At 52.4% G+C, this 115,343-nt stretch carries 112 protein-coding genes, 1 other RNA gene, 1 pseudogene and 1 other annotated feature (2 of these 115 cut by a window edge); of the genes and pseudogenes, 41 read left to right on the top strand and 73 right to left on the bottom strand.

Annotation, left to right across the window (positions count from 1 at the left end):
* From hemH to OGY33_RS02835, 8 genes are all read right to left on the bottom strand, one after another.
* A protein-coding gene (gene hemH, locus OGY33_RS02870; RefSeq protein WP_003831052.1) for a ferrochelatase crosses the window boundary here: on the bottom strand, positions 1-379 show its start. 584 nt of this gene lie to the left of the window's left edge; the window shows 379 of its 963 coding nt (coding positions 1-379); its start codon is at positions 377-379; the stop codon falls past the left edge of the window.
* A 163-nt stretch (positions 380-542) separates the two neighbouring features.
* Positions 543-1,187: an adenylate kinase gene (gene adk / locus OGY33_RS02865; RefSeq protein ID WP_003021773.1), complete on the bottom strand. Its 645-nt coding sequence runs from the start codon at positions 1,185-1,187 to the stop codon at positions 543-545.
* 231 nt (positions 1,188-1,418) lie between these two features.
* Positions 1,419-3,293 (bottom strand): molecular chaperone HtpG, encoded by a 1,875-nt coding sequence (gene htpG, locus OGY33_RS02860; protein WP_032942554.1) that lies wholly within the window; start codon positions 3,291-3,293, stop codon positions 1,419-1,421.
* A 110-nt stretch (positions 3,294-3,403) separates the two neighbouring features.
* Positions 3,404-4,009: a recombination mediator RecR gene (gene recR, locus OGY33_RS02855; RefSeq protein WP_003021767.1), complete on the bottom strand. Its 606-nt coding sequence runs from the start codon at positions 4,007-4,009 to the stop codon at positions 3,404-3,406.
* Positions 4,009-4,338, bottom strand: a complete 330-nt coding sequence (locus OGY33_RS02850) for a YbaB/EbfC family nucleoid-associated protein (RefSeq protein WP_003021764.1) — start codon at positions 4,336-4,338, stop codon at positions 4,009-4,011. The genes recR and OGY33_RS02850 overlap by 1 nt, the downstream gene beginning before the upstream one ends.
* A 57-nt stretch (positions 4,339-4,395) precedes the next feature.
* The gene (dnaX, locus tag OGY33_RS02845) at positions 4,396-6,324 is read right to left on the bottom strand and encodes a DNA polymerase III subunit gamma/tau (protein WP_003831049.1); all 1,929 of its coding nucleotides are present in this window, start codon (positions 6,322-6,324) and stop codon (positions 4,396-4,398) included.
* Positions 4,999-5,063: a sequence feature (DnaX frameshifting element), on the bottom strand. It overlaps the preceding gene by 65 nt.
* Before the next feature lie 210 nt (positions 6,325-6,534).
* Positions 6,535-7,086: an adenine phosphoribosyltransferase gene (gene apt / locus OGY33_RS02840; protein ID WP_003021759.1), complete on the bottom strand. Its 552-nt coding sequence runs from the start codon at positions 7,084-7,086 to the stop codon at positions 6,535-6,537.
* A gap of 193 nt (positions 7,087-7,279) precedes the next feature.
* Positions 7,280-7,657 (bottom strand): DUF454 family protein, encoded by a 378-nt coding sequence (locus OGY33_RS02835; protein ID WP_103015034.1) that lies wholly within the window; start codon positions 7,655-7,657, stop codon positions 7,280-7,282.
* A 69-nt stretch (positions 7,658-7,726) separates the two neighbouring features.
* On the opposite strand from OGY33_RS02835, the gene priC reads away from it, so the two are divergent.
* The 3 genes from priC to OGY33_RS02820 all read left to right on the top strand — a co-directional run bounded on the left by priC (position 7,727) and on the right by OGY33_RS02820 (position 9,429).
* Complete coding sequence (gene priC / locus OGY33_RS02830) at positions 7,727-8,254, top strand: primosomal replication protein N'' (RefSeq protein ID WP_182315468.1); 528 nt, start codon at positions 7,727-7,729, stop codon at positions 8,252-8,254.
* 14 nt (positions 8,255-8,268) lie between these two features.
* Positions 8,269-8,436, top strand: coding sequence for a pleiotropic regulatory protein RsmS (gene rsmS / locus OGY33_RS02825; protein WP_065772037.1), 168 nt, complete (start codon positions 8,269-8,271; stop codon positions 8,434-8,436).
* A 69-nt stretch (positions 8,437-8,505) separates the two neighbouring features.
* Positions 8,506-9,429: an Rpn family recombination-promoting nuclease/putative transposase gene (locus OGY33_RS02820; RefSeq protein WP_191238797.1), complete on the top strand. Its 924-nt coding sequence runs from the start codon at positions 8,506-8,508 to the stop codon at positions 9,427-9,429.
* A 39-nt stretch (positions 9,430-9,468) separates the two neighbouring features.
* Here OGY33_RS02820 and mscK read toward each other — a convergent pair whose 3' ends face one another.
* Together mscK and acrR are read right to left on the bottom strand one after the other, a co-directional pair.
* Positions 9,469-12,834, bottom strand: a complete 3,366-nt coding sequence (gene mscK / locus OGY33_RS02815; RefSeq protein ID WP_191238798.1) for a mechanosensitive channel MscK — start codon at positions 12,832-12,834, stop codon at positions 9,469-9,471.
* Positions 12,835-12,962: 128 nt separating this feature from the next.
* A complete protein-coding gene (acrR, locus tag OGY33_RS02810) occupies positions 12,963-13,613 on the bottom strand; it encodes a multidrug efflux transporter transcriptional repressor AcrR (protein WP_003831045.1) in 651 nt (216 codons plus the stop codon).
* Positions 13,614-13,754: 141 nt separating this feature from the next.
* Between acrR and acrA the strand changes: the two genes are divergently transcribed.
* From acrA to OGY33_RS02780, 6 genes are all read left to right on the top strand, one after another.
* Positions 13,755-14,948 carry a multidrug efflux RND transporter periplasmic adaptor subunit AcrA gene (acrA, locus tag OGY33_RS02805; protein WP_003831044.1) on the top strand — a complete coding sequence of 398 codons (1,194 nt, stop codon included), beginning with the start codon at positions 13,755-13,757 and terminating at the stop codon, positions 14,946-14,948.
* A 22-nt stretch (positions 14,949-14,970) separates the two neighbouring features.
* Positions 14,971-18,120: an efflux RND transporter permease AcrB gene (gene acrB, locus OGY33_RS02800; RefSeq protein WP_008783964.1), complete on the top strand. Its 3,150-nt coding sequence runs from the start codon at positions 14,971-14,973 to the stop codon at positions 18,118-18,120.
* Between the two features lie 488 nt (positions 18,121-18,608).
* Complete coding sequence (gene tomB, locus OGY33_RS02795; RefSeq protein ID WP_003021733.1) at positions 18,609-18,983, top strand: Hha toxicity modulator TomB; 375 nt, start codon at positions 18,609-18,611, stop codon at positions 18,981-18,983.
* A 27-nt stretch (positions 18,984-19,010) separates the two neighbouring features.
* The gene (gene hha / locus OGY33_RS02790) at positions 19,011-19,229 is read left to right on the top strand and encodes a hemolysin expression-modulating protein Hha (protein ID WP_002892050.1); all 219 of its coding nucleotides are present in this window, start codon (positions 19,011-19,013) and stop codon (positions 19,227-19,229) included.
* A gap of 181 nt (positions 19,230-19,410) precedes the next feature.
* Positions 19,411-19,962 carry a maltose O-acetyltransferase gene (gene maa, locus OGY33_RS02785; protein WP_003835924.1) on the top strand — a complete coding sequence of 184 codons (552 nt, stop codon included), beginning with the start codon at positions 19,411-19,413 and terminating at the stop codon, positions 19,960-19,962.
* 116 nt (positions 19,963-20,078) lie between these two features.
* Entirely contained in the window at positions 20,079-20,549 is a 471-nt protein-coding gene (locus OGY33_RS02780; RefSeq protein ID WP_020996574.1) for a YlaC family protein, read from the top strand.
* Positions 20,550-20,627: 78 nt separating this feature from the next.
* Here OGY33_RS02780 and ykgO read toward each other — a convergent pair whose 3' ends face one another.
* Together ykgO and OGY33_RS02770 are read right to left on the bottom strand one after the other, a co-directional pair.
* Positions 20,628-20,768, bottom strand: coding sequence for a type B 50S ribosomal protein L36 (ykgO, locus tag OGY33_RS02775; protein ID WP_005125190.1), 141 nt, complete (start codon positions 20,766-20,768; stop codon positions 20,628-20,630).
* A gap of 1 nt (position 20,769) precedes the next feature.
* Positions 20,770-21,030 (bottom strand): type B 50S ribosomal protein L31, encoded by a 261-nt coding sequence (locus tag OGY33_RS02770; RefSeq protein ID WP_008783961.1) that lies wholly within the window; start codon positions 21,028-21,030, stop codon positions 20,770-20,772.
* A 188-nt stretch (positions 21,031-21,218) separates the two neighbouring features.
* Between OGY33_RS02770 and pdeB the strand changes: the two genes are divergently transcribed.
* Positions 21,219-22,772 (top strand): cyclic di-3',5'-guanosine monophosphate phosphodiesterase PdeB, encoded by a 1,554-nt coding sequence (gene pdeB / locus OGY33_RS02765; protein ID WP_191238800.1) that lies wholly within the window; start codon positions 21,219-21,221, stop codon positions 22,770-22,772.
* A gap of 51 nt (positions 22,773-22,823) precedes the next feature.
* Here pdeB and OGY33_RS02760 read toward each other — a convergent pair whose 3' ends face one another.
* Together OGY33_RS02760 and yczE are read right to left on the bottom strand one after the other, a co-directional pair.
* Entirely contained in the window at positions 22,824-23,177 is a 354-nt protein-coding gene (locus OGY33_RS02760) for a DUF1428 domain-containing protein (protein ID WP_048226278.1), read from the bottom strand.
* A gap of 64 nt (positions 23,178-23,241) precedes the next feature.
* A complete protein-coding gene (gene yczE / locus OGY33_RS02755; RefSeq protein ID WP_071445860.1) occupies positions 23,242-23,871 on the bottom strand; it encodes a membrane protein YczE in 630 nt (209 codons plus the stop codon).
* 86 nt (positions 23,872-23,957) lie between these two features.
* Between yczE and yczR the strand changes: the two genes are divergently transcribed.
* On the top strand, positions 23,958-25,385 hold the full coding sequence (yczR, locus tag OGY33_RS02750; protein WP_136391582.1) for a MocR-like transcription factor YczR: 1,428 nt from the start codon (positions 23,958-23,960) through the stop codon (positions 25,383-25,385).
* A 59-nt stretch (positions 25,386-25,444) separates the two neighbouring features.
* Here yczR and OGY33_RS02745 read toward each other — a convergent pair whose 3' ends face one another.
* The 3 genes from OGY33_RS02745 to ffs all read right to left on the bottom strand — a co-directional run bounded on the left by OGY33_RS02745 (position 25,445) and on the right by ffs (position 26,206).
* On the bottom strand, positions 25,445-25,663 hold the full coding sequence (locus OGY33_RS02745; RefSeq protein ID WP_032942544.1) for a hypothetical protein: 219 nt from the start codon (positions 25,661-25,663) through the stop codon (positions 25,445-25,447).
* Positions 25,660-25,911 carry a hypothetical protein gene (locus OGY33_RS02740; RefSeq protein WP_003831029.1) on the bottom strand — a complete coding sequence of 84 codons (252 nt, stop codon included), beginning with the start codon at positions 25,909-25,911 and terminating at the stop codon, positions 25,660-25,662. Before OGY33_RS02740 ends, OGY33_RS02745 begins: the two co-directional genes overlap by 4 nt.
* Positions 25,912-26,109: 198 nt before the next feature.
* An RNA gene (gene ffs, locus OGY33_RS02735) (signal recognition particle sRNA small type) lies at positions 26,110-26,206 on the bottom strand.
* Between the two features lie 84 nt (positions 26,207-26,290).
* Here ffs and OGY33_RS02730 point away from each other — a divergent pair.
* A pseudogene (locus OGY33_RS02730) lies at positions 26,291-26,680 on the top strand (MGMT family protein).
* 31 nt (positions 26,681-26,711) lie between these two features.
* Here OGY33_RS02730 and OGY33_RS02725 read toward each other — a convergent pair.
* A complete protein-coding gene (locus OGY33_RS02725) occupies positions 26,712-27,281 on the bottom strand; it encodes a YbaY family lipoprotein (RefSeq protein ID WP_103015031.1) in 570 nt (189 codons plus the stop codon).
* A gap of 212 nt (positions 27,282-27,493) precedes the next feature.
* Between OGY33_RS02725 and tesB the strand changes: the two genes are divergently transcribed.
* On the top strand, positions 27,494-28,354 hold the full coding sequence (gene tesB, locus OGY33_RS02720; protein ID WP_191238801.1) for an acyl-CoA thioesterase II: 861 nt from the start codon (positions 27,494-27,496) through the stop codon (positions 28,352-28,354).
* A gap of 50 nt (positions 28,355-28,404) precedes the next feature.
* Here the strand turns inward: tesB and amtB are convergent, their stop codons facing one another.
* The 5 genes from amtB to decR all read right to left on the bottom strand — a co-directional run bounded on the left by amtB (position 28,405) and on the right by decR (position 34,356).
* The gene (amtB, locus tag OGY33_RS02715; protein WP_191238802.1) at positions 28,405-29,691 is read right to left on the bottom strand and encodes an ammonium transporter AmtB; all 1,287 of its coding nucleotides are present in this window, start codon (positions 29,689-29,691) and stop codon (positions 28,405-28,407) included.
* Positions 29,692-29,722: 31 nt separating this feature from the next.
* Positions 29,723-30,061: a P-II family nitrogen regulator gene (gene glnK / locus OGY33_RS02710; protein WP_003021657.1), complete on the bottom strand. Its 339-nt coding sequence runs from the start codon at positions 30,059-30,061 to the stop codon at positions 29,723-29,725.
* Positions 30,062-30,309: 248 nt separating this feature from the next.
* Positions 30,310-32,088, bottom strand: coding sequence for a SmdB family multidrug efflux ABC transporter permease/ATP-binding protein (locus OGY33_RS02705; RefSeq protein WP_008783952.1), 1,779 nt, complete (start codon positions 32,086-32,088; stop codon positions 30,310-30,312).
* Positions 32,081-33,853, bottom strand: a complete 1,773-nt coding sequence (locus OGY33_RS02700; protein ID WP_191238803.1) for a SmdA family multidrug ABC transporter permease/ATP-binding protein — start codon at positions 33,851-33,853, stop codon at positions 32,081-32,083. Before OGY33_RS02700 ends, OGY33_RS02705 begins: the two co-directional genes overlap by 8 nt.
* A gap of 44 nt (positions 33,854-33,897) precedes the next feature.
* Positions 33,898-34,356, bottom strand: coding sequence for a DNA-binding transcriptional regulator DecR (decR, locus tag OGY33_RS02695; RefSeq protein ID WP_003831023.1), 459 nt, complete (start codon positions 34,354-34,356; stop codon positions 33,898-33,900).
* 116 nt (positions 34,357-34,472) lie between these two features.
* On the opposite strand from decR, the gene OGY33_RS02690 reads away from it, so the two are divergent.
* Entirely contained in the window at positions 34,473-35,528 is a 1,056-nt protein-coding gene (locus tag OGY33_RS02690) for a PLP-dependent cysteine synthase family protein (protein WP_125362848.1), read from the top strand.
* 50 nt (positions 35,529-35,578) lie between these two features.
* Here OGY33_RS02690 and cof read toward each other — a convergent pair whose 3' ends face one another.
* On the bottom strand, positions 35,579-36,397 hold the full coding sequence (cof, locus tag OGY33_RS02685; RefSeq protein ID WP_032942541.1) for an HMP-PP phosphatase: 819 nt from the start codon (positions 36,395-36,397) through the stop codon (positions 35,579-35,581).
* A gap of 144 nt (positions 36,398-36,541) precedes the next feature.
* Here cof and OGY33_RS02680 point away from each other — a divergent pair, with 144 nt between their 5' ends.
* Both OGY33_RS02680 and queC read left to right on the top strand, forming a co-directional pair.
* Positions 36,542-38,242: an SgrR family transcriptional regulator gene (locus tag OGY33_RS02680; RefSeq protein WP_048214789.1), complete on the top strand. Its 1,701-nt coding sequence runs from the start codon at positions 36,542-36,544 to the stop codon at positions 38,240-38,242.
* 65 nt (positions 38,243-38,307) lie between these two features.
* Positions 38,308-39,003 (top strand): 7-cyano-7-deazaguanine synthase QueC, encoded by a 696-nt coding sequence (queC, locus tag OGY33_RS02675; RefSeq protein ID WP_003021638.1) that lies wholly within the window; start codon positions 38,308-38,310, stop codon positions 39,001-39,003.
* Between the two features lie 105 nt (positions 39,004-39,108).
* Here queC and fadM read toward each other — a convergent pair whose 3' ends face one another.
* From fadM to bolA, 9 genes are all read right to left on the bottom strand, one after another.
* Positions 39,109-39,507, bottom strand: coding sequence for a long-chain acyl-CoA thioesterase FadM (gene fadM / locus OGY33_RS02670; protein WP_003021636.1), 399 nt, complete (start codon positions 39,505-39,507; stop codon positions 39,109-39,111).
* A gap of 106 nt (positions 39,508-39,613) precedes the next feature.
* Positions 39,614-39,988 carry a helix-hairpin-helix domain-containing protein gene (locus OGY33_RS02665; RefSeq protein WP_191238804.1) on the bottom strand — a complete coding sequence of 125 codons (375 nt, stop codon included), beginning with the start codon at positions 39,986-39,988 and terminating at the stop codon, positions 39,614-39,616.
* Positions 39,989-40,134: 146 nt separating this feature from the next.
* Positions 40,135-42,009 (bottom strand): peptidylprolyl isomerase, encoded by a 1,875-nt coding sequence (gene ppiD / locus OGY33_RS02660; RefSeq protein WP_100272837.1) that lies wholly within the window; start codon positions 42,007-42,009, stop codon positions 40,135-40,137.
* A 268-nt stretch (positions 42,010-42,277) separates the two neighbouring features.
* Positions 42,278-42,568 (bottom strand): nucleoid-associated protein HU-beta, encoded by a 291-nt coding sequence (hupB, locus tag OGY33_RS02655; protein ID WP_219352570.1) that lies wholly within the window; start codon positions 42,566-42,568, stop codon positions 42,278-42,280.
* Between the two features lie 190 nt (positions 42,569-42,758).
* Complete coding sequence (gene lon / locus OGY33_RS02650; RefSeq protein ID WP_003831014.1) at positions 42,759-45,113, bottom strand: endopeptidase La; 2,355 nt, start codon at positions 45,111-45,113, stop codon at positions 42,759-42,761.
* A gap of 184 nt (positions 45,114-45,297) precedes the next feature.
* Entirely contained in the window at positions 45,298-46,572 is a 1,275-nt protein-coding gene (gene clpX, locus OGY33_RS02645; protein ID WP_003831013.1) for an ATP-dependent protease ATP-binding subunit ClpX, read from the bottom strand.
* 126 nt (positions 46,573-46,698) lie between these two features.
* Positions 46,699-47,322 carry an ATP-dependent Clp endopeptidase proteolytic subunit ClpP gene (clpP, locus tag OGY33_RS02640; protein WP_003021624.1) on the bottom strand — a complete coding sequence of 208 codons (624 nt, stop codon included), beginning with the start codon at positions 47,320-47,322 and terminating at the stop codon, positions 46,699-46,701.
* Between the two features lie 247 nt (positions 47,323-47,569).
* Positions 47,570-48,868: a trigger factor gene (tig, locus tag OGY33_RS02635; protein ID WP_003021622.1), complete on the bottom strand. Its 1,299-nt coding sequence runs from the start codon at positions 48,866-48,868 to the stop codon at positions 47,570-47,572.
* 344 nt (positions 48,869-49,212) lie between these two features.
* On the bottom strand, positions 49,213-49,530 hold the full coding sequence (bolA, locus tag OGY33_RS02630) for a transcriptional regulator BolA (RefSeq protein ID WP_003021619.1): 318 nt from the start codon (positions 49,528-49,530) through the stop codon (positions 49,213-49,215).
* 306 nt (positions 49,531-49,836) lie between these two features.
* On the opposite strand from bolA, the gene OGY33_RS02625 reads away from it, so the two are divergent.
* The 7 genes from OGY33_RS02625 to cyoE all read left to right on the top strand — a co-directional run bounded on the left by OGY33_RS02625 (position 49,837) and on the right by cyoE (position 57,313).
* Positions 49,837-50,415: a lipoprotein gene (locus OGY33_RS02625; RefSeq protein ID WP_016152050.1), complete on the top strand. Its 579-nt coding sequence runs from the start codon at positions 49,837-49,839 to the stop codon at positions 50,413-50,415.
* 44 nt (positions 50,416-50,459) lie between these two features.
* Positions 50,460-51,935 (top strand): muropeptide MFS transporter AmpG, encoded by a 1,476-nt coding sequence (gene ampG, locus OGY33_RS02620; RefSeq protein WP_048214791.1) that lies wholly within the window; start codon positions 50,460-50,462, stop codon positions 51,933-51,935.
* Between the two features lie 584 nt (positions 51,936-52,519).
* Positions 52,520-53,467, top strand: a complete 948-nt coding sequence (gene cyoA / locus OGY33_RS02615) for a cytochrome o ubiquinol oxidase subunit II (RefSeq protein WP_191238806.1) — start codon at positions 52,520-52,522, stop codon at positions 53,465-53,467.
* Between the two features lie 19 nt (positions 53,468-53,486).
* Positions 53,487-55,478 carry a cytochrome o ubiquinol oxidase subunit I gene (cyoB, locus tag OGY33_RS02610; protein ID WP_003831008.1) on the top strand — a complete coding sequence of 664 codons (1,992 nt, stop codon included), beginning with the start codon at positions 53,487-53,489 and terminating at the stop codon, positions 55,476-55,478.
* Entirely contained in the window at positions 55,468-56,082 is a 615-nt protein-coding gene (locus OGY33_RS02605; RefSeq protein ID WP_003831007.1) for a cytochrome o ubiquinol oxidase subunit III, read from the top strand. The genes cyoB and OGY33_RS02605 overlap by 11 nt, the downstream gene beginning before the upstream one ends.
* Positions 56,082-56,411 (top strand): cytochrome o ubiquinol oxidase subunit IV, encoded by a 330-nt coding sequence (locus OGY33_RS02600; RefSeq protein WP_003831006.1) that lies wholly within the window; start codon positions 56,082-56,084, stop codon positions 56,409-56,411. Before OGY33_RS02605 ends, OGY33_RS02600 begins: the two co-directional genes overlap by 1 nt.
* Before the next feature lie 11 nt (positions 56,412-56,422).
* Positions 56,423-57,313 carry a heme o synthase gene (gene cyoE / locus OGY33_RS02595; protein ID WP_003831005.1) on the top strand — a complete coding sequence of 297 codons (891 nt, stop codon included), beginning with the start codon at positions 56,423-56,425 and terminating at the stop codon, positions 57,311-57,313.
* A 64-nt stretch (positions 57,314-57,377) separates the two neighbouring features.
* On the opposite strand, the gene OGY33_RS02590 is transcribed toward cyoE, so the two are convergent.
* From OGY33_RS02590 to OGY33_RS02580, 3 genes are read right to left on the bottom strand one after another with little or no spacing between them, the layout of a single operon-like run.
* Positions 57,378-57,737, bottom strand: a complete 360-nt coding sequence (locus OGY33_RS02590; protein ID WP_048214792.1) for a DUF1493 family protein — start codon at positions 57,735-57,737, stop codon at positions 57,378-57,380.
* Positions 57,737-58,186, bottom strand: a complete 450-nt coding sequence (locus tag OGY33_RS02585) for an STM2901 family protein (protein ID WP_048214793.1) — start codon at positions 58,184-58,186, stop codon at positions 57,737-57,739. The genes OGY33_RS02590 and OGY33_RS02585 overlap by 1 nt, the downstream gene beginning before the upstream one ends.
* Positions 58,187-58,197: 11 nt before the next feature.
* A complete protein-coding gene (locus OGY33_RS02580; RefSeq protein WP_191238807.1) occupies positions 58,198-58,680 on the bottom strand; it encodes an Hcp family type VI secretion system effector in 483 nt (160 codons plus the stop codon).
* Between the two features lie 182 nt (positions 58,681-58,862).
* Here OGY33_RS02580 and OGY33_RS02575 point away from each other — a divergent pair, with 182 nt between their 5' ends.
* Positions 58,863-60,227, top strand: coding sequence for an MFS transporter (locus OGY33_RS02575; protein WP_191238808.1), 1,365 nt, complete (start codon positions 58,863-58,865; stop codon positions 60,225-60,227).
* Positions 60,228-60,273: 46 nt separating this feature from the next.
* Here OGY33_RS02575 and OGY33_RS02570 read toward each other — a convergent pair whose 3' ends face one another.
* Complete coding sequence (locus OGY33_RS02570; protein ID WP_003831002.1) at positions 60,274-60,765, bottom strand: YajQ family cyclic di-GMP-binding protein; 492 nt, start codon at positions 60,763-60,765, stop codon at positions 60,274-60,276.
* Positions 60,766-60,939: 174 nt separating this feature from the next.
* On the opposite strand from OGY33_RS02570, the gene panE reads away from it, so the two are divergent.
* Together panE and yajL are read left to right on the top strand one after the other, a co-directional pair.
* A complete protein-coding gene (gene panE / locus OGY33_RS02565; RefSeq protein WP_032942532.1) occupies positions 60,940-61,851 on the top strand; it encodes a 2-dehydropantoate 2-reductase in 912 nt (303 codons plus the stop codon).
* A complete protein-coding gene (yajL, locus tag OGY33_RS02560; protein WP_008783935.1) occupies positions 61,814-62,404 on the top strand; it encodes a protein deglycase YajL in 591 nt (196 codons plus the stop codon). Before panE ends, yajL begins: the two co-directional genes overlap by 38 nt.
* A 39-nt stretch (positions 62,405-62,443) precedes the next feature.
* Here the strand turns inward: yajL and OGY33_RS02555 are convergent, their stop codons facing one another.
* From OGY33_RS02555 to OGY33_RS02545, 3 genes are read right to left on the bottom strand one after another with little or no spacing between them, the layout of a single operon-like run.
* Positions 62,444-63,232, bottom strand: a complete 789-nt coding sequence (locus tag OGY33_RS02555; protein WP_191238809.1) for a dimethyl sulfoxide reductase anchor subunit family protein — start codon at positions 63,230-63,232, stop codon at positions 62,444-62,446.
* A 10-nt stretch (positions 63,233-63,242) separates the two neighbouring features.
* The gene (locus OGY33_RS02550; RefSeq protein WP_170972905.1) at positions 63,243-63,791 is read right to left on the bottom strand and encodes a 4Fe-4S dicluster domain-containing protein; all 549 of its coding nucleotides are present in this window, start codon (positions 63,789-63,791) and stop codon (positions 63,243-63,245) included.
* 2 nt (positions 63,792-63,793) lie between these two features.
* Entirely contained in the window at positions 63,794-66,127 is a 2,334-nt protein-coding gene (locus OGY33_RS02545) for a molybdopterin-containing oxidoreductase family protein (RefSeq protein ID WP_191238810.1), read from the bottom strand.
* Between the two features lie 171 nt (positions 66,128-66,298).
* Between OGY33_RS02545 and OGY33_RS02540 the strand changes: the two genes are divergently transcribed.
* The gene (locus OGY33_RS02540; RefSeq protein ID WP_191238811.1) at positions 66,299-66,994 is read left to right on the top strand and encodes a helix-turn-helix domain-containing protein; all 696 of its coding nucleotides are present in this window, start codon (positions 66,299-66,301) and stop codon (positions 66,992-66,994) included.
* A gap of 36 nt (positions 66,995-67,030) precedes the next feature.
* On the opposite strand, the gene thiI is transcribed toward OGY33_RS02540, so the two are convergent.
* Positions 67,031-68,479 (bottom strand): tRNA uracil 4-sulfurtransferase ThiI, encoded by a 1,449-nt coding sequence (gene thiI, locus OGY33_RS02535; RefSeq protein WP_008783933.1) that lies wholly within the window; start codon positions 68,477-68,479, stop codon positions 67,031-67,033.
* A 196-nt stretch (positions 68,480-68,675) separates the two neighbouring features.
* On the opposite strand from thiI, the gene xseB reads away from it, so the two are divergent.
* From xseB to yajO, 4 genes are read left to right on the top strand one after another with little or no spacing between them, the layout of a single operon-like run.
* Entirely contained in the window at positions 68,676-68,918 is a 243-nt protein-coding gene (xseB, locus tag OGY33_RS02530) for an exodeoxyribonuclease VII small subunit (protein ID WP_003021586.1), read from the top strand.
* A complete protein-coding gene (gene ispA / locus OGY33_RS02525) occupies positions 68,919-69,818 on the top strand; it encodes a (2E,6E)-farnesyl diphosphate synthase (RefSeq protein ID WP_008783932.1) in 900 nt (299 codons plus the stop codon). It begins immediately after the preceding gene.
* A 24-nt stretch (positions 69,819-69,842) separates the two neighbouring features.
* Positions 69,843-71,705: a 1-deoxy-D-xylulose-5-phosphate synthase gene (gene dxs / locus OGY33_RS02520; RefSeq protein ID WP_003830996.1), complete on the top strand. Its 1,863-nt coding sequence runs from the start codon at positions 69,843-69,845 to the stop codon at positions 71,703-71,705.
* 56 nt (positions 71,706-71,761) lie between these two features.
* Positions 71,762-72,736, top strand: coding sequence for a 1-deoxyxylulose-5-phosphate synthase YajO (gene yajO / locus OGY33_RS02515; protein WP_008783931.1), 975 nt, complete (start codon positions 71,762-71,764; stop codon positions 72,734-72,736).
* 99 nt (positions 72,737-72,835) lie between these two features.
* Here yajO and pgpA read toward each other — a convergent pair whose 3' ends face one another.
* The 6 genes from pgpA to nrdR form a co-directional block, all read right to left on the bottom strand.
* The gene (pgpA, locus tag OGY33_RS02510) at positions 72,836-73,354 is read right to left on the bottom strand and encodes a phosphatidylglycerophosphatase A (RefSeq protein WP_003021578.1); all 519 of its coding nucleotides are present in this window, start codon (positions 73,352-73,354) and stop codon (positions 72,836-72,838) included.
* Positions 73,332-74,309 (bottom strand): thiamine-phosphate kinase, encoded by a 978-nt coding sequence (thiL, locus tag OGY33_RS02505; protein ID WP_008783930.1) that lies wholly within the window; start codon positions 74,307-74,309, stop codon positions 73,332-73,334. The genes pgpA and thiL overlap by 23 nt, the downstream gene beginning before the upstream one ends.
* A gap of 77 nt (positions 74,310-74,386) precedes the next feature.
* Complete coding sequence (gene nusB, locus OGY33_RS02500) at positions 74,387-74,806, bottom strand: transcription antitermination factor NusB (protein ID WP_000801129.1); 420 nt, start codon at positions 74,804-74,806, stop codon at positions 74,387-74,389.
* Between the two features lie 19 nt (positions 74,807-74,825).
* Positions 74,826-75,296, bottom strand: coding sequence for a 6,7-dimethyl-8-ribityllumazine synthase (gene ribH, locus OGY33_RS02495; protein WP_003021575.1), 471 nt, complete (start codon positions 75,294-75,296; stop codon positions 74,826-74,828).
* Between the two features lie 90 nt (positions 75,297-75,386).
* Positions 75,387-76,490 carry a bifunctional diaminohydroxyphosphoribosylaminopyrimidine deaminase/5-amino-6-(5-phosphoribosylamino)uracil reductase RibD gene (ribD, locus tag OGY33_RS02490; protein WP_008783929.1) on the bottom strand — a complete coding sequence of 368 codons (1,104 nt, stop codon included), beginning with the start codon at positions 76,488-76,490 and terminating at the stop codon, positions 75,387-75,389.
* 3 nt (positions 76,491-76,493) lie between these two features.
* On the bottom strand, positions 76,494-76,943 hold the full coding sequence (nrdR, locus tag OGY33_RS02485; RefSeq protein ID WP_003021571.1) for a transcriptional regulator NrdR: 450 nt from the start codon (positions 76,941-76,943) through the stop codon (positions 76,494-76,496).
* Between the two features lie 153 nt (positions 76,944-77,096).
* Between nrdR and OGY33_RS02480 the strand changes: the two genes are divergently transcribed.
* Positions 77,097-77,636: a SadB/YajI family lipoprotein gene (locus OGY33_RS02480; protein WP_149607782.1), complete on the top strand. Its 540-nt coding sequence runs from the start codon at positions 77,097-77,099 to the stop codon at positions 77,634-77,636.
* Between the two features lie 298 nt (positions 77,637-77,934).
* Entirely contained in the window at positions 77,935-78,798 is an 864-nt protein-coding gene (locus OGY33_RS02475) for a nucleoside-specific channel-forming protein Tsx (RefSeq protein ID WP_003021561.1), read from the top strand.
* Between the two features lie 45 nt (positions 78,799-78,843).
* Here the strand turns inward: OGY33_RS02475 and OGY33_RS02470 are convergent, their stop codons facing one another.
* From OGY33_RS02470 to queA, 7 genes are all read right to left on the bottom strand, one after another.
* Positions 78,844-79,536, bottom strand: a complete 693-nt coding sequence (locus OGY33_RS02470; RefSeq protein WP_048214800.1) for a helix-turn-helix transcriptional regulator — start codon at positions 79,534-79,536, stop codon at positions 78,844-78,846.
* A gap of 23 nt (positions 79,537-79,559) precedes the next feature.
* Positions 79,560-79,925 (bottom strand): VOC family protein, encoded by a 366-nt coding sequence (locus OGY33_RS02465; RefSeq protein WP_032942527.1) that lies wholly within the window; start codon positions 79,923-79,925, stop codon positions 79,560-79,562.
* 169 nt (positions 79,926-80,094) lie between these two features.
* The gene (gene secF, locus OGY33_RS02460; protein ID WP_003021550.1) at positions 80,095-81,066 is read right to left on the bottom strand and encodes a protein translocase subunit SecF; all 972 of its coding nucleotides are present in this window, start codon (positions 81,064-81,066) and stop codon (positions 80,095-80,097) included.
* 10 nt (positions 81,067-81,076) lie between these two features.
* Positions 81,077-82,924, bottom strand: a complete 1,848-nt coding sequence (gene secD, locus OGY33_RS02455; protein ID WP_003021547.1) for a protein translocase subunit SecD — start codon at positions 82,922-82,924, stop codon at positions 81,077-81,079.
* A 27-nt stretch (positions 82,925-82,951) separates the two neighbouring features.
* Positions 82,952-83,284: a preprotein translocase subunit YajC gene (gene yajC, locus OGY33_RS02450; protein WP_003021544.1), complete on the bottom strand. Its 333-nt coding sequence runs from the start codon at positions 83,282-83,284 to the stop codon at positions 82,952-82,954.
* Between the two features lie 22 nt (positions 83,285-83,306).
* Complete coding sequence (gene tgt / locus OGY33_RS02445) at positions 83,307-84,434, bottom strand: tRNA guanosine(34) transglycosylase Tgt (protein WP_003021535.1); 1,128 nt, start codon at positions 84,432-84,434, stop codon at positions 83,307-83,309.
* Positions 84,435-84,642: 208 nt separating this feature from the next.
* Entirely contained in the window at positions 84,643-85,707 is a 1,065-nt protein-coding gene (queA, locus tag OGY33_RS02440; protein WP_191238812.1) for a tRNA preQ1(34) S-adenosylmethionine ribosyltransferase-isomerase QueA, read from the bottom strand.
* 217 nt (positions 85,708-85,924) lie between these two features.
* Here queA and acpH point away from each other — a divergent pair, with 217 nt between their 5' ends.
* Both acpH and OGY33_RS02430 read left to right on the top strand, forming a co-directional pair.
* A complete protein-coding gene (acpH, locus tag OGY33_RS02435; RefSeq protein ID WP_032942524.1) occupies positions 85,925-86,506 on the top strand; it encodes an ACP phosphodiesterase in 582 nt (193 codons plus the stop codon).
* Positions 86,507-86,674: 168 nt separating this feature from the next.
* Positions 86,675-87,277, top strand: coding sequence for a peroxiredoxin (locus OGY33_RS02430; RefSeq protein WP_003021524.1), 603 nt, complete (start codon positions 86,675-86,677; stop codon positions 87,275-87,277).
* Between the two features lie 67 nt (positions 87,278-87,344).
* On the opposite strand, the gene OGY33_RS02425 is transcribed toward OGY33_RS02430, so the two are convergent.
* The 3 genes from OGY33_RS02425 to OGY33_RS02415 form a co-directional block, all read right to left on the bottom strand.
* The gene (locus OGY33_RS02425) at positions 87,345-89,213 is read right to left on the bottom strand and encodes an amidohydrolase (protein WP_191238813.1); all 1,869 of its coding nucleotides are present in this window, start codon (positions 89,211-89,213) and stop codon (positions 87,345-87,347) included.
* Positions 89,214-89,234: 21 nt separating this feature from the next.
* Complete coding sequence (locus tag OGY33_RS02420) at positions 89,235-89,780, bottom strand: antibiotic biosynthesis monooxygenase (RefSeq protein WP_003830975.1); 546 nt, start codon at positions 89,778-89,780, stop codon at positions 89,235-89,237.
* A 173-nt stretch (positions 89,781-89,953) separates the two neighbouring features.
* Positions 89,954-90,595, bottom strand: a complete 642-nt coding sequence (locus OGY33_RS02415; RefSeq protein WP_003021513.1) for a hydrolase — start codon at positions 90,593-90,595, stop codon at positions 89,954-89,956.
* Positions 90,596-90,868: 273 nt separating this feature from the next.
* Between OGY33_RS02415 and OGY33_RS02410 the strand changes: the two genes are divergently transcribed.
* Entirely contained in the window at positions 90,869-91,771 is a 903-nt protein-coding gene (locus tag OGY33_RS02410; protein ID WP_003830973.1) for a LysR family transcriptional regulator, read from the top strand.
* Here the strand turns inward: OGY33_RS02410 and malZ are convergent.
* The 5 genes from malZ to phoB form a co-directional block, all read right to left on the bottom strand.
* Entirely contained in the window at positions 91,765-93,582 is a 1,818-nt protein-coding gene (gene malZ / locus OGY33_RS02405) for a maltodextrin glucosidase (RefSeq protein ID WP_191238814.1), read from the bottom strand. The two genes, OGY33_RS02410 and malZ, sit on opposite strands and share 7 nt — an antisense overlap.
* A 138-nt stretch (positions 93,583-93,720) precedes the next feature.
* Positions 93,721-95,094 carry a proline-specific permease ProY gene (gene proY / locus OGY33_RS02400; protein WP_003021504.1) on the bottom strand — a complete coding sequence of 458 codons (1,374 nt, stop codon included), beginning with the start codon at positions 95,092-95,094 and terminating at the stop codon, positions 93,721-93,723.
* Between the two features lie 81 nt (positions 95,095-95,175).
* Positions 95,176-96,495 (bottom strand): branched-chain amino acid transporter carrier protein BrnQ, encoded by a 1,320-nt coding sequence (gene brnQ / locus OGY33_RS02395; protein ID WP_003021501.1) that lies wholly within the window; start codon positions 96,493-96,495, stop codon positions 95,176-95,178.
* A 405-nt stretch (positions 96,496-96,900) separates the two neighbouring features.
* Entirely contained in the window at positions 96,901-98,196 is a 1,296-nt protein-coding gene (gene phoR, locus OGY33_RS02390; RefSeq protein ID WP_191238815.1) for a phosphate regulon sensor histidine kinase PhoR, read from the bottom strand.
* 50 nt (positions 98,197-98,246) lie between these two features.
* Positions 98,247-98,936 carry a phosphate response regulator transcription factor PhoB gene (gene phoB, locus OGY33_RS02385; protein ID WP_003830970.1) on the bottom strand — a complete coding sequence of 230 codons (690 nt, stop codon included), beginning with the start codon at positions 98,934-98,936 and terminating at the stop codon, positions 98,247-98,249.
* Positions 98,937-99,126: 190 nt separating this feature from the next.
* Between phoB and sbcD the strand changes: the two genes are divergently transcribed.
* The 3 genes from sbcD to araJ all read left to right on the top strand — a co-directional run bounded on the left by sbcD (position 99,127) and on the right by araJ (position 104,834).
* Complete coding sequence (gene sbcD, locus OGY33_RS02380) at positions 99,127-100,329, top strand: exonuclease subunit SbcD (protein ID WP_191238816.1); 1,203 nt, start codon at positions 99,127-99,129, stop codon at positions 100,327-100,329.
* Positions 100,326-103,469: an exonuclease subunit SbcC gene (sbcC, locus tag OGY33_RS02375; RefSeq protein ID WP_191238817.1), complete on the top strand. Its 3,144-nt coding sequence runs from the start codon at positions 100,326-100,328 to the stop codon at positions 103,467-103,469. Before sbcD ends, sbcC begins: the two co-directional genes overlap by 4 nt.
* A gap of 192 nt (positions 103,470-103,661) precedes the next feature.
* The gene (gene araJ / locus OGY33_RS02370; RefSeq protein WP_048216350.1) at positions 103,662-104,834 is read left to right on the top strand and encodes an MFS transporter AraJ; all 1,173 of its coding nucleotides are present in this window, start codon (positions 103,662-103,664) and stop codon (positions 104,832-104,834) included.
* A 27-nt stretch (positions 104,835-104,861) separates the two neighbouring features.
* Here the strand turns inward: araJ and mak are convergent, their stop codons facing one another.
* Positions 104,862-105,770 carry a fructokinase gene (mak, locus tag OGY33_RS02365; protein WP_191238818.1) on the bottom strand — a complete coding sequence of 303 codons (909 nt, stop codon included), beginning with the start codon at positions 105,768-105,770 and terminating at the stop codon, positions 104,862-104,864.
* A 91-nt stretch (positions 105,771-105,861) separates the two neighbouring features.
* On the opposite strand from mak, the gene rdgC reads away from it, so the two are divergent.
* Positions 105,862-106,773 (top strand): recombination-associated protein RdgC, encoded by a 912-nt coding sequence (rdgC, locus tag OGY33_RS02360; RefSeq protein WP_003021479.1) that lies wholly within the window; start codon positions 105,862-105,864, stop codon positions 106,771-106,773.
* A 50-nt stretch (positions 106,774-106,823) separates the two neighbouring features.
* On the opposite strand, the gene ppnP is transcribed toward rdgC, so the two are convergent.
* The 5 genes from ppnP to OGY33_RS02335 form a co-directional block, all read right to left on the bottom strand.
* Positions 106,824-107,108, bottom strand: coding sequence for a pyrimidine/purine nucleoside phosphorylase (ppnP, locus tag OGY33_RS02355; RefSeq protein ID WP_003021477.1), 285 nt, complete (start codon positions 107,106-107,108; stop codon positions 106,824-106,826).
* Positions 107,109-107,179: 71 nt separating this feature from the next.
* Positions 107,180-107,857 carry an AroM family protein gene (locus tag OGY33_RS02350; RefSeq protein WP_003830963.1) on the bottom strand — a complete coding sequence of 226 codons (678 nt, stop codon included), beginning with the start codon at positions 107,855-107,857 and terminating at the stop codon, positions 107,180-107,182.
* A gap of 246 nt (positions 107,858-108,103) precedes the next feature.
* On the bottom strand, positions 108,104-108,295 hold the full coding sequence (yaiA, locus tag OGY33_RS02345; RefSeq protein ID WP_003021472.1) for a protein YaiA: 192 nt from the start codon (positions 108,293-108,295) through the stop codon (positions 108,104-108,106).
* Between the two features lie 26 nt (positions 108,296-108,321).
* Positions 108,322-108,867 (bottom strand): shikimate kinase AroL, encoded by a 546-nt coding sequence (aroL, locus tag OGY33_RS02340; RefSeq protein ID WP_008783910.1) that lies wholly within the window; start codon positions 108,865-108,867, stop codon positions 108,322-108,324.
* A 186-nt stretch (positions 108,868-109,053) separates the two neighbouring features.
* Positions 109,054-109,509 (bottom strand): YaiI/YqxD family protein, encoded by a 456-nt coding sequence (locus OGY33_RS02335; protein WP_008783909.1) that lies wholly within the window; start codon positions 109,507-109,509, stop codon positions 109,054-109,056.
* Positions 109,510-109,716: 207 nt separating this feature from the next.
* Here OGY33_RS02335 and proC point away from each other — a divergent pair, with 207 nt between their 5' ends.
* Positions 109,717-110,526: a pyrroline-5-carboxylate reductase gene (proC, locus tag OGY33_RS02330; protein WP_008783907.1), complete on the top strand. Its 810-nt coding sequence runs from the start codon at positions 109,717-109,719 to the stop codon at positions 110,524-110,526.
* A 17-nt stretch (positions 110,527-110,543) separates the two neighbouring features.
* Here proC and adrA read toward each other — a convergent pair whose 3' ends face one another.
* The 5 genes from adrA to OGY33_RS02305 form a co-directional block, all read right to left on the bottom strand.
* On the bottom strand, positions 110,544-111,659 hold the full coding sequence (gene adrA / locus OGY33_RS02325) for a diguanylate cyclase AdrA (RefSeq protein ID WP_095533161.1): 1,116 nt from the start codon (positions 111,657-111,659) through the stop codon (positions 110,544-110,546).
* 91 nt (positions 111,660-111,750) lie between these two features.
* Positions 111,751-112,071 carry a phosphate starvation-inducible protein PsiF gene (gene psiF / locus OGY33_RS02320; protein WP_003830956.1) on the bottom strand — a complete coding sequence of 107 codons (321 nt, stop codon included), beginning with the start codon at positions 112,069-112,071 and terminating at the stop codon, positions 111,751-111,753.
* Positions 112,072-112,168: 97 nt separating this feature from the next.
* Entirely contained in the window at positions 112,169-113,584 is a 1,416-nt protein-coding gene (gene phoA, locus OGY33_RS02315) for an alkaline phosphatase (protein ID WP_008783904.1), read from the bottom strand.
* Positions 113,585-113,688: 104 nt separating this feature from the next.
* Positions 113,689-113,931: a sigma-S stabilization anti-adapter protein IraP gene (locus tag OGY33_RS02310; RefSeq protein WP_079935136.1), complete on the bottom strand. Its 243-nt coding sequence runs from the start codon at positions 113,929-113,931 to the stop codon at positions 113,689-113,691.
* A gap of 248 nt (positions 113,932-114,179) precedes the next feature.
* Positions 114,180-115,343, bottom strand: the 3' portion of a protein-coding gene (locus OGY33_RS02305; protein ID WP_008783902.1) for a multidrug efflux MFS transporter. 33 nt of this gene lie beyond the right edge of the window; 1,164 of the gene's 1,197 nt are visible here — the last part of the coding sequence; the start codon falls outside the window, past its right edge; it ends in the stop codon at positions 114,180-114,182.

The raw sequence follows: 115,343 nt of genomic DNA, 5'->3' as shown, positions 1-115,343 counted from the left end.
GCGGTAACACCACCATGTGTTCAACCCCGCTTGCCAACAGCTCATCGACCGCGCTTTCAAGCGACGGCGAACCGTAGCTCATTCCCAGCGCAACAGGGGTATTTGGTAGGCGTTCTGCCAGCGCACGCTGTTGTGCCTTGCTATAAACCATCAGCGGGGAACCGTCTTCCATCCAGATTGACTGGTACAGCTTGGCTACGCGTGGCGCACGCAACGGTAAAATCACCCCGCGCAGAAGCGGCCACCACAGTGCAGGTGACGTATCAACTACGCGTGGATCGCTTAAAAACTGGCGCAGGTAGCGCTTAACGGCTTCGGGGGTTGGGGCATCGGGAGTGCCGAGGTTTGCCAGCAGGATACCGGTTTTCGTCTGACGCATTACCGCCTCTTATCGATTCAAATTGTTGATAATTGTAGCGGAAAAGCGATAAAGAAGAACTAATTGCTGTGAGAGGTAAGACGAGAATTTGCCTGATGGCGCTACGCTTATCAGGCCTACGCGATAATGGCAGGCCTGATAAGAGGTTTAATACGCGAAAAAATTAGCCGAGGATTTTTTCCAGCGCTGCGCGCACGTCAGCAACGGCCTGAGTGCCATCAACTTTCGCGTATTTGGTGTTACCCGCCTGCGCTTCTTTAGAGTAGTAGCCGATCAGCGGAGCGGTCATCTGATGGTATTCCACCAGGCGCTTACGTACAGTTTCTTCCTGATCGTCTTTACGGGTGGTCAGCTCTTCGCCGGTCACGTCGTCTTTACCTTCAACCTTAGGCGGGTTGAATTTGATGTGGTAAACGCGGCCAGAAGCAGCGTGTACGCGACGACCCACGATACGGTCAACGATCAGTTCGTCAGGAACATCGAACTCCAGAACGTAGTCCACGTTGATGCCCGCTTCTTTCATGGCGTCTGCCTGCGGAATAGTACGCGGGAAGCCATCCAGCAGGAAACCATTACGGCAGTCTTCCTGAGCAATACGCTCTTTTACCAGCGCGATCACCAGCTCATCAGTCACCAGCTTACCGGCGTCCATGATGTCTTTCGCTTGTTTGCCCAGCTCGGAGCCAGATTTCACGGCGGCACGCAGCATATCACCGGTGGAGATTTGCGGAATACCATACTTCTCCATGATGAACTGAGCCTGAGTTCCTTTACCCGCGCCCGGAGCGCCAAGCAGAATGATACGCATTACGAAAATCCCCTTAAAGGTTGTCGATATTTTTTAAAAAGCGCTAAACGATACCACCATCACGCAATTGGCTCAAGAAAGACGCCCGACGCTGAAACGGTTAACGGTGGGAAAATTAAAAATAAGGCGAGAAAATGCCGGATGGCGGTGGAAACACCGTATCCGGCATACTATTACGAGATGCTGTAGGCCGGATAAGCGTTAACGCCATCCGGCATTACATTACGGGTATCAGGACACCAGCAACTGGTTCATACGACGGATGAACTGGTTCGGGTCTTCCAGCGTGCCGCGCTCAGCAAACAGCGCCTGATCCAGCAGCAGTTCGACCCATTCTTTGAACTGCGCTTCGTCCTGGGTATCCGCCGTGCGTTTTACCAGCACGTGGTCCGGGTTCAGTTCAAAGATATATTTCACTTCCGGTACGGCCTGGCCCGCAGCGGCAAACAGTTTCGCCATCTGGGTACTCATTTCATCCGCATCGGTGGTGACGATGGCTGGCGTGTCGGTCAGACGGTGAGTCAGACGCACTTCTTTCACGCGGTCGCCCAGCAGGGTTTTCACGCGCTCAACGAACGGCGTCAGCGCTTTTTCCGCTTCTTTTGCCGATTCATCAACTTCATCCGCCAGCTTGTCGATGGACTCGTCAGCTTTGGCAACAGACTGGAATGCCTTACCGTCGAACTCGGTCAGGTAGTTCATCATCCACTCATCGATGCGGTCAGAAAGCAGCAGCACTTCGATGCCTTTCTTACGCAGCAGTTCCAGGTGCGGGCTGCTCTTCGCTGCCGCATAGCTGTCTGCGGTGATGTAGTAGATTTTCTCCTGCCCTTCTTTCATCCGCGACACGTAGTCTTCCAGCGACACGGTCTGTGCGGAGGAGTCAGTGTGCGTAGACGCGAAGCGCATCAGCTTAGCGATCGTTTCCTGGTTGGCGTGATCTTCCGCCGGGCCTTCTTTCAGTACCAGGCCGAACTGTTTCCAGAAGGTCTGGTATTTTTCCGCGTCGTCTTTCGCCAGTTTTTCCAGCATCTGCAGTACGCGTTTGGTCAACGCGCTGCGCAGGTTACGGGTGACGGTGCTGTCCTGCAGGATCTCACGGGAAACGTTCAGCGGCAGATCGTTGGAATCTATCAGACCGCGCACAAAGCGCAGGTAGTTCGGCATGAACTGCTCGGCGTCGTCCATAATAAACACACGCTGGACGTACAGTTTCAGACCATGCTTGTGATCGCGGTTCCACATATCCCACGGAGCCTGGGACGGGATGTACAGCAGGCTGGTGTACTCCTGCTTACCTTCCACACGGTTGTGGCTCCAGGTCAGCGGGTCAGTGAAGTCGTGGGCGATGTGCTTGTAGAACTCGTTGTATTCGTCGTCTTTGATTTCCGACTTGTTACGGGTCCACAGCGCCTGCGCTTTGTTGATCTTTTCCCAGGAAACCACGGTCTCGCCGTCTTTTTCTTCGGATTTTTCGATCTCTACCGGCAGCGCGATATGGTCGGAATATTTGCTGATGATGGAACGTACGCGCCAGTCATCAAGGAACTCATCTTCGCCTTCACGCAGATGCAGGGTGATTTCGGTGCCGCGATCGTCTTTGGTGATGTCAGCAACGGTGTACTCACCTTCACCCGCAGATTCCCAGAACACGCCGTTTTCCGGCTTATCGCCCGCAGCGCGGGTACGCACGGTGACTTTGTCCGCCACGATGAACGCAGAGTAGAAACCCACCCCGAACTGGCCGATCAACTGGCTGTCTTTCGCCTGATCGGATCCCATGGACTCGAGGAAAGATTTAGTACCGGATTTCGCAATGGTCCCCAGATGATCGATAACGTCATCACGGTTCATCCCCACGCCGTTATCGGCAATGGTCAACGTACGCTTATCTTTATCGAAGGAAACACGTACACGCAGCTCACCGTCGCCTTCATACAGGTCCGGGTTAGACAGGGCGCGGAAACGCAGCTTGTCTGCCGCATCCGAGGCGTTAGAGATAAGCTCACGCAGGAAGATTTCTTTATTGGAATACAGAGAATGGATCATCAGGTGCAGAAGTTGTTTTACTTCTGACTGAAAACCACGAGTTTCTTGTCCTTTCATGTAGATCTACCTCAACAATGCCATTTTCAATGGTAAAAACACGTTGAGGGTGAAATGGGGACAAGCGGGAAGGATTTCAAGCGGAAGCCGCCGTCGCGGCCTCCGTTTGTTCAGAATTTAATCTTGTGTCGCCCTGCCAGAGAGTGCGACAGCGTGGTGCCATCGACCATTTCCAGCTCGCCGCCTACCGGAACGCCATGGGCGATACGGCTGGCTTCAACGCCATATTGCATGCAAAGCTCAGCAATATAGTTGGCGGTCGCCTCTCCTTCGACCGTGGGATTGGTCGCCAGGATCAGTTCGTTGATTTGCTCAGACGCCAGTCGCTGTTCGAGACGATCCAGCCCGATATCATCAGGGCCAATACCGTCCAGCGGCGACAGGTGTCCCATCAGCACGAAGTAACGTCCGGAAAATTGCCCGGTTTGCTCAATGGCGTAGATGTCCGCCGGACTCTCCACCACACAAATCTGACCGTTTTCCTGGCGACGCGGGTTCGAGCAAATGTTGCAGACGTCTTGCTCTGTGAAGGTGCGGCAATCGGCACAATGGCCGATTTCCGACATTGCCTTCGTTAACGCCTGTGCCAGACGCATCCCGCCGCTGCGATCGCGCTGAAGTAGCGTGAACGCCATGCGCTGCGCCGACTTCGGGCCAACGCCCGGCAGACAGCGCAGTGCTTCCATAAGCTGAGTTAACAGCGGGCTGGTTTGCATCAGAACGGCATCTTAAAGCCAGGCGGCAGCTGCATTCCGGAGGAAACAGAGGCCATCTTCTCTTTCTGCGTCTCTTCAATGCGACGCGCCGCGTCGTTGAATGCCGCAGCAACCAGATCTTCCAGCATCTCTTTGTCGTCTTCCAACAGGCTTGGATCGATCTCCACGCGACGGCAGTTGTGCGCGCCGTTGATGGTCACTTTTACCAGACCCGCGCCAGATTCGCCGGTCACTTCCAGCTTGGCGACTTCTTCCTGCATCTGCTGCATTTTTTCTTGCATCTGCTGGGCCTGCTTCATCAGGTTACCCAGACCGCCTTTACCAAACATAGGCTTCTCTCTCAATCACGTTAAGGGATGACGACCGTCAAACCATTAGGCTCACGATCAAATGGGGCGAATACTCTCTTCGTCCAGCTCCGCATCGAAAAAACGACGCAGCGTCTGGATGTTATTATCCGCAATAATCGACTCACGCGCCTGCGCGAGCTTCTCTTCATAAATGGCCTGACGCCACTCCAGCGGCGTACGCACCGCTGGATTATCATCTTCAACGATGGTCAATTCAACCGTTGACCCCGTTAAGGAACTCAGTGCTTCAGCCAGTTTTTGCTGCGCGCCGCTGGAATTTAGGTGTCGCTGCGTGGAACGCAGGTGCAGGCAAACTACGTTGCCATTCTCTTCTTTCCAGGCATTAAGCGCCACCTGCTCCACCAGTTTAGGCAGCGAGAGCTGACTCACCTGGGCGGCCCACGGGTCGCGTTCAATGGCTTCAGCCGCAAGCTTTGCCGCCAGTTCCGGCGTTTTTTCATGCTCAAGCGCTTTTTTCAGCGCTTTCGGCGTGGCAACGACTTCTTTAACTTCTGCAACAGGATTGGTCGCTTTCCAGCGATACGCTTCTTTCTTCGCCGGTGCTTTTTCCAGCGCAGAGACCGCCGGACGCGCCTGAACACGTTCCGACACCGAAGCCAGTCTTTCCAGCGCAGCATTATTCACCGGCCGCGCGCGGGAAGCGGCTGCCGGTTCACTCTTTTTTGCTTTGGTTGCTCCCTGAGCGCGTTGCAACTGGCTACGCGCCGCCAACACCTGACTGGTGGCATCGGAGAGCGGCACATTCTGTTGCTGTTGTGCAGGCGCAGGCTGCTGCTGCACCTGCGTCGGGGTCATCACCGCAGTGGGTGCGACCGGGGCAAACGACTGTCGTGGAACTTCAGGTTCCGGGAGCGGCATGCGCGGATGAAAAGCCAGCGCACGCAGCAGCGTCATTTCGACGCCCATTCGCCTGTCCGGCGCATACGGCAGTTCTTTGCGGCCGATTAACAAAGTTTGGTAGTAAAGCTGCACATCGGTTGGCGGAACGATTCGCGCCAGTTCACGCATACGCTGTTCAATGGCGGCCATATCGCTGCCGAGCGCGGCAGGCGAAAGCTGAACCATGGCAATACGATGCAGCAAAGCCGACATCTCAACCAGCAGCGCTTCCCATTCGATACCGCGCGCGGCGGCGTCGTTTACCAGCGCCATAACGCGTTCGCCGTCCGCAGCCACAACCGCTTCAACGAGCGAGAGCGCCTGGTCGTCGTCCAGCGTGCCGAGCATGGTGCTGACCGCCTCGGTCGAGACCTGACCATCGCCGCTGGCGATCGCCTGATCGGTCAGGCTCAGCGCATCACGCAGGCTGCCGTCCGCGGCGCGAGCCAGCAGTTGCAGTGCACGTGGTTCATGGGCGATATGCTCTTCTTTGAGGATATGCTCAAGCTGATGGCGAATCTGTTCGACATCCAACGCTTTAAGATGGAATTGCAGACAGCGCGACAGGATAGTCACCGGCAGCTTCTGCGGATCGGTAGTCGCCAGCAGGAACTTAACGTGCGCGGGCGGCTCTTCGAGCGTTTTCAGCAAGGCATTAAAACTGTGGCGCGACAGCATATGCACTTCGTCGATCAAGTAGACCTTAAAGCGACCGCGCGCAGGCGCATACTGGACGTTATCCAGCAGGTCACGGGTGTCTTCGACTTTGGTGCGTGAGGCGGCGTCGATTTCAATCAGATCGACAAAACGCCCCTGCTCGATTTCCCGGCAGTTATCGCACACGCCGCACGGCGTGGCGGTGATGCCGGTTTCACAGTTTAATCCCTTCGCCAGCAAACGGGCGATAGAGGTTTTCCCGACGCCACGGGTGCCGGAAAACAAATAAGCATGATGAATACGCCCTAGCGACAAGCCGTTCGCCAGTGCCGTCAGCACATGTTCCTGGCCGACGACGTCAGCAAAGGTTTGTGGGCGCCATTTTCGGGCTAAGACCTGATAACTCATTGGCAGGCTCTGAAAGGCTGGAGGGTGGATTCACAGGGGGATAATGCTAACACAACCTCGCAGCGACGGCGAGGTTGACACGTTATATTCGGGCGTTATCGTTGCAGTCAGTTTGGTTTCGGGCAGCGCACAGAAACCGGAGCGTACACGCAGTACGTGAGGATTTCGAGCACTGACCGGGGCCAAAATGGCAAAAAAGATAGCCCTAAATTAGTGGCCCGGGAATGGAACCAGGCTATAACAGGTAAGCCCCTGTTTTTCCAGACGCTGTTCGCCGCCCAGATCAAACAGGTTAATGATAAAAGCAGCATCGGTAACTTCACCACCCAGACGGCGGATCAGCTTCACGGTCGCTTCAATCGTGCCGCCAGTTGCCAGCAGGTCGTCCACAACCAGCACTTTATCGCCAGGTTTGATGGCATCAACGTGGATTTCCAGCTGATCGGTGCCGTATTCCAGCTCATAGGTCTCAGCAATAACTTCACGCGGAAGCTTACGGGGTTTGCGTACCGGAACAAAGCCGACGCCCAGCCCCAACGCTACCGGCGCGCCAAACAGGAAGCCACGCGCTTCGGTGCCAACCACTTTAGTGATACCCGCATTTTTGTAGCGTTCAACCAGCAATTCAATGCTGAGGGCGTAGGCTTTCGGGTCTTCCAGTAAACTGGTGACATCACGAAAGAGAATGCCCGGTTTTGGGTAGTCGTGGATGCTTTTGATGCTATTTTTGAGAAACTCAAGCTGCTGTGCTGTCGCGGTCATAAGTTTGTGCCTGATTAATACAGTATTACTTCACGGCGCACTAAACACTTCATCCTCGACGTATCTTGAATGATTTTGTGTCTATATAAGAGCCAAGGTTACACTTGCTTAACCTTTGACCACCTGCGCCTGTGCTCGAAAACGGTCGAATTTACTGGCTGTGAGAGACAATTGCAACAGCGATTATTGCGCTTTACTGCTTTTGTTGTTTTTCATCAATCACCGGGATCCGCCACATAAAAATCAGTAAACAGGCGAGAATAACCAGCAGCAGGCCGCGCACCCACGTCATATTGACCAGCCACAGTGAAATGCCAAACGTCACCAGGATCAACAAAATAGCGCGCGGTTTTGCTCCCGGCGGCATCGCACGGTGTTTTTGCCAGTGGCGCAAATACCCGCCGAACCACGAACGGTAAAGCAACCAGTCGTGAAAACGCGGCGATGAGCGGGCAAAACACCAGGCGGCCAGCAGTATAAACGGCGTCGTCGGCAACAGAGGCAATACAACGCCCAGCGTACCTAGCACTACCGCTATCCAGCCAATGATGATTAGAATAATGCGTTGCATAATATGAGTACTTAACACAGAGAATCGCTACTTTAGCATAACGGTTCTCATTTTCATCGGAGTGTTGTTGTGAAAACCGCCATGCTGTTACAGATGCTCGAAAACCAGCTTAACCGCTTGCGACAACATTGCGCCCCGCTGGCGCACCACACAACGCTTAGCGCCCGCTTTGACAGGCATCTGTTTCACACGCGCAGCACGTTGCTGCAGGCCTGCCTGGAAGAAGCTGACGATAATCTTACTGCCCTGCGCCGCGCCGTTGAGCAGCAGCAACTCCCACAAATCACCTGGCTTGCGGAACACCTTGCCTCACAGTTAGAGGCGATTTCACGTGAAACCGCCAGTTGGTCCCTTCGAGAGTGGGACAGCGCTTCTCCAGGTCTGGCGCGCTGGCAGCGCAAGCGGGTCCAACATCAGGAATTTGAACGCCGTCTGGTTGAAATGACGCGTGAACGCAAAGAGCGTCTGGCTCAGGCTACCGGCTTTGAAGAACAGCAAAAACTGCATCGTGAAGTAGAAGCATTCGAGGCGCGGCTGGCGCGCTGTCGCCATGCTCTGGCAAGAATAGAAAACGTGCTGGCGCGTTTAACCCGCTAATCCCCGGAGAATTTATGTCATTAGAGAACGCCCCGGACGAGGTCAAACTGGCCGTCGATTTGATTGTTTTACTTGAGGAAAATCAGCTACCAGCACGAACGGTGCTACGCGCGCTGGAGATCGTCATGCGTGATTATGAAAACAAACTTAAAACTGCGGAAGGCACCTCGCAAACTGATTAATTGCCCTCTGGTCTGCCATTGGCTTCGGTGTCAGAGTCGTCGCAACATCACGACGATAACGGACAGATCATGGAACGACTCCCCACCACACCCCACGACGCGGTCTTTCGGCAAATGCTGACGCAAAAGGAGGTTGCCCGAGATTTTTTGCAGATCCATTTGCCTGAAGCATTTCTCAATATATGCGATATGGATACATTAACGCTGGAATCAGGCAGCTTTATTGAGGACGATTTACATACCAGCTATTCAGATATCCTCTATTCCCTGCAAACAACACATGGATCCAGCTACGTTTACGCACTGATTGAACATCAGAGTAAGCCCGATAAATTCATGGCCTTTCGCCTGATGCGCTACGCAATTGCCGCCATGCAACACCATCTTAACGCCGGGCATAAGACATTACCTCTGGTCGTTCCTATCCTGTTTTACCATGGTATGGAAAGTCCGTGGCCTTATACCCTTAACTGGCATCACCTGTTTAGCGAACCAAAGCTTGCGAAAGCGCTTTACGGCAATGAATTTACACTGGTAGACCTGACCGTAATGCCAGATAATCAGATCTTGCAGCATCAACGGGTAGCGATGCTGGAACTCCTGCAAAAACATATTCGTCGACGGGATCTGAGTGAGCTATTGGATCAACTGGTCACACTCTTAACACAAGAGCATCTGACAGAATATCAAATCGACGTTTTGATTAATTACATGCTTAAAGCAGGAAATACCACGGAACCCGGCGTACTTGTCCGCCATCTGGCGCAGAGTGCGCCACAGTACAAGGAACAGCTGATGACGATTGCCGAATGGTTGGAAGAAAAAGGCAGAGTGGAAGGCATACAACAAGGGCTGGAAAAAGGGTTAGAAGAAGGTCGGCAGGTTGAAGCGCGTAATATCGCACAAAAAATGCTCGCCCGCGGCCTGGAACTGGAGCTAATTACGCACCTTACAGGCCTGACGCAGGAAGAACTGGTCGCGCTGGCGCACTAAATGCAATCAGGGCGACAAATATGCCGCCCTGATTGCAACTTAACCTACCGAAGGCGTCGGATCATCACCTTTAATGATGTCACGCTTAACCTCGGTCACGGTATCACCTTTCGCGTTATGCAGGTGCACTTCGAGTTGGTTAAAGGCGATATCAATGTCGTTTTCACGGCATAAACGATCGACCGCACGGTTCAGTTCATCAACCGTGTGGCTACGATCGCGCAGTTCACGCACGTATAAACGCAGTTCATGATCCAGCGTGCTGGCACCGAAGGCGGTAAAGAACACCGCAGGCTCTGGATCGTGCATCACTTTCGGGTGTTCCATCGCCGCCTGCAGCAGCACTTTCTTCACTTTATCCAGATCCGAACCGTAGGCCACGCCGATGCGGATCACCAGACGCGTGGTGGTATCGGAAAGCGACCAGTTGATCAAACGCTCCGTCACAAATGCTTTGTTCGGGATGATCACCTCTTTGCGATCGAAGTCGGTAATAGTGGTGGCACGGATACGGATCTTGCTGACCGTTCCTGAGAACGTACCGATAGTCACGGTATCGCCGATGCGGACCGGGCGTTCAAACAGAATAATCAGACCCGAAACAAAGTTACCGAAGATTTCCTGCAAGCCAAAACCAAGACCAACCGACAGGGCTGCTGCCAGCCACTGTAGCTTATCCCATGAAACACCGAGCGATCCGAAGACCGTCATCGCGCCGATGGCGATGATCGCGTAGTTAAGGATCGTGGTGATCGCATACGAAGCGCCCTGACGCATCTTCAGTCGCGACAGCACCAGCACTTCCAGCAGGCCGGGTAAGTTACGGATCAGCGCCCACGCGACCATTGACGCAATAATCGCAAACAGTAGGCTGCCCATGGTGACGTCTTTCACCACCGCAGCTCCCGCTTCGGTGCCGTTGTAATGCCAGAGCGTAATGCTATCGAGGTAGCTGAATACAGTTATCAAATCAGACCAAATAGCCCAGAACATCACACCAAACAGGGCAACCATTACCAGCATGGTGATGCGCAGCGTTTGCTGGTTCACCTGCTCAAGCGCAATGGTCGGTTCTTCCTGCGGCTCGGCTCCTTCCGCCCCTTCTTTCACCAGGTTCTGACGACGCGCTAAGGCACGGCGCCAGGCGATACGCCGTGCCGCCACGCTCAATCCACGCAGTACCGTCTGATACAGCAGGTTCCAGAGGATAACCAGATAGACCGTTTCAATCCAACGACCGGCCAGGCGCAACGTGGTGTAGAAATACCCTGTCGCCGTCAGCACCATTAATGCAATCGGGATAATTGAGAGGACAGTAATGGTAACCAGACGCAAGCCATGCGACTCTTTGTCGCGCCAGCTTTCACGACACATTGGCCATACCAGGAAGGCGATCAGCAGCAGGTTGAGGAAAATAACTACCTGACCCAGCACATCGTCCATCAAATTAAGCGGCGACAGCTCAGCAATGACCGACCAGAAGTTGAGCGGTAACAGCGCCAGGCTAATACGCACAATCTGGCGGCGCCAGTGGCTGGTCTGCTTCGCTGGCATACCAAAATGACGAATTGCCACGCCATCTTTTTCCAGCACCTTCCAGCACAGACCAAACACCAGCCAGAAGACTGTCATCTTCTTACTGAACGCCCACAGCAGGTCGCTGATATTCAACTGCATGGTAAGCAGAATCAGGCCCACGGCGAGGATAATCAGGCACGCCGGCAACGCTCGGATCAGATCGATCAGAATCGCTTTTGGCGTATTGAGCTGACTGTCATTACGTAGATTCCCTACTGCGGCGGCTAATTTCGCCTGATACTCTTTCAACCATTTCAAACGCCAGCGGATTAACCCGGCAATAAGCAGCAACGGTAGCCCCGCCAGGAACGCAATAAAGACGGCGGGCCAGGCTTTTTCCCAGTTCACCGTGATTTTCATCGACTTAAACTGGTCTTTTAGCGTTTGCGGGAAGGCTTTGATCCAGTCCCAGTCCATCGGACGGTTACTATTAACCCAGAAGATTTGCTGCGTGAGGATCCCTTTCAGGTTCTTCGACACGCTCATTAGCTGCTGTTGATTGATTTGCAGGTTAATCGCCATCATCAACTGGTTGCCCAGCTGCTTGTTCAGCTGATCCAACAGTTCACGGCGCATATCCACAACCTGCAGCAGGGCATCATGGACTTCACCATTCACTTCGTTGCTGTGCCCTTCTTCCAGTTTGGCGACAAACGCATCGTTCTGGAATAGCGCATCACGCTGCTGGTTAATCTCAAACTGTTCCAGACGCAAATCAGCGATCCGGTTAGTCATATCGGCAAGTTCATCCGCCGACGGCAGTGTTTGTTGTTGCTGATACAGAATACGCGACAGCAGCAGGCTGCCTTTCAGGACGGCGATCTGTTCTTTAATATTGCGTTCGGATTGCAGCGCGCGGTCAAGCCAGTTTTTGACTTTGATATTCTGCTGCATCAGGTTGTTGCCGTTTTCGGTCGCGGCAATCAGACGCTGGCTGAGCTGATGGTTAACGTCCAGTTCCTGCTTCACTAACGGGTTTGACTGAATACGTTCGGCTTCATCCGGCGTTACCGCTTCCTGAGCCGTCTTTTCGGTTAACGTTAGTCGTTTGCTGTTCACCGCTTCTTGCAGAAGCTGGAGCTGATGTTCAAGCCGGTTACTGTTAGCTGTTACGTAATCACGTTGTTTTTGCAAGGTATCCTGCAAAACAGTATTACCTTCGAGGCTCTTACGCTGTTGGTCGATCTGCGCATTCAGCAGCGCCTGCTGCGCCTGCAGCAACACCTGCTGGCTGGGGCGTAACGCCGCCTCTCCCACATTGGTGCCATCGAGTCGATTGCGGATTTGCTGCATTTGCTGCGACGCGGTGTACATCGCATTCTGCACACGCTCTGGCTGCGTTTGCAGCGACACCAATTGGCTGTTGTAGGCAGCAAGATCGTTTTGCGAGCTTTGCAGATCATCCAAAACCTGTGCCACGCGCGACTCAAGCTGTCGTAAGGAGAGTGTACTCAGCGTTTTTCGCGTTTCATCGTCGTTATCGACATCGCTGAGCGAATTTAACGCATCCGTCGCCTGACGCATTTTCTCCGGCGCCTGGGCAACTTTCTGACGAAGCTGTACGGTCTCATCTTTCACGCGATCGATTTTATCCAGCGTGGCGATGGTATCGAGGAGATCCTGTTGAACCAGCTTATCCTGCGCGGAGAGATCTTTTTGTTTACTCAGTGCATCCAGTTGGCTCTGAATATCCGCTTTCGTCGGCAGTTCACCACTCTGTTGCGCCCGCGCAAAAGCAGACGACTGGCAAGATAGCAAGAGAATGAAGAAAAGAATGGTAATAGCAATAAGATGCTGTGAACGTTTATAGAGCTGCAACATAGTCATGAGAGTGAACGTTTCTGAACCGGAAAAGTGACCGAAAATAGTCAAGCGGCAAGAATATCACGGCTGTGACCGGCAGAATAGCAGCAGGCAAAACGACCAGGAGAATTCCTGGTACAGGCCCAAAACATTTAGTGGATTTCCGCCACGCCAAGCCGCAGAGTTGGGCACATAAGGCACATCTCCAGCAGCACTGCGACGTATTCCCGAGCTTCTTTTTTCAGATCAAACGATTCGGGGGCAAATAACCAGTTTTCTATGATTCCGGTAATATAGCTGCGCAACAGGACCGCCACGCGACGGGTGTTCAGGTTTTCCGGCAGCATATTGGCATCCATACAGTGCCGCAATGTTTGTTCGATACGATCGTAATTTTCAATACAAAGATGGCGTTGAGCTAACTGAACAGAGGCCATTTCCCCGACAAATTCGCATTTGTGGAATATAATTTCCAGCAACAAACGTCGGCGTTCTTCTGTCACGGTAGCTTCAAGAACGTAAATTAAAATTTCTCTTAATACTGATAGTGGATCGTCGGGGAATTTTGCCTGATACTCAGTCTCTAACTCATCAATGTTAGGTTTTGCTAGCTCCCAGATTTCACTGAATAAATCCGACTTGTTTTTGAAATGCCAATAGATTGCGCCGCGCGTGACACCAGCGGCTTTTGCGATCTCCGCAAGCGAGGTGGATGATACCCCTTGTTGCGAAAACAAATGCAGAGCAACATCGAGAATATGCTGTCGTGTTTCCTGTGCTTGTTGTTTGGTTTTTCGTGCCATATGTCAGTGAATTTACAGGCGTTAGATTTACATACATTTGTGAATGTATGTACCATAGCACGACGATAATATAAACGCAGCAATGGGTTTATGGGCTTTAAGCCATTGATCAATTTGAAATCGGACACTCGAGGTTTACATATGAACAAAAACAGAGGGTTAACGCCTCTGGCAGTCGTTCTGATGCTCTCAGGCAGCTTAGCGCTAACAGGATGTGACGACAAACAGGCCCAACAAGGAGGCCAGCAGATGCCAGAGGTTGGAGTTGTTACGCTCAAAACTGAACCTCTACAGATAACAACTGAGCTTCCGGGTCGCACCAGTGCGTTTCGCATTGCAGAAGTTCGCCCTCAGGTTAGCGGTATTATCCTGAAGCGTAATTTCACCGAAGGTGGTGACATCGAAGCGGGTGTATCTCTCTATCAGATTGATCCTGCAACTTACCAGGCCGCTTATGAAAGCGCAAAAGGCGATCTGGCCAAAGCACAAGCCGCAGCAAATATCGCTCAACTGACGGTTAAACGTTATCAGAAACTGTTGGGTACCAAGTACATCAGTCAACAGGACTATGATAGCGCGCTGGCAGACGCACAGCAGGCAAACGCCGCCGTTGTCGCCGCGAAAGCCGCGGTAGAAACTGCACGCATCAATCTGGCCTATACCAAAGTGACGTCGCCGATCAGCGGCCGCATTGGTAAGTCATCCGTTACTGAAGGCGCTCTGGTGCAAAATGGTCAGGCGACCGCACTGGCGACCGTTCAGCAGCTTGACCCAATCTATGTGGACGTGACGCAGTCAAGTAACGACTTCCTGCGCCTGAAACAAGAGCTGGCCAACGGCACGCTGAAGCAAGAGAACGGCAAAGCGAAAGTCGAACTGGTAACCAATGACGGCATTAAATTCCCGCAGTCCGGTACGCTGGAGTTTTCTGATGTGACGGTTGATCAAACTACCGGGTCGATTACGTTACGCGCCATCTTCCCTAACCCGGATCACACCTTACTGCCGGGTATGTTCGTCCGCGCACGTCTGGAAGAAGGGATTAACCCAACGGCATTACTGGTTCCACAGCAAGGCGTTACCCGTACACCGCGTGGCGATGCCAGTGCATTGGTTATCGGTGCAGACAATAAAGTTGAAACTCGTCAAATTGTCGCCGCACAAGCGATTGGCGACAAATGGTTAGTCACTGATGGACTTAAGCCGGGCGACCGCGTGATTGTCACTGGGCTGCAGAAAGTACGTCCTGGCGCGCAGGTAAAAGCGCAGGAAATCACCGCTGATAACAACCAGCAAGGCCAAAGCGGTAGCCAGCCTGAACAGTCCAAGTCTTAACTTAAACAGGAGCCGTTAAGACATGCCTAATTTCTTTATCGATCGCCCAATATTTGCGTGGGTGATCGCCATTATCATCATGTTGGCAGGGGGGCTCGCGATCCTCAAATTGCCGGTAGCGCAATATCCGACTATTGCACCGCCAGCAGTGACGATCTCCGCGACCTACCCTGGCGCTGATGCCAAAACAGTACAGGATACTGTTACGCAGGTTATCGAACAGAACATGAACGGTATCGATAACCTGATGTACATGTCCTCTAACAGTGACTCCACGGGTACCGTGCAGATCACCCTAACCTTCCAGTCTGGTACTGATGCGGATATCGCGCAGGTACAGGTGCAGAACAAACTGCAGCTGGCCATGCCTTTGCTGCCTCAGGAAGTACAGCAACAAGGGGTTAGCGTTGAGAAGTCATCCAGCAGCTTCCTGATGGTTGTCGGTGTTATCAACACCAACGGCACCATGACGCAGGAGGATATTTCCGACTACGTTGGCGCCAACATGAAGGATGCCATCAGCCGTACTTCAGGTGTGGGTGATGTTCAGCTGTTCGGTTCTCAGTACGCGATGCGTATCTGGATGGATCCGAACAAACTGAACAACTTCCAGCTGACGCCGGTTGATGTAATCAGCGCCATCAAAGCGCAGAACGCCCAGGTTGCAGCCGGTCAGTTAGGTGGTACGCCACCGGTGAAAGGCCAGCAGCTTAACGCATCAATCATCGCGCAAACCCGTCTGACCTCCGCTGATGAGTTCAGCAAAATTCTGCTGAAAGTGAATCAGGATGGTTCCCAGGTTCGTCTGCGTGACGTGGCGAAAGTGGAACTGGGCGGTGAGAACTACGACATCATTGCGAAGTTCAACGGTAAACCGGCATCCGGTCTGGGTATCAAGCTGGCGACAGGTGCTAACGCCCTGGATACAGCAAACGCTATCCGCGATGAACTGAAGAAGATGGAACCGTTCTTCCCGTCAGGTCTGAAGATCGTTTACCCGTATGACACCACACCGTTCGTGAAAATCTCTATTCACGAAGTAGTGAAAACGCTGGCGGAAGCAATCATCCTCGTGTTCCTGGTAATGTATCTGTTCCTGCAGAACTTCCGCGCGACGCTGATTCCGACTATCGCCGTGCCGGTGGTGCTCTTGGGTACGTTTGCCGTCCTTGCGATTTTCGGCTTCTCGATAAACACCCTGACGATGTTCGGGATGGTACTCGCCATCGGCCTGCTGGTGGATGACGCCATCGTTGTGGTCGAGAACGTTGAACGTGTAATGGCTGAGGAAGGACTACCGCCGAAGGAAGCAACGCGTAAATCAATGGGCCAGATTCAGGGCGCACTGGTGGGTATCGCGATGGTACTGTCAGCGGTATTTATCCCAATGGCGTTCTTCGGAGGTTCTACCGGTGCAATTTACCGTCAGTTCTCCATCACCATTGTTTCCGCGATGGCGTTGTCTGTGCTGGTGGCGTTGATTCTGACCCCTGCCCTGTGTGCGACCATGCTCAAACCGATTGCTAAAGGCGATCACGGAGAAGGCAAAAAAGGCTTCTTCGGCTGGTTTAACCGCATGTTCGATAAGAGTACGCACCATTACACCGATAGCGTAGGCGGTATTCTGCGCAGCACCGGTCGTTATCTGGCGCTGTATCTGATCATCGTCGTGGGCATGGCCTATCTGTTCGTTCGTCTGCCAAGTTCGTTCCTGCCAGACGAAGACCAGGGGGTATTCCTGTCTATGGCTCAGTTGCCTGCGGGTGCAACGCAAGAGCGTACCCAGAAGGTGCTGGACGAAATGACGGATTACTATCTGACCAAAGAAAAAGCGAACGTTGAATCGGTGTTTGCCGTTAACGGCTTCGGTTTTGCAGGTCGTGGTCAGAACACCGGTATCGCATTCGTCTCTTTGAAAGACTGGAGTGAACGTCCAGGTAAAGAGAACAAAGTTGAAGCGATTACTCAACGTGCAATGGGCGCATTCTCGCAGATCAAAGACGCGATGGTCTTTGCCTTTAACCTGCCAGCGATTGTGGAGTTAGGGACCGCGACCGGTTTCGACTTCCAGTTGATTGACCAGGCAGGTCTGGGCCATGAGAAGCTGACTCAGGCGCGTAACCAACTGTTTGGTGAAGTCGCGAAGCATCCTGATCTGTTGGTCGGTGTTCGTCCTAACGGTCTGGAAGATACGCCGCAGTTCAAGATCGATATCGATCAGGAAAAAGCGCAGGCTCTGGGCGTTTCCATTAGTGATATTAATACAACGCTGGGTGCAGCATGGGGCGGAAGCTACGTGAATGACTTCATCGACCGTGGTCGTGTGAAGAAAGTTTACGTCATGTCTGAAGCGAAATACCGTATGTTGCCGGAAGATATTGGAAACTGGTATGTCCGCGGCAGCGATGGACAGATGGTACCGTTCTCCGCCTTCTCTACCTCACGTTGGGAATACGGTTCACCGCGTCTGGAACGCTATAACGGTCTGCCGTCCATGGAAATCTTAGGTCAGGCCGCTCCGGGTAAAAGTACCGGTGAAGCCATGGCCATGATGGAGCAACTGGCCAGCAAACTGCCATCCGGTATCGGTTATGACTGGACCGGTATGTCCTACCAGGAACGACTGTCCGGCAACCAGGCCCCTGCCCTGTATGCCATTTCATTGATCGTCGTGTTCTTGTGTCTGGCAGCGCTGTACGAGAGCTGGTCAATTCCGTTCTCCGTAATGCTGGTTGTACCGCTGGGTGTTATCGGTGCATTGCTGGCAGCAACGTTCCGCGGCCTGACCAACGACGTTTACTTCCAGGTAGGCCTGCTCACAACCATTGGGTTGTCGGCGAAGAACGCGATACTTATCGTCGAATTCGCCAAAGACTTGATGGATAAAGAGGGTAAAGGTCTGATAGAGGCGACGCTGGACGCAGTACGCATGCGTTTACGTCCAATCCTGATGACGTCACTGGCCTTTATTCTGGGCGTAATGCCGCTGGTCATCAGTTCCGGCGCAGGTTCCGGTGCACAGAACGCCGTTGGTACTGGCGTAATGGGCGGGATGGTGACGGCAACCGTGTTGGCGATCTTCTTTGTTCCGGTGTTCTTTGTGGTGGTACGCCGCCGCTTTAGCCGCAAAAATGAAGATATTGAGCATAGCCACTCAGTAGAGCATCATTGATACATCTCTAAAGATAAGGCCGCGCAAGCGGCCTTTTTTCTGGAAAAATCATAAAAATCACTTATTGCCATTCCGTTTATTTTCTATCGGATAAATAAGCGATATAATCCTTGCAGCCTTAAAGGCTATTCTTAAAAAAACAGCGAGAGTTCTTATTTACTTTAATAAATATTAAGATTAATCCTATCCACTGGTTCACATTGTCGGTTGTTGCCTTTCGTTGCTAAACCTAAACAAGATAACCCGATGATTGCCCGAAGAATAAAGAAATTGTCCCATTTCGAATAGCGGCATTTATCTGTTAAAATGTAAAAATGACGTTGCATCATAATTTTACATAATTGTAATTTTTCGTGATATGACGATGAAATCTTTTTTAGAGTAGATTATAGTTAAATCATCAGGAGTCGCGGGCAAGTTCCAGGTAGTTGTTGTATCCATCCCGAAAGGTGTTCGGTTAGTTTAAGCCACTAAGAAGGGGATGCGTTATGGATGAATACTCACCCAAAAGACATGATATCGCGCAGCTTAAATTTCTCTGCGAAACTCTGTATCATGACTGTCTTGCAAACCTTGAACAAAGTAACCATGGCTGGGTTAATGACCCTACCTCTGCAACCAGCTTGCAGCTCAATGAACTGATAGAGCATATTGCAACCTTCGCACTTAATTATAAAATTAAGTACAATGAGGACAATAAGCTGATCGCGCAGATAGATGAATACCTGGATGACACTTTTATGTTGTTCAGCAGTTATGGTATTAATACGCAGGATCTGCAGAAATGGCGGAAGTCAGGTAATCGACTGTTTCGCTGTTTTGTCAATGCCACCAGGGCTAATCCTGTAAGTTTGTCTTGTTAAAAATTATTACAATCATAGGTAAGAGTTATGTCCGATAAACCATTAACTAAAACAGATTATTTGATGCGCCTGCGACGTTGCCAGACAATTGATACGCTAGAGCGCGTTATTGAAAAAAATAAATATGAATTGTCCGACAACGAACTGGCTGTATTTTACTCAGCAGCAGATCATCGCCTTGCTGAATTGACCATGAATAAGCTTTACGACAAGATTCCAACTTCTGTTTGGAAATTCATTCGCTAATTGCACTCAAGGTTAAGTCAGGTATAGCGGTACAGTTGTCTGGCTGACCATTTTCGTATTTACAATGGTTATTTAATTAAAATCGCGTGACTATGATCACAGCAAAGAAGCGGGAACGTTCCCCTTTTCTGCATTACGTTTTACTGTGCTGAAATAACCTTCAGTACACAGGGAATTCGTAATGCGTAATGAAAAGCAAAAAATGATCGCCGGCGAATACTATCGCCCGGCAGATGAAACGCTGCGCAGTGACCGACTACGCGCTCGTCAGTTGATCCATCGCTACAATCTCACCGCACCCGATGAAAAAAATGAGCGTCAGGCAATCCTGCACGATCTGTTAGGTCAGAGTGAGGGAGCCTATATTGAACCCTCTTTCCGTTGTGATTACGGTTATAACATCTATCTTGGTAAAGACTTTTACGCTAATTTCGACTGCGTTATGCTCGACGTCTGTCCAATTCATATTGGCGACAACTGCATGCTGGCACCAGGCGTTCATATCTATACCGCGACCCATCCGCTGGATGCTACCGAGCGCAACAGTGGCCTGGAGTTCGGGAAGCCCGTGACTATCGGCAATAATGTCTGGATAGGTGGCCGTGCAGTGATCAATCCCGGCGTCACGCTGGGCGATAACGTGGTTGTGGCATCAGGCGCAGTGGTCACTAAAAGCGTTCCGGCAAACACCGTGGTTGGGGGCAATCCCGCAAGGATCATCAAAACGCTGTGATCTTAAATGTAACTGTTATGCTAAATTGCGGTTAATCTGTTACTTTCTTCAAAGGGTATCCCCTTTTAAAATAGGGCGATCCCTCCTGAATTTTGCAGATATCACGAAGGCAAGAGATGACAGAAATACAGCGCCTGCTTACTGAAACAATCGACGACTTAAATATTCGCGAGAAGCGCGACAACAAACCGCGCTTTAGCATCAGCTTTATTCGCAAACACCCAGGGCTGTTTATCGGTATGTATGTTGCGTGGTTTGCCACGCTGGCGGTGATGCTACAGTCAGAAACGTTAGTCGATTCGGTATGGCTGCTGGTGGTACTGTTCGTTGTACTCAACGGCTTTTTCTTTTTCGACGTTGCGCCACGATACCGCTTTGAAGATATCGACGTTCTGGATTTTAGAGTTTGCTATAACGGAGAATGGTACAACACGCGCTTTGTCCCCTCCTCGCTCATCGATACTATCCTGCACTCACCGTCCGTGGATAGCGAACATAAAGCACAGCTGCAAAAGATGATATCGCGCAAAGGCGAACTCTCGTTTTACGATGTCTTTACGCTTACCCGCGCCCAGACCAGCCAGTAACGGCATCTCAGCACAGATAAAAAAAGTGCGTTCCTGCGAAGGTAACGCACTTTAATCCCTGAAATGCTGGCAAAGAAACTAACGTCTTTTTTTACGCCCCTGTACTGCTTTAAAGCGCGGATTCGTTTTGCAGATAACGTACAAACGCCCTTTACGTTTTACTATCTGGCAGTCAGGATGGCGCTGTTTTGCGCTGCGAAGTGAATTGAGTACCTGCATTTTAACCCCGCTTAACGCCAATAAAATGACCAAAACGTTTTTGGAAACGTGCTGCACTACCTTCATTATCAAAGGTTTTTTGTTTCCCGGTATAGTACGGATGTGATTTAGAAGAGATATCGAGGGTCACGTACGGGTACATTTTCCCCTCAAACTCAATCTCACGCTCAGTCTTGATGGTCGAACCGACCTTAAAGAATTCATTGGCACTGGTATCGTGAAACACCACGGTACGATAAAAAGGATGAATGTCCGGTTTCATGGCAACCTCAATTTGTTATGTTATAACATAACCATCAAAATACACCACTCTTGTACAAACCACAACCTGATTTACGCTACAGGGAGTCAAACGGGATGATAAATGGCCGTAAATATATGATGCCAATCGAATAGCTTTTTGGGGTTTCGGATATACTTTCCCTACGCTGTGTAAATAAGGATATCACTGTGACAACACGACATCTGATAAGCCTGGTGACTGGGGTACTGTTCCTTTCTATCCTCGCGCCGGTAGGTTTAAGCCTGTGGTTGGCACATCGACAGGTCGAAACGAAATTTATCGATGAACTCGACATGTTCTCAACACGAGTCGCATTACGTACGGAACGCGTAGGCGAGCAGGCGAAAAAAGCATTACGCCATATTGAAGCATTTCAGGGGGTGCCTTGCAGTGACGAGCATTTGCTGGAAATGCGTCGTTTGTCCTATAGCTACCGCTATATTCAGGAAGTGCTGTACCTCAAAGATAATGTTCCGCAATGCTCATCTCTGGAAAAAAGAAGCCAGGCAGACGCATTTCCACCCGCAATGAAAGTCACGCCTGATGGATATCGCGCATGGCTTACCACGCAAAATGATTTGGGCATCAAGCGCTTTATGGCAGCATTAGGGAGCGAACATTATGTTGTGATGGTCGATCCGGGTTCTTTCATTGACGTCATCCCGTTTGGCTCATGGCCGATTGAAGTGACTATCATTGGCACCGTGCGCAACGTTGTTGTTGCCAGTAGCGCCGATCTGCCATCGGACGTTTTGCAGCATGTACAGCAAGAAAAATCGATTACTCATTTTAAAAAAGATGGCAGCATTTATAACGCCCGCCCCTTTCCTGAGTTGGGTATTACGATCGTAACCTGGGCATCTACCCTGCCATTGCAAAAAACCTGGCACCGGCAGGCACTGATCTGGCTCCCGGCAGGCATTCTTATAGGCTTGCTCACCGCCGCCTTTGTTTTGCGTATTTTGCGCCGCTTACAGTCGCCCCATCACCAATTACAGGACGCTATCCAGCATCGGGACATCAAAGTCCACTACCAACCAATTATCTCGCTCAAAACGGGGAAAGTGGTTGGAGCAGAGGCGCTGGCTCGCTGGCAGCAGGCCGACGGAAGCTATCTGTCGCCGGAAGTTTTCGTCGCGCTGGCGCATGAAACCGGGCTGACAGAGTCCCTCACCCGGTTGATCATTGAAAGCGTATTTGAAGATTTAGGTAAATGGCTACGTCAGCATCCGGAGCAGCATATATCCATCAACCTTGAGTCAGCCGATCTGTCTTCCGAAACGCTTCCTGCCCTGTTAGGTCAGAAGGTGAACCACTGGCAACTTAAGCCTGCGCAAATCGCGTTGGAGCTAACTGAACGCGAATTTGCCGACCCAAAAAACAGCGCGCCGTTTATTGCCAAATACCGTCAGGCGGGTCATTCAATCTATATTGATGACTTTGGCACCGGCTATTCCAGCCTGAGCTATTTACAGGATCTGGATGTCGACATCCTGAAGATAGACAAATCGTTCGTTGATGCACTGGAATACAACAACGTGACGCCGCATATCATCGAGATAGCAAAAACGCTGAAACTTGAGATGGTGGCGGAAGGTATCGAAACCGAGAATCAGGAAGCCTGGCTACGCCAGCATGGCGTGCAGTACGGTCAGGGCTGGCTTTACAGCAAAGCGCTGCCGAAGGCGGAATTTATTCTGTGGGCAGAAAAACGGCTTTAACATTGCTGTTGATGTTGAGATGGCTGGCGGCACGCCGCACAGCCAGTCACATCACTCTTCCATAATGGGCGCAAATCCACCGTAGATCATTCGCTTGCCGTCAAATGGCATAGATTCACCGAACTCCTTCATACGGGGATCGGACATCATCTTCTGATTCGCCGCATCGCGGACCTCTTTGGAAGGGTATTCAATCCAGCTGAATACCACTTCTTCATGCTCCTGTGCTTTCACAGCCATGCGAAAATCGGTCAGTTTGCCGTCGGGGACATCATCTGCCCAGCACTCCACTATGCGCAATGCACCGAACTCCTTGAAAAGCGGAGCTGCTTTTGCCGCCATCGCAATGTACGCCTCCTTGTTTTCAGCGGGTACGGCAACCACAAAGCCATCAACATACTTCATGAGAAAAACCTCCGAAGTGTACTGCGCGGCAAGCCGATTCCGGCCGCGTCAGTCGAGGTTAAGTTTAGTCGCCAGTAGGCGATCGCGCCCCAGGTGCATTCCTGATACGCGTACATGACTGCGGCTGATGCCGAAACCACGGCAGGCAAAGCTGAATCAACGGTCCGATAGCCAAGGCATACAGCACCGTACCAACGCCCACGGTTCCACCCAGCAGCCAACCGATAAGCAGCACCGACACTTCAATTGCGGTTCGAATTCGTCGTACTGGCCAGCCGGTACGCGCGTGGATACCGGTCATCAGACCATCACGCGGACCGGCGCCAAAACCTGCGCCAATGTACAGGCTGGTTGCTAACGCATTCAATATTACCGCTGACACCAGCAGCCCACTGCGCGCCAGCAGAGATTCAAATCCAGGAATCACCAGCAGCGCGGCATCTGCCGCCAGCCCGATCATAATCACGTTGCTCAGCGTGCCAAAGCCTGGACGCTGGCGCAGCGGTATCCACGCCAGCAACACCAACACGCCCACGGCAATAATCACCACGCCGATATTCATCGACAATAAATTGGCTACACCCAGGTGAAACACGTTCCACGGATCGGCCCCTAAATCAGCACGGACAAACATCGCCGTCGATACACCGTACAGTGTCAGCCCGATAAACAGCTGAAGTAAACGACGCAGCATGCATTTCCCTCCCACTCTCGGATAACTTTCATCTTCACCGCAATTGGCACTATGATTAATGTCCAGTTTTCAAAAAGTGGACTGCTATGTCATCTCGCCGTTATGGAAGTCAGTCTTTGCAACGCCTGCTCGGACACTGGCTGGAAAGCCCCTCGCGAACGCCCATCTGGCGACAGCTGGCAGAAGCGTTACGTCTGCTTATTCTCGATGGTCGACTGGCGCTGGATAGCCGCTTACCGGGTGAACGCGAGCTCGCCGTCGTCCTGCAAGTAAGTCGAACTACCGTCGCCAGCGCTATGGCGCAACTACGTGAAGAGGGATATCTGGAAAGCCGTCATGGTAGCGGCTCACGGGTGATCCTGCCGGAACATATTCGCCATGTGCCAACCCGGACCAGTACCGGCACAGCACTTGATTTGTCCACGGCGGCGCTAAGTGCCGGTCCCGAAATTCATCAGGCTTACCAGCAGGCGCTGTTTGCTATGCCACAGCATTTGCTGAGCTCCGGGTATTTGCCGCAGGGGCTGTCGGTATTGCGTGAGTCCATCGCCCGGCATTATTGCGATCGCGGGCTCCCGACGCAGCCCGATGAAATCATGGTCGTGAATGGTGCAGTCAGCGGCCTGGCGCTGATCCTGCGTTTGCTCACCGGCCCCGGCGATCGCGTGGTGGTCGATCACCCCACTTATCCGCTGGCGATTGCCGCGATTCAAGGCGCATCCTGTCGCCCCGTCGGCGTGTCGCTACCCGAGCACGGTTGGGATACCGCGGGTCTGGTCGCCACCATCGCGCAAACCGCACCGAGAATGGCCTACCTGATGCCGGACTTTCACAATCCGACCGGGCGTTGCATGGACGCTGCAACTCGCCAGGTCGTGGCGGATATTGCCGAACGAACCCGCACTACCCTGGTGGTCGATGAGACGATGGTGAACCTGTGGTATGACGCCCCGCCGCCGCCGCCACTTGCCGCATTCAATCGCGACGCGCCGATCATTCTGTTGGGTTCGGCCGGGAAAAGCTTTTGGGGGGGATTACGTCTGGGCTGGATCCGGGCGTCGGCGCGAACCATTGCGGCGCTGGTACAAACCCGCGACACCTTCGATTTAGGCTCCCCGGTGCTTGAACAACTTGCCACCAGCTGGCTGCTGGATAACGCCGCCGACTTTCTTCCTGACAGAAGACGGCTACTCACGTCGCAGCGCGATCTGTGCTCGAGCCTGATGAACGCACATTTCCCGGAGTGGCAGTTTACCCAGCCACAGGGAGGACTCTCTTTTTGGGTTGAACTGCCCGATACGCTGGCAACGCTGTTCGCTACGCGCGCCGAAAGCGTAGGCATTCAGTTAGGAACCGGTACGCGGTTTGGCCTTGATGGCGCATTCGATCGTTTTTTGCGTATGCCTTTCACGTTGCCGGATGACACAGCGCGTGCCGCCTTCAGGGTGTTACAACCCATTTGGGATAACCTGCGTTTGCAGGCCAACAGCGGGAAAGTACGCAAAATAATTTAAGCGACGAGTCAAAGGACTCGCCCTTATAAGCCGGGATGGATGAGAGAGTCCTGGTGAAATTACCGCTGAGGGGGAACCGGAAAACCCTTCAGTGAAATCACGAAATTTTCACCGTCTTTCTTAATTTTTGCCCCGGCATCACACCAGTCTGAGGCAATACGGAAGAACTCATCGCTGCCGACGTTCCAGCTCAGACGAACATGTTTCACATAACCGGAGCGCAGCATTTCACAAGCTTCGCCGTAATTACTGGCAGTTGAGAGCGGTTGTTGTTTCATTTTTTCTTCTTCAGTAGTCTGCGCAATGCTTTGATTTCTTTAGGAGTCAGTGCTTCAACTACGGACTCTTCCGTATGCTGGCTATCGATATCCTCAGCGGAGACTCCCGCCTCTTCAACGGCGGTAAACGCAATCAGCAGCAGTTTTTCCGTCGCAACACTTAAATTTTCGTTATGCACTTCAGCGTAATGGCGAAGCTTTTCTTTTAGCGCCTCATCAATTTTGACATTCAATACAGCGGTCGACATCGTAGAAAATCCTTGTGGTCAGCCAAAACACACCGAATGTAAGACCCTGTCGTTACAGCGCGATGGCGGCGGCAAAAGCATCAAATAACATCCCCGAAACACATTGACAGCATTTGATGACAATAAAATGACAATACGATGACAAAGAAAAGAAGATAAGCAGAAGGGAAATTGCCGGACGGCAGAATTGGGTGGGGGCCCTGCCAGCTACATCCCGGCACACACGTCATCTGCCTTGGCTGCTTCCTTCCGGACCTGACCTGGTAAACAGAGTAGTGTTGCGGGAGAACCAACAGAGCCCCCATTGAGAGCGTTGTTAACCAACGCGCAGGCGCATTATCACTGCTGCACCCTGTAATTGCAACCCATCCAGCATCGGATGCTGTTTTCTTGTGCAATGCGGCTTCACTCCCTCGCCATTCGGCATTATGCTGGAGGATTAGCGCAGGAATAAATAATGGATATACAAGACACTTTCCCCCAACGCGTCTGGCAAATCGTCGCATCAATCCCCGAAGGTTTCGTCACCACGTATGGCGATGTTGCCAGGCTTGCCGGTTCGCCGCGCGCTGCGCGCCAGGTCGGCGGCGTGCTTAAGCGTCTCCCCGAAGGCAGCACTTTGCCCTGGCATCGGGTGGTTAATCGTCATGGTGCCATTTCGCTGACCGGCCCCGACTTACAACGGCAGCGTCAGGCGTTGCTGGCAGAAGGAATAGTGGTTTCAGGAAGCGGGCAGATAGATTTACAGCGCTATCGCTGGGTGTACTAACCCTCTCCAGACGGAGAGGGTTACGACTGCCTTAGTACTGCGTGGGAGCAGGAACGGCAGAAGAGGGATTTACCTGGGTTGGTGACGTTGACGGCACCGTGGTGGCTGCCCCACCGCTTGCCTGAACCGGTACTGCTGTTTGCTGTACAGGGACCAGCGTCAGGTCAGCTTTCGTACCACCCTGATTAATGACCGTCTGAACGGTATCAGTAATAAAGACCAGTTTGTCATTAACCGTAATTGCCGCACTCAGCAGAATACGGGCGTTAGGCTGAATATCTGCCGGGTTAAATGGTAATACAAAGCTGAATGGCGCCTGCTTACCTTCAGTACGGACCGCTTTTTGCGACAGCACTTTTGACGGTGCATCGGCCAGCGACGCATCTGACAGCGTGACGGTCAGCACCGCATCGGGTGGCAAGGCCACTTTCTGGCGGATCCATACCGTACCAGAAACGTTTGGCTGTTGAATTTTAGACTGTGTGTCAGCAATTGACGTATTAGGGTTTGGCGCAGGTGTCTGAATATCTGCACTTTTATCAGCACAGGCCGACAGAGCGACCGCAACCGCTAAACCACTTACCATGTGCACGAGTTTCATTAAATTCTCCTTATCATCTATGCACCAGCGAGAACTTTCCTCGCCAGAAGAGTGGTTAACAAAAACATAACGTGACTAAGTGTGGCACAAGACAGCTGTTTTTGCCTGTAATAGGCCTTTAATTCAGACAATTGCACCCATCGGACCACTTTCAAAATTGCGTTATACTCTGCCTACCTCGCTGCGAGATCGATATAACCTGGAGAGCACGTATGAGTCTGGCGCTGAAAAATTTGCTGACATTGTTAAATCTGGAAAAAATTGAAGAAGGACTCTTTCGGGGCCAAAGTGAAGACTTAGGGTTACGTCAGGTTTTTGGGGGACAGGTTGTCGGTCAGGCGCTGTATGCCGCCAAAGAAACCGTACCGGAAGAGCGTCTGGTGCACTCCTTCCACAGCTACTTTTTACGCCCCGGCGATAGCCAAAAGCCCATCATCTATGATGTAGAAGTCTTGCGTGATGGTAACAGCTTCAGCGCGCGCCGCGTTGCCGCAATTCAGAATGGTAAACCCATTTTTTACATGACCGCCTCTTTCCAGGCACCGGAAGACGGATTTGAACATCAGAAAACCATGCCGGATGCGCCGGGTCCCGATAAGCTGAAATCAGAAACAGAAATTGCCCGCTCAGTGGCGCATTTACTGCCGCCGCTGTTGAAAGAAAAATTTATCAACGATCGTCCGTTGGAAGTGCGCCCGGTTGAATTTCATAACCCCTTAAAAGGTCACGTCGCACCTCCGGCGCGCCAGGTATGGATCCGTGCAAACGGCGAGCTGCAGGACGATCTGCGCGTCCATCAATATCTGCTGGGTTATGCCTCAGACCTGAACTTCCTGCCTGTAGCGCTGCAGCCGTACGGGATTGGTTTTCTGGAAAAAGGGATTCAGATCGCCACCATTGACCATTCAATGTGGTTCCACCGTCCGTTCAATATTAATGAGTGGCTGTTGTATAACGTCGAGAGTACTTCTGCCTCCGGTGCCAGAGGTTTTGTACGCGGGGAGTTTTATACGCAGGACGGCGTGCTGGTCGCCTCTACCGTGCAGGAAGGGGTAATGCGTAATCGCAATTGAGAATTACCGGATGGTGGCGCAAAAGCGTTGCCATCCGGCAGATTGAAACATCAAGCGTTGTAAGCGTTCTCGCCGTGACTGTTCACATCCAGACCTTCGCGTTCCTGCTCTTCCGGTACGCGCAGACCCACCGTCATATCCGCCAGCTTATAGCCAATGAAGGCCACCACGCCGGACCAGACGATGGTGATCGCCACGCTTTCCAGTTGCACCAGCAGCTGATGCCCCATGGTCACTCCCTCAGCAAAGCCCACGCCGCCCAGTGAGCTGGCAGCGAAAACCCCGGTCAGGATGCAGCCAACAATACCGCACACGCCGTGCACGCCAAACACATCACACGGATCGTCCACGCGCAGAAAACGCTTCAGCATGGTTACGCCCCACAGGCCAGCCAACCCCGCAACCACACCGATAATCAGCGCCCCACCGACACCGATGTAGCCACATGCAGGTGTTACGCCCACCAGACCCGCAATAGCGCCAGAACAGGCGCCCAGCAGAGACGGTTTGCCACGCAGCGCCCATTCACCGAAGATCCATCCGAGGATGGCGGCGGCGGTGGCGACCACGGTATTAACGAAGGCCAGTGCGGCAATTTCATTCGCCGTTCCCGCTGAACCGGCGTTAAAGCCAAACCAACCAATGTAGAGAATAGCGGTACCGGTGAAGACCATCGGCAGGTTATGCGGTTTAAAGGCTTCTTTGCCAAAACCGACGCGTTTACCAATCAGATACGCACCAACCAGACCGGCAATCGCTGCGTTGATGTGCACGACCGTCCCGCCGGCAAAATCCAGTGCGCCGTGAGAAGCCAGCAATCCGCCGCCCCAGACCATATGTGCAATGGGGATGTACGACAGCGTTAACCACACCACCACAAAAATCAGCACCGCAGAGAAACGAATACGCTCAGCCAGCGCCCCGACAATCAGCCCAACGGTGATGCAGGCAAAAGATCCCTGAAAAGCAACGTGAATGTACTGGTAGAAGCTCCCCGTGACCGCCGTCAGCGCGATGTTCTTCAGCAATACCCAGTTGAAGTTGCCGAAGAAATTATTCCCTTCGCCAAAGGCCAGTGAGTAGCCATAAACCACCCATAGAATACAAACCAGAGCGAATGTCACCGTCACCTGAGTCAGCATCGACAGTACGTTCTTACCGCGAATCAAACCGCCGTAGAACAACGCAATGCCAGGGATAGTCATAAACAGCACCAGCGCGGTACAGATCATCATAAAAGCGTTATCTGCTTTATCCGCAATCGCCGGTGCCGCCATCGCCAGTCCCGGCAGTAGTGCCAGTGAAGCAATACCTGTTTTCATCGTTGCTATCTTCATTTTTTGGTTTCCTATCACTGTGTGCCAGAAGTTACAGTGCGGCTTCGTCGGCTTCGCCGGTACGAATACGAATCACACGTTGCAGCTCGGCGACGAAGATTTTGCCGTCGCCAATTTTTCCGGTGTATGCCGCCTTACTGATGACATCAATCACGCCATCCAGTTGGTCGTCGGCAATCGCCACATCAATCTTCACCTTTGGCAGAAAATTGACGCTATATTCAGCCCCACGGTACAGCTCAGCATGACCTTTCTGTCGGCCAAACCCCTTCACTTCGGTGACGGTCAGCCCCTGAATACCAATAGACGACAGTGCTTCACGGACGTCTTCCAGTTTGAACGGTTTGATTACCACGGTAACCAGCTTCATAGATCCCCTCCAGTCAGAATTCAGTAGTGGCTGCAGATACACGAGAGGAATATTGCAAGGGGTGTGCCAGGAATGAAAAACGCGGAATGATTCAGGTTCGCCGGGTACTATCGGGAGAGAAAAAGAAAAAACGCACTATAACGGTGCATAGTGCGTTACATTTTTGCACCAGATTGTTGATTGCCGGATGGCGGCGTAAACGCCTTACCCGGCCTACGATACCGCGTGGCCGGATAAGCACTGCGCCGTCAGGCGATAACAGAATCCTCTTGCGTGCTGGCGGCTAACTCTTCGCCCGCCAGCTGCAGCTGATACATCTGCCAGTAACGGCCTTGCGCCGCCAGTAATTGCTGGTGCGTACCACGCTCAACCGCCTGACCGCGATGCAGCACCAGAATGGTATCCGCATCGACAATCGTCGATAACCGATGCGCAATCACCACCAGCGTAGTGTGTTCACGGACCGCCGCCAGCGCGTGCTGAATGGCCTGTTCAGTACCGGAATCAATACTGGCCGTGGCTTCATCGAGGATCAGCACCTGCGGCGTTTCAACCAATACCCGCGCCAGCGCCAGCAGCTGTTTCTGCCCAACGGAGAGATTATTGCCCTGCTCGCCCAGCCGGGTATGAATCCCCTCGCTCAAGCCCCGAGCCAGTTCAGCCAGTTGCACGGTCTCCAGCGCCTGCCAGACCCGCTCTTCTGAGATATCGCGACCCAGCGTGACGTTTGCCAGGAAGGTATCCGCCATCACCACCGGATCCTGCTGCACCATCGCGATGCCCTGACGTAACGCACCGTGGCTCAGAGAAGACAACGGACGTCCGTCAAGGCGGATTTCCCCCTGCGTCAGCGGGTAATATCCCATCAGTAGGCTGGCCAGCGTGCTTTTGCCGCTGCCTGTGTGTCCGACCAAAGCCACAAAGCTGCGCGAAGGCACGGACAGACTGATGTTTTGCAGCACCAGATTGTCGTCGCGATAGGCAAATGAAACGTTATCCACCTCAATGTCTCCGCTTTTGAGCGGGCGATCGTCTTCACCATAGCGCTGACGAGGCCCGTCCATCAGTTCGAACACTCGCTCACCAGCGACAACCGCCTGCTGCAGCATTGATTGCTGGGTGGTCAGCTCGATCAGCGGTTCGTTCAAACGGCCGAGGTAGCTGATGAACGCGTACAGCACGCCAACCTCGATGGAGGTGCCAGAGGTAAAACTGAACAGCATCAGCAAACCGCAGAGGATCAGCGCCGAGAACAGGCTCAGCAGTGGACGCAGCAAAAAACCATCCAGTCGCAGGGTTTGCATACGCGCCATATAGTGCGAGCGGCTTGCCTCGCCCATTCTCTCGCCAAATCTTGCCTGCTGGCGGAACTGCTGGATAACGCTCATGCCGTTGATGACTTCGTTAAAGCCATCGTTAATATCCGCCAGATAAGCGCGTACCCGACGCACAATCGGGGTGCTGTAGCGTTGGTAAATCACCATCACCACCAGCACGGCCGGGAAAATGGCCATTGCCACCAGCGCCATGCGCCATTCCAGGCTGAACATTGCCACCAACATCGCGCCGATTAAGGCCGCACTGCGCAGGACCGTTGCGACCACCGTCACGTACAGGTCGCGAATAACTTCAGTATCATTGGTCACGCGGGAGATAAGTTGCCCGACGGGCTGAGTATCAAAAGCGCTGAGCGGCTGGCGCAGCGCAGCGTCCATTACGTCGGTGCGTAACTGTTGTACTACGCCAACCGCCGCCTGGTTAAACAGCAATGACTGCGCGTAATGCAGACCTGCCGCCAGCAGTTGCAGACCGACATAGGCCGCAACCAGCCCGGCAACCATCGCCAATGGCAGATTGTTCTTCGCCACCATGTTATCGATAAAATAGCTAATCAGCAGCGGACCGCTGACTTCCGCCGCCGCAGCCACCCATAGCATGACTACCGCAATCGCCAGCTGTTTTCGCCATGGGGAACCATACGCCAGCAGTCTTTTCAGAGTTGGCCATAATTGCCCGAAACTACGCATTAGCCGCCTCCTCGTTTAACTCTGGTGCATCAGACAGCGCCGCTTCAAGTTGCTGATAGCGGTACATGTCGCGATACCAACCGGGCTGTTGCACTAAAGATTCATGCTCACCGCGCTGAGCAATATGCCCATGCTGCATCACGATAATCTCGCTGGCTTCCGTCAAAGCCGATAAACGGTGTGCGCTGATAATCACGGTTCTGCCTTCGCCCCACTGGCGCAGGTTATGTAGGATCTGATGTTCGGTACGACCATCCACCGCCGACAGCGCATCATCCAGAATCAGAATTTCAGCGTTCAGCAGTAACGCTCGAGCGATAGAAATACGCTGTTTTTGCCCGCCAGACAGCATCACCCCGCGTTCGCCCACTTCGGTGTCGTAGCCCTGAGGAAGACGTAAAATATCCTCATGAACGCTGGCAAGGCGCGCCACATGCTCGATCTCTTCCTGCGTGGCCTGCGGGCGTCCTAAGGCGATGTTATTACCGACGGTATCGGAAAACAGGAATGGTGTCTGGCTGACAACCGCCAGTCGGCTGCGCCAGCTATCCAGCTGTAAGCGCGTTAATGGGATATCATGAAAGCGCACATCGCCCTGGGTGATATCAAAATGACGCTGGATCAGCGACAGTACCGTACTTTTTCCCGCACCGGTCGGACCACAGATGCCCAGCATCTGTCCAGGTTTGAGCTGGAAATTCACATTTTCCAGCGCCGGGTGGGTGGTTTGCGGGTAACAAAATTCGCGAATCACCACCGCCAGCTCGCCGCGTCCTTCCGGCACCGGTTCAGTACCGTCATCCACTACCGGCGCTTCTGCCAGCATGGCGCGAATTCGGCTATACGCGGCGCTGCCGCGTTCGACGATGTTAAACATCCAGGCCAGCGCCAGCATCGGCCAAATCATCAGACCGAGATACATCATAAAGCTGGTGAGCTGCCCGAGCGTCAGCGAGCCGTGAACCACCATCCAGCTTCCCCCGGCAATCGCCAGCAGGTTAGCCATACCAATGGCGATATAAATCGTAGGATCAAAGCGGGCGTCAATGCGCGCCACACGCAGGTTTTTCTTACCGGTATCTTCAGCATCAGCGGCAAATAATGCCGACTGCCGATCCTCCAGCCCAAAGGCCTTGATCATACGAATACTGGTCAGGCTTTCCTGAGTACGATCGTTGAGACTGGAAAACGCCGCCTGCGCCAGCTTAAAACGGTGATGGAGTCGATCGCCGTAACGTTTGATCATCAACGCCATCACCGGCATCGGCAGCAGCGCAATGAGCGTCAGTTGCCAACTTATCTGCGTTGACATCACGATCAGCACCGCACACCCCATAACCAGCGAATCTACCAGCGTCAGCACCCCTTCTCCGGCGGCAAATACGACGCGATCGACATCGTTGGTTGCCCGCGCCATCAGATCGCCCGTACGGTGCCGCAGATAAAATTCTGGATGCTGGCGACTCAACTGACGGTAATAATCTTCCCGCAGCTCAACCGCCAGTTGGTAGGATGCGCCAAACAGCAGCACGCGCCAGACATAACGCAGCAAATAAACCACCACGGCAATCAGGGCAATTGTCCCCACCCACATCAGCAGCCGCTCGGTGGTGAAGCGTTGAGTCGTCACGCCATCCACAATGATCCCGACCACTTTCGGCGGAATAAGCTGAAGGATAGCGATGATGATAAGCAGGGCCACTGCCCCGAGGTAGCGACGCCACTCCCGGCGGAAGTACCAGCTTAATTGAGCAAATAATCGCACGCGTTATGTCCTGACAAGATTTCCGGCAATAAGCGCCGGGAGAATTATTCAATAGGTAGAGCAGTTGTGTATTTAATCTGTTCCATGGCAAAGCTGGAGGTGACGTCAGACAGGCCCGGTACGCTGTTCACCAGGCGCTTATAGAATTCATCATAGCTTTTCATATCAGCAACCTGCACTCGCATCAGGTAGTCATACTCCCCTGCCATACGCCAGAACCCCAGAACCTCGGGCATTCCGGTCACTTCAGTGACAAAGCGGCAATACCATTCGCTGCTGTGATGCTGAGTTTTGATCAGCACAAACGCGGTGAGTCCCAGCCCCAGTTTTTCTGGATCCAACAGGGCGACTCTGCCCAGCAGGATACCGTCATCCTCAAGTCGTTTGAGACGTTTCCAGCAGGGGGTGGTAGTCAGATTAACGGCATCTGCTAATGCCTGCAAAGAAAGGGTGCAGTCCTGTTGCAGTAAGCCGAGTAGCTTGCGGTCAATTTTGTCTAACATATCCACTCCACAGAGAAGAATTTTCTCCTTACATTCTATTTTAAAGGCTAAATGGCAACAATTTTTTCCGTGCTTTTCGCTATTCTGGGCACAAAATGACAAATGGATATCTATTAATGATGAATAGCTCCTGGGTTAAAAACGCCATCAATGAAATCAACGCGGATTATCAGCGTTCTGCGGATACGCATCTCATTCGCCTGTCGCTACCGGCGCTCCCGGGCATTCAGCTCTATTTAAAAGATGAGAGCACGCATCCGACCGGGAGTCTGAAGCATCGTCTGGCGCGCTCACTGTTTCTGTACGGATTGTGCAATGGCTGGATCAAAGAAGGCACCACCATCATTGAATCATCGTCCGGTTCAACGGCGGTCTCTGAGGCTTATTTCGCTCGACTGTTAGGGTTGCCATTTATTGCCGTCATGCCTTCCTGTACGGCAAAACGTAAAGTTGAACAGATTGAATTTTACGGCGGTCGCTGTCATTTCGTGGAAAGCGCCTGCGAAATCTATGCGGCCTCTGAGCAACTGGCGCGTGAGCTGAACGGTCATTACATGGACCAGTTCACTTACGCTGAGCGCGCCACCGACTGGCGCGGCAATAATAATATCGCCGACAGCATCTTTCGTCAGATGCAGTGCGAGCCCAACCCCGTTCCCCGCCATATTGTGATGAGCGCCGGAACCGGTGGCACCTCAGCAACCATTGGCCGCTATATCCGCTGTCAGGGCTACGACACTCAACTGATGGTGGTAGACCCGGAAAACTCGGTCTTTCTGCCCTTCTGGCAGGATCGCGATGCCACGTTACGCAGCCCGGTAGGAAGTAAAATTGAAGGTATCGGGCGTCCGCGCGTAGAACCCTCTTTCATTCCTGACGTGGTCGATGAAATGCTGCGCGTGCCGGATGCCGCAAGCGTGGCCACCGCACACTGGCTGGAAACGCAGTTGGGCCGCAAAGTCGGCGCTTCAACTGGCACCAATATGTGGGGAACGCTGCAACTTGCCGCCCGTATGCGCGATGCCGGAGAAAGCGGCTCACTGGTGACGCTGTTGTGTGACAGCGGCGAACGCTATCTGGAAACCTACTACAACCCACAGTGGGTCGATGCACACATCGGTGATTTAACGCCGTGGAAAGCGGAGCTCGCCCGACTACTGAACACCCATTAATGGGATAAAAAAAAGCCAGACGCGAAGTCTGGCTTGCTGGAAGGGATCTCTCATTCGGGGGAATAAGGTAGATGTGGATTGTCCAGCCAATGCGTCAAAAAGTGTGACACTGCCTGATTACGGCAATGTCCAATCACCGATAAATGAGGCAGTTCAGCAATCAGTTGCGGCATCGCGTTACCCATAATCAGGCCGCGCCCAACGCTGCCTAACATTTCGCGATCGTTCATGGCATCGCCAAACGCCATACACTCGGCCATTGAATAACCTAAATAGTCGCTCAACACCGCCAATGCCGATCCTTTATTACAGCCCAGCGGCAGCACCTCAAGGCAATCAAACGCGGAAAAACAGAGATTCGCCTGTTCACCCAGCGCTTCATTCAGTTGAATGCGCAATTGGATCAGAGAGTCATGATCGCCGCAGAAACAGACTTTGGTGACCTGATGCGCCGGAATACGTTTCACATCGACGATCTGGTAGCGAAATCCGCTATACACATGCGCCTGCAGCAGTGAGGGGATCTCTTGTCCGGTGAACCAGCCATTGTCATTAAAGACATGCATGCTTGCGGTAGTGTCCCACTTCTGATGCAACACAATATCCGCAACATTCGGATCCAGATCCTGACGGTGTAACACATCGCCCTCAAGTGAGTGAATGCGCGTGCCATTACCCGTGATCAAAAAGGCGTCCAGCGAGATCGAGCCTAAAATATGGCGCATCTCAAGCACATGGCGACCGGTGGCAAATGTCAGAGTAATATCGCGTTCACGCAGGCGCGACAGCGTTGAAAGCGTTTCGTCACCTAAATGGTGATTCGGCATCAAAAGGGTGCCATCCATATCAAATGCAGCCAGACGAGCCATTTCTTTCTCCACACTGTGACGCGGTTAACTTGTGATCCAGTATCACCTGAGATATACGGAAGTAATAGTGAATAGATAAAATGAATTGTTCCGGGTTTCTCTACGCATAAACCGTTAACGAACATCCTGAAGGAAAAAGTATCAATGCGTCTGCTTAATCGCCTGAACCAGTACCAACGCCTGTGGCTGCCCTCGAACGGCGAACCGCAGTCGGTGACCGTCGGGGAACTGGCCGAACGCTGTTTTTGTAGCGAACGCCATGTGCGTACCCTGCTAAAGCAAGCGCAGGATGCAGGCTGGCTGGAGTGGCATGCCCAGTCGGGGCGCGGGAAACGCGGGCAGCTGCGGTTTTTAGTGACGCCAGATTCACTGCGCAACACCATGATGGAACAGGCCCTGCAAAAGGGAGAGCAGCTTAGCGTACTGGAACTGGCTCAGTTGGCGCCGGGCGAATTGAGAACACTGCTACAACCGTTTATGGGCGGTCAGTGGCAAAACGACACGCCAACCCTGCGTATACCCTATTACCGCCCGCTCGACCCCTTGCACCCCGGTTTTCTCCCCGGTCGCGCGGAGCAACACCTCGCTGGACAAGTTTTCTCTGGCCTGACCCGGTTTGACAGCACTACGCAACGTCCCTGTGGAGACTTAGCCCACCACTGGAATATCTCCGCTGACGGCCTGCGCTGGGATTTCTATATTCGTTCCACCCTGTACTGGCATAACGGCGATGCGGTCAGCAGCACACAGCTACATCAGCAGTTGCTGAAGCTGTTAGAACTCCCCGCGCTGAATAAGCTGTTTATCAGCGTAAAGCGCATTGAGGTGACGCATCCCCAGTGTCTGACCTTTATTCTGCATCGTCCCGACTTCTGGCTGGCGCACCGTCTGGCAAGCTACAGCAGTCACCTGGCGCATCCTGAGCACCCGTTTGTGGGTACCGGCCCGTTCCGGTTGACGCTGTTTACTCCTGAGCTGGTGCGTATCGAGAGTCACGATCACTACCATCTGAGTCATCCGCTGCTAAAAGCCATTGAATACTGGATAACCCCGCAGCTCTTCTCCCAGGATTTGGGCACCAGCTGTCGCCATCCGGTGCAAATTGCGATTGGTAAACCCGAAGAGTTGCCTATGCTAAGCCAGGTAAGCAGCGGGATCAGTCTTGGTTTTTGCTATCTCACGCTCAGAAAAAGCGCGCGCCTGAATACGCAGCAGGCCCGTAGACTGATCAATATCATCCACCGTTCTTCCCTGCTACAAACGCTTGAAGTGGATGAAAATCTGATCACGCCAAGCAATGCACTGCTCCCCGGATGGACTATCCCGCAATGGGATGAACTCGATGAGGTGGCATTACCGGAAAAGCTGACGCTGGCTTATCACCTGCCGGTAGAACTTCACGCTATGGCTGAACAGCTTCGCCAGGCGCTGGCGCTGCTCGGCTGTGAATTAACGCTTATTTTTCATAATGCTAAAAACTGGGATGGCGATCATCCCTTAGCCCAGGCCGACCTGATGATGGGCGACAGGCTGATTGGTGAGGCACCTGAATATACTCTCGAACAGTGGTTGCGCTGCGATCAGCTCTGGTCACATGTATTGAATGCGCCCGCATACACACATTTGCAAACGACCCTGGATGCCCTACAAATTCAGGCCGATGAGGACGATCGCCACGCGGCTTTACAGCAAGTTTTCGCCACGCTAATGCATGACGCTACCCTGACGCCACTGTTCAATTATCACTATCGCATCAGCGCGCCACCGGGCGTGAACGGCGTACGCCTGAATCCTCGTGGCTGGTTCGAGTTTACCGAAGCCTGGCTGCCACCTCCTTCAGCGTGAAGAAGCTGGTCGACGGCACGCCCAGGCGCTACCATAAGGGCTTCGTTATTTTGTCAGGAAAAGCCATGAAACGTGCCGTTGTTGTATTCAGTGGAGGTCAGGACTCCACGACCTGTCTGGCGCAAGCGCTGCATCAGTATGATGAAGTGCACTGCGTGACCTTTGATTATGGTCAGCGCCATCGCGCTGAGATTGATGTCGCACGTGACCTGGCCTTAAAACTTGGCGCGCGCGCGCACAAAGTACTTGATGTCACATTGCTCAGTGAACTGGCTGTCAGCAGCCTGACCCGCGATAACATTCCGGTACCCGATTACGAACCGGATGCGAACGGCATTCCCAATACCTTTGTGCCTGGACGCAATATTCTGTTCTTAACGCTGGCAGCAATTTACGCGTACCAGGTGCAGGCAGAGGCGGTCATTACCGGCGTTTGTGAGACCGACTTCTCCGGCTATCCGGACTGTCGCGATGAGTTCGTTAAAGCCCTGAACCATGCTGTAAGCCTGGGGATGGCGAAAGATATTCGCTTTGAAACCCCACTAATGTGGATCGATAAAGCCGAAACCTGGGCACTGGCCGATTATTGGGGCAAGCTGGACCTGGTACGCGAAGAAACGCTGACCTGCTATAACGGCATCAAAGGTGACGGTTGCGGTCACTGTGCGGCGTGTAATCTGCGTGCCAACGGCCTGAACCATTATCTGGCGGATAAACCGGCAGTGATGGCGGCAATGAAACAGAAAACCGGGTTAAAGTGATTGTATTGCCGGATGGCGCTTTGCGTATCCGGCCTACTTGCAGTTGCAGCAACTCTTGTAGGCCGGATAAGACGCTTGAGCATCGCCTTCCGGCAGTCGCAGCCACTACTGCACCATCTGCTCCAGTTTTTCGCGCAACTCCCCTTCCAGCGGCAGCGCTTTTTGCGTCTTCAAATCAATGCAGACGAACGTAATCAGCGCATCAGCCACCACCTGCCCTTCCGGCTCCAGGGTAATGGTCTGATTTAACACACCACTTTTGCCATTTAACTGTTGAACCTGACTGGTGATAGTCAGCAGGTCGCTCAGCACCGCAGGACGGCGGTAGTTGATATTAATATTCACGACCACAAAAGCGATGTTGTGTGCGGTCATCCACTGAAAGCTGTCGCTGTTTTCCAGACCATCCCAGCGGGCCTCTTCCAGAAACTCCAGATAGCGGGCATTGTTAACGTGCTGATAGACATCAAGATGAAAACCACGAACTTTGATTTGTGTTTGCATAGCGCAGGAGCCTTACGTTGTTTTTATAGGAACAGACTTTAGGGTAAAGAGGTCATAACTGGTATGACCTCTACAGTCTGGCAAACTTTCAGCGCTCTGCAAGTTATTAAAGTGTTAAAACTGCCAGATTACGCTCAACCAGCGAACTACCCATGCCCGGCACCTGCTTTAAATCGTCCACCGTTTTAAACGGCCCGTACTCCTCACGATAGCTCACAATCGCCTGCGCTTTCTTTAGACCCACGCCATTCATGACTCGCGCTAAATCCTCAGCAGAAGCGCTGTTGATGCTTACCCTGGTACCTTCATCGTCGCTTGCTTTAGCGGGCTGTGTGGCTTTGCTGTGTGCCGCCCCTGAGTTTTCCGCTTTGGTTTGAGTCGCCTGGCTTTTGGCGACAGGCTCAGCCGCCAATGCGGTTTGGGCCATACCAGCGCAGGTCAATGAAAGAGTGATAAGCAGAGCTTTGATTCCATGTTTCATACTGTTTTCTCCTTGTTTGTTAACAGTGGAATCACGATAGCGAGGTGCAGAACGGCAGACAAACGGCAAATATCAGAAATGGAAAAGGCCGCGAAAGCGGCCTTTGGTAGATACAACTTTTTGCAATTTTTTGCGAACTGCCTCGGTTATTGCTGCTGTTCCAGCGCATCACCGATTTTAATTTTTGCGGCTTTACGCAGGTTGCTCATCAGCGCTTCGAAGACAATCTGCGCGTTGTTCTGAGTGATCCCCTGAACCATCGCTTTCTTCTGCGCTTCAGGCATAGAACCGGCTTTCACCTCGTCCAACGCCAACAGAACAACGTTACCCTGCATGTCGTTCGCGACGCCGTAGCTCGGTTTGTCTTTCGCCGGCAGGCTCAGACCAAAGGCAGCCTGGCTCAGCGGATCCTGACCCGTACGGCTCAGCGTTTTCGCCTCGCCAAAGCTCAGACCCGCCGCTTTCATCGCTTCATCACCTTTACCGGCTTTCAGATCCGCCAGCAGTTTATCGGCATCAAGCTTCGCCTGCTGCTCTGCTTTATTGTGCTTAACGAGCGCAGTTACCTGCTCTTTCACTTCAGCCAGTGGCTTCACGGCTTCAGCTTTGTGCTCTGCAATACGCAGCACGAACGCACGATCGCCGTCCACGGTGATGATATCGGAGTTACTGCCAGGCGTACCGTTCTCACCAACCAGACCACCATTGAAAATGATGTCAGCGACTGGTTTGAAATTCAGTTCTTCCGGCAGGCTGTCACGGCTAAACCAGCCCGTTTCAACCGCTTTCATACCCGCAGCCTGCTCTGCACCCGCCAGAGATTCGTTATCATTGCTGGCCGCGTCGCTGACTTTCTGCTGCAGCGCATAGTACGCATCCAGCGCTTTTTCCTGCTTCACTTTTGCCGCAATCTCGTCACGGGCTTCGCTCAGCGGTTTAACTTGCGCGGGCTGTACGTCGTCAAGACGTGCAACGAGGAAACCAACGGAAGACTTAATTACGCCAGATAGTTGGCCTTTTTCTTTCAGACCAGCATTTTTCAGCTCATCCGGGGTGGTGGAATCTTCCAGCCATCCCATATCGCCGCCTTTACGGGCAGAGATGATATCGGCAGATTTTTCTTTCGCCAGCGCAGCAAAATCACCGCCTTTGTTCAGCTCGTCCAGTACAGCTTTGGCTTCATCTTCCGTTTTGGTCTGAATGATGCTGTAGCGGTTACGCTGCGGCTGAGTGAACTGATCCTGATGCTGGTCATAGTAAGACTGAATATCAGCATCGCTGGCCGTCTCCTGCATAGCAGCAGCGTCCAGCTTGATGTAGCTCACGCGGAACTGTTCCGGCGTCATAAAGTTGTTTTTATTCTGCTCGTAGTAGCTGGCAACTTCCTGCTCGGTAACAGACTGCTTCGCGGCCAGTGCGTTAACGTCAATCGTCGCCTCGCGCACGATACGCTGCTGCGCGACCAGCGCCGCCAGTTCGTCCGTTTCACCTTTCAGCATGAAGTCCGTACCGGCAACACCGTTAATCAGCTGCTGTGTCGTAAGCTGATTACGTAATGCCTGAGCGTACTGGTCTGCAGTCATTCCCATTTGATTGATAATCGCGTTGTAGCGGTTGTTATCAAACTTGCCGTCCACCTGGAACGCAGGCGTGGCGAAAATGGCCTGTTTAACCTGATCGTCGCTGATGTTGAGCTTAAGCTCGCGGGAATACTGATCCAGCAGTGCTTCGTCAACAAGACGATTCAGCACCTGCTGACGCAGCGTTTTCATATAACCTTCGTTCGCGGCCAGCTCGGAGTATTGATCACCCAGCTGTTGCTGCATGCGGTTACGTTCGCTGTTGAACGCATTCTCGAACTGCCCGCGGCTGATCTCCTGGCCATTCACTTTGGCGGCGAAGTTATTGCCTCCGCCAATCAGGTAACCACTCACGCCGGTCAAAATGAACGACACGATAATGATACCGAAAATAATCTTGAGCACGAGACTGTTAGCAGCCGTGCGTAAGCTGTCCATCATGGTGTAACCACACTCCGCTGTAGATGACTATACGCGTTATCCTCTCTGCTGCCCCCGCGTTGATGACAACAACGGCAACAAGGATTTTGAGTATATATGCTTCACGCAGCATAGCGTTTCCTGAACGCTGCGCACAAAGGTCTATTGTGACAAGAAACAGGGGCAATTGTCAGCCCACAACGCGTAGAAAGTACCGGAATTACAAATAAAAAAGGCACATCAGTCGATGCGCCCTTGTACTTCGTCACATCCCCAAAGGGGAAATCACTTAGTTTACCGCGTCTTTCAGTGCTTTACCTGCACGGAAGCCCGGTACTTTAGCCGCGGCGATGGTGATCTCTTTACCTGTTTGCGGGTTGCGACCAGTACGGGCAGCACGCTCTTTAACGGCAAAAGTACCAAAACCTACCAGCGCTACGTCATCACCTTCTTTCAGAGATTCGGTAACAGAAGCAATAATTGCATCTAACGCACGTCCAGCCGCAGCTTTAGAGATATCAGCCCCTGCAGCAATTTTGTCGATCAGTTGAGATTTATTCACTCTTCTCTTCCTCTTTATAATTTATATCGCACCTGAATCCTTCAAAGTGCGACCGCGCAGCAGTTATATCAGGCCTGCCATGCCCTTACAACACCCGTTAATGATGGCAAGCCTAATCCGTTATCTAAATTAGCTATACAAAAAAAGGCTGGCAAGCCCGAAATGGCCTGCCAGCCCTGTTTTTATTAATGCTCTTTGCGCGAGGTCACTATTTTGCCGTCACAACCTGCATTCCAGAGGGTTCATTTTGCAACGCAAGAGTCAGAACTTCCTCAATACGTTTCACCGGGTGAATATTAAGATCGGCAATTACGTTGTCCGGAATCTCTTCCAGGTCACGTTTGTTCTCATCGGGAATTAAGACCGTCTTAATGCCGCCACGGTGTGCCGCCAGCAGTTTTTCTTTCAAACCACCGATAGGCAGAACCTGACCACGCAGGGTGATCTCACCCGTCATCGCCACGTCGGCGCGAACTGGGTTACCGGTAAGACAAGACACCAGCGCAGTACACATAGCAATACCCGCACTTGGACCGTCTTTCGGCGTAGCCCCTTCAGGTACGTGAACGTGGATGTCGCGTTTTTCGTAAAAGTCCGGGTTAATACCCAGTTTTTCCGCACGCGCGCGCACCACGGTCAGCGCAGCCTGAATCGACTCCTGCATGACTTCACCCAGAGAACCGGTGTAGGTCAACTTACCTTTACCCGGTACGCAGGCGGTTTCGATAGTCAGCAGATCACCGCCAACTTCCGTCCACGCCAGCCCCGTCACCTGACCAACGCGGTTTTCGTTGTCCGCGCGGCCATAGTCAAAGCGCTGTACACCCAGATAGTCGTGCAGGTTGTCGCCATTGATCTCAATATGTTTCAGCGATTTATCCAGCAGCAGCTGTTTCACCGCTTTACGGCACAGTTTAGAGATTTCACGTTCCAGACTACGTACGCCTGCTTCACGGGTGTAGTAACGAATAATGCCCACAATGGCGCTATCGTCGACCGTCAGCTCACCTTTTTTCAGCGCATTACGCTCAATCTGTTTCGGCAACAAGTGACGTTTGGCAATGTTCAGCTTTTCGTCTTCGGTATAACCGGACAGACGGATCACTTCCATACGATCCAGCAACGGTGCCGGAATATTCATGGAGTTAGAGGTCGCAACAAACATTACGTCGCTGAGATCGTAGTCCACTTCCAGGTAGTGATCGCTGAACGCCACGTTCTGCTCTGGATCCAGCACCTCAAGCAGTGCGGAAGCCGGATCGCCACGCATGTCGGAAGACATTTTGTCGATCTCATCAAGCAGGAACAGCGGGTTTTTAACGCCCACTTTGGCCATTTTCTGGATCAGTTTACCCGGCATAGAACCGATATAGGTCCGGCGGTGACCACGAATTTCGGCTTCATCACGCACGCCGCCCAGCGCCATACGGATGTATTTACGCCCAGTTGCCTTCGCGATGGACTGCCCCAGAGAGGTTTTACCTACCCCCGGCGGTCCAACCAGACACAGGATCGGCCCCTTGATTTTATTTACACGGCTTTGAACCGCGAGGTACTCAAGGATACGGTCTTTGACGCGCTCCAGACCATAATGGTCGGTATCGAGGATTTCCTGCGCCTGACGCAGGTCTTTTTTGACCTTGCTACGCGCATTCCACGGCACCTGTACCATCCAGTCGATGTAGCCACGCACCACGGTCGCTTCCGCCGACATAGGAGACATCATTTTCAGCTTCTGCAGTTCTGCTTCCGCTTTCTCTTTTGCCTCTTTCGGCATTTTCGCCGCGTCGATTTTACGCTTCAACGCTTCGTTTTCGTCCGGTGCATCGTCCATCTCACCGAGTTCTTTCTGAATAGCTTTCATCTGCTCGTTCAGATAGTACTCGCGCTGAGATTTTTCCATCTGCTTTTTCACACGGTTGCGAATGCGTTTCTCAACCTGCAGCAGATCGATTTCAGATTCCATCATCGCCATCAGATATTCCAGACGTTCGTTAACGTCGGACATCTCCAGCACGGACTGCTTGTCAGCCAGCTTCAGCGGCATGTGTGCAGCGATGGTATCCGCCAGACGTGCAGGATCGTCAATGCTGTTCAGCGACGTCAGCACTTCTGGTGGGATTTTCTTGTTCAGCTTGATATAGCCTTCGAACTGGCTGATAGCGGTACGCACCAGCACTTCCTGTTCGCGCTCATCAATAGCAGGCGAGTCAAGGTACTCTGCTTTCGCAGAGAAATGCTCGCCGTTGTCAGACAGCGCAGAAATACGCGCACGCTGTAACCCCTCGACCAGCACTTTTACGGTGCCGTCAGGCAGTTTCAGCATCTGCAAAATAGAGGCCACGGTCCCGACGGTGAAAAGATCGTTTACACCCGGCTCATCCGTTGACGCTTCTTTCTGTGCGACCAGCATGATTTTTTTATCATGGTCCATAGCCGCTTCCAGACAACGGATAGATTTTTCCCGCCCTACAAATAAGGGTATGACCATGTGCGGATAAACCACCACATCGCGCAACGGCAATACGGGGATTTCAATGCGTTCAGAACGCTCAGGATTCATAGAGCTCTCTCTTAGTTTAGTTTCCGCCAGGTAATCAGATGGTACGACTGTGCTTCACACCACCTTTAACATGTATGTCAGTATATGGGGATGTTTCCCACACATTCAACGCCATGTTTACGGAAAAATAAAAGGGGAGATAAAATCCCCCCTTTTTAATTAAATGTCTGTATGAATTGATGAATTATTCGCCAGATGCCTGCTGCGCTTCCGGCTTACCGTAAATCAGCAATGGCTTGCTCTGACCGCCAATCACCGACTCATCGATCACCACTTTTTCGACGTCTTCCATAGAAGGCAGATCGTACATGGTGTCGAGCAGCGCAGCTTCGACGATAGAACGCAGGCCACGAGCACCGGTTTTACGCGCCATCGCTTTCTTGGCGATAGCATCCAGCGCTTCTTCACGGAATTCCAGATCGACACCTTCAAGATTGAACAGCGCCTGGTACTGCTTGGTCAGGGCATTTTTCGGCTCTTTGAGGATCTGGATCAACGCTTCTTCGCTCAGCTCGCTCAGCGTTGCCACAACCGGCAGACGACCGATGAACTCAGGGATCAGACCAAATTTGATCAGATCTTCCGGTTCGACCTGCGACAGCAGTTCACCTTCGCTGGCTTTATCAGACTGTGCTTTTACCGTTGCGCCAAAACCAATGCCGGAGCCGGTTTCAACACGGTTAGCAATGACTTTATCCAGACCGGCAAATGCACCACCGCAGATAAACAGGATCTTGGAGGTATCAACCTGCAGGAATTCCTGCTGAGGATGTTTACGACCACCCTGTGGCGGAACGGCAGCAACCGTCCCTTCGATCAGTTTCAACAGCGCCTGCTGTACGCCTTCGCCGGAAACGTCACGGGTAATAGATGGGTTATCAGACTTACGAGAAATCTTGTCGATCTCATCGATATAGACGATCCCACGCTGTGCTTTCTGCACGTCGTAATCGCACTTCTGCAACAGCTTCTGAATAATATTTTCAACATCTTCACCCACATAACCGGCTTCGGTCAGCGTGGTGGCATCAGCCATGGTGAACGGAACGTCCAGCAGGCGCGCCAGCGTTTCAGCCAGCAGCGTTTTACCGGAACCCGTCGGGCCAATCAGCAGGATGTTACTTTTGCCCAACTCGACGCCATTGCTGGTGTCGCCGTTGCGCAGACGTTTGTAATGGTTGTATACCGCGACCGCCAGCACTTTCTTCGCCTGCTCCTGACCGATAACGTAATCGTCCAGGTGGTTGCGAATTTCATGTGGCGTCGGCAGCGCACTGCGTTCACGGTGCGGTGCTACTTCCTTAATCTCTTCGCGAATGATGTCGTTGCATAAATCAACACATTCGTCGCAGATATACACGGATGGACCGGCAATCAGCTTACGCACTTCATGCTGGCTTTTGCCGCAAAAAGAGCAGTACAACAATTTGCCCGAGCCATCTTTGCGTTTATCTGTCATGGGTCAAAACCTCTTCTTTGTTCTTTGTGCCGCACACGACGACGCAAATGCCATTCTCAGGCGCAAGACGCTAGTCAGCGTTGTGCCGCTCCAGGTAATTATAGCGGCACACCTGCGCACTGGGCATTAATTACGATGGGTCAAAATCGAGTCGACCAGACCGTACTCTACCGCTTCAGAAGCGGAGAGGAAGCGATCGCGCTCGGTATCACGTTCAATCTGCTCAAGAGATTGACCCGTATGATGCGCCATAAGTTCGTTCATGCGCCCTTTTACCTTCAGGATTTCACGGGCATGAATTTCAATATCCGTTGCCTGGCCCTGGTAACCGCCCAGAGGCTGGTGGATCATGACGCGAGAGTTAGGCAGGCAAAAACGTTTGCCTTTCGCCCCGGCGGTCAGCAGGAACGCACCCATTGAGGCCGCCTGGCCCATACAAATGGTGCTGACGTCCGGCTTAATAAACTGCATGGTGTCATAGATAGACATCCCGGCAGTGATCACTCCACCAGGGGAGTTGATGTACAGGTAGATATCTTTTTCTGGGTTTTCTGCTTCCAGGAACAGCATCTGCGCCACGATCAGGTTAGCCATATGGTCTTCGACCTGGCCGGTCAGAAAAATGACGCGTTCCTTAAGTAGACGAGAATAGATATCAAAAGAGCGCTCACCACGTGAGGTCTGTTCAATGACCATCGGCACCAGCGCCATATGGGGTGCAAAGTTATCTCGTTCGCCGCTGTATGACATTTCCGTCTCCTGGATAAAATTTGAAAAAACCTGCTGTGCTGATTGTAACCTTATGGACGGATTATCAGCTAGTCCCTCAGTAATGGGTACGACATCGCCATAATTCAAGCATAACAATCTTTTGTTGTAACGCTAACACTGAAACGCTGTTTTCGCACTCTTCCCATGCAAAATGCGTGACAAAAAAAAACCCGCCACCAAAAGGTGACGGGCTTGCGTACGAAATTCGAGCTAAAAAAGCGACGAATTACGCCTGCTGGTTCATCAGTTCGTTGAAGGAAGTGGCTTTTTCAGTCACTTTCGCTTTCGCCAGAACGGCTTCAACAGCCTGCTCTTCCAGAGCGACGTTACGCATGTTGTCCATCAGCTCTTTGTTTTTGCTGTAGAACTCAACAACTTCTTTCGGATCTTCGTAAGCAGAAGCCATCTCTTCGATCAGGCCTTTAACGCGATCTTCGTCAGCTTTCAGTTCGTTGGTACGAATCACTTCGCCCAGCAGCAGACCAACAACTACGCGACGCTTAGCCTGTTCTTCGAACAGTTCACGCGGCAGTTCCAGAGCTTGTTTCTCGTTGCCGCCGAAACGCTGTGCAGCCTGACGACGCAGAACGTCGATTTCGCTGTCGATCAGAGCAGCCGGAACGTCGATGTCGTTAGCTTTTACCAGGCCTTCGATCGCCTGAGACTTAACGCGGTTACGCACAGCGCCTTTCAGCTCGCGTTCCATGTTTTTACGGACTTCAGCGCGCAGACCTGCTACGGAACCATCTTCAACGCCGAAACGTTTGATGAATTCTTCAGTCAGTTCTGGCAGTTCGCGTTCTTCAACTTTCTTCAGGTTGATAACGAACTTCGCAGCTTTACCTTTCAGGTTTTCAGCGTGGTACTCTTCCGGGAAGGTCACGTCGATAGTGAACTCTTCGCCAGCTTTGTGGCCTTTAACGCCTTCTTCAAAGCCCGGGATCATACGACCCTGGCCCATCGCCAGTACGAAGTCAGACGCTTTGCCGCCTTCGAACTCTTCGCCGTCTACAGAACCGGTGAAGTCGATGGTTACACGGTCTTCTGCATCAGCAGCGCCGTCTTTGTCTTTCCAGGTAGCCTGCTGCTTGCGCAGGGTGTCCAGCATTACGTCAACGTCAGCGTCGGTAACTTCAACAACCGGTTTTTCAACTTCGATTGCTTCCAGGCCAGTCAGCTCAACTTCCGGGTAAACTTCAAACTCTACCGCGTAAGTAAAATCTTCACCCAGTTTGTATTCGCCCGGAACGTAGTTCGGTGCGCCAGCCGGATTGATTTTTTCTTTGATGATCGCGTCAACGAAGTTGCGGCTCATCAGGTCACCCAGAACGTCCTGGCGAACAGACGCGCCATAACGCTGAGCAACAACATTCATCGGTACTTTTCCTTTGCGGAAACCGTCAATACGCACTTTCTTCGCTACGTTGACCAGCTCGCTTTTCACAGCGGTCTCGATGCTGTCAGCAGCGATAGTAATCGTTACACGGCGGCCAAGGCCTTGAGTGGTTTCAACTGAAACTTGCATCTTGTTACCTCAAAAAATCACAGTGCTCGGTCAACTCTTCTCCGCAAGCACAGGTTGTTGGCTTCGCGGAACTGGGATGTTCTCATAAGCAATCACATTCCCTGTCGTCAGAATCATCCCGAAGACATTCCGAAAAATAAGACGCGCATTATAGCGGCATCACTTTTATGAGTCGAGAACGGTTATCGCGCGTTGCTGCGGCTTTTTTCACAATTCCCGGCTAATTTTTGTCTGAATACTGTACGACTGCCCCAGAATTCAGACAAAACAAAACGGCCCGCAGGCCGTTTTCACATAATCTGTAGCAACATACTGGAAAAGCGTCGGTTGTTGCAAATCCGTTTTTACGCGATGCTTCCCGCTCCACGACACGGAGGCGATGCAAAAATCGTATCCTGCAACGCTTCCCACTCCTTAATAGTGTAGGTATGCAGGGCAAGCGCATGAACGGTTGTGGAAAGCTCCGCCGTTAACGTGCTGTAAATCATCCGATGACGATTAAGAAAACGTTCACCTGTAAAGCGATCGCTAACCAGTACAACCTTAAAGTGGCTTTCAGAACCAGCCGGGACATTGTGACGATAGCTTTCATCCACAACTTCGAGGAACACGGGTTCGAACGCTGCCCTTAATTTTTCTTCTATTTGCTCACGAATCATCATGAAATTTTTCCTCCGACAACGCTGAGATGTCACCCATCCCTTTAAATACTAGCCGCTTTTACCGTTTTCATTACACCTTAGCAACAAAAAATTAGCGCTTGTCTGATTTTCTCATTCAAACGGATGAAGTTCACTGATTCCTCACTCCAATTTATTGCAAAAAGTCCGTTTATAGTCTCCACAAAGTCATAAAACGGACAACACAATGAATTTACATGCGTTACCCACTTCCCCTCATCGTTGGCGATGTTATGATGGCGGGAATTTTCTCTAACCATACAATTTAGATTCGCTGAGAGCCCTGGCATGTTTAAAAAAATCCTCGTCCCGTTTGTCGCGCTGTTTATGTTAGCTGGATGCGCAACACCGCCGACCACTATTGAAGTCTCCCCGAAAATTACCCTGCCACAGCAGGACCCGAGCCTGATGGGCGTGACCGTTAGCATCAACGGAGCCGACCAGCGCCAGGATCAAGCGCTGGCAAAAGTCACCCGCGACAACCAGTTGGTAACCCTGACCGCGTCCCGCGACCTGCGTTTCCTGCTGCAAGAAGTACTGGAAAAACAGATGACCGCACGCGGTTATATGATTGGACCGAACGGTGCAGTCAACCTGCAAATCATTGTTAGCCAGCTGTATGCTGACGTGTCTCAGGGTAGCGTGCGTTATAACATCGCCACCAAAGCAGACATCGCCATCATTGCTACCGCCGCCAACGGCAACAAGATGACCAAAAACTACCGCGCAAGCTATTCTGTTGAAGGTGCACTGCAAGCCTCTAACAAAAATATCGCTGATGCCGTTAACAGCGTGCTGACCGACACCATCGCTGATATGTCTCAGGACACCAGCGTTCACGATTTCATCAAGCAGAACGCTCGTTAATTTCTGCCCATATGGCCCGGCGTTCGTCGGGCCTATAGAAGCCCATGTCCAGTCAATACTTACGTATTTTTCAGCAACCACGTTCAGCTATCCTGCTCATTCTGGGGTTCGCCTCCGGTTTACCGCTCGCACTCACCTCCGGTACGCTTCAGGCGTGGATGACAGTCGAGAATATCGATCTTAAAACCATCGGTTTCTTTTCCCTGGTCGGTCAGGCCTACGTATTTAAATTTCTCTGGTCCCCGTTGATGGACCGTTACACGCCACCGTTTTTAGGTCGACGTCGCGGCTGGCTGCTGGCGACCCAGGTGCTGTTGTTAATTTCTATCGCTGCGATGGGCTTTCTGGAGCCTGGCACACAGTTACGCTGGATGGCCGCACTCGCAGTAGTGATCGCTTTTTGCTCGGCATCGCAGGATATCGTCTTTGATGCCTGGAAAACCGACGTATTGCCCGCAGAAGACCGCGGTACCGGCGCGGCTATCAGCGTGCTGGGCTATCGATTAGGGATGCTGGTTTCAGGCGGATTGGCCTTGTGGATGGCCGATCGCTGGCTGGGCTGGCAAGGGATGTACTGGCTGATGGCTGCACTGTTGATTCCCTGTATCATCGCCACTCTGTTAGCACCTGAACCAACTGACACCATTCCGGTGCCTAAAACGCTGGAACAGGCAGTTGCGGCTCCGCTGCGAGACTTCTTTGGTCGTAACAACGCATGGCTGATCCTGCTGCTTATTGTGCTGTATAAGCTCGGGGATGCTTTCGCCATGAGCCTGACCACCACCTTTTTAATCCGCGGCGTTGGGTTTGATGCGGGTGAAGTTGGCGTGGTGAATAAGACACTGGGGCTACTGGCCACCATTGTTGGCGCGCTGTACGGTGGGATCCTGATGCAGCGCCTTTCTCTGTTCCGCGCATTGCTTATTTTCGGCATCCTGCAAGGGGCGTCGAATGCGGGCTACTGGCTACTGTCCATCACTGACAAACACATGTTCAGCATGGCGGCGGCCGTCTTCTTTGAAAACCTGTGCGGCGGAATGGGCACGGCGGCGTTTGTCGCCTTATTAATGACGCTGTGCAATAAGTCCTTCTCAGCGACCCAGTTCGCCCTGCTCTCCGCGCTTTCAGCCGTTGGTCGCGTTTACGTTGGCCCGGTAGCGGGTTGGTTTGTCGAAGCACACGGCTGGCCGACGTTTTATCTGTTCTCCGTGTTTGCCGCGATCCCCGGCCTGATACTGCTGCTGGTATGTCGCCAGACCCTGGAACATAGCTGGCAAAATGAAAGCTTCATTCCTCGCACGGAATTTCGTGGAGCATACAGTCTGGCATTAATGACGCTAGTTGCGGGCTGCTGCCTGCTGCTGGTTTGGCTGCTGCTGTTAACCATGAACGCGCTGGATTACACCAACTTCTCCTTCCTGCCGGAACTGCTTGAAGTCTCAGTGGTGGTCGCTGTCTGCGGGGTCGTTTTTGGTGGATTGCTTGATTATCTGGCATTGCGCAAAACCCGTCTGGCATGATGTTGCATATTTATGCTCTAAATAATTCGAGTTACGGGAAGGCGGCGACGCAGCAAATCCCCAGGAGCTTACATAAGTAAGTGACTGGGGTGAGCGAGGAAAGCCAACACACCCGTAGCTTGAAGTATGACGAGCATATTTGGTCGTTGTAATCACCCTACGTAATTATAACGGCGAAATAAGCAACAACTGCTAAAAATAATATTTGTTATTTTGTGCGCCAAAGAATTTGGAAATTATTGACGCCTTTTATATATACTATTTTCCTTACTCGATTCAGCCACGAAAGATTTATTTTTTGTTCCTCAATTGTCCGTTTATTGATAATCAATTGTTAAGCAGTTGTTTTATTTTCGTATTGGTTATACCAATTGCCCTCAGTACGCCCCCCGCCTGCCCGCTTTCGTTATAACGTGATGTTGCAACAGGTTCTTAAAGCCAAAGCGACATATATTGCAACATATGTGACATGCACGGCAGAACCCAGTAACACAGATCTAGAGATGTTTACAGTAATGTAACCTTCCCGTAAAATGCCCTCACACTTTAAACGCCACCCGGTCCCGTGGAATTGAGGTCGTTAAATGAGACTCAGGAAATACAATAAAAGTTTGGGATGGTTGTCATTAATTGCAGGCACTACATTACTCAGTGGCTGTAATTCTGCGCTGCTTGACCCTAAAGGACAGATTGGACTGGAACAACGGTCATTGATACTGACGGCATTTGGCCTGATGTTGATTGTCGTTATTCCCGCCATCTTGATGGCTGTTGGTTTTGCCTGGAAGTATCGTGCAAGCAATAAAGATGCGAAGTACAGCCCGAACTGGTCACACTCCAATAAAGTGGAAGCTGTGGTCTGGACGGTGCCGATCTTAATCATCATTTTCCTTGCCGTTCTGACCTGGAAAACCACTCACGCTCTTGAGCCAAGCAAACCGCTGGCGCATGACGAGAAGCCCATTACCATCGAAGTGGTTTCCATGGACTGGAAATGGTTCTTCATCTATCCGGAACAGGGTATCGCTACCGTGAATGAAATCGCCTTCCCGGCGAATACTCCGGTTGAATTCAAAGTGACTTCCAACTCCGTGATGAACTCCTTCTTTATCCCGCGTCTGGGTAGCCAGATTTATGCCATGGCCGGTATGCAGACTCGACTGCATCTGATCGCCAACGAAGTCGGTACTTATGATGGTATCTCCGCAAGTTATAGCGGACCAGGCTTCTCCGGTATGAAGTTCAAGGCTATCGCAACAAAGGACCGCGCCGAATTCGACCAATGGGTTGCTAAAGCTAAACAGTCCACGAACACCATGAGCGACATGGCAGCGTTCGAGAAAGTGGCTGCGCCAAGCGAATACAACCAGGTGGAATACTTCTCCAACGTGAAACCGGATTTGTTTAAAGACGTTATTAACAAATTTATGGCTCACGGTAAGAGCATGGACATGACCCAACCCGAAGGTGAGCACAGCGCACACGAAGGAATGGAAGGCATGGACATGAGCCACGCGGAATCCGCTCACTAAGGGGCCGAGGAAGAATACGATGTTCGGAAAATTGACGCTGGATGCAGTTCCGTTCCATGAACCTATTGTCATGGTTACGATTGCTGCCATTATCATCGGTGGTGCGGCCTTACTGGGCCTTATCACTTACTTCGGTAAGTGGACCTACCTGTGGAAAGAGTGGCTGACTTCTGTTGACCACAAACGCCTTGGCATCATGTATGTCATCGTCGCAATCGTCATGTTGATTCGTGGCTTTGCCGACGCCATCATGATGCGTAGTCAGCAAGCGCTGGCTTCTGCAGGTGAAGCGGGCTTCCTGCCACCTCACCACTACGACCAGATCTTCACGGCTCACGGCGTGATTATGATCTTCTTCGTGGCAATGCCATTTGTTATCGGTCTGATGAACCTGGTGGTTCCGCTGCAGATCGGCGCACGTGACGTTGCATTCCCGTTCCTGAACAACCTGAGCTTCTGGTTCACCGTTGTCGGCGTAATCCTGGTTAACCTTTCTCTGGGCGTGGGTGAATTCGCGCAGACCGGTTGGCTGGCGTATCCGCCACTTTCGGGAATAGAGTACAGTCCAAGCGTCGGGGTCGACTATTGGATATGGGCAGTCCAGTTGTCCGGTATTGGTACAACCCTAACCGGTATCAACTTCTTTGTGACCATCATTAAGATGCGTGCACCAGGAATGACCATGTTCAAGATGCCGGTGTTTAGCTGGGCATCTCTTTGCGCGAACATCCTGATTATCGCTTCTTTCCCAATCCTGACGGTTACCGTCGCGTTGCTGACCCTGGATCGCTATCTGGGCACCCATTTCTTTACCAACGATATGGGCGGCAACATGATGATGTACATCAACCTGATTTGGGCCTGGGGCCATCCGGAAGTGTACATTCTGGTTCTGCCAGTCTTCGGTGTGTTCTCCGAAATCGCGGCAACCTTCTCACGTAAACGTCTGTTTGGTTACACCTCGCTGGTGTGGGCAACCGTGTGTATCACCGTTCTGTCGTTCGTTGTTTGGCTGCACCACTTCTTCACCATGGGTGCAGGCGCTAACGTAAACGCCTTCTTCGGTATCACCACCATGATTATCGCCATCCCGACCGGGGTGAAGATCTTCAACTGGCTGTTCACCATGTATCAGGGCCGTATCGTATTCCACTCAGCAATGCTGTGGACGATTGGCTTTATCGTCACCTTCTCAGTCGGCGGCATGACCGGTGTACTGCTGGCGGTGCCGGGTGCGGACTTCGTTCTGCACAACAGTCTGTTCCTGATTGCGCACTTCCATAACGTTATCATCGGCGGCGTTGTATTTGGATGCTTCGCTGGTATGACCTACTGGTGGCCAAAAGCGTTTGGCTTCACGCTGAACGAAACCTGGGGTAAACGCGCATTCTGGTTCTGGATCATCGGCTTCTTCGTAGCATTTATGCCACTGTACGTGCTGGGCTTCATGGGTATGACCCGTCGCCTCAGCCAGCAGATTGATCCACAGTTCCATCCGATGCTGGTCGTTGCCGCCTGCGGTGCCGCGCTGATTGCACTGGGTATCCTGTGCCAGCTGATTCAGATCTTCGTTTCTATTCGCGACCGCGAGCAGAACCGTGACCTGACCGGTGACCCATGGGGTGGTCGTACGCTGGAGTGGGCAACCTCTTCCCCGCCTCCGTTCTATAACTTTGCCGTTGTGCCGCACGTTCACGAGCGTGATGCCTTCTGGGAAATGAAAGAAAAAGGTGAAGCGTACAAGCAGCCTGCGCACTATGAAGAAATTCATATGCCGAAGAACAGCGGTGCCGGTATCGTCATTACCGCCTTCGCAACACTGTTTGGTTTCGCCATGATCTGGCATATCTGGTGGCTGGCGATTGCAAGCTTCGCAGGCATGATCATCAGCTGGATTGTGAAAAGCTTTGATGAAGACGTGGATTACTACGTGCCGGTCCCGGAAGTCGAAAAACTGGAAAACCAGCATTTCGATGAGATTACTAAGGCAGGGCTGAAAAATGGCAACTGATACTTTAACGCACGCGACTGCCCACGCGCACGAACACGGGCACCACGATGCAGGCCAGACCAAGATCTTCGGATTCTGGGTCTACCTGATGAGCGACTGCATTCTGTTCTCTATTCTGTTTGCAACCTATGCCGTTCTGGTGAACGGCACCGCAGGTGGCCCGACAGGTAAGGACATTTTTGAACTGCCGTTCGTTCTGGTTGAAACATTCCTGCTGTTATTCAGCTCCATTACTTACGGCATGGCAGCGATTGCCATGTACAAGAACAACAAGAGCCAGGTTATCTCCTGGCTGGCGTTGACCTTCTTGTTCGGTGCCGGATTCATCGGGATGGAACTCTATGAATTCCATCACCTGATTGTTAACGGTATGGGCCCGGATCGCAGCGGCTTCCTGTCTGCGTTCTTCGCGCTGGTGGGTACGCACGGTCTGCACGTCACCTCCGGTCTTATCTGGATGGCGGTGCTGATGGTGCAAGTTGCTCGTCGCGGTCTGACCAGTACTAACCGTACCCGCATCATGTGCCTGAGCCTGTTCTGGCACTTCCTGGATGTGGTGTGGATCTGTGTGTTCACTGTTGTTTATCTGATGGGGGCGATGTAATGAGTCATTCTAACGAGAGCGGCGGCGCATCCCATGGCAGCGTAAAAACCTACATGACAGGTTTTATCCTGTCGATCATCCTGACGGTCATTCCGTTCTGGATGGTGATGACAGGTTCTGCCTCACCGGCCGTCATTCTGGGAACTATTCTGGCAATGGCAGTGGTACAGATTCTGGTGCACCTGGTGTGCTTCCTGCACATGAATAGCAAATCTGATGAAGGTTGGAACATGACGGCCTTTGTCTTTACTGTGCTAATCATCGCCATCCTGGTTGTGGGCTCCATCTGGATTATGTGGAACCTTAACTACAACATGATGATGCACTAAGAGCGGCGATTATGATGTTTAAGCAATACCTGCAAGTAACGAAACCAGGCATCATCTTTGGCAACCTGATCTCGGTGATTGGGGGATTCCTGCTGGCCTCGAAAGGCAGCATTGATTATCCCCTGTTTATCTACACGCTGGTTGGGGTGTCACTGGTTGTGGCGTCGGGTTGTGTATTTAACAACTACATCGACAGGGATATCGACAGGAAGATGGAGAGGACCAAAAACCGCGTGCTGGTTAAAGGTCTGATTTCCCCTGCGGTCTCGCTGGTATACGCCACCCTGCTGGGTATTGCTGGCTTTATGCTGCTGTGGTTTGGCGCGAACCCTCTGGCCTGCTGGCTGGGGGTAATGGGCTTCGTGGTCTATGTGGGCGTTTATAGCCTGTACATGAAGCGCCATTCCGTTTATGGCACGCTGATTGGCTCACTCTCCGGCGCTGCGCCGCCGGTGATTGGCTACTGTGCCGTAACCGGTGAGTTCGATAGCGGTGCGTTGATTCTGCTGGCTATTTTCAGCCTGTGGCAGATGCCGCACTCTTACGCGATTGCGATTTTCCGCTTCAAGGATTATCAGGCTGCCAACATCCCGGTACTGCCGGTGGTGAAAGGTATTTCAGTCGCGAAGAACCATATTACGCTGTACATCGTGGCGTTTGCTATCGCCACATTGATGCTAACCCTGGGCGGCTATGCAGGTTATAAATACCTGATTGTTGCCGCGGCGGTGAGCGTCTGGTGGTTGGGCATGGCGCTGCGCGGTTATAAAGTGGAAGATGACAGAGTCTGGGCGCGCAAGCTGTTCGGCTTCTCCATCATCGCCATTACCGCGCTCAGCGTGATGATGTCCGTCGACTTTATGGTGCCAAACTCGCAGAACCTGCTGACTTACGTCTGGTAAGAATCGGCAGATAAGAAAAGGGTGCTTTGGCACCCTTTTTATTTACTACGCTATTTTGAGAGCGTCAGGTCTCGTCTTTTTGTTTATCAGGCCAGATCTCAAACAACCATTTCCCCGCTTCAGCCGACTCAGCAAACATCCTTACGGTTAACGGTATGCGTGTTGCTTCCACTTCTTCCCGGTTAGCTTTGAACCATCTCGTGAATAGTGGCAGATTGTGCCATGGATAATAAGGTTTCCAGTTCACACATGATAAATCAACTTTGAACTCTTTCTCATATCGATCCAGAGCGCTGTGGAGATCATCTCCGGGGACATCAAACAATTCTGAGTCGAGTTCTAAAGAAACTTCCTTCCAGTTTTCATCCAAATACCCAGGTATTTCTTCCCTGAAAAGCTTTAACACATCGTCTTGAATACTCATTAGAATGATGTCCACTGAATGCGATCTTTAGGTCGAGCAATTAAGTTGTATTTTAGCTGCGTCTTTCTTGATACTTGCACAAGTGCATTTACCAGACCAATCCACCCAAGCCAAGGTATATACCGAGCAATCACAGCTGCAAGTTTGTTAGTGCTTTGTATCCTGAAACCTACTGGTGTGGGGACTTTAATACCAAATGGTACCCGCGTATCTCTCAGAAGCATTCTCCCGTATTTGGAAACAACACTTGTTCCTTCAATAGCCCCAGAAGGTTTCTGTCTAGTCTTCAACCAAGGCTGACCAGCCAGAATAGCTGCTCCCGATTCAATGCCAATTCCTAACTCATCACAAAACTGTTCCAGAAAGATGAGATCATACAGTTCCCCAGCTGATAGATTGCTGTGACCATGATACCAATAGGTTCCATTCGCTTCTTCAGTGGTGTCCATTCAATCACCCATTATGCCGTCTGCCGGTCATTCCATGCGTCGGTATAGATAATGTTCCCGTCGCAATGCTTCCAGGTGATTTTTTCGTAGCGTAATTCTATGGTTTCAAGGTGATTGTTGTTTTTGTCTTCTGGCCCAGCCATCGTAGGAGAGACCGAGACAATCCGCACGCCCTCGAGCAGCATGTTGAAATACTCCACTTCCTGACCCGCATCATTGATTTTGTACCAACGAATCTCTGCAGACTTAAGATTCTGACCAGAAGCGACAGCTTTGTATAAATACGGGCTGGAGTAGTCAAACTCTTTAACGATCATCATCGGTGAATGTTGGCGTGTGCCTGTTGGTTTACCCGTTGCATTATCGGTGGGAATAGAGAGATTGTGATGAAAACCTTTAAATTCAATACTGTATTCTCTTCCCTTTACGTCACCCCCGCCCTTTATCAGCGCGCCACCATCGTCATAAATCCACATATTGCCTGGAATTGCCATTTTCCTTTTCCCTGTTTCCATTAGTAATAACCACAAAAAGACTACACCTGTAATTATCGCAAGTAAATTAGTTGCGAAAGTAATTATTTCAATTATCCCACTACACAATTCCACATATCGTAGAGGTTTACCCCACCCCTTCCCCGCTTTACACTAGGCGCGAAATTAATACAGAGGTGGGAATGAACGATTACAAAATGACGCCCGGTGAGTTGCGCGCCACCTGGGGTTTAGGGACCGTATTCTCGTTGCGCATGCTTGGCATGTTTATGGTCCTGCCAGTTCTGACCACGTACGGTATGGCGCTACAGGGTGCCAGCGAAGCGCTGATAGGCCTTGCCATCGGCATATATGGTCTGGCTCAAGCCGTCTTCCAGATCCCCTTTGGCCTGCTCTCTGACCGCATCGGTCGTAAGCCGCTTATTGTCGGCGGGCTGGCGGTATTCGTTCTCGGCAGCATAATTGCTGCTCTCTCCGATTCAATCTGGGGCATTATTCTTGGTCGGGCTTTACAAGGCTCTGGCGCGATTGCTGCTGCCGTAATGGCGCTGCTTTCCGACTTAACCCGTGAGCAAAACCGTACCAAAGCGATGGCGTTTATCGGCGTCAGCTTTGGTATCACCTTCGCCATTGCGATGGTGCTGGGACCAATCGTTACCCATGCGCTGGGGCTACACGCGCTGTTCTGGATGATTGCAGCCCTTGCTACCACAGGTATCGTGCTGACCATTTGGGTCGTTCCCAATAGCACTACCCACGTGCTGAACCGCGAGTCGGGCATGGTAAAAGGCAGCTTCAGCAAAGTGCTGGCAGAGCCCAAACTGCTGAAGCTCAACTTTGGCATCATGTGTCTGCACATATTGCTGATGTCCACCTTCGTCGCCTTACCAGGTCAACTGGCGAAAGCAGGCTTCCCCGCCGCAGAGCACTGGAAAATTTATCTGGTGACGATGCTGCTGTCTTTTGTTTCCGTAGTGCCGTTCATCATTTACGCCGAAGTGAAGCGCCGCATGAAACGCGTGTTCCTCGCCTGCGTGTTACTGATACTTATTGCAGAGATTGTATTGTGGAGCGCTAACGTGCGTTTCTGGGGGTTGATTGCGGGCGTGCAGATATTCTTCCTCGCCTTCAACCTGATGGAAGCCCTCCTCCCCTCGCTTATCAGTAAAGAGTCTCCGGCTGGCTATAAAGGCACGGCAATGGGCGTTTACTCCACCAGCCAGTTTCTTGGCGTGGCGATTGGCGGTTCGCTCGGCGGTTGGGTGGTTGAAATGTTTGATGGTCAGGCCGTATTCCTGGCCGGTGCGCTTCTGGCGGCAGTGTGGTTATTGGTGGCGAGTACAATGAAAGAGCCGCCGTATGTCAGCAGCCTGCGGGTGGAAATCCCACCTGAAATTGCTGCGGATGACACCCTGAAGCAGCGTCTGCTGGCTAAAGAAGGGATAACCGAAGTGTTAATTGTCGCGAAAGAACATTCGGCCTACGTGAAAATCGACAGCAAAGTCACCAATCGATTTGAGGTTGAGCAGGCCATCAGCCAGGCGTAAAGATGAGATTTGTCAGATGGCGGCTTACGCCATCTGACATAACGACTTAATCGCGGAAGTTCTTGAACTGGAACGGTTGACCGAGGTCGCCGCCGCGAACCAGCGCCATAACGGATTGCAGGTCGTCTCGCGCCTTGCCGGTTACACGGATTTCTTCGCCCTGAATCTGCGCCTGCACCTTCAGTTTGCTGTCTTTGATCAGCTTAACGATTTTCTTTTGCACTGCGCTTTCAATGCCTTGTTTCAGCTTAGCTTCAACAAACCAGGTTTTACCGCTGTGCACGAAGGTTTCTGGTACGTCCAGCGACGTGCCTTCAATACCGCGTTTGAGCAGCTTGGCACGCAGAATATCCAGCAACTGATTGACCTGAAAATCAGATTCGCTCAGCACCTTAATCGTCTTATTTGACTCATTCAGCTCAAAAGTCGCTTCAACGCCACGAAAATCAAAGCGTGACTCCACTTCGCGGCTGGCGTTATCTACCGCGTTACGGGCTTCCTGAAGATCAACTTCAGAGACAATATCGAAAGATGGCATCTTTTCCTCTCCCTTCATTTTTGATGCGAAGCATAATACCTGCAAAGTTACCCAACAGACAGCGCTATACTAGGCTGTATCCTTTAATTGTACGTGGTACTGATACCTGCGAACAATAATGGGGTACGGCCGATATGGATTAACACCTGGTGCTGTTGCAGGTGAGGAGGAAGAATGAAAATTACCGTACTGGGATGTGGAGCGCTAGGACAGCTTTGGCTTACCGCGCTATGCAAACATGGACATGAGGTGCAAGGGTGGCTACGCGTACCGCAACCCTATTGCAGCGTAAACCTGATCGACACGGATGGGTCAGTTTTTAATGAATCCCTGACGGCAAACGACCCCGACTTTTTGGCAAAAAGCGACCTGCTACTGGTCACCCTGAAAGCCTGGCAGGTTTCTGATGCGGTAAAAGGCCTGGCCGCAATTCTGCCTGAAACCACTCCCATTCTGCTGATTCACAACGGCATGGGGACAATTGAAGAGCTGCATAACATTAAGCAACCTCTGCTGATAGGTACCACCACCCACGCAGCACGCCGTGACGGCAACGTCATCATTCATGTCGCTCAGGGAACAACGCGCATTGGTCCTGCGCGTGAACAAGACGGTGATTTCAGTTATCTGGCTGAAGTCCTGCAAGAGGTGCTACCGGACGTCGCCTGGCACGACACTATTCGCGCCGAACTGTGGCGAAAGCTGGCCGTCAACTGCGTCATTAACCCGCTGACCGCATTATGGGATTGCCCAAACGGCGAGTTACGCCATCATCCTGAAAAAATAGCACTCATCTGCGAGGAAGTGGCCGCGGTCATTGAACGCGAAGGCCACCATACATCTGTGGATGATTTACGCTATTATGTCGAGCAAGTGATTGACAGTACGGCGGAAAATATCTCATCAATGCTGCAAGACATTCGTGCCCTGCGTCATACAGAGATCGACTACATTACCGGATATTTGTTAAAACGCGCCCGCGCGCACGGCATCGCCGTCCCGGAAAACGCCCAACTGTTTGAAATGGTAAAGAGAAAGGAAAGTGAGTATGAGCGCTCAAGCACTGGTATGTCTCGCCCCTGGTAGTGAAGAGACCGAAGCGGTCACCACTATCGATCTGCTGGTTCGCGGCGGAATTAAGGTCACGACCGCCAGCGTCGCCAGCGATGGCGACCTGACGATCGTCTGCTCACGCGGAGTGAAGCTGTTGGCGGATGCGCCATTAGTCGAAGTTGCTGACGGCGATTTCGACATTATCGTGCTGCCGGGCGGTATTAAAGGCGCCGAGTGTTTTCGCGACAGCCCGCTGCTTATCGAAACCGTGAAACAGTTTCATCGCTCCGGGCGCATTGTCGCGGCAATTTGCGCCGCGGCCGCCACCGTACTCGTCCCACACGATATTTTCCCCATCGGTAACATGACCGGTTTTCCGGCGCTGAAAGACCAAATTCCCGCTGACCAGTGGCAGGACAAGCGCGTCGTATGGGATCCTCGCGTCAACCTGTTAACCAGCCAGGGACCGGGGACTTCCATTGATTTCGGTTTGAAAATCATTGATCTGCTGGTGAGTCGCGAAAAAGCTCACGAGGTGGCGTCACAACTGGTGATGGCTGCGGGAATCTATAACTATTACGAGTAAATATGCTTACCGGATGGTTTCAACCATCCGGTAAAATATTTAAAACCAAGGCACTCCGCTCATAACGTTGCTATAAAACAACATTCTTCCCGCCAGTTCCCCCGTCGCCATTAATACTACCCACACCCAACTCTGTTGGCCGTAGTTCAGACGCGATATTCCCCACACAGCAATGCAGATACTGGCAAATAGCTGCCACCATAGCAGAGGACTTGACGCATCAGCGCCAGGCACATGATAGCGAAACCACAACCCGCCCGCCGTCAACACGATTCCAATTACAATCCCTGCATTGCATGTCGTTGAAGAGGATTTATGCCAATAGCCACCGGCCACCGCCACACTCATAAAACCCAGCAATACTGCCGTTGCCAGGAAGCCAAGCGGCGTAGCTATGGTATGCCAAAGCGAGTGCAGCGCCATTTGGTAATACACCTGAGACGTCACAAAAATTGACACCAGGCCAACAAGCGCAGTCACACCACCCAGAAGATTCGCCCCTGGATGCCCAGGCTTGAGCCAACATAACGCTAACCAGCAAAATATCACGGCATTCAATACTATAAATGCCACTACTTCCCGGCTCAGCCAAGATATTCCCAACCCTGCCATTGAACGGTATGCGCCTGTAGGTGTTCCCAGGTGTGCAAGGGATGCCAAAGAACCCAGCACAGTGATGACCCAAAATAACAGCGCCAGCAGACGATACTGTTTAGCATCGAATTTCAGCGTACCAAAATTCTGACACAACGTTAGTGCCAGGACACCACCAATCCCCCATTGAGCAAAGACCGTAAAAAAGACTAATGGCAATTCATAGTGTTCCATTTCTCTCTCCTCAGTCCCGTGGCGCGATAATCACAATATTGGGCTTACTGATATTGTGATCGGGTAAGTTGTAGCGCTTCTCTAGTACCGTCCATTGGGTGGTATGCTCTTTGCGAAGATCTTCTATCTCGCCAAATCGTAAAACCCCCGCGGGACAAGATTCGACACAGCGTGGTTGTAAACCTTCATCCAGGCGTTCCGCACACAAATTACATTTACTGGTTTTCCCCTCTTCCGCATCGTAAACCGGTGCACTCCAGGGGCAGGCCATAATACACATCCGGCAACCGATACAACGTTCGTGGTCCTGTACAACAATCCCGTCAGCTCGTTTGGTATAAGTCCCGGCAGGGCACACTTTCATGCACTGAGGGTCATCGCAATGGTTACACGACATGCTGATAAAGGCTTGAGTATTAGGTTCATCTGTATTGCGCTCACGTACCCGCCGCCACAACACACCAAGCGGCGTCATATTTTCTGATTTGCAGGCCATGCTGCAGGTTTTACAGCCATAGCAGTTTTGCATATCAATAAGAAATCCATACTGTTTCGTCATGATTATGCCTCCCTTCTCACGTCAACTAACGTACTGTTACAACAGTGTCCATTGCCCAACAACTCGACCTGATCGTTGGTGACGTGGCTACTACTTCCCCCCTGTTGCTCCCACCAGCCGTTATCCAGGCTCACAACTCCCCGTTTTATATGCGTTGTAACATCGGCAATTGCTCTATGCTCTCCACGATGATTGAAAACAACAACCCACTCTCCGGCCTGGATCTGACGATTATGGGCATCTTCTGGATGAATCATAACGTTCGGGCGATTACGCTGAACCTCGAGGATCCATTCATTCATACCGTGGCTCGAATGTACGCTACGTGCCAGTTTGCGCTGTACCGCCATTAACGGATAGTGGCTTGCCAGTTCAGGTGAACCTTTCACTGACTCTTTCACCTGTCTCCAGGTTACCACCGGCAGGAAGTCTTTTTTGGCCCATTCCTCGATATAAAAATGCGCCTTTCCGGTTGAGGTACGAAACTGCCCATCCTTAAAGGGGATCCAGTCTTCTTTAACGGGGCATACCGGCCCTTTTTTTAACATCTCACGGGTGATACCCGACCCTTTGAGGCAAGTATCAATGTAATGTTCAATGGGCTGATTAAAGACGTCTCCAAATCCAAAACGCTCGGCCAAGCGTGCGAAAATCCAGTAATCCGGTTTAGCTTCTCCCGGTGGTTCCACCGCTTTCTCCATCAGTTGTACATAGTGGCTGCGTACCCCCGCCATTAAACTGACATCTTCAAAAATGGTCGTCACAGGCAGCACCAAATCGGCATACAGTGCAGACGAACTCATCAAATTGTCCGCCACCACGACAAATGGCACTTTTTTAAAGGCTTCTCTGACCTGATTTGTATTCGGCAACTGCGTCATCGCCCCCAGTGTCATGTTCCACCAGAATTTTATTGGATGAGGTTTTTCGTTAACGATCCACTCCCCAATTTTAGAAATGGGGATCGATGGAATTTTGGCAGCATTTGGCGCAGGGGGGATAATGGGCGAAAATTTCGCCATTTGCCTGACCCCGCCCGCATCACAGACCCCTGCACCAGGCTTACCGATATTGCCGGTTATCAGCGCCAGATAAAATTGGCTGGCAGCAACATAAGTACCAAACTCAGTTCTCTGTGCACCAGACATATTCTGAACTATCATCGCAGGTTGCGTGGAAGCATAGTCTCTCGCCAAGCGTAATACCGTTTGCGCTGGCACATCCGTTTCCTGCTCAACTTTCTGTGTCGTCCAGGGCTTTGCCTGCGCCCAAACGTTATCCAGTACGGTCGTAAAATCACTCTCGTTGGGCAGTTCATCATTCAGCAATGCAGGAATAACGCCCGGCGCATCATGTCGCTTCACGCTTTGTGTCAGGGTATCAAACACCAGATAACTGTCAGTATCCTGCGGATCGGCTCGCATTAACTTCTGTTGTCCATCCACCAGATAAACCGCACCGGTGTGCGCTCGCAGAAAATCCGCGTCATAGCGTTTTTCCTGCATAATGATGTTGATCATCCCTAGCGCCAGCGCGATATCCGTTCCCGGCACAATAGGCACCCACTCATCCGCTTTTGCTGCGGTTTCGTTAAACCGGGGATCGATTACCACCATTCGCGCTCCGTTACGCTGCGCATTTGAATAATCTTTGAAGTAAGCATGCATCGTAACGGCCGGGTTGTTCCCCCAGCAAAGGATATAGCGACTTTCCTTTATTGTGTCGCGGGTATCAGCATACCGTAAGCCCACCATTGGCATCATCGCAGCGGTGACGGCTGCGCAGCATAACGAACCAACATGTTTTGTCGATCCACCAAGATAATCAAAAAATGCCTTCCCCATATCATTTTTGATAGAGTCCATATTCCCTGAGGCTGCTGTTAGCAACAGGCCTTTATTGCCATCGGTAGCGATCGTTTCTCTGATTTTCTTTTCAATAAGCTCAAGCGCGGCATCCCAAGAAATCGGCTTAAATTTTCCTTCACCTTTTTCTCCCGTACGCAGCAAGGGTTGCGTCAGTCGTAGCGGGTGATACACCCATTTCGTTCGGCTAATCCCTCGTAAACAACATTTCACGTTAAAGCCTTTTGTCGCTTCAATTTTCATCAAACGATCTTTCCAGACATATGCCGTCAGGTTGCAATGCAAACATTCCATTGCACAGGTCGAACGAAATGTCTGGTAATCCGATTGCTGCAGACGAAACCGAGGCAGCGGTGCGCCATTGACCTGACGCAACCCTAGAAAGGTTGGACCTAATGAAGCCAGCCCCACCACACCTAGCCCTTTTAACAGGGTTCTTCTTTTTAAACGTATATTGCTCAAAGCATCCATGATCTTTCCTCCAATAAAGTTCATCATTAGTGAACTAAAATTCACTAATAATTAACTTGAGGTGAGTCATGATCTAATCATTTAGAGGTAACGATCTTTTTGAACTATGAAAGCAGCACTGCTTTCTGAACTCAATGATATAATCGAGGAGTATTTAATAAGAGAACGCATATGACTGAAACATCACAAGGGATTAATTCGGTTGATATAGCCGTCAGCATTTTGACATTTGTCGCCAGTCAGAATGGTCAAGCGAGGGCAATCGATATCGCTACTGGGTGTGGTTTGTCGAAAAGCCGTTTACATAAATATCTTATCTCACTTTGTCGCACCGGCATGCTATGCCAAAACGAAAAAGGGCTTTACTGCCTGGGAGCAACCACACTGCAACTGACTGGAGGCCAAACCGGCGCACGAGACGCAATTGACGAGCTCAATGCTATGCTGGTCACTTTTCGCGACACCTTTAACCACTCCACCGGGGTCGTCGTTGCTTCTGAAAATGGATTAATACTCAAACACTACAATCGCAGCTTTCGAAACGTCGATATCGATTTTCTGCCCAATACGCAGGTTCCACTTCATGCCAGTGCTGCAGGGCAAATTTTTATGAGCTTTTCTGATTATCAGGCGCAAAATCTGGCGCAGAAACAGTTGATTAGACAAATAATATCGCAGGGATACGCCGTGCGTTACAACCCAACTCAGGGGATCCCTGGAGCGCAATCTATCGCTTGTCCGCTTCAGAATAGTAAAGGTGGGCTCATTGCAATTGCTGTCACAATGGGTTTTTTTAGTGCCGAAGCCATTCCGCAAATTGCCAACCAACTGGTCAACAGCATCGCATCACTTCAGCCACAAGATTAGCGCAGCCCCGGCGCATAAAGCCGGGGCAAGACTCAATTACGGGCGATACACCTTCACATTTTCAAAGCCCTGCTCGCGCAGATAAAGCGCCTGCAGGCGACTCATCACCCCGCGTTCACACCACAGCAGCCAGGTTTTACTCTGGTCCAGATCGCCGAATTTAGTGCTCAGCTTGTAGAATGGCAGAGAAACGACGTCCACACCTTCAACCTTCAGCGGTTTATCATCCTGTTCATCCACAGAACGGATATCAAGGATTACGTCATTCGGGCCGAAACCGCTCACGGTTTCCACTTCTACCACGGTCTGCTGCGTCTGCTGGGCGATATCGCGAATATCGATATTGTTCGCTTCTTCAACCACTTTATCGAGGATAGAGAAATCGAAGTTTTCTTCTTCGGCCTCAATCTTCGCTTTGATCGCTTTCACCGTCGGGCTTTTTGAAATCACACCGCAGTATTCCGGCATGGTACGGGCAAAGTCCTCGGTACCAATTTCACGCGCCAGATTGATGATGTGCTCTTTATCATGGGAGATAAGCGGGCGCAGGATCAGGGTGTCAGAAACGTTATCGATCAGACGCAGGTTGGTCAGCGTCTGGCTGGACACCTGGCCCAGTGCTTCACCGGTTACCAGCGCCTGTACGCCGTAGCGCTCAGCGACTTTCGACGCCGCGCGAACCATCATACGTTTGAGAACCACGCCCATCTGGCCGTCATCAACTTTCTCCAGGATCTCACCGACCACCGGTTCAAAGTTGATAGCAACAAAACGCACGCGATGCGAACTACCGAAGCGATTCCACAGGTAATGCGCCACCTGGCGAACGCCGATTTCATGCGCTGCGCCGCCAAGGTTAAAGAAGCAATAGTGAACACGGCAGCCGCGACGCATCAGCATATAGCTGGATACACCAGAGTCGAAACCGCCGGAAATCAGCGACAGTACGTCTTCCTGCGTCCCAATCGGGAAACCACCAATACCTTCATAGCGGCCTTTAACCAGCAGCAGACGGTCGTTTTCGATTTCAAGATTAACGGTCACATCCGGCTTCGTCAGCTTCACGCGTGCAGATTCAATATGTTGGTTCAGTCCACCGCCAACATAACGTTCCACCTCAATGGAGCTAAACTCATGCTTCCCGCGACGCTTCACGCGAACACAGAAGGTTTTACCTTCCAGTTGATCGCGATACTGAACCAGTGCTTTCTCGAAAATATCGTGCATATCGGTAAACGGCACGTCTTCTACTTCGAGAATGTGGTGGATACCCGGAATACGGGTCAGCGCGTCGCGAATATCCAGGCGCTGGCTTTCATCTTTAGCGCGAACCTCAACGTGATCCCAGTGACGAACAACAGCAAGGTCTTCATCATAGTGCTTTAAAACGTTACGAATGTTCCCTGTCAGAATTTTTATAAAGCGCAAACGCACAGATTGGCTTTTGATGGTGATTTCTGGGAACAATTTAATGATAAACTTCATGGCGGCAATGGTTCTTAGGCAAGTCTGAATGACTTGTAATGGAAAAAAATACAGCAGCCCATACCCGCGACTGCATCCAGGCGCGCAAGTATATCACCATCACGCGGCTACTGTGCACATTGCGCGTTATTTGCTTATCAGTGCGAGTCCGTTACCATAGTCTTGTGCTGCCAATACAGAGAGTCAGACATTCATTATGCCGAAGAAAAATGAAGCGCCCGCCAGTTTTGAAACCGCGCTGAGCGAGCTGGAACAAATTGTTACCCGTCTGGAAGGCGGCGACCTGCCGTTAGAAGAAGCGTTGAACGAATTCGAACGTGGCGTACAGTTGGCGCGTCAGGGACAGGTCAAATTGCAACAGGCTGAACAGCGCGTACAAATCCTGCTGTCAGATACTGAAGACGCCGCCCTTACGCCTTTTACACCGGATAATGAGTAAATGGATTTTACGCAGCAGCTACAGGCTTGCGTTGAGCAGGCCAACCAGGCACTGAGCCGTTTTATCGCGCCACTGCCCTTTCAGAACACTCCCGTGGTAGAAACCATGCAATATGGCGCATTATTAGGCGGTAAACGCCTGCGCCCGTTCCTGGTGTATGCGACCGGTCAGATGTTTGGGGTCAGCCTGAGTACGCTTGATGCTCCCGCTGCCGCCGTCGAATGCATTCATGCCTATTCGCTGATGCACGATGATTTGCCCGCGATGGATGACGATGACCTGCGACGCGGTCTGCCGACTTGCCACGTAAAATTTGGCGAGGCAAATGCGATCCTGGCCGGAGATGCGCTACAAACGCTGGCATTCTCCATTATCAGCGACGCCCCAATGCCGGAAGTCACTGACCGTGACCGCATCGCGATGATCTCTGAACTGGCTCAGGCCAGCGGCATCGCCGGTATGTGCGGCGGTCAGGCGCTGGATCTGGAAGCTGAAGGTCATCAGGTTGAGCTGGATGCGCTGGAGCGGATTCACCGCCATAAAACCGGAGCATTGATTCGCGCCGCCGTGCGTTTGGGGGCGTTAAGTGCTGGCGATAAAGGGCGAGAATGCCTGCCAATACTCGACAAATACGCAGAAAGCATCGGTCTGGCTTTCCAGGTTCAGGATGACATCCTGGATGTGGTAGGCGATACTGCAACATTGGGTAAACGTCAGGGTGCTGACCAGCAACTTGGCAAAAGTACCTATCCTGCACTTCTGGGTCTTGAGCAAGCCCAGAATAAAGCCCGGGATTTAATCGAGGACGCCCGCCAGTCGCTAAGTCTGCTGGCCGCACAGTCACTCGATACCTCGGCACTGGAAGCGCTAGCGGACTACATAATCCAGCGTGATAAATAAACCAACATATCCCATGAGCTTGCGATGAGTTTTGATATAGCCAAATACCCGACCCTGGCGCTGGTCGACTCCACCCAGGAGTTACGTCTGCTGCCAAAAGAGAGCCTGCCAAAGCTTTGCGACGAACTGCGCCGCTATTTGCTCGACAGCGTAAGCCGTTCCAGCGGGCACTTCGCCTCTGGTCTGGGCACGGTGGAACTCACCGTCGCGCTGCACTATGTCTACAACACCCCGTTTGACCAGTTAATCTGGGATGTGGGACATCAGGCTTATCCGCACAAAATTCTGACTGGTCGCCGCGATAAAATCGGCACCATTCGTCAGAAAGGCGGCCTGCATCCGTTCCCATGGCGCGGTGAAAGCGAGTATGACGTACTGAGCGTTGGGCACTCTTCAACCTCCATCAGCGCAGGTATCGGTATTGCCGTTGCCGCCGAGAAAGAAGGTAAAGAGCGCCGTACCGTGTGTGTGATTGGTGATGGTGCCATCACCGCAGGGATGGCGTTTGAAGCGATGAACCACGCGGGCGATATTAGGCCCGACATGCTGGTTATCCTCAACGACAACGAAATGTCGATTTCAGAGAACGTTGGCGCGCTGAACAATCATCTGGCACAGCTGCTCTCAGGCAAACTCTACTCCTCGCTGCGCGAAGGCGGGAAGAAAGTCTTCTCCGGCGTGCCGCCGATTAAAGAACTGCTCAAACGTACTGAAGAACATATTAAAGGTATGGTTGTGCCGGGGACTCTGTTTGAAGAACTGGGCTTTAACTATATCGGCCCGGTGGACGGTCACGACGTGCTGGGGCTTATTACTACGCTCAAAAACATGCGCGATCTGAAAGGCCCGCAGTTCCTGCACATCATGACCAAAAAGGGTCGTGGCTATGAGCCTGCGGAAAAAGATCCGATAACCTTCCACGCGGTACCCAAATTCGATCCGTCCAGCGGATGCCTGCCGAAAAGCAGTGGCGGCCTGCCGAGCTATTCAAAAATTTTCGGTGACTGGCTGTGCGAGACCGCAGCGAAAGACAATAAGCTGATGGCAATCACCCCGGCGATGCGCGAAGGTTCCGGAATGGTGGAGTTTTCACGTAAGTTCCCGGATCGCTATTTCGATGTGGCGATTGCCGAGCAGCACGCGGTGACATTTGCTGCCGGTCTGGCGATTGGCGGCTACAAGCCGGTGGTAGCCATTTACTCGACCTTCCTGCAACGCGCCTACGATCAGGTGCTGCACGATGTAGCCATCCAGAAACTGCCGGTCCTGTTCGCCGTTGACCGGGCAGGGATTGTTGGCGCAGATGGACAAACCCATCAGGGGGCGTTCGATCTCTCCTTCCTGCGCTGCATCCCGGAAATGGTCATCATGACCCCGAGTGATGAAAACGAATGCCGCCAGATGCTGTTCACCGGCTATCACTACAACGATGGTCCAACGGTCGTGCGCTACCCACGCGGTAACGCGGTAGGCGTTGAGCTGACCCCGCTGGAACAACTGCCAATTGGTAAAGGCATCGTGAAACGTCACGGGGAAAAAGTGGCGATTCTCAACTTCGGCACCCTGATGCCGGAAGCCGCTCAGGTCGCAGAGTCGCTGAACGCCACGCTGGTCGATATGCGCTTTGTAAAACCACTGGATGAGACGTTGATCCTTGAAATGGCTGCCCAACACGAGGTGCTGGTTACCATTGAAGAGAACGCCATTATGGGTGGTGCTGGCAGCGGCGTAAACGAAGTGCTGATGGCCCATCGTAAGCCCGTCCCGGTGCTGAACATTGGCCTACCAGACTTCTTCATCCCGCAGGGAACTCAGGATGAAGCTCGTGCCGATCTGGGTCTGAATGCCGCCGGAATTGAGACCAAAATCAAGGCCTGGCTGGCATAATCCCCTCCCCGCTCCTGCTATGCTTAATTCATCACGAGCTAAGCAGGAGTGGATTGATGAAATACAACATCTTAGGAAAAACCGACCTACGGGTCTCCCGCCTTTGCCTGGGTTGCATGACATTTGGCGAACCCAATCGCGGCAATCACGCCTGGACGCTACCTGAAGAAAGCAGCCGCCCGATAATCAAACACGCCCTTGAGGGTGGCATTAACTTTTTCGATACCGCCAACAGCTACTCCGCTGGCAGCAGCGAAGAGATTGTCGGTCGCGCACTGCGTGATTTCGCCCGCCGCGAAGATGTCGTGGTCGCTACCAAGGTTTTTCACCAGGTGGATGATTTAGCGGAAGGTTTATCCCGCGCACAAATCCTGCGCTCAATCGACGACAGCCTCAGACGCCTGGGTATGGACTATGTGGACATCCTGCAAATTCACCGCTGGGATTACAACACGCCAATCGAAGAAACGCTGGAGGCTCTAAACGACGTCGTGAAAGCCGGTAAAGCTCGCTATATTGGCGCCTCATCCATGCACGCTTCGCAGTTTGCCCAGGCTCTGGCCTTACAGAAGCAACACGGCTGGGCGCAGTTCGTCAGCATGCAGGATCACTACAACCTAATCTACCGCGAAGAAGAACGCGAAATGCTGCCGCTTTGCTATCAGGAAGGCGTGGCCGTTATCCCATGGAGCCCGCTGGCGCGCGGTCGCCTGACGCGTCCCTGGGGAGAAACGACCGCACGTCTGGTTTCCGATGAAGTCGGTAAAAATTTGTACAACGAGAGCGATGAAAACGACGCGCAAATCGCCGCACGACTGACCGGTGTCAGTGAGGAGTTGGGTGTAACGCGGGCACAGGTTGCGCTGGCCTGGCTGCTGAGCAAACCCGGCGTGGCAGCGCCAATTATTGGCTCTTCACGTGAGGAACAGCTGGATGAGTTGCTTAACGCGGTAGATTTAACATTGAAGCCGGAGCAGATTGCCGAGCTGGAAACGCCGTACAAACAGCATCCGGTGGTGGGATTTAAATAAGCGAGGTTGTAGATTGTAGGCCGGATAAGCATAGCGCATCCGGCACTGATCGCCCGATGTCGCGGCGCTTATCGGGCCTACAATAGCCGCTGAAAAGGGTTAAATGATACCTACCGGCCAGTGATGACCGATAAAATACAAAATTCCGGCAGAGAGTATCCCGGCCACAATATCGTCGATCATGATCCCCGTCCCGCCATGCACGTTGCGATCAAACCAACGAATCGGCCACGGCTTCCACATATCCAGAATACGGAAAATCACAAATCCGGCGGCAACCCACTGCCAGTCGTTGGTCGGCAGCGCCATCAGGGTAATCCACATCCCGACAAACTCGTCCCAGACAATACTACCGTGATCGTGCACGCCCATATCTTTCGCCGTTTGATGGCACAGATAAACGCCGATACAGATAGATAACATCACCACCAGCGAATACAGCTGCCACGGCAGAAAAGTCATTAAATACCAAAAAGGGATCGCCGCCAGCGATCCCATCGTGCCTGGAACAATTGGGCTCAGCCCGCTGCCAAAACCGGTGGCTAACAGGTGCCACGGATTGCGCATACTCAGGCGGCTTTTGGCGACATCTTTTTTAAGGCGCGGCAAAATGGTCATATCCTTTCCAGTCAAACGTGACGGGTTTTCCATCGCGCGTAAAGTGAATGCCTTCCACGTCCGCGCTCATCTGCCCAATGCAGGTAAACGCTGCGCCGAGATTTCCCAGCGCCACTTCCAGCGCACCACGATTAATTTCCGGTACGGTAAAGCATAACTCATAATCTTCACCTCCCGAGAGCGCCCAGCGCAGGGCCTGTTCCGGCTCAACGTGCTGTGACAATGCCGTGGAGTATGGCAGCACATCAACGTTAACCCGTGCGCCACAGCCGCTAGCATTAACGATGTGTCCCAAATCGGAAATCAGGCCATCGGAGAGATCGATAGCCGCACTGGCCAGATCGCGCAGGGCTTGTCCCTGCAAAATACGCGGCGTGGGACGCAGATGGCGTTGCAGCAGATAGTCCGCGTCTGTTGCATCTGCAACCTGCAATCGGTTCTGCAAAATCGCCAGCCCGGCCGCACTGTCGCCCGGCGTGCCGGTAACATAAATCCAGTCACCCGGTTTCGCGCCGGAACGTTTTAAGGCCCGCCCAACGGGGACGTAGCCATGGATACCCAGCGTCATCGACAGCGGCCCACGCGTGGTGTCACCACCAATCAGCTGCATATCATAGTAATTGAGGAGTTCAAACAGGCCATCGCTGAAGGCTTCCAGCCAAGCTTCATCGACGTCAGGTAACGTGAGCGCCAGCGTCAGCCACGCAGGATCCGCCCCCATCGCCGCCAGATCGCTCAAATTCACCGCCAGCGCTTTCCAGGCGAGATCGGTCGGATCAATGTCGGGGAGGAAGTGGTTGCCTGCCACCAGCGTATCGGTACTGATCGCCAGCGTTTGTTTTTCAGGGATGTTCAGAAGTGCGCAGTCGTCACCAATACCGGTTTCGACATCAAGACGAGAAGTTCTTACGCGGTCAAAATAACGGGCAATCAGGGAAAACTCGCCACATGCCATACGTTATGCCTCAGCAGAAAAAAAAGAAAAAGCCGGGGACAGCGGAAACAGGTTCCACCATCCAGCCGGCCTCGGGATTACTTTTTGTTGGGGCGAATCACAGGTGCTGCTTTATCCAGTACGCCGTTCACGAATTTGTGGCTATCTTCAGCGCCGAAGGTTTTTGCCAGTTCAATCGCTTCGTTGATGGCCACTTTGTACGGCACATCACTACGTTTAGACAATTCAAACAGCGCAATACGCAGTACGGCTTTTTCTACCTGACCCAGCTCTTCCAACAGACGAGACAGGTAAGGCTTCATTAATCCATCCAGGTACGCGCTGTTAGTCGCCACCCCGGACAGCAGTTCACGGAAATACAGAACGTCGACATCTTTAACGTCCTGTTCCGCCAGGAACTGGTATTCAACATCAGCGATGTCGTTCTGGGACAACTGCCAGGAGTAGAGCGCCTGGACGGCACACTCACGGGCGCGGCGACGAGCAGCAGGTTTCACGGATTTCCCCTTACAAAAATCAGGCCTTGATGGCTTTCAATACATTAATCATTTCAAGCGCAGTCAGTGCAGCTTCTGCGCCTTTGTTACCGGCTTTAGTGCCAGCACGTTCGATGGCTTGTTCAATACTTTCGGTGGTCAGAACACCGAAGGCTACCGGAATGCCACTGTCCTGAGCGACATGCGCCAGGCCATTGCTTGCACCGCCAGCCACATATTCGAAGTGCGCGGTACCGCCACGGATCACCGTACCGAGCGCAATCACCGCGTCGTATTTACCGGTTTTTGCCAGTGCGTCAGCGGCCAGTGGCAGCTCATATGCACCTGGAACCCAAACAACGGTAATGTTTTCATCTTTAACCTGGCCAATACGTTTCAGGGCGTCGATAGCACCTTCCAGCAGGCTGTCATTGATAAAGTTGTTGAAACGCGCAATGGTGATGGCGACGCGAGCGTCCGGGGTAGCAACGTTAGCTTCAATAATGTTCATATTCTTCCTTCGGGTTCGATTTATGGCCCCGTAAGGGGGGCGGATTTTATCATAATATTCTGTGCGCTGCTTCCTCTAAATCAGAAAGCCTCACGCAGTCGTTAAATGCAGGCAAACGTCCGGGCCCACCTGGCGTATCTCATTGAATTTGAAATGGGGTGCGTCAGCCAGTTTCTCAAGGCCTGGAAGCACACATAATCCTCTCGCATCGCTGCCTAACAGTTTAGGCGCAACATACACGATTAGCTCATCGACCAAACCGGCCTGTAATAATGCCCCGGCGAGCGTTGGGCCAGCTTCAACCCAAATGCTGTTAATTTGCTGTTTGCCCAGTTGCATCATTAGCACCACCAGATCCAGATGTCCGTTATGTTCCGGCACCTTCAGGCTGCGCACCGTCTCCGGCCAGCTACGAGGGTCGTCTTCAGTCCGGACAATCCAGGTTTCTCCAGGCTGTTGCACAATTCGGTGCGCCGGTGTGACCTGATTCTGGCTATCAAGAACAATGCGGATTGGCTGACGCAGCTCTTCCTGCGGGTAACTCGCCTGAGTTGACTCCCCAAGCTCCGACCAACGCACGGTAAGCTGAGGGTCGTCTGCCAGCACCGTCGCACTGCTGGTTAAAATGGCATGACTTTGCGCGCGCAAGCGTTGCACATCGCGGCGCGCCTGTGGCGAGGTAATCCACTGGCTTTCACCGCTGGCCATCGCTGTACGGCCATCAAGCGACGCGCCAAGCTTAAGCTGAAGATATGGGAATCCCGTACGCATGCGCTTGAGGAAGCCTTTATTCAATTGCTCAACTTCGCTCATCATCAGCCCGTGGCTGACGTCGATACCCGCCTGCTGCAAACGGTAGAGCCCACGTCCTGCGACCTGCGGATTGGGATCCTGCATCGCCGCAACCACACGCGACACCCCCGCCGCAATCAGCGCATCGCAACACGGCGGCGTACGACCATGATGACTACAGGGTTCAAGCGTCACGTAGGCAGTTGCCCCCTGCGCTTTTTCTCCAGCCATCCGCAGAGCATGAACTTCGGCATGCGGTTCGCCCGCGCGGTGATGATATCCTTCACCGACGATCTCCCCATCTTTCACAATCACGCAGCCCACGTTGGGGTTGGGGTGAGTGGTAAAACGTCCGCGCGCAGCAAGCTTTAGCGCGCGCGCCATGTACAATTCATCCTGCATGGCTTAGTCCTGTAGGCGAGCAATCTCTTCGCCAAATTCTTTGATATCTTCGAAACTCCGGTAGACAGAGGCAAAGCGGATGTAGGCGACTTTATCGAGCTTTTTCAACTGCTCCATCACCAGGTTGCCAATCATCTTGCTCGGCACCTCACGCTCACCCGTCGCACGCAGCTGTGATTTGATATGGTTTAACGCCATTTCGACGTCATCTGCGCTGACAGGCCGTTTCTCAAGCGCTCTGAGCATGCCGCTGCGCAGCTTTTCTTCATTAAAGGGTTCACGCACATCGTTGCTTTTCACAACGCGCGGCATGACAAGTTCAGCCACTTCAAAAGTGGTGAAACGTTCGTTACAGACCAGACACTGCCGACGGCGGCGTACCGAGGAGCCCTCGCCTACAAGACGAGAGTCAATTACCTTAGTGTCTACGGCGAAACAGAATGGGCAATGCATACGGCGTCCTGTACCTCAGTGGTTAACAGAATCTATTTTACCCTGAACTGCCGTGACAACAAAGGCGCTGCGCTTTTGAGACAAAGGATCGATGCCTTCGTGCTCAGTGCACACTACCATTATGCTATCGCGACAATGAAGGAAGTAATCACAATGACAAGACGTTACCTAAGAATTCTCCTGGTGGGAAGTCTCTTTAGTCTTAGTGCCTGCGCACAGCAAAGCGAAGTACGCCAGATGCATCAAAGCGTTAGCACGTTGAATAAAGAGATGACGCAGCTTAATCAGGAAACGGTAAAAATTACGCAACAAAATATGTTGAATGCAAAATCAACCAGCGGCGCCTATCTGCTGCCGGGCTCCAAAACCCCGGCACGACTGGACAGCCAGATTGGCACCTTACGCATGTCTCTGGTGAACATTGCGCCGAACGCCGATGGTACGCGCCTGACGCTACGAATTCAGGGTGAATCCAACACGCCTTTACCCGCCTTTAGCGCCACCGTCGAGTACGGGAAAATTCAGGGCACCACGGACAACTATCAGGAAGTGAACGTTCATAACCAATTGGTCAACGCTCCGGCGAGTATTCTTGCTCCCAGCGACGTAGACATTCCGTTACAGATAAATGGCCTCACTCCAGATCAGTTAGGATTTGTGCGCATCCACGATGTCCAGCCTGTTAGCCAATAAACTTTTTTGCGGAACGTTTTGTGCGTTCCGCAACATCACTCTGCTTCTTTTTGTTACTCCCCTGACATAACCGATATTTCTGGTAAAACTTGGCAACATTCATGGGAGCCAGTACAATTCGCCGCCTAAAGTACGCAAACGTGAACGCAATCGATTACGTAAATGATAGAACTGTGAAACAAGACATATTTTTGTGAACAATGATTTTTATAATAGGCTCCGAAGAATTACGAAATATTTAGAAACGCAAATTGCGCATTTTTCACTCCCGAAAGGGATTTCAAACAGTGGCATACATATGAAAAAAACATTACTTGCAGCCGGTGCAGTGCTGGCGCTCTCCTCGTCTTTTACTGCCAACGCAGCAGAAAATGACAAACCGCAATATCTGTCCGACTGGTGGCACCAGAGTGTCAACGTGGTGGGTAGCTATCACACCCGTTTCTCCCCGAAACTGAACAACGACGTGTATCTGGAATACGAAGCGTTTGCCAAAAAAGACTGGTTTGACTTCTATGGCTACATCGATATTCCGAAAACCTTCGACTGGGGTAACGGCAACGATAAAGGTATTTGGTCTGACGGTTCCCCGCTGTTTATGGAAATCGAACCGCGTTTCTCCATCGACAAACTGACCGGTGCTGACCTGAGCTTTGGTCCGTTCAAAGAATGGTATTTCGCCAACAACTACATCTACGATATGGGTGATAACAAAGCCAGCCGCCAGAGCACCTGGTATATGGGTCTGGGTACCGATATCGATACCGGTCTGCCGATGGGTCTGTCCCTGAACGTGTATGCTAAATACCAGTGGCAGAACTATGGCGCATCCAACGAAAACGAGTGGGATGGCTACCGTTTCAAAGTGAAATACTTTGTGCCGATCACCCAGGTTTGGGGCGGCCAGTTGACCTACATCGGCTTCACCAACTTCGACTGGGGCTCAGATTTGGGTGATGATCCGAACCGCACCAGCAACTCTATCGCATCCAGCCACGTCCTGGCGCTGAACTACGATCACTGGCACTACTCCGTCGTAGCGCGTTACTTCCATAACGGCGGCCAGTGGAAAGGTGGAGATACCCTGAACTGGGGCGAAGGCGACTTCAGCGCGAAATCTACCGGTTGGGGTGGTTACCTGGTCGTAGGTTACAACTTCTAATCCAGACAATGTTTCGCAGACAAGCCAGCTTAACCGCTGGCTTTTTTATGGCTGGTCTTCACAGCGTACTTTACGCAAAAAGTCACTTAGCGAGCGATCTGCCGATTCGCGAAAATGCCTGTCGAGTGGCGTAATCTTCAGACATCGATCAACGCGAAAGCAACGATAATCGTCACGCTTCTCGCACCAGCCAACCAGCAGCCAGTGCTCGCCCCAGAAAAATAATCCCAGCGGCTGAACGTCGCGCCAGGAGAGATTCCCGGGCTCATCACGATAATGCAGCGCCAGCACCTGCTGTGCTGAAACCGCGCGATGTATGAGATCGAAGGCACTACGTGAATGCGGCTGATTACCAAAATCTGGCGCGAAAATCCGCGTTTGCTCGGCTCTGCGCCGACTCTCTGGCGGCAATATCGCCAACACTTTTTCCTGCGCGGATTCCAACGCCTGTGAGAGTGAATCCCCACCCCATGTTTTCAGCAATCGAATCGCTACCATCAATGCTTCTGATTCGTGATGCGTTAACATCAACGGCGGTAGATCAAACCCGGCCATTAAGCGGTATCCGCTGCCCACTTCGCCTTCAATAGGCACACCGGATAAAGAGAGATCGCGGATATCGCGATAAATCGTCCGTTCAGAAACCTCAAGACGCTCTGCCAGCAGCGCCGCCGTTGTCACTCGCCTGCCACGCAGGATTTGCACAATCTGAAACAAGCGGTCGGCGCGTCTGCTCATTTTAATCCTCAGTGCTGAAAATATTACGCGGGTTGATGTAAACCAACACGATTGCCTTCGCTGTCAGTAAATAGCGCAATCGTACCAATGTCCTGCCCCAGTTCGAGTGGGCCAAACACACACTGACCGCCAGCAGTGGCGACGCGTTCAAGCGTTGCAGCCAAATCGTCCGTATGCAGATAAATAATAGCGCCCTGCGCTGAAGGCGTAATACCGTCAAATTTAGCCAGCGCCCCGCCGGGAGCGGGATCCTGATGCGGAAATACGGCGAGCTCAGCGCAGTCCATGTTCTCCCGGCGCAAAGAAACCTGCATTACTGGCTCATAAAAAGCGATGGCGCGATCCATTTGTACCACGGGGATTTCAAACCAATTAATTACATTGCTCATACTTCCTCCTGCCTGTGTGGGTAATCTCAGGAGGACTATATGACAGGGCTACTGACAGCATACTGTCAGTAGTGTGGCGACAGGAAAAGATAATTACCTGTCGCTAATTCACAGGCAAAAAAAATCCCGACCTTGCGATCGGGATTCCACTATCTTCACTCTTAATGGGTTAAGGCAGAATTGACGGCTGATCCGCCCCTTCTTTCTCGACCTTCTGCTGCAGCATGTGCTCACGCTTCATACCCAGCTTCAGCGCCAGCGCCGATGCTACGTAGATAGAAGAAGCAGTACCGATGGAAACACCGATAAGCATGGTCAGCGAGAAGCCTTCCAGTACCGGACCACCGAACAGGAACAGCATCAGAATAACCATCAACGTCGTACCGGAGGTAATCAACGTACGGTGCAGCGTCTGAGTCAATGACACGTTAAAGATTTCGTAAGGCGTACCGCGACGAATTTTGCGGAAGTTTTCACGAATACGGTCAGAGACGACGATACTGTCGTTCAGCGAGTAACCGATTACCGACATCAGTGATGCGACGATAGTCAGGTCAATCTCGATATGGAACAACGACAGGATCCCAAGTGTGATAATCACGTCGTGCGCCAGCGCGATAACTACCCCTGCCGCCAGTCGCCATTCAAAGCGGAAACCGACGTACACCAGGATGGAGATCAACGCCGCCATCAGCGCCATCGCACCGGTTTGCGCCAGGTCTGCACCCACGCTCGGACCCACGAATTCAATTCGCTTCACCGCGGCGTTTTGGTTGGTGGATTCGTTAATCACACTCAACACTTTGCTACCCAGCACCTGACCGCCGTCTGCACCTTCAGTTGGCGGCATACGTACCATAATGTCGTGGCTGCTGCCGAAGTTCTGCAGAAGCGGATCAACGAAGCCCGCTTTCTCCAGCGCATCGCGCATCACGTCCATATCGGCCGGTTTTTCCAGCGTGATTTCAATAACCGTACCACCGGTGAAATCGAGACCCCAGTTAAACCCGCGTACGCCCATCACCACGATGGCCGCAATCAGCAGGAAACCTGAAATGCCGAAAGCCCAGTAGTCCCAGCGCATAAAGTCCCAGACTTTACGGCCGTGGTTCAATTGTTCAACAGTATATTCCTGTGCCACTTCGCACTCCTCAGATTGACAGCTTTTTGACGCGCTTGCCGCCATACAACAGGTTTACGATGGCACGTGTACCGACAATCGCGGTAAACATCGACGTCGCCACACCAATACCGGTAGTAATCGCGAACCCTTTAATTGCCCCGGTGCCAACTGCGTACAGGATGATGACCTTGATCAGCGTGGTAATGTTCGCATCAAAGATGGAGCTAAATGCGCCCGCATAACCTTCATTGATGGCCTGCTGCACCGAGCGCCCGTTACTCAACTCTTCTTTGATACGTTCGTTGATCAGTACGTTCGCATCGACCGCGACGGCAAGGGTCAAGACGATCCCCGCAATCCCCGGCATACTCAGCGTAGCCCCCGGCAGCAACGACATAATACCGACAATCAGCACCAGGTTAGCAATCAGTGCACTGGTCGCAATCAGACCGAACTTCTTATAGAAGAAGATCATGAACAGGATAGACACCACCAGACCGGCCAGACATGCTTCCAGACCCTGTTTGATGTTCTGCATACCCAGGGTTGGGCCGATGGTACGTTCTTCAACAATCTGAATCGGCGCAATCAACGCACCGGCACGTAACAGCAGGGAAAGCTGGCGTGCTTCGTTCGGGTTGTTGATACCGGTGATACGGAAGCTGTTACCCAGGCGAGACTGGATATTGGCGATGTTAATCACCTCTTCCTGTTTCACCAGTACTGCACGACCGTTGGCATCTTTCTTACCGCTGTCTTTGTACTCCACGAACAGGGTCGCCATCGGCTTACCGATGTTGTCCTTGGTGAAGTTGGACATGATGTTACCACCTGCGCTATCCAGCGAGATGTTAACCTGCGGCTGATTGTATTCGTCCTGGCTGGAAGTGGAGTCGGTGATATGGTCACCGGTCAGGATCACGCGCTTGTACAGCACAACCGGCTGACCTTCGCGAGATTGTTTCACTTCCGAGTCACCCGGTACACGCCCGGATGCCGCAGCAGACTGGTCAACGTTGGTATTTACCAGACGGAATTCCAGCGTCGCGGTTGCGCCCAGAATTTCTTTCGCACGCGCGGTATCCTGAATACCCGGCAGTTCGACCACAATGCGGTCAGCACCCTGACGTTGTACCACGGGCTCAGCAACACCCAGTTGGTTAACACGATTACGCAGAATGTTGATGTTCTGCTGTACTGCGTATTCACGGGCTTCGCTCAGGCGCGCATCGGTCATTACCGCACGCAGAGCATTGCTGCCCTGGCTGGAAATAACCAGATCCTGGTGACGTTTGCTCAGGTAAGAGATAGCTTCATCACGGGCGCTGCTATCACGGAAAGTGATGCTCAGACCGTAGTTATCTTCTTTGCGAACGGTAGTATAAGGAATGCCTTTTTCACGCAGATCGCTGCGCAGGCTATCGATATTTTGTTCCTGCAACTTACTCAGCGCGGTGTCCATATCCACTTCCATCAGGAAGTGAACGCCGCCACGCAGGTCAAGACCGAGTTTCATCGGTTCTGCGTGAATGGCAGCCAGCCAGCGTGGGGTTGCCGGAGCAAGGTTAAGCGCCACGACGTACTGATCGCCCAGTACGCCCATTAATACTTCACGTGCGCGCAGTTGGGTATCAGTGGAGTCGAAGCGCGCGAGAATAGCACCCTCTTCCAGAGCCACAGACTTAGGTGTGATTTTATCTTCTTGTAACGTTTTCTGGACCTGGATCAGCGTTTGCTCACTGGCGGCGGCACCGCGCACGCCAGTGATTTGAACAGCCGGATCCTCACCATACAGGTTGGGAAGCGCATAGAGCAGACCGACGACAATAACGACGATCAGCATGACATACTTCCACAAAGGATAACGGTTTAACACGGCAGTTCCCTTTGGGAAAACAATAAATTACAGCGCCTTCATGGTGCCTTTCGGCAGAACGGCAGCTACGAAATCACGTTTGATAACCACTTCAGTGGTGTCGTTCAGCGCGATAGCGATGTAGCCAGATTCTGCTACTTTAGTCACGCGACCCACCAGACCACCGTTAGTCAGTACTTCATCGCCTTTCGCAATGGAGTTCATCAGGTTCTTGTGTTCTTTGGTACGCTTTTGCTGTGGGCGCAGGATCATGAAATAGAAAATCAGACCAAACACCACCAGCATCAGAATCAGAGACATCGGGCTGCCCTGCGCCGGAGCACCTGTTGCCGCTACCGCATCAGAAATAAAAAAGCTCATTCAAATTCCCTCATTATTAAAATTAATCAACGTTCACAGGTGGAACTGGTCTACCCTGACGTTGGTAAAAATCGGTCACGAAGCTCTCTAATTTACCCTCTTCAATAGCCTTGCGTAAACCCGCCATCAAACGCTGGTAGTAGCGAAGGTTATGAATCGTGTTGAGTCGCGCGCCCAATATTTCGTTGCAACGGTCGAGATGATGCAAGTAAGCGCGCGAATAATTGCGACAGGTGTAACAATCACACTCAGCATCGAGCGGACTGGTGTCGCTTTTATGTTTCGCGTTACGAATTTTTACCACGCCGTCAGTCACAAACAAATGACCATTACGGGCATTTCGCGTTGGCATCACGCAGTCAAACATATCGATACCGCGACGCACGCCTTCAACCAGATCTTCTGGTTTGCCGACGCCCATCAGGTAACGCGGTTTATCTGCCGGAATCTGCGGGCAAACATGTTCCAGAATGCGGTGCATATCTTCCTTCGGCTCACCGACAGCCAAACCGCCGACAGCGTAGCCATCAAAGCCGATATCTACCAGACCTTTGACGGAGATATCACGTAAATCTTCGTAAACACTGCCCTGAATGATGCCAAAAAGCGCATTTTTGTTGCCGAGGCTATCAAAACGGTCACGGCTGCGCTTCGCCCAACGCAAAGACATCTCCATTGAGCGTTTAGCATAGTCCCAGTCGGCCGGATACGGTGTACATTCGTCGAAGATCATCACGATATCGGAACCGAGATCGTATTGAATCTCCATCGACTTCTCGGGATCGAGGAAAATCGGATCGCCGTTGATCGGGTTACGGAAATGCACGCCCTGCTCGGTTATCTTACGGATATCGCCCAGGCTGAACACCTGGAAGCCGCCGGAGTCGGTGAGGATCGGCCCTTTCCACTGCATGAAATCGTGCAGATCGCCGTGCAGTTTCATGATTTCCTGACCCGGGCGCAGCCACAGGTGGAAAGTATTGCCGAGGATAATCTGTGCGCCGGTCGCTTCAACTTCTTCCGGCGTCATGCCTTTTACTGTGCCGTAAGTACCGACCGGCATAAAAGCAGGCGTTTCTACTACGCCACGATCAAAAACCAGGCGGCCGCGGCGCGCGCGACCGTCTGTGGTATCCAGTTCAAATTTCATTTTTTCTCCTGCATCAGAGAGACAGTCTGATGATTAAACTTTCCCCACGGAATCACTCCACGGAGTAAAAATATATTAACCCACTGGCGAAGGCGCAATCGGCGCAGCCAGTTTGGGGGCGACCAGCGCACAGCCACCGGAGCGTACACGCAGTACGTGAGGATGGCGAGCACTGCCCGACATCAAAATGGCAAGTGAGATAGCCTTCTCACGGTTGCTCAGAAATAGCCTGCGGATTGTACGTGATAAACATGGCATCCCCGTAACTAAAAAAGCGATATTCCGCTTTTACCGCTTCATGATAGGCGTGCATGGTGTTTTTATAACCAGCAAATGCGGAAACCAGCATAATCAGCGTCGATTCCGGCAGGTGGAAGTTGGTGACCAGAGCATCAATCACCTGATATTTATAGCCTGGATAAATAAATATCTGCGTATCGCCGAAGAACGGCTCGATGAGATCGTTTTTGGCCGCCTGCGCCGCGCTTTCCAGTGAGCGAACGGACGTTGTTCCCACGGCTATCACGCGATTACCGCGCGCTTTCGCCGCCAGCACCGCGTCCACCACATCCTGCGGCACTTCCGCATATTCAGAATGCATAATGTGGTCTTCGATGGTGTCTACGCGCACCGGCTGGAAAGTACCCGCTCCAACGTGCAGGGTGACGAACGCCATTTCAATGCCTTTATCGCGCAGTTTAGCCAGCAGCGGATCGTCAAAATGCAGACCCGCGGTCGGCGCAGCGACGGCACCCGGTTTTTCGCTGTATACGGTCTGGTACAGCTCGCGGTCGGCGTCTTCATCCGGACGGTCGATATACGGCGGCAACGGCATATGGCCGATGGCGTTGAGGATATCCAGCACGCTGCGTTCGTCGTTAAACTCAACTTCAAACAGCGCGTCATGGCGGGCGACCATCGTCGCTTTAATACTTTCGTCGTCGCCCAGCAGCAGCTCGGCACCCGGTTTCGGCGCTTTCGAGGCACGAATATGCGCCAGAATACGTTTGTCATCCAGCATACGCTCGACCAGCACTTCAATCTTGCCGCCGCTGGCTTTACGACCAAACAGACGCGCAGGAATGACGCGGGTGTTGTTAAAGACCAGCAAGTCTCCAGGGTTGAGCTTATCGAGCAAATCGGTGAAAGTACCGTGCGTCAGCGCGCCCGTCGGCCCGTCCAAAGACAGCAAGCGGCAGCTACTGCGCTCAGCTTGCGGATAGTGGGCAATCAGGGATTCGGGTAGTTCAAAGGTGAAATCGGTAACGCGCATGACACTGACTCAGACTAAAATAAGAGGCGGGTAGTCTAGTGCCGGGGCGTTCTCCCTGCAACCTTTACCCCTCAAGTTAAGAGACATAATCTATACACAAAATCATTCAAGATGCATCGAGGCGGCAACTGAATGAGTCCCCGGGAGCTTACTCAAGTAAGTGACAGGGGTGAGTGAAGGCAGCCAACAAAGAGGCAGTTTGAAGGATGAAGTGGATATGAATTTTCTTGCGCACCTGCACTTAGCTCATCTTGCCGATAGCTCGCTTTCCGGCAATCTGCTGGCCGATTTTGTCCGGGGTAATCCGGAAACGCACTACTCGCCTGATGTGGTAGCAGGCATCTTCATGCATCGTCGTATCGACGTGATGACCGATAACTTACCGCAGGTGCGTGAAGCCAAAGAGTGGTTTCGTAGCGAAACACGCCGTGTCGCGCCGATTACGCTGGACGTTATGTGGGATCATTTTCTGTCGCGTCATTGGTCGGAAATCTCCCCTGACTTCCCGCTGACGGACTTTGTGCGCTATGCCCGTACCCAGGTAACCACTATTTTGCCGGAATCGCCGCCGCGCTTTATCAATCTGAACAACTATATATGGTCAGAGAAATGGCTTGAGCGTTATCGGGATATGGATTTTATCCAGAACGTCCTGAACGGCATGGCCAGCCGCCGTCCACGGCTCGATGCCCTACGCGACTCATGGTATGACCTCGATACGCATTACGATGCGTTAGAAGAACGATTCTGGCAGTTTTATCCGCAAATGATGGAACAGGCGCGACGTAAAACCCTTTGATCGCAGCCCGCATTCCCCGCCGGATAAGCTGTAGCCGCCGTCCGGCAAAAGATTGATAGACAAAACCTGTCTCATTGATTGCCAGCGCCTCTTTGTCTTATTCCCGAACACTCTCTATACTGGCCCGCGTTGCGTTCCAAAAACCCCTTAACTTTGCAGGAGAATTATATGGTACTGGTAACTCGTCAGGCTCCGGATTTCACAGCAGCTGCGGTACTGGGTAGCGGTGAGATCGTTGAAAACTTCAACTTCAAACAGCATACCAACGGTAAAACCACCGTTCTGTTCTTCTGGCCGATGGACTTCACCTTCGTTTGCCCGTCTGAACTGATCGCATTCGACAAACGTTACGAAGAATTCCAGAAGCGCGGCGTTGAAGTTGTTGGCGTTTCCTTCGACTCTGAATTTGTCCACAACGCATGGCGTAACACCCCTGTCGACAAAGGCGGCATCGGTGCAGTGAAATACGCAATGGTTGCTGACATCAAACGCGAAATCCAGAAAGCCTACGGCATCGAGCACCCGGAAGCGGGCGTTGCGCTGCGCGGTTCTTTCCTGATCGATGCTAACGGCGTTGTTCGCCACCAGGTGGTTAACGATCTGCCGCTGGGTCGTAACATCGACGAAATGCTGCGCATGGTTGACGCGCTGCAGTTCCACGAAGAGCACGGCGACGTTTGCCCGGCACAGTGGGAAAAAGGTAAAGAAGGTATGAACGCGTCTCCGGACGGCGTGGCAAAATACCTGACCGAGAACGTTTCCAGCCTGTAATTGGCATGAATCGACAAAAGGCCCGCAAATGCGGGCCTTTTTTATTGTTAGCAGATCCGATAAGCGATTAAAACGCGAAGCAGGAACAGCCAAGCGCGCCCCAGAAAGCCCGGTCATCTGACACCGGAATCCCCGATTTCCGCGCAATATCATGCTGGTGACCGTGTACATCGCAGCTACCGCAGCACTGGTGCATCTGCACCATTGCGCCAATTTTCGCCGCAGCAGGTGGCGCTGAGCGATAGTGCCCCGGCACCTTCACCACTGGCGACCAGTCCGGCACAATCGGAATAGCAGGTGGTGCCAGCGGGGTGAAATGCCCGGCGGCGTAAACCACTTTGCCATCAACAACGGTCATCACCGACTCAATACCTTTGATCTCTTCTTCCGGCACGCTGAAGTAATCTTTAGACAGCACCACCAGGTCGGCCAGTTGATCTTTCTCGATGCGCCCTTTCTTACCCTGTTCGCTGGAAAACCAGGCGCTCCCGGCCGTCCACAGTTCCAGCGCCACATCACGCGGCAGACGGTTGTTATCATCGTACATTGCCATCCCGCCAACGGTACGGCCCGAAACCAGCCAGTAGAGCGCGGTCCACGGGTTGTAGCTGGCCACGCGGGTGGCGTCAGTCCCCAGCCCGACCGGAACGTCAGCCGCCAGCATTTTCGCCACCGGCGGCGTATGTTTAACCGCGTCTTTGCCGTAGCGATCGACAAAATACTCTCCCTGGAACGCCATACGGTGCTGGACCGCAATCCCGCCGCCCAGTGCTTTTACACGCTCGATGTTCCGTTCGGTAATTGTTTCGGCGTGATCGAAGAACCAGTGCAGGCCATTGAACGGGATATCACGATTAACTTTCTCAAACACGTCCAGCATTCGGCTGATAGATTCATCGTAGGTGGCGTGCAGGCGGAACGGCCAGCGATGCTCCACCAGATGTCGCACCACGCGTTCCAGCTCATCTTCCATACCCTCCGGCAGATCCGGACGTGGCTGAAGGAAGTCTTCAAAATCCGCTGCAGAAAAGACCAGCATTTCCCCTGCCCCGTTGGCACGATAGAAGTCGGTTCCCTGCCCTGGCTTGAGCATATCGGTCCAGCGTTCAAAGTCTTCCAGTTCCTGCTTTGGACGCTGGGTAAACAGATTGTAGGCAATACGCACCGTCATCTGTTTGTTGGCGTGTAACTGCTCAATGATCTCGTAATCTTCCGGGTAGTTCTGGAAGCCGCCTCCCGCATCGATGGCGCTGGTCAGTCCCAGACGGTTCAGTTCACGCATAAACTGGCGGGTCGAATTAACCTGCATTTCCAGCGGCAGTTTTGGTCCCTTTGCCAGCGTCGAGTAAAGGATCATCGCGTTCGGTTTAGCGATCAGCATTCCGGTCGGGTTGCCGTTGCTATCACGCACAATCTCACCGCCCGCCGGATCCGGCGTCGCTTTGGTATAGCCAACCGCTTTCAGCGCGGCGCGGTTGAGCAAAGCCCGGTCGTAGAGATGCAGAACAAAAACCGGAGTATCCGGAGCGGCTTCATTCAGTTCTTCGAGGGTTGGCATGCGACGTTCGGCAAACTGGAATTCACTCCAGCCGCCCACCACGCGTACCCATTGTGGCGACGGCGTTCTGTCAGCCTGGTCTTTGAGCATGCGTAGCGCGTCCGCCAGTGACGGCACGCCTTCCCAACGCAATTCCAGGTTGTAATTCAGTCCACCACGAATAAGGTGCAGGTGCGAATCGTTCAGGCCCGGAATCACCGTATGTCCTTGCAGATCGACAACCTGCGTCCCTTCGGCGGCAAAGTTCATTACCCGTTCGTGGCTACCGGTCGCCAGGATCTTTCCGTTGGCGATCGCTACCGCCTCGACCTGCGGACTTTGCCTGTCGAGAGTATAAATTTTTCCGTGAGTCAGAATCAGTGTGGCAGTTTGAGACATAACAATCTCCTGAGATACCGGTCAGGCTTTTTTCAGCCATCCGGCAAACAGACGGGTTACGATGGGCATCCAGAACCAGACCACCAGCGCAACCACAAAGGCATCATTGATGAGATGCAGGAGTAACGAGCCCTTCATTGCAGGCAGCACAATGCCGGTCAACCACGGCACCAGATTGGTGCTGGGAAATATCACCAGCAGGGTTATCAGAAACTGTTTCCAGCGTTTGGGCTGGCGTACATGGGGCGCGGGCGGCGTAAACCAGAATGCTGCTTCGGTGCGAATTTCGGTTTTGTCTCCTTCAGCCAGCAGTGGAGCAATCTCTTCGACCAACACGCGGCGCGTATCGGACTGGGTCCAGCTATACAGATGCTCAAGCGTGTCGAAGCGGATAATGATGTTCCACAGGTTGTTACCATCTGCCGGGCGAATCACGTTCGCCCCGAGATGACCGGGAAATTCAGCCGCTACAGGCATGATTTTCCCCAGCCACTGCTCATACCTCTGCGCCTGCTCAGGTAGCAGAGTGTGAGTAATTACCAACGTCACATGTTTGTTCTGCGCCATGAAGGGTTCCTTGTTGAGAGGAAACAGGCCACTTAGGCCAGGAAAGCAATACACAAAATCATTCATGGTGCATCGAGGCGGCAAGGTTGTGGATCCCCGGGAGCTTACATAAGTAAGTGACCGGGGTACGCAAGCGAAGCCAACAAAGATGCAACATGAAGGATGACGTGTATTTAAGCTTTACGTTCCGGCGCGCCATGCACCATGGTATAGGCATAATCCACGCCCATACCGTAGGCGCCGCTGTGCTCGCGTACCAGATCCATTACGGCGTCGTAGGTTTCTTTGCGGGACCAGTCGCGCTGGTACTCGAGAAGAACCTGTTGCCAGGTTACGGGTACGGCACCTGCCTGTACCATGCGGTCGATAGAACGCTCATGAGCATCTACGGACGTGCCGCCGGAGGTATCCGTTACCACATAAACTTCATAGCCTGCCTCCAGTGCCATCAGCGCCGGAAAAGTCAGGCATACTTCGGTCCACAGCGCGGAGATAATCAGTTTTTTACGCCCGGTCGCTTCCACCGCTTTCACAAACGCCGCATCTTCCCAGGAGTTCATTGAGGTGCGTTCAATGGGTTTGACATCAGGATGAACCGCTAACAATTCCGGCCAGATATATCCGCTAAAACTTTTGGTTTCTACAGAAGTATAAATCACCGGAACATTGAATATTTTCCCGGCTTTCGCTAATGCAACGGTATTATTTTTTAAAGTCTGGCGATCAATATTTGCCACACCGAATGACATTTGCGGCTGATGATCAATAAAAATAAGCGTAGAATTTTGAGGGTCAATCAGTTCCCGAATAGACATAGCACACCTTCTTAATCAATAAGTTAAAAGGCAACGGTCTGTATCTGCCGTCAGCAGCAGGATCCTGAATCAGAAAGCTTGTTGAGTATAGCGGGAAATTTCTAACGAGTTATTAAAGAAAACTTACTATCCTGTGAAACTATTAATTTTGTGTTGCGATATATCCTAAACAACATCAAAAAAATGCGCATGACTCATCTAATTTATTCACTGGCATTGTTTTTCTTCATTCGGTACAACAGAAGGGTTTAATTTTCAGGATATTTTCTGCTTATGCGCATTAATCTGGATGTTTTGCTTATTCTCGACGCACTCGACAAACAGGGTTCATTTGCCGCAGCGGCCGAGTCGCTGTTTAAAACCCCTGCCGCACTCAGCTATATGATTCAGAAGCTGGAAAGCGATTTGAATATCGAGCTGCTTGACCGTTCCGGGCACCGGGCAAAATTTACCGATACCGGACAGATGATGCTGGAAAAAGGGCGTTTGCTGCTGAATGCGGCAAAAGATCTCGAAAAGCAGGCGGTACAGCTGAGTTCAGGCTGGGAAAAAGAGCTGGCAATTGCGCTGGACGACTCCTTCCCTTTCGCCGCGCTGTTGCCCATTATCGATGAATTTCATGCGCTGAATAAACAAACTCGCCTCAGTTTTACCCACCATACGCTGGCGGGCTCCTGGGAGGAGCTGACCCATAATGGAGCCGATATTATTCTGGGGGCAATTAATGAACCGCCAACGTCTGCAGCCTGGTCCTATAAAATGCTCGGCACGTTGGACAATGTGTTTGTCGTTGCGCCTGAGCATCCGCTGGCAGCAGCAGCAGACGGCCTGACCAACGAACAGTTATGCCTGCATCGGGCGATTGTTATCAGCGACAGCGCCCGCTTCTGCCATCCGTTACAAACCAATCTGATGGAGGAACAGGCGCAAATCCGCGTCGATGACTTCCACAGTAAGGTGATGCTACTACGAGCCGGTATGGGCTGCGGATTTCTCCCCCGCCATATTGCCAGCCCGTGGCTTACCACGGGCGAGCTGGTGGAAAAAACGGTTATCTCATTTCGCCAAAAAGACGTGGCTTATATGGCATGGCGCAATAACCGCGATGGGCTGGCACAGCGGTGGTGGCGGGAAACGCTGCTGGCAAGCCCGGAAATTGCGCGCTTATATCAATGACCTATCCATACTGAGGCGGAAATCGCCGGCAACGTCAGGATATCGTCGGCAAGCATGCCGTTGCCCTCTTTGTGCTGCCATTGACTCACGCTCAGTAATGGCGAGGCTGGCAGGACCACTTCACAAGCGTGGCCACGGTTAATCGCCACCATTACGCGCTGTCGGTTTAGCACGCGAACAAACACTACCACGTTATCCTCGGCGTAAATCACCTGGCAACCACCGTGGCGCAGCGCCTGATTCTGGTGGCGTAATTTTGCCAACCGCTGATACAACGCCAGCAGAGCAGCATCCTGTTTTTCAGGCTGCCACGGGAACGGTTTGCGACAAAACGGATCGTTGTTCCCGTCCAGCCCCACTTCGTCACCGTAGTAAATACAGGGCACGCCAGGCCAGGTAAACAGCCATACCACCGCTAGCGGTAACCGTGCGACGTCTTTACCGAGCAGAGATTTAAAGCGGGCGGTATCATGGCTGTCGAGCTGATTAAACATCCGCAGCTGTTGCTGATGCGACAACCCCGCGCGGTAGTTATCCATCCACGCCATACAGGTCTGGGCATCAATGGATTGCGGGTCGTATGAGATATCGGTATTGGCGAGGAATCCCCAGAGGGGGAAAGTAAAGCCGCGATAGTTCATGGCGGCATCTTCTGCATCAGCCTGCAACCACTGGCGCGCATCGCCAAAATGCTCACCCACCACATACGCCTCTGGCTGGGTTTCTTTTGCCGTCTGCGTAATTCCGGCCACATGTTGTAGGTTGTTACGTGCGCCTCCGGCCTCTCCCAGCATATGCACCACATCAAGACGCCAGCCGTCCATACTCCACGGCGCTTTCAGCCAGTGGCGGACGATACTGTCTTCACCACGATAAATTTCATTCACCAGGCTTTCCGAGGAAAAGTCCAGCTTAGGTAAGCTGGAATATCCCAGCCAGTCGAGCGCAACGCCGTCGGCTGAAAAATGATACCAATCGCGCCAGGGGGATTCTGGGTTATGGCACGCCCCGTCTGTTCCCCGATTATGTCGGTCAAACCAGGCGTGCGAATCGCCGCTATGGTTAAAGACGCCGTCGAGAATCAGACGCATGCCCTGCTGTTGGGTGTTGTGCCGCAGACGCAGTAGCGCCCTGTCGCCGCCAAATTGCGGATCAACATGACGGTAATCTTCGGTATCGTATTTATGCACGCTCGGGGCGGTAAAAACAGGATTCAGATACAGCGCCGTGACCCCTAACGTTTTCAGGTACGGTAGTTTTTCGCTGATGCCGTCCAAATCGCCGCCATAAAACGTAGAGCCACCGGCCTGAGCCGTAAGCGGTTCGTCCCATTCGCGCCGCACGATGTCGTGTCCGGCGGCGTGGTGGTAATAGACATTATCCTGTCCCGCTTCACGCGACTGGCTGCGGGCAAAACGGTCCGGGAAAATTTGATAGAAAATCTGATCGGCAACCCACTGCGGACCATTATCCGGCACATCAACCGCAAACTGCTCCAGACGAGCAGGCGGAAAACGGCCGAATCCCTGCGGGGTGAACCATAGCTGACGATCGGGCCAAAGTAATTTAAAGCTATAGCGTCGACGAGGCTGCCCGCTGGAGAGATCGATCGCCGCTCGCCACGCGGTCACGCCCAGCTGCGGCTGGCTGCGCTGCTTGTGCATAGCCAGCGAAATCTCTTCGTTATCGTTTTCTGCGCGTAGCGTCACCCGCTGGGGTGGATTTTCCCCCGCCAACCATAATGTAATCGTCAGTTGATCTTTGTTTTGCTTAACAAATGGGGCAACCGGAAGGTGCCAGGCGTTCAACATCACGTATCCCCTTTGATGATAATGACGTCACCTTGCCATAGCGAAGTGCAGGATCACTCCTCATCTTAACGTTTATTGGGGGAGGAGTTCGGGGGAGGAGAAACTTGCCGGGTAACGCAAAGCTACCCGGCAAAAATATTACTGTGCTTCAGCCAGTTGGCGCTCGCGACGGCGCTTGAATCCCCATCCGACCAGCAGCAGGACAATCCACGCAAAGCCGACGTACAGCGAAATACGGGTATCCGGATGATAGCCGATGAGCGCGATGATAAAGACCAGGAAAATCAGGCCAACAACGGTCGTCGTTACCCCACCCGGAACTTTAAATTTCAGCGCTTTGACCTCTTCCGGCGGCAGACGACGACGGAAAGCAATCTGCGACAACAGGATCATAATCCACACCCATACCGTGGCGAAAGTCGCCAAAGAGGCGATCACCAGGAAGACGTTTTCCGGCATGATGTAGTTAAGATACACCGCAAACAGCAGCGCGATAGTCATCACCATTACCGTCACCCACGGCACGCCACGACGCGACGTCTTGGCGAACATTTTCGGGGCACTGCCCTGCTCCGCCATGCCGTGTAGCATACGCCCCACACCGAAGACGTCAGAGTTAATAGCCGACAGCGACGCAGTCAGAACCACAAAGTTGAGGATCCCGGCAGCAAAGGTAATGCCCATATGCTGGAACGTCATAACGAACGGGCTACCGTCGGTACCCACCTGGTTCCACGGGTAGATAGACATAATGACGAACAGCGTCCCCACATAAAACACCAGGATACGCATTGGTACGGAATTGATGGCGCGCGGAATAGATTTTTCCGGGTCTTTGGCTTCGCCTGCGGTAATCCCGATAATCTCAATCCCGCCATAGGCAAACATCACCATTTGCAGCGACATCACCATGCCGAGCCAGCCGTTGCTGAAGAAGCCACCGTTGCTCCATAAGTTATGGATACCGGTAGGTTGCCCACCGTTGCCAATCCCCCAAATGATGATACCGAAACCGGCGACAATCATGATGATAATGGTGGCGACTTTGAAGAACGAGAACCAGAACTCCAGCTCACCAAATACCTTCACGCTCATCAGGTTGATGGCGCAGATAATCAGCACCACGCTGAGTACCCAAATCCAGTGCGGTACCGCCGGGAACCAGACGCCCATGTATATGCCGAAGGCTGTCACGTCGGCAATAGCGACAATCAGGATTTCAAAACAGTAGGTCCAGCCGGTAATGTAGCCTGCCAGCGGTCCGAGGTTTTCCTGCGCGTAGCGCGAGAAGGAGCTGGCTGCCGGGTTATGAACAGACATTTCGCCCAGCGCACGCATAATAATGTACGCCGCGACACCGCCGATAATATAGGCCAGCAATACGCTTGGCCCCGCCATTTTGATAGCGTCGGCCGAGCCGTAAAACAGCCCGGTACCAATTGCTGAACCTAATGCCATAAAGCGGATGTGCCGGGTGCTCAGCCCACGCTTTAGCTTGTTATTACTTTCCATCGATTCCTAACCTGTTAACACAATAAAAAAACCACGGGGCCATGTTAATAGCCCCGTGGTTAAAACTTATTGTCAGTGATATTAGTGTGCGCTGGAGGTCACTTGTCGACCCGCGGCGCGATCCCAGATAACTGCCAGGACCACCATCACGACTGTTGGCATCAACCACGCCAGCCCCTGCTCCGCCAGCGGTAAACGCTGGGTCCAGGCCGGTAACACGTCGCCAATTGCAGAAGCTTTAATGCCATCAAGGATACCAAAAATCAGGCTGATAAACATCGCAGGTGCAATGACGCGGGAAGAATTATGCCACCATGAGCGGGTAAAGCTTAATACAACCAGTGCGATACATGGCGGATAGATAGCCGTCAGCACCGGAATAGAGATCTGAATCAGATGGCTCAGACCCAGGTTAGAAACCACCATCGAGAAGCCGCCGAGGATAAATACCAGCGTACGATAAGACAGTGGAACGTACTGGGCAAAGAACTCTGCGCACGCACAGGTCAGGCCAACCGCGGTGACCAGACAGGCGATGAAAATCAGCGCAGCCAGCAGGAAGCTTCCTGCACCGCCAAAGGTGTGCTGAACATACGCATGCAGAATCGCCGCGCCGTTAGCAGACTGATCGACCAGAATCGCGCTATCTGAACCCAGACGGAACAGCGCGAGATACAGCAGCGTTAAGCCCACACCCGCCATTAAACCCGCCCAAACGGTGTAACGGGTCAGCAGACGCGCTTCAGTAACACCACGCGAGCGAGCGGCGTTAACGATAACAATACCAAACACCATCGCGCCCAGCGTATCCATGGTCAGATACCCGTTCACGAAGCCATTAGAAAACGCCGCAGTTTGATAGGCTTCCATCGCATTACTGATCGGGCCAGCTGGCCAGACGATTGCAGCGACAGACAGGACCACCAGTGCCAGAATTTTCAGCGGTGCCAGGAAATTGCCCACCGTATCCAGCAGTTTGCCCGGATAAAGCGAAACCAGAATGACAATCGCGAAATAGATAACGCTATAGATAAACAGCGGCAGCGCAGAGTCACCAGTCAGCGGTGCAATCCCGACTTCGAAAGAGACCGTCGCGGTACGCGGGGTAGCAAATAACGGCCCAACGGCCAGATAGCAAACGGTCGCCAGCAGCAGACCGGCAACTTTACCGATAGGCGTGCTCAGTCGGTCCACACCACCGCCGACTTTCGCCAGCGCAACAACGGTAAGTACCGGCAGGCCAACGGCCGTAATCAAAAAGCCAAAAGCCGCAGTCCAGACGTGTTCACCTGCCTGCAAACCAACCATTGGGGGGAAGATGATGTTACCTGCACCAACGAACAGTGCAAATGTCATAAATCCCAAAGCGATAATATCGCGCGATTTTAACTGATGGGTCATAAAGTCTTACTGCCTGTGGATGTGGTGTTGAAAATAGTAAATTTTTGCCTTTCCCTGGGGGACAATACAGCGGCATTTTTGCTCAATTCCAGCGGGAAACACTCCCGACCTGGCGCGGCGAAGAATAGTTTTTCGATTTACCGCGTAAATGCAGTCGGTATGACAGCACCTGGAGCGCAATTTAAACGCTTATAACGTTTTAAAGCAAGGTGGGATCCAAAAACCAGAACAATATAGCGATATGAAAAATAGGGTTAGCACAAAACACCATTTCATGGAAAAAGGTATGGGTAATAGTTCGAACAAAAAACAATCAAACGTTGTGAAATTCAGGAGGCATCTATTGACCATATAAAAAAAACCAGCTTGCGCTGGCTTTTGGAAAGATTATCTTACGAATACGTCTTAGCCGTTACTTTTGGCAATGAAACGTTCCGGGATCATGAAACTAAATCGCGTCCCTTTGCCTGGTTCGCTTTCGATGTTCAAACGGCTGTCGTGATGATGCAGCGCATGTTTCACGATAGCCAGACCCAGCCCGCTACCGCCCGTTTGTCGCGATCTCGCCTTATCCACACGATAAAAACGTTCGGTCAAACGTGGAATATGCTCGGGGGCAATGCCCGGACCGTTGTCTTCCACGCAAAACTCCGCCCCCGACGCCACATGCTGCCAGCGTACGGTAATATGCGTTCCCGCTGGTGTGTGGTTCACCGCGTTGTACACGAGATTCGAGATAGCACTACGCAACTGCTCCTCGTTGCCTCGCACGTTCAGGCTGTTATCGACATCAAAGGTAAACGTATGTTTATGCTGGCTCAGGGTTTGCGCTTCGTGCTCGATCACGCGCAGCATCATGGGCACATCGACTTTCTCATTCAGCTGCAACGTCGGCGCAGCTTCAATTTTTGACAGCGTCAGCAGCTGCTTCACCAGGCCTTCCATACGGTACGTTTGCTCACGCATGGTATGCAATGCTTTTTCGCGCGTTGTCCCTTCCAGCGGGTGCTCCTGCATCATTTCCAGGTAGCCTTGCAACACCGTCAGCGGTGTGCGCAACTCATGGCTGGCGTTGGCGAAAAAGTTACGCCGTGAACCTTCCAGTTGGTGCATCTGGGTAACGTCGCGCGCCACCATCAACAATTGCTTATCGGTATAGGGCATCACGCGAATTTCCAGATGCCGTCCGGTATTTAGCACCAGATTGATTGGCCGGCTAAAATCGCGCGTTTTCAGATATTGTGTGAATTCCGGGTAGCGCAGCAGGTTAAGAATATTTTGCCCGCTATCGTCCGGCCAACGCAGTCCCAGAATCTGCTGAGCCAGTCCGTTACACCAGAAGATACCGCCTTCTTCGGTGGTCAACACCACCGCGTCGGGTAGTGATTCCGCCCCGCTGCGAAAACGTTTAATCAGGTTACCCAGTTCTCGACGGCGCTTTTTGTTGCGAAGCTGCATTTGATGCAGCCCATATAACAACGGCTCCCAACTGCCTCGCCCCGGTGGCGGCGTCATACTTCTGTCGACCCATAACCACCAGGATAAACGTAATAAATTCCAGAAATGCCAGATAAGCAGGCCCGTTACCGACGCCAGTAAAAACCAGGGCAGGTAACCGAAAAAAGCGCTAAGGATAAATGCCGGTATGCAGCACAGGATCAGCTCCAGTACCAACCTTTTCCATGACAATCGTTCTAGCAAACGTCTTACTCCATTAACGGCCTAATCCATCAGGCCCTGATTCTTGTCAGTCAGAAGCGGGTCGAAAAACGATATCCCGTCCCGCGAACTGTCTGCACCATTCGATCGTGTCCGCTGTGCTCCAGCGCTTTACGTAAGCGGCGGATATGCACATCCACTGTCCGGTCTTCTACGTAGACATTGGTTCCCCAGACATGATTGAGGAGTTGTTCACGGCTGTAGACGCGCTCGGGGTGAGTCATAAAGAAGTGCAACAGTTTGAATTCGGTCGGCCCCATATCCAGCGGTTCTTCGCCGGTCATCACGCGATGCGAAGTGGGATCAAGACTCAGCCCCTGCATCTCAATAACCTCTTCCACCGCCATGGGGGAAATACGACGCAGCACAGCTTTAATACGCGCCACCAGCTCCTTGGGAGAAAACGGCTTGGTAATATAATCATCCGCACCGGTTTCCAGACCCCGGACGCGATCTTCCTCTTCTCCCCTCGCCGTCAGCATCATCACGGGGATGTCCCGCGTCATGGCTTCGCGCTTGAGATGCTTAATAAACTGTAGACCCGAGCCGCCGGGAAGCATCCAGTCAAGCAGGACGAGATCCGGCCAGGGTTCATTGAGTTGGTTCACAGCACTGTCATAGTCTTCGGCTTCTACGGGTTGAAAACCGTTTTGCTCGAGCACGAAGCAGACCATTTCACGAATTGGAGCTTCATCTTCTACGACCAGAATACGTCTCGCCATGATTTGCCCTGTTTATAATTAAATCGTTTGCCATCAATACGGTGCCATTATGCGTCAGTTTTATGACAGATTTATGAAAAGATAGTCCAGGTTTAACGCAGCCAGACGAATTATGACAGCCCGGAGACAAGATATTACCGTCCTTGAAAGGTTATAATCCCCGCCACTGTTTTATCGTCATGGAACTCTTATGCGCATCCTTCACACGTCTGACTGGCATCTGGGCCAAAATTTCTACAGCAAGAGCCGCGCCGCTGAACATCAGGCCTTTCTCGACTGGCTGCTGGAGACGGCACAATCCCAGCAGGTGGATGCCATTATTGTGGCGGGCGATATTTTCGATACCGGCTCACCGCCAAGCTACGCCCGTGAGCTGTATAACCGTTTTGTCGTCAATCTGCAGCAAACTGGCTGTCATCTGGTCGTGCTGGCAGGCAACCACGATTCTGTCGCCACGCTCAATGAATCCCGCGATATTCTGGCGTTTCTCAACACCACGGTCGTTGCCAGCGCCGGCCATGCGCCGCAGGTGCTGCCGCAACGTGATGGCACGCCGGGAGCAATCCTGTGTCCGGTTCCTTTCTTACGACCACGTGACATCATTACCAGCCAGGCCGGGCTAACCGGACAAGAAAAACAGCAGCATCTGCTGGGGGCGATCACCGACTATTACCAGCAGCAGTATCAGGACGCCTGCACGCTGCGTGGCGATCGAAACCTGCCCATCATTGCTACCGGGCATTTGACCACCGTTGGCGCCAGTAAAAGTGACGCCGTACGTGACATTTATATCGGTACGCTGGACGCCTTTCCGGCGCAAAACTTTCCACCCGCGGACTACATCGCACTGGGGCATATTCACCGGGCGCAGATTATCGGCGGCACGGAACATATTCGCTACTGCGGTTCACCGATTGCCCTCAGTTTTGACGAGTGCGGCAAAAGCAAATGTGTACATCTGGTGAATTTCGAAGCGGGGAGACTCAGCGCCGTTGAAAATCTCACCGTACCGGTCACCCAGCCGCTTGCGGTATTGAAAGGCGATTTAGCCGCCATTACCGCCCAGCTTGAGCAGTGGCGTAACGTGCCACAAGAGCCGCCGATATGGCTGGATATTGAAATCACCACCGACGACTATCTGCATGACATGCAACGTAAGATCCAGGCCTTAACCGAAGATTTACCGGTCGAGGTGTTATTAGTGCGCCGTAGTCGAGAACAACGTGAACGTATTATGGCCAATGAACGACGCGAAACGTTAAGCGAGCTAAGCGTAACGGAAGTTTTTGACCGCCGCCTGGCGTTGGAAGAGCTCGAGGAGCCTCAGCGCAAGCGGTTGAATCAGCTGTTTAGCGCAACCTTACACACGCTTGCCGGGGAGAGTGAAGCATGAAAATTCTCAGCCTGCGCCTGAAGAACCTCAACTCCCTGAAGGGAGAATGGAAAGTCGATTTCACAGCAGAACCTTTTGCCAGCAACGGGTTGTTCGCCATTACCGGGCCAACGGGCGCGGGGAAAACCACCCTGCTGGACGCGATTTGCCTCGCCCTGTACCACGAAACACCGCGCCTGAATACCGTGTCACAGTCGCAAAACGACCTGATGACCCGCGACACCGCGGAGTGTCTGGCCGAGGTCGAGTTTGAGGTGCGCGGCGAAGCCTACCGCGCATTCTGGAGCCAGAACCGGGCACGCAACCAACCTGAGGGCAATCTGCAGGTCCCACGCGTAGAGCTGGCCCGCTGCGCGGACGGTAAAATCCTCGCCGATAAAGTCAAAGACAAGCTGGAGATGACCGCCGAGCTTACCGGGCTGGATTACGGGCGTTTTACCCGTTCGATGCTGCTGTCTCAGGGCCAGTTTGCCGCCTTTCTTAATGCCAAACCGAAAGAGCGCGCCGAGCTTCTGGAAGAGTTAACTGGTACTGAGATCTACGGCCAAATCTCCGCCATGGTGTTTGAAAAGCACAAGTCAGCGCGTACGGAGCTGGAAAAACTGCAGGCCAAGGCCAGTGGCGTGGCGCTGTTAGCACCAGAGCAGGTGCAGTCCCTGACGGAAAGTTTGCAGGTACTTACTGACGAAGAAAAACAATACCTTACCAGCCAACAAACCCAGCAACAGCACTTCAACTGGCTTATTCGGCAAAATGAGCTTCAGACGGACATAAACCGCCACCAGCAGGCATTACAGGCAGCACTTCAGGCGCAAGAAGACGCGCAGCCGCAGCTGGCAGCGCTGAGCCTGGCGCAGCCGGCCAGAGCATTGCGCCATCACTGGGAGCGAATCCAGGAACAAACGGCTACTATCGAGCGTACGCGTCAGAAGATTCAGGAAGTGAATGCTCGCTTACAAAGCAGCTTAGCGCTGCGCGGACGCATCCGTCAGCAGGCGCACACGCAGTCAGCCGCTATGCTGGCCGAACAACAGACGTTAACCGACTGGCTGAACGAGCATGACCGCTTCCGCTTATGGAGTAGCGAACTGGCTGGCTGGAAAGCGCTGCTGGCGCAACAGTCCGACGCCAGCACCCAGCTACGCCAGTGGCAGCAGCTGCGGGAGAATGACACACGTAAGCTCGATGCACTGGCGCTTCCTGCACTGACGCTTTCGCCGCAGGAAGTGACAGAAGCGCTGGCGCAACATGTGCAGCTTCGTCCGCTACGCCAGCGGCTCAGTAATCTGCACGGGCAAATCGCCCCGAAGCAAAAGCAGCTGGCACAGTTACGCGCTACGCTTGTACAACGTCAGCAAGAACTGACCCAGCGCAACGCGGTACTCGCCGAGAAACGCCAGCGCTATAAAGATAAAAACCAGCAGCTTACCGATGTGAGACTCATTTGCGAGCAGGAAGCCCGCATCAAAGATCTGGAAAGCCATCGGGCATTACTGGAATCCGGCAAACCTTGTCCGCTTTGTGGCTCTACTACACATCCGGCTATCGAGCGTTACCAGACGCTTGAGCTGAGCGTAAATCAGGCACGACGTGAAGCGCTGGAAAAAGAGGTCAAAACGCTGGCCGATGAGGGCTCAACCCTGCGCGGGCAGCTTGAGGCGATAACGCAGCAACTTCAGCGCGATGAACATGAAGCACAGAGGCTTTCTCAGGAGGAGCAAGCACTTACTCAAGAGTGGCTGACCGTTACCGCCAGCCTCAACGTATCGCTACAACCGCAGGATGACATTGCCCCGTGGCTGGCCGCTCAGGAAGAGTACGAACAACAGCTCCACCAGTTAAGCTTGCGTCATACCCTGCAGGCGCAAATCGCCGCGCATACCGAACAGATTACTCAACTCCAACAGCATATTGACCAGCGCCAGGCGACGTTAACCTCAGAGCTGGACCGTCATGGCCTGGCCCTTCCGCCCGAGGATGAAGTCTCCTCATGGTTAAGCGAACGGGCGAACGAAGCGCAAATGTGGCAACAGCGCCAGAATGAACTGACTGAGTTACAGGCCCGGATTGCCCAGCTTGCGCCGCTGCTGGAAACGCTGCCAGAATCTGAGGTGCTTTCTGAAAACATTGAGGATCTGTCGCTGGAAAACTGGCGGCAGGTGCACGACGATTGCCTCTCTTTACAGGGACAGTGGCAAACCTTGCAGCAGCAAGAAGCACAGGACGTTCAGCACGCCGCAGAAATTCAGGCACAATTTGCTGCCGCATTGCAGGCCAGTATCTTTGACAATCGTGACGCCTTTATCGCCGCCCTGCTGGATGAAGAGACCTTCAACCGTCTTGAGCAGTTGAAACAATCGCTGGAAGTCCAGCAACAACAGGCACAAACGCTGCTTAATCAGGCCCAGCAGGCGCTGGCGACTCATCAACAGCAGCAACCAACCGGGGTGGATCTCACGCTCACGGCACAACATCTTCGCGACACGCTGGCGCAGCTCACCCAACTGCTGCGGGATAACACCACTCGTCAGGGAGAAATTCGCCAGCAACTCAGGCAGGATGCTGAAAACCGCCAGCAACAGCAGGCGCTGATGCAGGAGATTGATAACGTCGCGCAACAGGTCGAAGACTGGGGCTATCTGAATGCGCTGATCGGCTCGAAAGAGGGAGATAAGTTCCGCAAATTTGCCCAGGGACTGACGCTGGATAACCTGGTCTGGCTTGCCAACAACCAGTTAACCCGTCTACACGGTCGCTATCTGTTGCAGCGCAAGGCCAGCGAAGCGCTGGAGCTGGAGGTGGTCGATACCTGGCAAGCCGATGCGGTGCGTGACACGCGTACGCTCTCCGGCGGCGAGAGCTTCCTGGTGAGTCTGGCGCTGGCGCTGGCATTGTCCGATCTGGTCAGCCACAAAACACGAATTGACTCCCTGTTCCTCGACGAAGGCTTCGGCACGCTGGACAGCGAAACGCTGGATACCGCTCTGGACGCGCTGGATGCGCTCAACGCTAGCGGTAAAACCATTGGCGTGATCAGCCACGTCGAAGCAATGAAAGAACGCATTCCGGTGCAGATCAAAGTGAAAAAAATCAACGGTCTGGGCTACAGCAAACTCGACAAAATGTTTGCGGTGGAGTAATCGGCCAGCGGATGTGGTGTCACAGGCCGGATAAGCGTCATCGCTATCCGGCACGCTATGTAGCACAATAATGCATACTCAGGGACGGATATGAAATGGCATTCCACTTCGCTTATCCGCAAGCTATCGCTATTGGCGGCGAACGTTCGCCGCTATGACGCACATCCTGCGTCTTTCTTGTTGGCAGGTGGTATGAAAAAAGTCATTTTCTCTTTAGCGCTGGGAACATTTGGGCTGGGCATGGCCGAGTTTGGCATCATGGGCGTTCTCACCGAATTGGCGCGGGACGTGGGAATTTCCATTCCTGCCGCTGGCCATATGATTTCGTTTTACGCCTTTGGCGTGGTGCTTGGCGCGCCCATTATTGCACTCTTTTCCAGCCGCTTTTCGCTCAAGCATATTCTGCTGTTTTTGGTCACGCTGTGTGTGATTGGCAACGCCATTTTTACCCTCTCCTCCTCGTATTTTATGCTGGCGGTGGGCAGGCTGGTTTCAGGCTTCCCGCACGGCGCGTTTTTTGGCGTTGGCGCAATTATCCTGTCGAAGCTCGCCCGCCCGGGAAAAGTCACCGCCGCTGTCGCGGGCATGATTTCGGGGATGACCGTTGCCAATCTGGTTGGCATTCCCGTCGGCACCTGGCTGAGTCAGGAATTTAGCTGGCGCTATACGTTCCTGCTGATTGCCGTCTTTAATATCGCCGTGATGGTCTCGGTCGCTTTTTGGGTGCCCAACATCAGCGATGAAGCAAAAGGAAACCTGCGCGAACAATTTCACTTTTTGAAAAGCCCCGCCCCGTGGCTCATTTTCTCCGCCACCATGTTTGGTAACGCCGGGGTTTTCGCCTGGTTCAGCTACGTCAAACCGTACATGATGTTCATCTCCGGCTTTTCCGAAGCGCTGATGACCTTCATCATGATGCTGGTAGGATTAGGAATGGTGTTGGGAAATCTGCTGAGCGGTCGGCTGTCTGGTCGCTATACGCCGCTGCGCATTGCGGTGATAACCGACTTCGTGATTGTGCTGGCTCTGCTGTTGCTCTTTGCCTTTGGCGGGATCAAAGCCGCGTCGCTGACCTTCGCCTTTATTTGCTGCGCGGGCCTGTTTGCCCTGTCGGCACCGCTGCAAATTTTGCTGCTGCAAAATGCTAAAGGAGGGGAGCTGCTGGGTGCGGCTGGCGGGCAAATTGCCTTTAATCTCGGTAGCGCGATTGGCGCTTACTGCGGTGGCATGATGCTGACGCTGGGCTTTGCCTACAACTACGTGACGCTGCCGGCGGCACTGCTGTCGTTTTCTGCGATGTCGTCACTGCTGCTGTACGGTCGCCTGAAGCGCGCAGTCCCCCAGATGACACACGCTGCCGGATAGCATCTGCGCTACCCGGCTACGCGAACCTTACTCCTGCGGCCACAGCCAGGCCGCACCGCGTACACCGCTGGAATCCCCGTGTAGCGCCTTGCGTAGAGGCGTTTCGCACTCGCCACCAAAGACAAACTGCTTAATCAACGCCGGAACGTTTTGATACAGTCGGTCGACATTGCTCATTCCGCCACCCAGCACAATGACGTCCGGATCGAGAATGTTCACCACATGTGCCAGTGATTTCGCCAGACGACGCTCATAGCGGCTCAAAGCCTGCTCCGCTAGAGCATCCTGCGCAGTAACAAGGCTGATAATTTCACTGCCTTTGAGCGGCTTACCGCTCAGACGCTGGTAGTCGGTGGCAAAGCCGGTCCCGGAAATGAAGGTTTCAATGCAGCCTTGTTTACCGCAATAACAGGGGACTTCCTGTCGGAACAGCAGCTCATCTTCGTCCATCCATGGCAGCGGATTATGCCCCCACTCGCCCGCGGTACCGTTACCACCCGTGTGCGCCCGACCATTCAGTGCCACGCCTGCGCCACATCCGGTGCCGATAATCACCGCAAACACGGTTTGCGCCCCGGCCGCCGCACCATCCACCGCTTCTGAAACCGCCAGACAGTTGGCATCATTTGCCAACCGCACTTCACGATTCAGACGCGAACTCAGGTCTTTGTCAAAAGGTTGTCCGTTAAGCCAGGTCGAGTTGGCATTCTTTACCACCCCGGTGTAAGGCGAGATTGAACCTGGAATGCCCATTCCCACGGTTCCCGTCTGCCCGGTGGCGTTTTCCGCCATCTCCACCAGCGTGGCGATGGTTTCTATCGTTTGCCGATAATCATCACGCGGCGTGGGCAGGCGATGGCGAAAAAGCTGTTCGCCCGCCTCGCCAAGCGCAATAACTTCCGTTTTCGTACCGCCCAAATCGATACCTATACGCACTGTTTGCTCCTCTTCCCGATTAACAATGCAAGCATAGCGACAATTCGCTATCATGCCCGCTGGATTTAACGACAAGGCCGTGGAAATTATCATGCTGTGGTTCAAAAATTTAATGGTTTACCGTCTTAGCCGCGATGTTTCTTTGCGTGCCGAAGAGATGGAAAAACAGCTGGCATCAATGACGTTCACCCCTTGCGGTAGCCAGGATATGGCAAAAATGGGCTGGGTTCCGCCGATGGGATCGCACAGCGATGCATTAACGCATACCGCCAATGGCCAAATTATTATCTGCGCCCGCAAAGAAGAAAAAATTCTGCCGTCGCCGGTTATCAAACAGGCGCTGGAAGCCAAAATATTCAAACTGGAAGCTGAGCAAGGTCGCAAACTTAAGAAGACCGAAAAAGACTCGCTGAAAGATGAAGTTCTGCACTCATTGCTGCCGCGCGCCTTTAGCCGCTTCAGCCAGACAATGATGTGGATCGATACCGTCAACGATCTGATCATGGTTGATTGTGCGAGCGCGAAAAAAGCCGAAGATACGCTGGCGCTGCTGCGTAAGAGTCTCGGTTCGCTGCCGGTCGTTCCGCTGACGATGGAAAACCCTATTGAGCTGACGCTGACCGAATGGGTTCGCTCCGGCACCACGGCGCAGGGCTTCCAACTGCTGGATGAAGCTGAACTGAAAGCGATCCTTGAAGACGGCGGTGTGATCCGCGCGAAAAAGCAGGATCTGGTCTGCGACGAAATCGCCGTGCATATCGAAGCGGGCAAACTGGTTACTAAGCTGGCCCTCGACTGGCAGCAGCGCATTCAGTTCGTTATGTGTGACGACGGCTCCATTAAGCGTCTGAAGTTTAGCGACGAGCTGCGCGATCAGAACGAAGATATCGACCGCGAAGATTATGCTCAGCGTTTTGATGCCGATTTCATCCTGATGACAGGTGAACTGGCGGCGCTGATTAAAAGTCTGGTGGAAGGATTAGGCGGCGAAGCGCAACGTTAAGCCGTGTTTAGCGAATGGCGACTCAATATCGCCATTCGTCATTTTTACGCTTACAGGTAACGGCAAAGATAGGATGTTGGCTCTGCTACCTGCAGATGAAACTCGCTGTTGCCCGGTACGTTAAACACGTCTCCTGCGGCATACACTTTCCACTCGGTTTCCCCTGGCAGCAGCACGTTCAGTGCGCCACTTACTACCGTCATCTCTTCAGGCGCCGCAGTACCAAAGGTATATTCACCTTCAGCCATCACGCCTACACTGGCGCGGCCAGTACTGCTGCTGGTAAAACCGATCGATTTTACTTTGCCGGAAAAGTATTCATTACTTTGAAGCATACAACTGGCCCTATCTCGTGATTAAGTTAGGAACCAATATAGGGGGCTGATGTTCCACCTGTCACGCAAAATTACGCCAGCAATTCCGAAGCCAGTCGAGCAATCAACACATTGGACAGCAAAACCGGGACATCCAGCGACTTTTGCAGTAAATCACGATGACGTTGATGAAACCCCAGGCAGTCCAGCATAAGAACATCAGCACCTTGCTCAAGGAGATATTTCCCGGCATCAATCAGCTGTTGTTCAGAACCTTCTACTGGATTCGCCACGGCGTACACTGGCGGAGTTTGTAACACCTGCCACTTTTGTGTCTGGGCTTTGAGCAATTCAGCAACAGGTACAATGACCCCAACCTGATGCCCTTCGACAATTGAAGCCACTAACGGGGGAATAATGCGTATGGGTTCCAACAAGATACTATTGCGGGCGGTCAGACGGGTGATTGAGGCGGTACTCATCAGCAGGATCACATCAAATCCCTGATTATCGAGAACCTCCACAATGCTTTGCAGCGAGCGTTCCACTTTCTGGCGTGAGACATGAGCAAGTTGGTGGTCGCTAAGCAGCGTTAATAACAGCTCGTCACCGGGTGAAGCCCCGTACTCGGCCATCACATCTTCTCGCTGCATCTGCCCCAGCAGACTGTGGTGAGTAATGTGCTGTTCATCAATATATTCCGTCAGGAGCGGTAACATCTCACACATCGGCACAACGCCAATCGTGAGGATAGCCAACGACGTACTCATTTGTTGCTCCACCGTCTTCTTACTTTGCTGTGAAATCCCGGATAAGAGCCGGGCGCTGACCTGTGCTACAAATGCTCAAAAGCGTAGCAGTAGATCGGCGGTGTATTGTGTAAAGATTCCAGATCATTCCAGTACTGGATTGTTATTGTTTAATTTTCAATTTTTACTGTATACGGCGAAATTTAAAAAAATGTGATGCGCGCCCGGACTGGCACTTTTAAGACTCGTGCCAGAGCGGTCTTCATATCAGGTTTTATCGGGGTCTTCGTAGCGTTTTTTAGCATCCATCGCTTCCTGAGCCGAAGGATGCTCACTGATCAACGAATTCGGTTTAGGGTGATCGGCACGAAGTTGATACCAGGTTACCGTCTGGCCTGGCGTCCCTTTTTCAACCGTAACAATGGTCGCTTGACGTGGGTAAGGTGGTTGTGTCGGCATAATTCTTCCTTTTCACTGGATGAACATTAAGTATAGACACCGCCCTGCAACCGTGGCGCTGCCTGCGCCAGTATCCCAAGAATGTCTTCCACTACCTGCGAAGGTGGATTGGTGGCATCAACGATATAGTGCGCAGCCTCACGATACAAAACATCGCGCTGGGCGAGCACTTCCTGAACCTCTTCGGTCAACGGTTTGCCGGTTAGAGTCGGTCGCAATCCTTCTTCAGGCGTGGCCTCCAGACGATCAACCAGTACCGATACCGGTGCGCTTAGATAGATAACCACGCCGTGGCTGCGCATGTAATGGCGATTAAATTCGGTAAGAATGATACCGCCGCCGGTCGCAACAACCGTGGCAGGAGCTGTGACAGCCTGCAGAGCGGTCGTTTCCTGTGCACGAAACCCTTCCCATCCTTCTCTTTCGACGATTTCCGCCACGGTCATTTGCACGTGCGATTGCAACCAGCGATCGGTATCAACGAACTGGAAATCAATAGCCTTTGCCAGCGCCATACCGGTTGTCGTCTTACCACACCCCCGGGGGCCAACAAGAAAAAGAGGTTGCGTCATCACAGAATTTCCCCAGAGAGCCGCCAACAAGCGGGATCTGATGCGGTTAAAAATATAATCATATCATCAAACTAGTACATCGCCAAAACCGTAAAGAAAAAATTACAGAAAGAATGGCAAGATGAGTCAACCCCTACTATAACAAGAATTCACAATGAATAAAGTGTAAATAATAAATTACACACTCTATTTTCTACGCTGAACTTCCAGCCACCACTTATCCAGTTCAGCCGCAAAATGCTGTCTGTCGCGGGGCGAAAGGCTGTCCGGCCCCCCGGTCTGGATACCGCTGGCACGCAGTGTATCCATAAAATCACGCATCATCAGACGCTCACGGATCGTCGCTTCGGTATAACGTTCGCCGCGCGGGTTAAGCGCTGCCGCACCTTTTTCAATCACTTCAGCCGCCAGCGGAATATCTGCCGTTATCACTAAATCACCGGCGCTGCACTGACGCACAATCTCGTTATCAGCCACGTCAAAGCCCGCAGGCACACGTAATGTGCTGATGAAACGCGAAGGCGGGACGCGCAGGCTTTGGTTGGCCACCAAAACAAGCGGCATTTGCATGCGCTCAGAGGCGCGGTACAAAATGTCTTTAATCACATTCGGACACGCATCGGCATCCACCCATATTGTCATAGCTTCTCCCCACTGGTGTGCTGTCGCACATTGTCGCGTGCTTTTACTTTCAGGCAAAGTGCTGTTTCTCCTTCTGAACATATTCATTCCGCGCTAAGCTTAGCTTTCCCAGATTTACCCTAAATAATTCGGGTTGCAGCCAACGCACATGCAACTTGAAGTATGACGGGTATAAAACAATGAATATCATCCATAGGGAGTGACAAGATGGACAAGAAAATTGGTTTTATCGGCTGCGGTAATATGGGCAAAGCCATTCTTGGCGGCATGATCGCCAGCGGCCAGGTTCTCCCCGGACAAATCTGGGTCTACACCCCTTCCCCCGATAAGGTCGCCGCGCTACACGACCAGTACGGCATTAATGCGGCGCAGTCTGCACAAGAAGTCGCGCAAATCGCTGATATTGTTTTTGGGGCCGTAAAACCAGGCATCATGATTAAGGTGCTGAGTGAAATTACCTCCAGCCTGAACAAAGATTCCCTGGTCGTCTCGATTGCCGCAGGCGTCACTCTCGATCAGCTGGCCCGTGCCCTGGGTCACGACCGTAAAATCATTCGCGCGATGCCAAACACGCCGTCGCTGGTGAACGCCGGAATGACCTCCGTCACGCCGAACGCCTTAGTCACGCCAGAAGAAACAGCCGACGTGCTGAATATCTTCCGCTGCTTTGGTGAAGCAGAAGTCATTGCGGAGGCAATGATTCATCCGGTCGTTGGCGTCAGCGGTTCAGCACCGGCCTATGTATTTATGTTTATCGAAGCGATGGCTGATGCCGCCGTTCAGGGGGGGATGCCCCGCGCGCAGGCTTATAAATTTGCAGCACAAGCGGTAATGGGTTCGGCGAAAATGGTTCTGGAAACGGGTAAACATCCTGGCGAATTGAAGGATATGGTGTGCTCGCCAGGTGGAACCACCATTGAGGCGGTACGCGTCCTGGAAGAACGCGGTTTCCGTTCATCGGTGATTGAAGCGATGATTAAGTGCATGGAGCAGTCGGAAAAACTCAGCCGCTCCTGAGTTAACACCGCCGGACGTCAGGCCGCCGCTTCAGTGCGGTTACGTCCGGAATTCTTTGCTTTGTAGAGAGCCATATCTGCTGATTTTAACCATTCTCGATAGTGTTCAGTTTCAGACGTCAGCGGCGCAACGCCCACGCTAATGCGCAGGTCAACCTGCGGCGCGCAAGATAAACGCAGTTGGGTAAGCCGTTCGTGAACACGAGACATCGCTGCAATCGCGCTGCTCGCTGACGTGCCACACATGATTACCGCAAACTCATCACCGCCAAAGCGACCAATCACATCGCTACCGCGTAAGGTCATCTGTAACTGGCGGGTCAGTGCAACAATGGCCTGATCCCCGACGTCATGGCCCCAGGTATCATTGATACTCTTAAAATGGTCGATATCGATGATAAGGAGCGTGGCATCACGCTGATGGCGGCGGCAATTATCAAATTCATTCCGCAGCAACAGTTCCCAATGACGTCGGTTATAAACTCCGGTCATCCCATCTCGCGTACTCATAACCTGTAAGCGACGTTTATGTTCTGCCAGCCTGATGAGCGTCTGGTAACTCACCCAGGCAAACAGCAACGGGTAAACCACTAACACCGGCAGAGACAGCAGCACACTCAGTTGCGTACTGCTAAAAGCCACGGGAATATCCGTTAACTGTAACGTCACCAGGCAGGAAACCACCATCAACACGGCGCCTGCGATGAAGACACGCATACCCCCTGCGCCCATCAGGTTGATACAGATAATCATCAACAGCGCCGTGGATGGCAGCAAGTTTATCCCCATAATCCCCATCCACATCCCGGCGAGGATGGCATCGGCTTTTAAGTTGGTATATTCGCTATGCAGTGGATCGATAGCTTTACTTGCCAATTGCCATGCCAGATGCGGCCAGACAAACGCCCATCCCACCAGCAAAAGCCACCAGCCTCCGGTTATTGGCTGAGAAACTAATACCGACGCGATAGGGAAAAACATTCCCCCCAGTCCCACCGCTCGCGGCAGCCTGATTCGTCGGGCAAATCGCAGACCGGAACGTTGGTGGTCATTTTGATGAAGCAATATAAATGCTTCATTCGGGACGACCTTCTTTTGATAAAAGTTTTCATCATTCATCGTATTTGGGAATATTCTGAAACAAATTTCCCAAATTATAGGAAGGGGTCTGGTGGCGGAAGTATGATATTTCGGGTGAGCGATTTTACCTGCTCACCCGGAAGTGCTAAGCAGATTTTTTCAGGCAAGCGCTCATAAACTTATTACGATCATCGCCTTTCAGAGACTGTTCCGTCGCCTTGACGTTGCATTCACGCATTTTCTGTTGCTGCGGCGTCAGGCTCTTTTCCTCAGGCGCAGATTTACTGTTTTTCAGGCAATCACTCATATAGGTCTTACGCGCATCCCCTTTTAAGGTCTGCGCCGTGGCCTGCTGATTGCAGGTGGTCATACGCTGTTGTTGCGGGGTTAACGTCTTCTCGGCAGCACCGACGGTAGTTAAAAAAATCAGACCAAAAAGTAACGTCATTAATAATGTAATTTTCATAGCACCATCCTTTTCTGAACGACGACACACAGGTAAGTTTGGCTGCTAACGATAAAAAAACCACCCGACGGCAAAAGTATTGCCGCCGGGTATCAGCTTATTTCAGTCCTAACGCCGCTTTCATGGTGTAAAACAGATCGGTTTGATCGGTCAGGCCAACCACATTCGCCGCATGAGGGCCATAGGCTGCAATACGCAGTTGGCTGCCGGTGTGCTCCTGGGACTCTTCTTCAGAGTTGCCATAGCTAATGACCATCACCGCGCCATCTTTAGTGTTCAGCGCCTGCGTCAAACCTGGCGCTTTGGTATCCGGTGCGACGATCTGGCTGGCATGCGCGTGGTCAGCGGTTACCACAACCAGGGTGTTGCCATCTTTCTTCGCAAAGGCAAGTGCACGCTGCACTGCTTCATCCAGATCGACCGTTTCACCAATTTGTCCACACGGGTTAGCGGCATGATCTTGTTTGTCGATTGACGCGCCTTCTACTTGCAGGAAGAAACCTTTCTCATTTTTGCTTAACAGCTCAATCGCTTTATCCGTCATCTGCGCCAGCGTTGGCACGCTGTCGTTACGTTTTGGATTTGGCGTACAGGTCACTACCGGCTTATCCAGGTTGCCGTGATAAGACGCTTTCGGCCCTTCCCAACGCACTGGCATATTACCGTCTGAGAACAGACCCAACAGCGGTTTATCCTGATTCGCTTCGCTAACAGCCGCCAGCGTCGCGGCATCACTCACCATCTGGTAACCACGGGCCTGGGCTTGTTCTCGCAGCGTTTTACCCTGCCACTCACCTGCCGTAGCGGTTTCAGTAAAAGTCTTTGCCCCGCCGCCTAACGTAACATCCGCACGAGCATTCAATAATTGTTCGGTAATTGACCCTTTACCGCCTTTTTCCAGCGCGTTCGTCGGGCATTTTTCAGCCGTCACGCTCGGGCCATAGCATTTACGCGAAGTGACATGGGCAACCAGTGCGGCCGGCGTGGCATCCTGTAATTCAGCCGTGGAAACGTTGCCTGTCGCCAGACCTGCCGCTTTGGCCATTTCCAGAATCGTGGTGTGATCTTTTTCATGAATATCCACACCCAGCGCCCCGTTATAGGTCTTCACGCCGGTTGTCCATGCTGTCGCAGATGCTGCTGAATCTGTCACATAATCGGGCTTGCCCGTTTTCTTATCCAACGCATAATGCGTGTATTGCCCGGTCAGCGGTAAAGCATCAATACCTTTAAAAAAGCCGCCCGCGCCTTCAGCATAATTTCGCGCTGCCGTTATTTCGGAATCGCCCATCCCATCGCCAATCAGTAAAATTATATTTTTGGCCGGTTTATCGTTCAGGGATTCGCGCAGAGCTGCCGTTTGATCGGCAGACAATCGGCGAGCGCCACCCGGCGTGGTGATATCTCCCTGAGCAGCACGATTATCCATAACCGCTACAGTAGATGTTTCTGCATTAATAACCGGGGTAAACAGCAAAGGTAACAGGGCAATAGCCAGAGCGCTTTGTTTCACTTTATATTCTCCATGTATAAATACGGTAAAATTAAAACAAAGCGACTATAAGTATTTGATGTGACACTTTTATGATAATTTGTGGTTACCCCACCACAGATGGATCACAACGCTTTTGGTACGCACTCGCCAGCATTATGTATGTTCGTCAGAAACGCGGGCATGCGGTTTCCGCCAGCCAGCGCTCCCTCAATTTGACGAATAAATATTTGCCGATCGTTCCACGCCATATTGCGCAGCATTTCGATGATTACCCGCTCTAACGTTTCGACCTGTGCCGCCAGATCTTGCGATTCTTCTTCTTTTTGCGCGAGCTTAAGTAACAACTCAGTGACGAGGTTTTTCATTTGCCTATTCCCTTAACAAAATATGGGCCACGTTATCATTAAGGCTCACGACTGCCTAGAGGATGAAAGTTGTATTTTTATAAGGAATAAAAAGATTTGAGAAAACAATCACAACACAAAATAAGGGTAAATGCGTCTGGATGCAGAATGATTCAATATAAAAAGGTAAGAAAAGTAATAATCACACAAATATATAATACACACTTATGAATTAACAACGCTGACAGGCAGCGTTGTTAATCAGGAACTCAACGAACCTCGCGCCGACGTCGCAACGCGATAGCCAGTTGCCAGATATTGATAAGCACAATGCTTGCTGTAGCAATGAACACCCAACGAAATCCCGCCATTGCCGATACCGTTGCACCCATCAATGGCCCGGCGACGTTGCCAAGGTACATAAATGACTGGTTATAGCCAAAGATGCGTCCGGTTATCTGGTCGCTGGAGTATTTCACCAGCAGCGTCTGCACCGCCGGCAACATCGCACCATCAGCAAAGCCGAGCAGAAAACGTAAAATTCCCAACTGCAACGGCGTGGTGACCCACGACATGGCGAAAAACAGCACCACCGCGAAGATTAACGTCGCCATTAAAATCCGCTCAGTACCAATACGGTCGCCTAATTTACCAAGTCGAGGCGCGGAAATCAGAGCAGAAATGCCCGGTACTGAGGCAATCAGCCCACTGAGAAAAGCAATATTCGAACTGTCCGGGACCATTGATTTAATAAATAGCGCCAGAATAGGCCCAATTGAGCCGTTACACAGTTGAATCACCATGGTGGTAAAAAATAAGCTGATCACCAACGCCGGATGCGAAAGCGAGGCAAACACGGCCTTCCCACTCAGACGTTCGCTTTTTTTAATCGTCGGGCGAACGCCCTCTTTGATCAAGAACAGTGTGACCAGAAAACTCACCACCAGTAAGGCGGCGGTAATACAGAATACCGCCCGTAAGCCAACATGATCGGCGATAAAGCCTCCCATCAGCGGTCCGCCAATGACGCCGCTAATTTGCGCCGTAGAGAGCGTACTCAGCGCCCAGCCGCTGCGCTCGCGTGGAACCTGTGACGCAACCAGCGCCATCGCATTAGGAATATAGCCGGAGGTTAACCCCATCACCCCGCGCAGCAGAAAAAGCTGCCAGACGTTAGTGGCAAATGCCTGTAGCAAAATCGCAATGGCCATCCCCAGTGAGGCCCGCAGCAGCATCAGCTTGCGTCCTTTGCGGTCGGCCAGACTGCCCCACATCGGAGAAACAATGGCTGAAATCAGGAAGGTGACGCTGAACGTTAATCCGGACCACATTGATAGCGCTTCATGCGAGGTCACGCCCAGTTGGGAGATATAGAGTGGTAAAAAAGGCAAGATTTGGCTAATCGCCAGTCCGGTAAAAAAGCACCCGAACCA

Origin of the sequence: Citrobacter sp. Cpo032 (genome assembly GCF_030332975.1) — a bacterium.
Classification (GTDB): Bacteria; Pseudomonadota; Gammaproteobacteria; order Enterobacterales; family Enterobacteriaceae; genus Citrobacter; species Citrobacter portucalensis.
The sequence above is the reverse complement of the archived record's forward strand: the minus strand, read 5'-3'. Positions and strand labels throughout refer to the sequence as shown.

Coding starts and splice junctions, on each gene's coding strand:
- adk (WP_003021773.1), bottom strand. CDS start 1,187: ATGCGTATCATTCTGCTTGGCGCTCCGGGCGCGGGTAAAGGAACTCAG.
- htpG (WP_032942554.1), bottom strand. CDS start 3,293: ATGAAAGGACAAGAAACTCGTGGTTTTCAGTCAGAAGTAAAACAACTT.
- recR (WP_003021767.1), bottom strand. CDS start 4,009: ATGCAAACCAGCCCGCTGTTAACTCAGCTTATGGAAGCACTGCGCTGT.
- OGY33_RS02850 (WP_003021764.1), bottom strand. CDS start 4,338: ATGTTTGGTAAAGGCGGTCTGGGTAACCTGATGAAGCAGGCCCAGCAG.
- dnaX (WP_003831049.1), bottom strand. CDS start 6,324: ATGAGTTATCAGGTCTTAGCCCGAAAATGGCGCCCACAAACCTTTGCT.
- apt (WP_003021759.1), bottom strand. CDS start 7,086: ATGACCGCGACAGCACAGCAGCTTGAGTTTCTCAAAAATAGCATCAAA.
- OGY33_RS02835 (WP_103015034.1), bottom strand. CDS start 7,657: ATGCAACGCATTATTCTAATCATCATTGGCTGGATAGCGGTAGTGCTA.
- rsmS (WP_065772037.1), top strand. CDS start 8,269: ATGTCATTAGAGAACGCCCCGGACGAGGTCAAACTGGCCGTCGATTTG.
- OGY33_RS02820 (WP_191238797.1), top strand. CDS start 8,506: ATGGAACGACTCCCCACCACACCCCACGACGCGGTCTTTCGGCAAATG.
- mscK (WP_191238798.1), bottom strand. CDS start 12,834: ATGACTATGTTGCAGCTCTATAAACGTTCACAGCATCTTATTGCTATT.
- acrR (WP_003831045.1), bottom strand. CDS start 13,613: ATGGCACGAAAAACCAAACAACAAGCACAGGAAACACGACAGCATATT.
- acrA (WP_003831044.1), top strand. CDS start 13,755: ATGAACAAAAACAGAGGGTTAACGCCTCTGGCAGTCGTTCTGATGCTC.
- acrB (WP_008783964.1), top strand. CDS start 14,971: ATGCCTAATTTCTTTATCGATCGCCCAATATTTGCGTGGGTGATCGCC.
- tomB (WP_003021733.1), top strand. CDS start 18,609: ATGGATGAATACTCACCCAAAAGACATGATATCGCGCAGCTTAAATTT.
- hha (WP_002892050.1), top strand. CDS start 19,011: ATGTCCGATAAACCATTAACTAAAACAGATTATTTGATGCGCCTGCGA.
- maa (WP_003835924.1), top strand. CDS start 19,411: ATGCGTAATGAAAAGCAAAAAATGATCGCCGGCGAATACTATCGCCCG.
- OGY33_RS02780 (WP_020996574.1), top strand. CDS start 20,079: ATGACAGAAATACAGCGCCTGCTTACTGAAACAATCGACGACTTAAAT.
- ykgO (WP_005125190.1), bottom strand. CDS start 20,768: ATGCAGGTACTCAATTCACTTCGCAGCGCAAAACAGCGCCATCCTGAC.
- OGY33_RS02770 (WP_008783961.1), bottom strand. CDS start 21,030: ATGAAACCGGACATTCATCCTTTTTATCGTACCGTGGTGTTTCACGAT.
- OGY33_RS02760 (WP_048226278.1), bottom strand. CDS start 23,177: ATGAAGTATGTTGATGGCTTTGTGGTTGCCGTACCCGCTGAAAACAAG.
- yczE (WP_071445860.1), bottom strand. CDS start 23,871: ATGCTGCGTCGTTTACTTCAGCTGTTTATCGGGCTGACACTGTACGGT.
- yczR (WP_136391582.1), top strand. CDS start 23,958: ATGTCATCTCGCCGTTATGGAAGTCAGTCTTTGCAACGCCTGCTCGGA.
- OGY33_RS02745 (WP_032942544.1), bottom strand. CDS start 25,663: ATGAAACAACAACCGCTCTCAACTGCCAGTAATTACGGCGAAGCTTGT.
- OGY33_RS02740 (WP_003831029.1), bottom strand. CDS start 25,911: ATGTCGACCGCTGTATTGAATGTCAAAATTGATGAGGCGCTAAAAGAA.
- OGY33_RS02725 (WP_103015031.1), bottom strand. CDS start 27,281: ATGAAACTCGTGCACATGGTAAGTGGTTTAGCGGTTGCGGTCGCTCTG.
- tesB (WP_191238801.1), top strand. CDS start 27,494: ATGAGTCTGGCGCTGAAAAATTTGCTGACATTGTTAAATCTGGAAAAA.
- amtB (WP_191238802.1), bottom strand. CDS start 29,691: ATGAAGATAGCAACGATGAAAACAGGTATTGCTTCACTGGCACTACTG.
- glnK (WP_003021657.1), bottom strand. CDS start 30,061: ATGAAGCTGGTTACCGTGGTAATCAAACCGTTCAAACTGGAAGACGTC.
- OGY33_RS02705 (WP_008783952.1), bottom strand. CDS start 32,088: ATGCGTAGTTTCGGGCAATTATGGCCAACTCTGAAAAGACTGCTGGCG.
- decR (WP_003831023.1), bottom strand. CDS start 34,356: ATGTTAGACAAAATTGACCGCAAGCTACTCGGCTTACTGCAACAGGAC.
- OGY33_RS02690 (WP_125362848.1), top strand. CDS start 34,473: ATGATGAATAGCTCCTGGGTTAAAAACGCCATCAATGAAATCAACGCG.
- cof (WP_032942541.1), bottom strand. CDS start 36,397: ATGGCTCGTCTGGCTGCATTTGATATGGATGGCACCCTTTTGATGCCG.
- OGY33_RS02680 (WP_048214789.1), top strand. CDS start 36,542: ATGCGTCTGCTTAATCGCCTGAACCAGTACCAACGCCTGTGGCTGCCC.
- queC (WP_003021638.1), top strand. CDS start 38,308: ATGAAACGTGCCGTTGTTGTATTCAGTGGAGGTCAGGACTCCACGACC.
- fadM (WP_003021636.1), bottom strand. CDS start 39,507: ATGCAAACACAAATCAAAGTTCGTGGTTTTCATCTTGATGTCTATCAG.
- OGY33_RS02665 (WP_191238804.1), bottom strand. CDS start 39,988: ATGAAACATGGAATCAAAGCTCTGCTTATCACTCTTTCATTGACCTGC.
- ppiD (WP_100272837.1), bottom strand. CDS start 42,009: ATGATGGACAGCTTACGCACGGCTGCTAACAGTCTCGTGCTCAAGATT.
- lon (WP_003831014.1), bottom strand. CDS start 45,113: ATGAATCCTGAGCGTTCTGAACGCATTGAAATCCCCGTATTGCCGTTG.
- clpX (WP_003831013.1), bottom strand. CDS start 46,572: ATGACAGATAAACGCAAAGATGGCTCGGGCAAATTGTTGTACTGCTCT.
- clpP (WP_003021624.1), bottom strand. CDS start 47,322: ATGTCATACAGCGGCGAACGAGATAACTTTGCACCCCATATGGCGCTG.
- tig (WP_003021622.1), bottom strand. CDS start 48,868: ATGCAAGTTTCAGTTGAAACCACTCAAGGCCTTGGCCGCCGTGTAACG.
- bolA (WP_003021619.1), bottom strand. CDS start 49,530: ATGATGATTCGTGAGCAAATAGAAGAAAAATTAAGGGCAGCGTTCGAA.
- OGY33_RS02625 (WP_016152050.1), top strand. CDS start 49,837: ATGTTTAAAAAAATCCTCGTCCCGTTTGTCGCGCTGTTTATGTTAGCT.
- ampG (WP_048214791.1), top strand. CDS start 50,460: ATGTCCAGTCAATACTTACGTATTTTTCAGCAACCACGTTCAGCTATC.
- cyoA (WP_191238806.1), top strand. CDS start 52,520: ATGAGACTCAGGAAATACAATAAAAGTTTGGGATGGTTGTCATTAATT.
- cyoB (WP_003831008.1), top strand. CDS start 53,487: ATGTTCGGAAAATTGACGCTGGATGCAGTTCCGTTCCATGAACCTATT.
- OGY33_RS02605 (WP_003831007.1), top strand. CDS start 55,468: ATGGCAACTGATACTTTAACGCACGCGACTGCCCACGCGCACGAACAC.
- OGY33_RS02600 (WP_003831006.1), top strand. CDS start 56,082: ATGAGTCATTCTAACGAGAGCGGCGGCGCATCCCATGGCAGCGTAAAA.
- cyoE (WP_003831005.1), top strand. CDS start 56,423: ATGATGTTTAAGCAATACCTGCAAGTAACGAAACCAGGCATCATCTTT.
- OGY33_RS02590 (WP_048214792.1), bottom strand. CDS start 57,737: ATGAGTATTCAAGACGATGTGTTAAAGCTTTTCAGGGAAGAAATACCT.
- OGY33_RS02585 (WP_048214793.1), bottom strand. CDS start 58,186: ATGGACACCACTGAAGAAGCGAATGGAACCTATTGGTATCATGGTCAC.
- OGY33_RS02580 (WP_191238807.1), bottom strand. CDS start 58,680: ATGGCAATTCCAGGCAATATGTGGATTTATGACGATGGTGGCGCGCTG.
- OGY33_RS02575 (WP_191238808.1), top strand. CDS start 58,863: ATGAACGATTACAAAATGACGCCCGGTGAGTTGCGCGCCACCTGGGGT.
- OGY33_RS02570 (WP_003831002.1), bottom strand. CDS start 60,765: ATGCCATCTTTCGATATTGTCTCTGAAGTTGATCTTCAGGAAGCCCGT.
- panE (WP_032942532.1), top strand. CDS start 60,940: ATGAAAATTACCGTACTGGGATGTGGAGCGCTAGGACAGCTTTGGCTT.
- yajL (WP_008783935.1), top strand. CDS start 61,814: ATGAGCGCTCAAGCACTGGTATGTCTCGCCCCTGGTAGTGAAGAGACC.
- OGY33_RS02555 (WP_191238809.1), bottom strand. CDS start 63,232: ATGGAACACTATGAATTGCCATTAGTCTTTTTTACGGTCTTTGCTCAA.
- OGY33_RS02550 (WP_170972905.1), bottom strand. CDS start 63,791: ATGACGAAACAGTATGGATTTCTTATTGATATGCAAAACTGCTATGGC.
- OGY33_RS02545 (WP_191238810.1), bottom strand. CDS start 66,127: ATGGATGCTTTGAGCAATATACGTTTAAAAAGAAGAACCCTGTTAAAA.
- OGY33_RS02540 (WP_191238811.1), top strand. CDS start 66,299: ATGACTGAAACATCACAAGGGATTAATTCGGTTGATATAGCCGTCAGC.
- thiI (WP_008783933.1), bottom strand. CDS start 68,479: ATGAAGTTTATCATTAAATTGTTCCCAGAAATCACCATCAAAAGCCAA.
- xseB (WP_003021586.1), top strand. CDS start 68,676: ATGCCGAAGAAAAATGAAGCGCCCGCCAGTTTTGAAACCGCGCTGAGC.
- ispA (WP_008783932.1), top strand. CDS start 68,919: ATGGATTTTACGCAGCAGCTACAGGCTTGCGTTGAGCAGGCCAACCAG.
- dxs (WP_003830996.1), top strand. CDS start 69,843: ATGAGTTTTGATATAGCCAAATACCCGACCCTGGCGCTGGTCGACTCC.
- yajO (WP_008783931.1), top strand. CDS start 71,762: ATGAAATACAACATCTTAGGAAAAACCGACCTACGGGTCTCCCGCCTT.
- pgpA (WP_003021578.1), bottom strand. CDS start 73,354: ATGACCATTTTGCCGCGCCTTAAAAAAGATGTCGCCAAAAGCCGCCTG.
- thiL (WP_008783930.1), bottom strand. CDS start 74,309: ATGGCATGTGGCGAGTTTTCCCTGATTGCCCGTTATTTTGACCGCGTA.
- ribH (WP_003021575.1), bottom strand. CDS start 75,296: ATGAACATTATTGAAGCTAACGTTGCTACCCCGGACGCTCGCGTCGCC.
- ribD (WP_008783929.1), bottom strand. CDS start 76,490: ATGCAGGATGAATTGTACATGGCGCGCGCGCTAAAGCTTGCTGCGCGC.
- nrdR (WP_003021571.1), bottom strand. CDS start 76,943: ATGCATTGCCCATTCTGTTTCGCCGTAGACACTAAGGTAATTGACTCT.
- OGY33_RS02480 (WP_149607782.1), top strand. CDS start 77,097: ATGACAAGACGTTACCTAAGAATTCTCCTGGTGGGAAGTCTCTTTAGT.
- OGY33_RS02475 (WP_003021561.1), top strand. CDS start 77,935: ATGAAAAAAACATTACTTGCAGCCGGTGCAGTGCTGGCGCTCTCCTCG.
- OGY33_RS02470 (WP_048214800.1), bottom strand. CDS start 79,536: ATGAGCAGACGCGCCGACCGCTTGTTTCAGATTGTGCAAATCCTGCGT.
- OGY33_RS02465 (WP_032942527.1), bottom strand. CDS start 79,925: ATGAGCAATGTAATTAATTGGTTTGAAATCCCCGTGGTACAAATGGAT.
- yajC (WP_003021544.1), bottom strand. CDS start 83,284: ATGAGCTTTTTTATTTCTGATGCGGTAGCGGCAACAGGTGCTCCGGCG.
- tgt (WP_003021535.1), bottom strand. CDS start 84,434: ATGAAATTTGAACTGGATACCACAGACGGTCGCGCGCGCCGCGGCCGC.
- queA (WP_191238812.1), bottom strand. CDS start 85,707: ATGCGCGTTACCGATTTCACCTTTGAACTACCCGAATCCCTGATTGCC.
- acpH (WP_032942524.1), top strand. CDS start 85,925: ATGAATTTTCTTGCGCACCTGCACTTAGCTCATCTTGCCGATAGCTCG.
- OGY33_RS02430 (WP_003021524.1), top strand. CDS start 86,675: ATGGTACTGGTAACTCGTCAGGCTCCGGATTTCACAGCAGCTGCGGTA.
- OGY33_RS02425 (WP_191238813.1), bottom strand. CDS start 89,213: ATGTCTCAAACTGCCACACTGATTCTGACTCACGGAAAAATTTATACT.
- OGY33_RS02420 (WP_003830975.1), bottom strand. CDS start 89,780: ATGGCGCAGAACAAACATGTGACGTTGGTAATTACTCACACTCTGCTA.
- OGY33_RS02415 (WP_003021513.1), bottom strand. CDS start 90,595: ATGTCTATTCGGGAACTGATTGACCCTCAAAATTCTACGCTTATTTTT.
- OGY33_RS02410 (WP_003830973.1), top strand. CDS start 90,869: ATGCGCATTAATCTGGATGTTTTGCTTATTCTCGACGCACTCGACAAA.
- malZ (WP_191238814.1), bottom strand. CDS start 93,582: ATGTTGAACGCCTGGCACCTTCCGGTTGCCCCATTTGTTAAGCAAAAC.
- proY (WP_003021504.1), bottom strand. CDS start 95,094: ATGGAAAGTAATAACAAGCTAAAGCGTGGGCTGAGCACCCGGCACATC.
- brnQ (WP_003021501.1), bottom strand. CDS start 96,495: ATGACCCATCAGTTAAAATCGCGCGATATTATCGCTTTGGGATTTATG.
- phoB (WP_003830970.1), bottom strand. CDS start 98,936: ATGGCGAGACGTATTCTGGTCGTAGAAGATGAAGCTCCAATTCGTGAA.
- sbcD (WP_191238816.1), top strand. CDS start 99,127: ATGCGCATCCTTCACACGTCTGACTGGCATCTGGGCCAAAATTTCTAC.
- sbcC (WP_191238817.1), top strand. CDS start 100,326: ATGAAAATTCTCAGCCTGCGCCTGAAGAACCTCAACTCCCTGAAGGGA.
- araJ (WP_048216350.1), top strand. CDS start 103,662: ATGAAAAAAGTCATTTTCTCTTTAGCGCTGGGAACATTTGGGCTGGGC.
- rdgC (WP_003021479.1), top strand. CDS start 105,862: ATGCTGTGGTTCAAAAATTTAATGGTTTACCGTCTTAGCCGCGATGTT.
- ppnP (WP_003021477.1), bottom strand. CDS start 107,108: ATGCTTCAAAGTAATGAATACTTTTCCGGCAAAGTAAAATCGATCGGT.
- OGY33_RS02350 (WP_003830963.1), bottom strand. CDS start 107,857: ATGAGTACGTCGTTGGCTATCCTCACGATTGGCGTTGTGCCGATGTGT.
- yaiA (WP_003021472.1), bottom strand. CDS start 108,295: ATGCCGACACAACCACCTTACCCACGTCAAGCGACCATTGTTACGGTT.
- aroL (WP_008783910.1), bottom strand. CDS start 108,867: ATGACGCAACCTCTTTTTCTTGTTGGCCCCCGGGGGTGTGGTAAGACG.
- OGY33_RS02335 (WP_008783909.1), bottom strand. CDS start 109,509: ATGACAATATGGGTGGATGCCGATGCGTGTCCGAATGTGATTAAAGAC.
- proC (WP_008783907.1), top strand. CDS start 109,717: ATGGACAAGAAAATTGGTTTTATCGGCTGCGGTAATATGGGCAAAGCC.
- psiF (WP_003830956.1), bottom strand. CDS start 112,071: ATGAAAATTACATTATTAATGACGTTACTTTTTGGTCTGATTTTTTTA.
- OGY33_RS02310 (WP_079935136.1), bottom strand. CDS start 113,931: ATGAAAAACCTCGTCACTGAGTTGTTACTTAAGCTCGCGCAAAAAGAA.